The organism is Streptomyces sp. CB02980 (assembly GCF_014451325.2).
Taxonomy (GTDB): Bacteria; Actinomycetota; Actinomycetes; order Streptomycetales; family Streptomycetaceae; genus Streptomyces.
This window is the reverse complement of record NZ_JACSCH020000004.1, coordinates 1-92,381: the sequence shown is the minus strand read 5'-3', so window position 1 is coordinate 92,381 and position 92,381 is coordinate 1. Positions and strand designations below refer to the sequence as shown.

At 72.2% G+C, this 92,381-nt stretch carries 86 protein-coding genes and 1 pseudogene; 46 read left to right on the top strand and 41 right to left on the bottom strand.

Translation table 11 applies throughout. From position 1 onward, the window contains the following. The first annotated feature begins 152 nt into the window (after positions 1 to 152). On the top strand, positions 153 to 1,508 hold the full coding sequence (locus tag E0F75_RS10630; protein WP_187622268.1) for a M14 family metallopeptidase: 1,356 nt from the start codon (positions 153 to 155) through the stop codon (positions 1,506 to 1,508). A gap of 86 nt (positions 1,509 to 1,594) precedes the next feature. Here E0F75_RS10630 and E0F75_RS10625 read toward each other — a convergent pair whose 3' ends face one another. The 4 genes from E0F75_RS10625 to E0F75_RS10610 form a co-directional block, all read right to left on the bottom strand. Then, entirely contained in the window at positions 1,595 to 3,055 is a 1,461-nt protein-coding gene (locus E0F75_RS10625) for a GntP family permease (protein WP_187622267.1), read from the bottom strand. A 228-nt stretch (positions 3,056 to 3,283) separates the two neighbouring features. Continuing rightward, the gene (locus tag E0F75_RS10620; protein WP_187622266.1) at positions 3,284 to 3,718 is read right to left on the bottom strand and encodes a RidA family protein; all 435 of its coding nucleotides are present in this window, start codon (positions 3,716 to 3,718) and stop codon (positions 3,284 to 3,286) included. After that, a complete protein-coding gene (locus E0F75_RS10615; protein ID WP_073909885.1) occupies positions 3,715 to 4,476 on the bottom strand; it encodes an IclR family transcriptional regulator in 762 nt (253 codons plus the stop codon). The genes E0F75_RS10620 and E0F75_RS10615 overlap by 4 nt, the downstream gene beginning before the upstream one ends. Then, a complete protein-coding gene (locus tag E0F75_RS10610; protein WP_187622265.1) occupies positions 4,473 to 5,507 on the bottom strand; it encodes a PfkB family carbohydrate kinase in 1,035 nt (344 codons plus the stop codon). Before E0F75_RS10610 ends, E0F75_RS10615 begins: the two co-directional genes overlap by 4 nt. Before the next feature lie 124 nt (positions 5,508 to 5,631). Between E0F75_RS10610 and E0F75_RS10605 the strand changes: the two genes are divergently transcribed. Both E0F75_RS10605 and E0F75_RS10600 read left to right on the top strand, forming a co-directional pair. After that, positions 5,632 to 6,897: an alanine racemase gene (locus E0F75_RS10605; RefSeq protein ID WP_187622264.1), complete on the top strand. Its 1,266-nt coding sequence runs from the start codon at positions 5,632 to 5,634 to the stop codon at positions 6,895 to 6,897. A 161-nt stretch (positions 6,898 to 7,058) separates the two neighbouring features. Then, on the top strand, positions 7,059 to 8,636 hold the full coding sequence (locus E0F75_RS10600) for an amidohydrolase family protein (RefSeq protein ID WP_187622263.1): 1,578 nt from the start codon (positions 7,059 to 7,061) through the stop codon (positions 8,634 to 8,636). On the opposite strand, the gene mptB is transcribed toward E0F75_RS10600, so the two are convergent. Continuing rightward, positions 8,616 to 10,046 (bottom strand): polyprenol phosphomannose-dependent alpha 1,6 mannosyltransferase MptB, encoded by a 1,431-nt coding sequence (gene mptB / locus E0F75_RS10595; RefSeq protein ID WP_187622262.1) that lies wholly within the window; start codon positions 10,044 to 10,046, stop codon positions 8,616 to 8,618. The genes E0F75_RS10600 and mptB overlap by 21 nt on opposite strands. A 143-nt stretch (positions 10,047 to 10,189) precedes the next feature. Here mptB and E0F75_RS10590 point away from each other — a divergent pair, with 143 nt between their 5' ends. The 7 genes from E0F75_RS10590 to E0F75_RS10560 all read left to right on the top strand — a co-directional run bounded on the left by E0F75_RS10590 (position 10,190) and on the right by E0F75_RS10560 (position 17,577). Then, a complete protein-coding gene (locus E0F75_RS10590; protein WP_073909900.1) occupies positions 10,190 to 11,401 on the top strand; it encodes a pyridoxal phosphate-dependent aminotransferase in 1,212 nt (403 codons plus the stop codon). Positions 11,402 to 11,479: 78 nt separating this feature from the next. Beyond that, complete coding sequence (locus E0F75_RS10585; protein WP_187622261.1) at positions 11,480 to 11,881, top strand: hypothetical protein; 402 nt, start codon at positions 11,480 to 11,482, stop codon at positions 11,879 to 11,881. Positions 11,882 to 12,080: 199 nt separating this feature from the next. After that, complete coding sequence (locus E0F75_RS10580) at positions 12,081 to 13,211, top strand: hypothetical protein (protein WP_187622260.1); 1,131 nt, start codon at positions 12,081 to 12,083, stop codon at positions 13,209 to 13,211. Then, on the top strand, positions 13,208 to 14,425 hold the full coding sequence (locus tag E0F75_RS10575; protein ID WP_187622259.1) for a toxic anion resistance protein: 1,218 nt from the start codon (positions 13,208 to 13,210) through the stop codon (positions 14,423 to 14,425). The genes E0F75_RS10580 and E0F75_RS10575 overlap by 4 nt, the downstream gene beginning before the upstream one ends. Continuing rightward, complete coding sequence (locus E0F75_RS10570; RefSeq protein WP_187622258.1) at positions 14,422 to 16,041, top strand: VWA domain-containing protein; 1,620 nt, start codon at positions 14,422 to 14,424, stop codon at positions 16,039 to 16,041. The genes E0F75_RS10575 and E0F75_RS10570 overlap by 4 nt, the downstream gene beginning before the upstream one ends. Further along, positions 16,028 to 16,630, top strand: a complete 603-nt coding sequence (locus E0F75_RS10565; RefSeq protein ID WP_187622257.1) for a hypothetical protein — start codon at positions 16,028 to 16,030, stop codon at positions 16,628 to 16,630. The genes E0F75_RS10570 and E0F75_RS10565 overlap by 14 nt, the downstream gene beginning before the upstream one ends. Positions 16,631 to 16,647: 17 nt before the next feature. Continuing rightward, positions 16,648 to 17,577 (top strand): poly-gamma-glutamate hydrolase family protein, encoded by a 930-nt coding sequence (locus E0F75_RS10560; protein WP_187622256.1) that lies wholly within the window; start codon positions 16,648 to 16,650, stop codon positions 17,575 to 17,577. Positions 17,578 to 17,715: 138 nt separating this feature from the next. On the opposite strand, the gene E0F75_RS10555 is transcribed toward E0F75_RS10560, so the two are convergent. Then, positions 17,716 to 19,539 (bottom strand): phosphoenolpyruvate carboxykinase (GTP), encoded by a 1,824-nt coding sequence (locus E0F75_RS10555; RefSeq protein WP_187622255.1) that lies wholly within the window; start codon positions 19,537 to 19,539, stop codon positions 17,716 to 17,718. Between the two features lie 197 nt (positions 19,540 to 19,736). On the opposite strand from E0F75_RS10555, the gene E0F75_RS10550 reads away from it, so the two are divergent. Beyond that, positions 19,737 to 20,438, top strand: a complete 702-nt coding sequence (locus tag E0F75_RS10550) for a hemolysin III family protein (RefSeq protein ID WP_187622254.1) — start codon at positions 19,737 to 19,739, stop codon at positions 20,436 to 20,438. A 54-nt stretch (positions 20,439 to 20,492) separates the two neighbouring features. Here E0F75_RS10550 and E0F75_RS10545 read toward each other — a convergent pair whose 3' ends face one another. The 3 genes from E0F75_RS10545 to E0F75_RS10535 are packed head-to-tail and all read right to left on the bottom strand — an operon-like array spanning position 20,493 to position 22,693. Beyond that, positions 20,493 to 21,515: a glycosyl hydrolase gene (locus E0F75_RS10545; RefSeq protein WP_187622253.1), complete on the bottom strand. Its 1,023-nt coding sequence runs from the start codon at positions 21,513 to 21,515 to the stop codon at positions 20,493 to 20,495. Between the two features lies 1 nt (position 21,516). Continuing rightward, on the bottom strand, positions 21,517 to 22,170 hold the full coding sequence (locus tag E0F75_RS10540) for a vitamin K epoxide reductase family protein (RefSeq protein WP_187622252.1): 654 nt from the start codon (positions 22,168 to 22,170) through the stop codon (positions 21,517 to 21,519). Positions 22,171 to 22,189: 19 nt separating this feature from the next. Beyond that, positions 22,190 to 22,693: a DUF5949 family protein gene (locus tag E0F75_RS10535; RefSeq protein ID WP_194480559.1), complete on the bottom strand. Its 504-nt coding sequence runs from the start codon at positions 22,691 to 22,693 to the stop codon at positions 22,190 to 22,192. 148 nt (positions 22,694 to 22,841) lie between these two features. Here E0F75_RS10535 and E0F75_RS10530 point away from each other — a divergent pair, with 148 nt between their 5' ends. Together E0F75_RS10530 and E0F75_RS10525 are read left to right on the top strand one after the other, a co-directional pair. Beyond that, positions 22,842 to 23,255 carry a tyrosinase family oxidase copper chaperone gene (locus E0F75_RS10530; RefSeq protein WP_187622251.1) on the top strand — a complete coding sequence of 138 codons (414 nt, stop codon included), beginning with the start codon at positions 22,842 to 22,844 and terminating at the stop codon, positions 23,253 to 23,255. Further along, entirely contained in the window at positions 23,239 to 24,105 is an 867-nt protein-coding gene (locus E0F75_RS10525) for a tyrosinase family protein (RefSeq protein ID WP_187622250.1), read from the top strand. The genes E0F75_RS10530 and E0F75_RS10525 overlap by 17 nt, the downstream gene beginning before the upstream one ends. Positions 24,106 to 24,206: 101 nt before the next feature. On the opposite strand, the gene E0F75_RS10520 is transcribed toward E0F75_RS10525, so the two are convergent. From E0F75_RS10520 to E0F75_RS10495, 6 genes are all read right to left on the bottom strand, one after another. Then, complete coding sequence (locus tag E0F75_RS10520) at positions 24,207 to 24,497, bottom strand: chaplin (protein WP_187622249.1); 291 nt, start codon at positions 24,495 to 24,497, stop codon at positions 24,207 to 24,209. Between the two features lie 354 nt (positions 24,498 to 24,851). After that, on the bottom strand, positions 24,852 to 25,364 hold the full coding sequence (locus E0F75_RS10515; protein WP_187622248.1) for a hypothetical protein: 513 nt from the start codon (positions 25,362 to 25,364) through the stop codon (positions 24,852 to 24,854). A gap of 117 nt (positions 25,365 to 25,481) precedes the next feature. Then, positions 25,482 to 26,303 carry a hypothetical protein gene (locus E0F75_RS10510; protein WP_187622247.1) on the bottom strand — a complete coding sequence of 274 codons (822 nt, stop codon included), beginning with the start codon at positions 26,301 to 26,303 and terminating at the stop codon, positions 25,482 to 25,484. 255 nt (positions 26,304 to 26,558) lie between these two features. Further along, positions 26,559 to 26,840, bottom strand: coding sequence for a hypothetical protein (locus tag E0F75_RS10505; protein ID WP_187622246.1), 282 nt, complete (start codon positions 26,838 to 26,840; stop codon positions 26,559 to 26,561). 261 nt (positions 26,841 to 27,101) lie between these two features. Then, positions 27,102 to 28,004, bottom strand: coding sequence for a hypothetical protein (locus E0F75_RS10500; protein WP_187622245.1), 903 nt, complete (start codon positions 28,002 to 28,004; stop codon positions 27,102 to 27,104). 275 nt (positions 28,005 to 28,279) lie between these two features. Continuing rightward, positions 28,280 to 28,519: a chaplin gene (locus tag E0F75_RS10495; protein ID WP_187622244.1), complete on the bottom strand. Its 240-nt coding sequence runs from the start codon at positions 28,517 to 28,519 to the stop codon at positions 28,280 to 28,282. 379 nt (positions 28,520 to 28,898) lie between these two features. On the opposite strand from E0F75_RS10495, the gene E0F75_RS10490 reads away from it, so the two are divergent. The 9 genes from E0F75_RS10490 to E0F75_RS10450 all read left to right on the top strand — a co-directional run bounded on the left by E0F75_RS10490 (position 28,899) and on the right by E0F75_RS10450 (position 39,608). Then, positions 28,899 to 29,957: a DUF3344 domain-containing protein gene (locus E0F75_RS10490; protein WP_187622243.1), complete on the top strand. Its 1,059-nt coding sequence runs from the start codon at positions 28,899 to 28,901 to the stop codon at positions 29,955 to 29,957. Between the two features lies 1 nt (position 29,958). Further along, a complete protein-coding gene (locus tag E0F75_RS10485) occupies positions 29,959 to 31,095 on the top strand; it encodes a glycosyltransferase (protein WP_187622242.1) in 1,137 nt (378 codons plus the stop codon). Continuing rightward, on the top strand, positions 31,092 to 32,540 hold the full coding sequence (locus E0F75_RS10480; protein ID WP_187622241.1) for a sugar transferase: 1,449 nt from the start codon (positions 31,092 to 31,094) through the stop codon (positions 32,538 to 32,540). Before E0F75_RS10485 ends, E0F75_RS10480 begins: the two co-directional genes overlap by 4 nt. Positions 32,541 to 32,542: 2 nt before the next feature. Beyond that, a complete protein-coding gene (locus tag E0F75_RS10475) occupies positions 32,543 to 33,856 on the top strand; it encodes an O-antigen ligase (RefSeq protein WP_187622240.1) in 1,314 nt (437 codons plus the stop codon). 175 nt (positions 33,857 to 34,031) lie between these two features. Continuing rightward, entirely contained in the window at positions 34,032 to 35,921 is a 1,890-nt protein-coding gene (locus tag E0F75_RS10470; RefSeq protein ID WP_229312653.1) for a lipid II flippase MurJ, read from the top strand. Beyond that, positions 35,818 to 36,621, top strand: a complete 804-nt coding sequence (locus tag E0F75_RS10465) for a polysaccharide deacetylase family protein (RefSeq protein WP_187622239.1) — start codon at positions 35,818 to 35,820, stop codon at positions 36,619 to 36,621. The genes E0F75_RS10470 and E0F75_RS10465 overlap by 104 nt, the downstream gene beginning before the upstream one ends. Continuing rightward, positions 36,618 to 37,751: a glycosyltransferase gene (locus E0F75_RS10460; RefSeq protein WP_187622238.1), complete on the top strand. Its 1,134-nt coding sequence runs from the start codon at positions 36,618 to 36,620 to the stop codon at positions 37,749 to 37,751. The genes E0F75_RS10465 and E0F75_RS10460 overlap by 4 nt, the downstream gene beginning before the upstream one ends. Before the next feature lie 13 nt (positions 37,752 to 37,764). After that, positions 37,765 to 38,451 carry a lipopolysaccharide biosynthesis protein gene (locus E0F75_RS10455; protein ID WP_187622237.1) on the top strand — a complete coding sequence of 229 codons (687 nt, stop codon included), beginning with the start codon at positions 37,765 to 37,767 and terminating at the stop codon, positions 38,449 to 38,451. Next, positions 38,448 to 39,608 carry a GNAT family N-acetyltransferase gene (locus tag E0F75_RS10450; protein WP_374115386.1) on the top strand — a complete coding sequence of 387 codons (1,161 nt, stop codon included), beginning with the start codon at positions 38,448 to 38,450 and terminating at the stop codon, positions 39,606 to 39,608. Before E0F75_RS10455 ends, E0F75_RS10450 begins: the two co-directional genes overlap by 4 nt. 558 nt (positions 39,609 to 40,166) lie before the next feature. Here the strand turns inward: E0F75_RS10450 and E0F75_RS10445 are convergent. Continuing rightward, positions 40,167 to 41,300, bottom strand: a pseudogene (locus E0F75_RS10445) (glycosyl hydrolase); the annotation flags it as partial. Between the two features lie 157 nt (positions 41,301 to 41,457). Here E0F75_RS10445 and E0F75_RS10440 point away from each other — a divergent pair. Together E0F75_RS10440 and E0F75_RS10435 are read left to right on the top strand one after the other, a co-directional pair. Then, entirely contained in the window at positions 41,458 to 42,801 is a 1,344-nt protein-coding gene (locus E0F75_RS10440) for an ATP-grasp domain-containing protein (RefSeq protein ID WP_187622235.1), read from the top strand. A gap of 26 nt (positions 42,802 to 42,827) precedes the next feature. Next, the gene (locus E0F75_RS10435; RefSeq protein WP_187622561.1) at positions 42,828 to 44,084 is read left to right on the top strand and encodes an FAD-dependent oxidoreductase; all 1,257 of its coding nucleotides are present in this window, start codon (positions 42,828 to 42,830) and stop codon (positions 44,082 to 44,084) included. Between the two features lie 68 nt (positions 44,085 to 44,152). Here the strand turns inward: E0F75_RS10435 and E0F75_RS10430 are convergent, their stop codons facing one another. Together E0F75_RS10430 and E0F75_RS10425 are read right to left on the bottom strand one after the other, a co-directional pair. Continuing rightward, positions 44,153 to 44,386, bottom strand: coding sequence for a chaplin (locus E0F75_RS10430; RefSeq protein ID WP_187622234.1), 234 nt, complete (start codon positions 44,384 to 44,386; stop codon positions 44,153 to 44,155). Positions 44,387 to 44,558: 172 nt separating this feature from the next. Beyond that, complete coding sequence (locus tag E0F75_RS10425) at positions 44,559 to 44,969, bottom strand: rodlin (RefSeq protein WP_187622233.1); 411 nt, start codon at positions 44,967 to 44,969, stop codon at positions 44,559 to 44,561. Between the two features lie 219 nt (positions 44,970 to 45,188). Between E0F75_RS10425 and E0F75_RS10420 the strand changes: the two genes are divergently transcribed. The 3 genes from E0F75_RS10420 to E0F75_RS10410 all read left to right on the top strand — a co-directional run bounded on the left by E0F75_RS10420 (position 45,189) and on the right by E0F75_RS10410 (position 47,559). Next, positions 45,189 to 45,599 carry a rodlin gene (locus E0F75_RS10420; RefSeq protein WP_187622232.1) on the top strand — a complete coding sequence of 137 codons (411 nt, stop codon included), beginning with the start codon at positions 45,189 to 45,191 and terminating at the stop codon, positions 45,597 to 45,599. A gap of 417 nt (positions 45,600 to 46,016) precedes the next feature. Beyond that, complete coding sequence (locus E0F75_RS10415; protein WP_187622230.1) at positions 46,017 to 47,057, top strand: LCP family protein; 1,041 nt, start codon at positions 46,017 to 46,019, stop codon at positions 47,055 to 47,057. Between the two features lie 94 nt (positions 47,058 to 47,151). Then, positions 47,152 to 47,559, top strand: a complete 408-nt coding sequence (locus tag E0F75_RS10410) for a rodlin (RefSeq protein ID WP_187622229.1) — start codon at positions 47,152 to 47,154, stop codon at positions 47,557 to 47,559. Positions 47,560 to 47,635: 76 nt separating this feature from the next. On the opposite strand, the gene E0F75_RS10405 is transcribed toward E0F75_RS10410, so the two are convergent. From E0F75_RS10405 to E0F75_RS10370, 8 genes are all read right to left on the bottom strand, one after another. Then, complete coding sequence (locus E0F75_RS10405) at positions 47,636 to 49,699, bottom strand: thioredoxin domain-containing protein (RefSeq protein ID WP_187622228.1); 2,064 nt, start codon at positions 49,697 to 49,699, stop codon at positions 47,636 to 47,638. A gap of 82 nt (positions 49,700 to 49,781) precedes the next feature. Continuing rightward, complete coding sequence (locus E0F75_RS10400; RefSeq protein WP_187622227.1) at positions 49,782 to 51,332, bottom strand: hypothetical protein; 1,551 nt, start codon at positions 51,330 to 51,332, stop codon at positions 49,782 to 49,784. Next, positions 51,329 to 51,961 carry an ATP-binding cassette domain-containing protein gene (locus E0F75_RS10395; protein WP_187622226.1) on the bottom strand — a complete coding sequence of 211 codons (633 nt, stop codon included), beginning with the start codon at positions 51,959 to 51,961 and terminating at the stop codon, positions 51,329 to 51,331. Before E0F75_RS10395 ends, E0F75_RS10400 begins: the two co-directional genes overlap by 4 nt. Further along, positions 51,958 to 52,695 carry a bifunctional 2-polyprenyl-6-hydroxyphenol methylase/3-demethylubiquinol 3-O-methyltransferase UbiG gene (locus tag E0F75_RS10390; RefSeq protein ID WP_187622225.1) on the bottom strand — a complete coding sequence of 246 codons (738 nt, stop codon included), beginning with the start codon at positions 52,693 to 52,695 and terminating at the stop codon, positions 51,958 to 51,960. The genes E0F75_RS10395 and E0F75_RS10390 overlap by 4 nt, the downstream gene beginning before the upstream one ends. Beyond that, positions 52,688 to 53,260 (bottom strand): CypD family RiPP peptide-cysteine decarboxylase, encoded by a 573-nt coding sequence (locus E0F75_RS10385; protein WP_187622224.1) that lies wholly within the window; start codon positions 53,258 to 53,260, stop codon positions 52,688 to 52,690. Before E0F75_RS10385 ends, E0F75_RS10390 begins: the two co-directional genes overlap by 8 nt. Continuing rightward, positions 53,257 to 53,817: a hypothetical protein gene (locus E0F75_RS10380; protein ID WP_187622223.1), complete on the bottom strand. Its 561-nt coding sequence runs from the start codon at positions 53,815 to 53,817 to the stop codon at positions 53,257 to 53,259. The genes E0F75_RS10385 and E0F75_RS10380 overlap by 4 nt, the downstream gene beginning before the upstream one ends. After that, a complete protein-coding gene (locus E0F75_RS10375) occupies positions 53,807 to 55,312 on the bottom strand; it encodes an alpha/beta fold hydrolase (RefSeq protein ID WP_229312633.1) in 1,506 nt (501 codons plus the stop codon). Before E0F75_RS10375 ends, E0F75_RS10380 begins: the two co-directional genes overlap by 11 nt. 363 nt (positions 55,313 to 55,675) lie before the next feature. After that, positions 55,676 to 55,858, bottom strand: a complete 183-nt coding sequence (locus E0F75_RS10370; protein ID WP_187622221.1) for a cypemycin family RiPP — start codon at positions 55,856 to 55,858, stop codon at positions 55,676 to 55,678. A 586-nt stretch (positions 55,859 to 56,444) separates the two neighbouring features. Between E0F75_RS10370 and E0F75_RS10365 the strand changes: the two genes are divergently transcribed. Further along, positions 56,445 to 59,699, top strand: a complete 3,255-nt coding sequence (locus E0F75_RS10365) for a tetratricopeptide repeat protein (RefSeq protein ID WP_187622220.1) — start codon at positions 56,445 to 56,447, stop codon at positions 59,697 to 59,699. 111 nt (positions 59,700 to 59,810) lie between these two features. On the opposite strand, the gene E0F75_RS10360 is transcribed toward E0F75_RS10365, so the two are convergent. Both E0F75_RS10360 and mca read right to left on the bottom strand, forming a co-directional pair. Then, positions 59,811 to 60,056, bottom strand: coding sequence for a hypothetical protein (locus tag E0F75_RS10360; RefSeq protein WP_187622219.1), 246 nt, complete (start codon positions 60,054 to 60,056; stop codon positions 59,811 to 59,813). Further along, positions 60,049 to 60,930, bottom strand: coding sequence for a mycothiol conjugate amidase Mca (gene mca / locus E0F75_RS10355; protein WP_187622218.1), 882 nt, complete (start codon positions 60,928 to 60,930; stop codon positions 60,049 to 60,051). The genes E0F75_RS10360 and mca overlap by 8 nt, the downstream gene beginning before the upstream one ends. 98 nt (positions 60,931 to 61,028) lie before the next feature. Here mca and E0F75_RS10350 point away from each other — a divergent pair, with 98 nt between their 5' ends. The 4 genes from E0F75_RS10350 (at position 61,029) to E0F75_RS10335 (ending at position 67,173) form a co-directional block, all read left to right on the top strand. Then, positions 61,029 to 61,430: a DUF4307 domain-containing protein gene (locus E0F75_RS10350; protein WP_187622217.1), complete on the top strand. Its 402-nt coding sequence runs from the start codon at positions 61,029 to 61,031 to the stop codon at positions 61,428 to 61,430. 189 nt (positions 61,431 to 61,619) lie between these two features. Further along, the gene (greA, locus tag E0F75_RS10345; protein WP_187622216.1) at positions 61,620 to 62,117 is read left to right on the top strand and encodes a transcription elongation factor GreA; all 498 of its coding nucleotides are present in this window, start codon (positions 61,620 to 61,622) and stop codon (positions 62,115 to 62,117) included. Between the two features lie 256 nt (positions 62,118 to 62,373). Then, positions 62,374 to 64,764 (top strand): PQQ-binding-like beta-propeller repeat protein, encoded by a 2,391-nt coding sequence (locus tag E0F75_RS10340; RefSeq protein ID WP_229312632.1) that lies wholly within the window; start codon positions 62,374 to 62,376, stop codon positions 64,762 to 64,764. Positions 64,765 to 64,785: 21 nt separating this feature from the next. Further along, positions 64,786 to 67,173 (top strand): protein kinase, encoded by a 2,388-nt coding sequence (locus E0F75_RS10335; RefSeq protein ID WP_187622215.1) that lies wholly within the window; start codon positions 64,786 to 64,788, stop codon positions 67,171 to 67,173. Between the two features lie 47 nt (positions 67,174 to 67,220). On the opposite strand, the gene E0F75_RS10330 is transcribed toward E0F75_RS10335, so the two are convergent. From E0F75_RS10330 to ilvA, 3 genes are all read right to left on the bottom strand, one after another. Then, positions 67,221 to 68,018 carry an ABC transporter permease gene (locus E0F75_RS10330; protein ID WP_187622559.1) on the bottom strand — a complete coding sequence of 266 codons (798 nt, stop codon included), beginning with the start codon at positions 68,016 to 68,018 and terminating at the stop codon, positions 67,221 to 67,223. 5 nt (positions 68,019 to 68,023) lie between these two features. Next, complete coding sequence (locus tag E0F75_RS10325; protein WP_187622214.1) at positions 68,024 to 69,064, bottom strand: ATP-binding cassette domain-containing protein; 1,041 nt, start codon at positions 69,062 to 69,064, stop codon at positions 68,024 to 68,026. A 136-nt stretch (positions 69,065 to 69,200) separates the two neighbouring features. Then, complete coding sequence (gene ilvA, locus E0F75_RS10320; protein ID WP_187622213.1) at positions 69,201 to 70,430, bottom strand: threonine ammonia-lyase; 1,230 nt, start codon at positions 70,428 to 70,430, stop codon at positions 69,201 to 69,203. Positions 70,431 to 70,579: 149 nt separating this feature from the next. Here ilvA and E0F75_RS10315 point away from each other — a divergent pair, with 149 nt between their 5' ends. From E0F75_RS10315 to E0F75_RS10300, 4 genes are read left to right on the top strand one after another with little or no spacing between them, the layout of a single operon-like run. Beyond that, a complete protein-coding gene (locus tag E0F75_RS10315) occupies positions 70,580 to 71,167 on the top strand; it encodes a MarR family winged helix-turn-helix transcriptional regulator (protein WP_187622212.1) in 588 nt (195 codons plus the stop codon). 31 nt (positions 71,168 to 71,198) lie between these two features. Then, positions 71,199 to 71,681, top strand: a complete 483-nt coding sequence (locus E0F75_RS10310; protein WP_187622211.1) for a sigma factor-like helix-turn-helix DNA-binding protein — start codon at positions 71,199 to 71,201, stop codon at positions 71,679 to 71,681. Beyond that, on the top strand, positions 71,678 to 71,929 hold the full coding sequence (locus tag E0F75_RS10305) for a hypothetical protein (protein ID WP_187622210.1): 252 nt from the start codon (positions 71,678 to 71,680) through the stop codon (positions 71,927 to 71,929). Before E0F75_RS10310 ends, E0F75_RS10305 begins: the two co-directional genes overlap by 4 nt. 55 nt (positions 71,930 to 71,984) lie before the next feature. Then, positions 71,985 to 72,176 (top strand): DUF1059 domain-containing protein, encoded by a 192-nt coding sequence (locus E0F75_RS10300; RefSeq protein ID WP_187622209.1) that lies wholly within the window; start codon positions 71,985 to 71,987, stop codon positions 72,174 to 72,176. A gap of 49 nt (positions 72,177 to 72,225) precedes the next feature. Here the strand turns inward: E0F75_RS10300 and E0F75_RS10295 are convergent, their stop codons facing one another. Both E0F75_RS10295 and E0F75_RS10290 read right to left on the bottom strand, forming a co-directional pair. Further along, complete coding sequence (locus E0F75_RS10295) at positions 72,226 to 73,380, bottom strand: cystathionine gamma-synthase (protein WP_187622208.1); 1,155 nt, start codon at positions 73,378 to 73,380, stop codon at positions 72,226 to 72,228. A 45-nt stretch (positions 73,381 to 73,425) separates the two neighbouring features. Beyond that, the gene (locus E0F75_RS10290; RefSeq protein ID WP_229312631.1) at positions 73,426 to 74,709 is read right to left on the bottom strand and encodes a transposase; all 1,284 of its coding nucleotides are present in this window, start codon (positions 74,707 to 74,709) and stop codon (positions 73,426 to 73,428) included. 271 nt (positions 74,710 to 74,980) lie between these two features. On the opposite strand from E0F75_RS10290, the gene E0F75_RS10285 reads away from it, so the two are divergent. The 4 genes from E0F75_RS10285 (at position 74,981) to abc-f (ending at position 79,436) form a co-directional block, all read left to right on the top strand. Then, on the top strand, positions 74,981 to 76,087 hold the full coding sequence (locus tag E0F75_RS10285; protein ID WP_187622207.1) for a hypothetical protein: 1,107 nt from the start codon (positions 74,981 to 74,983) through the stop codon (positions 76,085 to 76,087). A gap of 192 nt (positions 76,088 to 76,279) precedes the next feature. Continuing rightward, the gene (msrA, locus tag E0F75_RS10280) at positions 76,280 to 76,942 is read left to right on the top strand and encodes a peptide-methionine (S)-S-oxide reductase MsrA (protein ID WP_187622206.1); all 663 of its coding nucleotides are present in this window, start codon (positions 76,280 to 76,282) and stop codon (positions 76,940 to 76,942) included. A 22-nt stretch (positions 76,943 to 76,964) separates the two neighbouring features. Further along, positions 76,965 to 77,642, top strand: coding sequence for a hypothetical protein (locus E0F75_RS10275; RefSeq protein WP_187622205.1), 678 nt, complete (start codon positions 76,965 to 76,967; stop codon positions 77,640 to 77,642). A 156-nt stretch (positions 77,643 to 77,798) separates the two neighbouring features. Beyond that, positions 77,799 to 79,436 carry a ribosomal protection-like ABC-F family protein gene (abc-f, locus tag E0F75_RS10270; protein WP_187622204.1) on the top strand — a complete coding sequence of 546 codons (1,638 nt, stop codon included), beginning with the start codon at positions 77,799 to 77,801 and terminating at the stop codon, positions 79,434 to 79,436. Here the strand turns inward: abc-f and E0F75_RS10265 are convergent. Next, positions 79,419 to 79,775 (bottom strand): DUF1330 domain-containing protein, encoded by a 357-nt coding sequence (locus E0F75_RS10265; protein ID WP_187622203.1) that lies wholly within the window; start codon positions 79,773 to 79,775, stop codon positions 79,419 to 79,421. The genes abc-f and E0F75_RS10265 overlap by 18 nt on opposite strands. A 74-nt stretch (positions 79,776 to 79,849) precedes the next feature. Then, the gene (locus E0F75_RS10260; RefSeq protein ID WP_187622202.1) at positions 79,850 to 80,902 is read right to left on the bottom strand and encodes an NAD(P)-dependent alcohol dehydrogenase; all 1,053 of its coding nucleotides are present in this window, start codon (positions 80,900 to 80,902) and stop codon (positions 79,850 to 79,852) included. Between the two features lie 128 nt (positions 80,903 to 81,030). On the opposite strand from E0F75_RS10260, the gene E0F75_RS10255 reads away from it, so the two are divergent. Continuing rightward, on the top strand, positions 81,031 to 81,900 hold the full coding sequence (locus tag E0F75_RS10255; protein ID WP_187622201.1) for a helix-turn-helix domain-containing protein: 870 nt from the start codon (positions 81,031 to 81,033) through the stop codon (positions 81,898 to 81,900). A gap of 65 nt (positions 81,901 to 81,965) precedes the next feature. Here E0F75_RS10255 and E0F75_RS10250 read toward each other — a convergent pair whose 3' ends face one another. Both E0F75_RS10250 and E0F75_RS10245 read right to left on the bottom strand, forming a co-directional pair. Then, complete coding sequence (locus E0F75_RS10250) at positions 81,966 to 83,237, bottom strand: Ig-like domain-containing protein (RefSeq protein ID WP_187622200.1); 1,272 nt, start codon at positions 83,235 to 83,237, stop codon at positions 81,966 to 81,968. A gap of 218 nt (positions 83,238 to 83,455) precedes the next feature. Continuing rightward, positions 83,456 to 83,797: a hypothetical protein gene (locus tag E0F75_RS10245; protein WP_187622199.1), complete on the bottom strand. Its 342-nt coding sequence runs from the start codon at positions 83,795 to 83,797 to the stop codon at positions 83,456 to 83,458. 111 nt (positions 83,798 to 83,908) lie between these two features. Here E0F75_RS10245 and E0F75_RS10240 point away from each other — a divergent pair, with 111 nt between their 5' ends. Further along, positions 83,909 to 84,178, top strand: coding sequence for a hypothetical protein (locus E0F75_RS10240; RefSeq protein ID WP_187622198.1), 270 nt, complete (start codon positions 83,909 to 83,911; stop codon positions 84,176 to 84,178). A gap of 111 nt (positions 84,179 to 84,289) precedes the next feature. Here the strand turns inward: E0F75_RS10240 and hutH are convergent, their stop codons facing one another. Further along, positions 84,290 to 85,831 (bottom strand): histidine ammonia-lyase, encoded by a 1,542-nt coding sequence (hutH, locus tag E0F75_RS10235; protein ID WP_187622558.1) that lies wholly within the window; start codon positions 85,829 to 85,831, stop codon positions 84,290 to 84,292. A gap of 228 nt (positions 85,832 to 86,059) precedes the next feature. Between hutH and E0F75_RS10230 the strand changes: the two genes are divergently transcribed. After that, complete coding sequence (locus E0F75_RS10230) at positions 86,060 to 87,085, top strand: hypothetical protein (protein ID WP_187622197.1); 1,026 nt, start codon at positions 86,060 to 86,062, stop codon at positions 87,083 to 87,085. Positions 87,086 to 87,337: 252 nt separating this feature from the next. On the opposite strand, the gene E0F75_RS10225 is transcribed toward E0F75_RS10230, so the two are convergent. Then, on the bottom strand, positions 87,338 to 87,562 hold the full coding sequence (locus E0F75_RS10225; protein ID WP_187622196.1) for a hypothetical protein: 225 nt from the start codon (positions 87,560 to 87,562) through the stop codon (positions 87,338 to 87,340). After that, positions 87,559 to 87,762 (bottom strand): hypothetical protein, encoded by a 204-nt coding sequence (locus tag E0F75_RS10220; RefSeq protein ID WP_187622195.1) that lies wholly within the window; start codon positions 87,760 to 87,762, stop codon positions 87,559 to 87,561. Before E0F75_RS10220 ends, E0F75_RS10225 begins: the two co-directional genes overlap by 4 nt. A 172-nt stretch (positions 87,763 to 87,934) precedes the next feature. Here E0F75_RS10220 and E0F75_RS10215 point away from each other — a divergent pair, with 172 nt between their 5' ends. Both E0F75_RS10215 and E0F75_RS10210 read left to right on the top strand, forming a co-directional pair. Then, positions 87,935 to 88,546 (top strand): DUF6879 family protein, encoded by a 612-nt coding sequence (locus E0F75_RS10215; RefSeq protein WP_187622194.1) that lies wholly within the window; start codon positions 87,935 to 87,937, stop codon positions 88,544 to 88,546. A gap of 10 nt (positions 88,547 to 88,556) precedes the next feature. Continuing rightward, entirely contained in the window at positions 88,557 to 89,408 is an 852-nt protein-coding gene (locus E0F75_RS10210) for a helix-turn-helix transcriptional regulator (protein WP_187622193.1), read from the top strand. Between the two features lie 96 nt (positions 89,409 to 89,504). On the opposite strand, the gene E0F75_RS10205 is transcribed toward E0F75_RS10210, so the two are convergent. Continuing rightward, on the bottom strand, positions 89,505 to 90,719 hold the full coding sequence (locus tag E0F75_RS10205) for a triacylglycerol lipase (protein WP_187622192.1): 1,215 nt from the start codon (positions 90,717 to 90,719) through the stop codon (positions 89,505 to 89,507). A gap of 381 nt (positions 90,720 to 91,100) precedes the next feature. Between E0F75_RS10205 and E0F75_RS10200 the strand changes: the two genes are divergently transcribed. Then, positions 91,101 to 92,261: a hypothetical protein gene (locus E0F75_RS10200; RefSeq protein WP_187622191.1), complete on the top strand. Its 1,161-nt coding sequence runs from the start codon at positions 91,101 to 91,103 to the stop codon at positions 92,259 to 92,261. The last annotated feature ends 120 nt before the right edge of the window (positions 92,262 to 92,381 follow it).

The window sequence follows — 92,381 nt, the reverse complement described above, 5'->3', positions numbered from 1 at the left end:
CACCGCATCACCGCATCACCGCATCACCGCATCACCGCATCACCGCATCACCGCATCACCGCATCACCGCATCACCGGCCCAACGAACACCGAGCCACCCAACACCCGCACGCGCTTGTCGCACCCCCCACCCTCCCCACCCAGGAGACAGCATGCGACGTCCCTTCCGCGGCAGAAGGTCCGCCACCCTCGCGGCCCTCGTGGCGCTCGCCCTCGCGGCGCCCCTGTCCGCTCTCACGACACCCGCCGGGGCCGACCCGTCGTCGGCCGCCGCCCGGATCGCCGTCGGCGCCGACGAGGTGATCCGGCAGTACGAGGTCGCCGGACCCTCCACCCCGGCCGCCCGGAGCGCGCTGACCGCCACCGGCGTCTCGATCGACGAGGTCGACGCCCGGTCGGTCGTGGTCAGCGCCAACGCCGAACAGCTGAGGAACCTCAAGGCGCTCGGCTACAAGCCGGTCGCCCTGCCCGGCCCGCCGGACCGGACCGCCGAGGGCGGCAAGGTGGCCGGCCCGCTCGACTTCCCCTCCGCCGACGCGAGGTACCACAACTACGCGGAGATGAACGCGGAGATCGACCAGCGCCTCGCCGCCTATCCCTCGATCATGCGCAAGCAGGTGATCGGGAAGTCGTACCAGGGCCGGGACATCGTCGCCATCAAGATCAGCGACAACGTCGCCACCGACGAGGCCGAGCCCGAGGTCCTCTTCACCCACCACCAGCACGCCCGCGAGCACCTCACCGTCGAGATGGCGCTGTACCTCCTCCGTGAGCTCGGCGCGGGGTACGGCAGCGACTCCAGGATCACCAACGCCGTGAACGGCCGCGAAATCTGGATCGTCCCGGACCTCAACCCGGACGGCGGCGAGTACGACATCGCGAGCGGCTCCTACCGCAGCTGGCGCAAGAACCGCCAGCCCAACTCCGGCTCCTCGTACGTCGGTACGGACATGAACCGGAACTGGAACTACAAGTGGGGCTGCTGCGGCGGCTCTTCGAGTTCCAAGAGCTCCGAGACGTACCGCGGCACGGCCCCCGAGTCCGCCCCCGAGGTCAAGGTCGTCGCCGACTTCGTCCGCTCCCGGGTGGTCGGCGGCAAGCAGCAGATCACCGCGGCCATCGACTTCCACACGTACAGCGAGCTCGTGCTCTGGCCCTTCGGCTGGACCACGGCCAACACCGCGCCGGGCATGACGCTCGACGACCGGAACGCCTTCGCGGCGGTCGGCGGCAAGATGGCGGCCAGCAACGGCTACACGCCCGAGCAGTCCAGCGACCTCTACATCACGGACGGGTCGATCGACGACTACCTGTGGGGCTCGCAGCGGATCTTCGCGTACACCTTCGAGATGTACCCGTCCTCGTCCGGCGGCGGCGGCTTCTACCCGCCCGACGAGGTCATCGAGCGCGAGACGAGCCGTAACCGCGACGCCGTCCTCCAGCTCCTGGAGAACGCCGACTGCATGTACCGCTCGATCGGCAAGGAGGCGCAGTACTGCGTGGCCTGACGGTCCGTACGTGACGGGGCGCCCCGGCGGTACCACCGCCGGGGCGCCCTCACGCGTCAGGGGCCGGACACCGGGCGCCCTCGCGCTCAGACGAACAGACTCAGCACGGCCGCCGCCGCGAAGCCGGCCAGCGAGAGCACGGACTCCAGCACCGTCCAGGACTTGAGGGTGTCCCGTTCGGTGATGCCGAAGTACTTGGAGACCATCCAGAAGCCGCCGTCGTTGACGTGCGAGGCGAAGATCGAGCCGGCCGAGATCGCCATGATGACGAGGGCCAGGAAGGCCTGCGAGTGATCGCCGCCCTCGACCAGGGGCAGCACGATGCCGGCCGTGGTGACGATGGCGACCGTCGCCGAGCCCTGGGCGACACGCAGCACCAGGGAGATGAGGTAGGCGAGCACGATGACGGGGAGACCGACGTCGTGGAAGGTGTCGGAGAGCGCCTGGGCGACGCCGCTCACCTTGAGGACCGCGCCGAAGACCCCGCCCGCGCCGACGACGAGCAGGATGTTGCCGACCGGCTTGAGGGAGGAGGTGGACACCTGCTCCAGGGACTTCCGGGACCAGCCGCGCCGGATGCCGAGCAGCCAGTACGCGAGGAAGAGCGCGATCGTCAGCGCGACGAAGGGGTTGCCGAAGAACTCGACGACGGAGCGGAGGGTGGACTCGTCCAGGGCGATGGAGGAGAAGGTCGCGGCGAGGATGAGGACCAGCGGCGTGCCGATGATCAGGAGCACGGTGGAGAGCGCCACGGGCGCCTCGGTGCCGCCGGACCGCTCGGCGGCGCCGGACCGCTCGGCGGCGACCTTGGCCCTGGCCTCGTCGGCGGCCTCGACCATGTCCTGCGGGACCGCGACGAAGAGCCGGCGGCCGATCCAGCCGGCGTACGCCCAGGCCGCGAGCACGGCGGGGACGCCGACGAGGACGCCCATCAGGATGACCCAGCCGAGCGAGACGTGCAGGAGGCCGGCGGCGGCGACCGGGCCGGGGTGCGGCGGCAGGAAGGCGTGGGTCATGGAGAGACCCGCGAGCAGCGGCATGGCGTAGAGCAGGATCGACTTGCCGGAGCGTTTGGCGGCGGCGTAGACGATCGGTGCGAGGACGAAGATGCCGACGTCGAAGAAGACCGGGATGCCGAAGACGAGTCCGGTGAGGCCCATGGCGAGGGGGGCGCGCTTCTCGCCGAAGAGGCCGAGGAGACGGCTGCTCAGCACCTCGGCGCCGCCCGAGACCTCCAGGATCGCGCCGAGCATGGTGCCGAGGCCGATGATGATCGCGACATGGCCGAGGATGCCGCCCATGCCGGTCTCGATGACGGAGGTGGCGGCGGACTTCTGGACGGTGCCGAAGAGTTCGGTGACGGAGAGGCCGGCGGCGAGGCCGACGCCGATGGAGACGGCGAGCAGCGCGACGAAGGGCTGGAGCCGGATCTTGATGATCAGCAGGAGCAGGACGGCGATGCCGAGGGCGGCGACGGTGAGCAGCCCGGCGGTGCCGGGTATCAGGTGGAGCAGTCCACCGGTGTGCGGGGGCGTGGCGGGGTTCATGGCGGGGGGAGGCCTCGCTTTTGGGTAGGGGGGAGCGCGGCACGGCGTTCGGGGGGAGAACGCCGTGCCGTGGAGCGGCTGGTTCAGGTGGATCGGTTCAGGTCCGTTCGGGCGCGTGGGCTCCGGCCGTATGTGCTCCGGCCGTGTGTGCCCGGGCCGTATGTGCTCCGGCCGGGCGTGCCCGGTCCGTGTGTGTCGGGGCCGTGTGCCCGGGCCGTGTGTGCCGGGTCAGCCGAGGACGGCGAGGGCGTCGATCTCGATGAGGAGGCCCTTGGGCAGACCGACGTAGACCGTGGTGCGGGCGGACGCGGGGGCCTTGAGGCCCTGCTCCTCGAAGTACTGGTTGTAGATCGCGTTCATCTCGGCGAAGTGGTCCACGTCCGTCAGATAGACGCGCGTCATCATCACGTCGTCCCAGCTCGCGCCGCCCTCCTCCAGGATCGCCTTGACGTTGGCGAAGGTCTGGAGGGTCTGCTCGCGCAGCGTCGGGCCGGCGACGGTCGGGGCCTGGCCCTCGACGGCGGGCAGGAAGCCGACCTGGCCCGCGACCTGGAGGATGTTGCCCTTCTTCACGCCGTGCGAGAACTTCGCGGGCGGGGCGGTGTGGGTGGCGGGGGTCAGGGCGGTCTTCTCGGTCGAGTGCTCGAGGTTCTGCTCGGTCATGCGCTGTCCTTGCTCGGGGAGGTGCCGGAGTACTCCCGGCTGATGGTGTCCGCGGTGCGGCGCACCTGCGGGAGGAGGGAGAGGAGTTCCTCGGCCGTGACGACCACGTTGGGCGCCGAGACCGACATCGCGGCGACGACGCGCCCGTCGGCGCCGCGGATGGGCGCGCCGACGCAGTTGATGGACTCCTCGTGGCCGCCGAGGTCGGTGGCCCAGCCCTGTTCGCGTACGGTCGCCAGCTCCTTGAGGAAGGCGGCGGCGTTCGGGGTCGAACGGGGCGTGTACGGGGGGTAGTCGAGCTTGCCGGCGAGGGCGCGGCGCTCGGGTTCGGGCAGGTCGGCGAGGAGCAGCTTGGCGACGGCGGCGACGGTGATCGCGACGGGCTTGCCGATGCGCGAGTACATGCGGACCGGGTAGCGGCTCTCGACCTTGTCGATGTAGAGGACCTCGCCCTCCTCGTAGACGGCGAGGTGGATCGTGTGGCCGATCCGTTCGTTGAGCGCGGCGAGGTGGGGGTGCGCGATCTCGCGGATGTCGAGGTTCTCGACGGCCTCCTGCGCGAGCGCGAAGAGGCGGGCGCCGAGCCGGTACCGCTGGTCCTGCTGGCGGTAGACGAGGCCGTGCTCGTGCAGGGTGCGCAGCAGTCGGAGGGCGGTGGACTTGTGGACGCCGAGCCGGTCGGCGACCTGTCCGAGGTCGGCGGGACCCTGCGCGAGCAAGGGCAGGATGCTGAGAGCCCGGTCGACGGTCTGGCTCATGGTGTACGTCCCTCCTGGTCGTCCCCCGTCCAGCCGGGGCCGAGCTGAAGTGTGCCCCAGGCGGTCGGGGCGAGGGCGGCGAGTCGGTCGGCGTGGGCGCGGCGGGGAGGTGCGGCCAGGTCGCCGGGAACGGTGAGGGCCGCGGCGGCCAGCAGGTGGCCGTGCCGGAGGCGGGCCGTGGCGTCGAGCCCGCGGAGGGTGGCGGAGAGGAATCCCGCGGCGAAGGCGTCTCCGGCGCCCACGGCGGCGACGACGTCGACGCGGGGGGCGGGCACGTGCACGACGGTGTCGGTTCCGGGGCCGGTGCGTTCGTGGACGGTCGCGCCGTCGGCGCCCCGTTTCACGACGAGGACGGCGGGTTCGGGGAGGGCCGCGCGGATCGCGGCGGGGTCGCCCAGGCCCCAGGCCTGTTCGGCCTCGTCGGCGCCGACGAAGACGAGGTCGGCCCGGCGGGCGAGTTCCAGGAGGACGGGGCCGGCGGTGGCGGCGCCGTCGCGCCACAGCCCGGGGCGGCAGTTGACGTCGAAGGAGACGAGGGGGCGGCCCGCCCGGGGCGCGGTGAGGGTGCGCATGAGGGCGAGGCAGTCGTCGGAGAGGGCGGCGGTGATGCCGGTGAGGTGGAGGACGCGGGCGTCGGCGACGGTCTCGTACGGCACGGTCGCGGGCGACATCGCGGAGGCGGCCGATCCGGCGCGGTAGTAGACGACCTCGTGGGCGTCGGTGGCGCGGTCGGCGGCGGTGCGGAAGTAGACGCCGGTGGGCCGCCGCGGGTCGCGGTCGACGGCGGTGACGTCGACGCCGTAGGCCCCGATGGTCTCGACGAGGTGGTCGCCGAATCCGTCCTGGCCGACCCGGCCGACCCAGCGGGTGCGGTGGCCGGCGGCGGCGAGGGCGCAGGCGACGTTGGACTCGGCGCCGCCGATCGCGCGCTCGAAGGCCGGTACGTCGGCGAGGCGGCCCGGTCGGGAGGGAAGGAAGGTGACCATGGACTCGCCGAGGCACACGACATCCACGGGCGGTTCTCCGGCCACTCTGGCGCTCCCTTGCGACTCTCGCGGGGTCCATTGACCCGGCCTTGGCCCGGATGCTAGACAGCATTGAGCGACATACGCAATGACTGTTGCACCCTTCGCAACGCTTCGATGAGGAGGCCTCATGCCCGACCTGGCGAACGAGCGCGTCGACCACCGCTTCAAGGCCCTGCCCCCGGACGCCGAGGGACTGACCGTCGGCGAGCTCGCCGCCCAGCGGCGCAACCTCTTCACCGGCGGCTTCACCACCCCCGTCCTCGCCCTCTCCGCCGAGTCCGTCGAGCACAACCTCCGCCTCCTGGAGACGTACGCCGATCGCCACGGCCTGGCCTTCGCGCCGCACGGCAAGACCTCGATGGCCCCCCAGCTCTTCGACCGGCAGCTGGCGCACGGCGCCTGGGGCATCACCGCCGCCGTGCCCCACCAGGCCCGCGTCTACCGGGCCCACGGCATCGCCCGGATCTTCCTCGCGAACGAGGTCGTCGACCCGGTCGCGCTCCGCTGGGTCGCCGGCGAGCTCGACGCCGACCCGGACTTCCGTTTCCTCTGCTACGTCGACTCCGTGCGCGGCGTCGAGCTGATGGACGGGGCCCTGCGCGCCGCGGGCGCCACCCGCCCCGTGGACGTCGTCGTCGAGCTGGCGGCCGGCGCGACGGGGCGTACGGGCGTACGGACCGAGGCGGAGTGCGCGGCCGTCGCCGACGCGGTCGCGGCCGCCCCCGCCCTGCGGCTCGTCGGCGTCGCCGGGTACGAGGGCACGATGCCCGGGGCCGACGGCGAGCGGGTCCGGGAGTGGCTGCACCGGCTGGTCGGTCTTGCGGCCGACTTCGACAAGGCCGGCCGCTTCGACCCCGCCATCGGCGAGATCGTGGTCAGCGCGGGCGGCAGCGAGTGGTTCGACGCGGTCGCGGACGTGTTCGCGGAGATCCCCGGGCTCTCCCTGCCCGTCCTGAAGCTGCTGCGCTCCGGCGCGTACGTCTCGCACGACGACGGGCAGTACCGCGAGCGGACCCCCTTCAACCGGGTACCGGAGGAGGGCGCCCTGGAGCCCGCGTTCCGCCTCTGGTCGCAGGTCGTCTCCCGCCCCACCCCGGAGCAGGCGTTCACCAACGCCGGCAAGCGCGACGCCGCCCACGACCTGCACCTCCCCGAGGCGCAGGTGGTCCGCGACGCCCGCACCGGCGAGATCCGTCCCGCCGACGGCCTGACCGTCACCGGCCTCTCCGACCAGCACGCCTGGGTACGGACGGAGGAGGACGCCGATCTGGAGGTCGGCGACTGGCTCGGCATGGGCCTGTCCCACCCGTGCACGATCTTCGACAAGTGGCAGCTGATCCCGCTGGTCGAGGCGGACGGCACGGTCGTCGACTACATCCGCACGTTCTTCTAGGTCGTCGACTGCATCCGCACGTTCCTCCAGGTCGTCGACTGCATCCGCACGTTCCTCCAGGTCGTCGACGGCACCCGCACGTTCCTCCAGGTCGTCGACGGCACCCGCACGTTCCTCCAGGTCGCCGACGGCACCCGCACGATCTTCCAGAAGGAGTCGGTATGGACCTCGTCTTCCGCGACGCGGAGGTCGTCGACGGCACCGGCGGCGCCTCCTACCGCGCCGACGTGGCGATCGACGGCGGCCGGATCGCCGCGATCGTGAAGGAGGGCGCGGCGGCCGGCTGCCAGCGCCCCACCGCCCGCCGCGTCGTGGACGCCGAGGGCCTCGCCCTCTCGCCAGGCTTCATCGACATGCACGCCCACAGCGACCTCGCGCTGCTCCGCGACCCGGACCACAGCGCGAAGGCCGCGCAGGGCGTGACGCTGGAGGTCCTGGGCCAGGACGGCCTGTCGTACGCCCCGGTCGACGACCGCACGCTCGCCGAGGTGCGGAAGGCGATCACCGGCTGGAACGGATCCGGCGACGACATCGACTTCGACTGGCGCACGGTCGGCGGGTACCTGGACCGGCTGGACCGGGGCATCGCCGTCAACGCCGCGTATCTGATCCCCCAGGGCACGGTGCGGATGTACGCCGTCGGCTGGGACGACCGCCCGGCGACGGAGTCCGAGCGGGACCACATGCGCCGGCTGGTCGCGGAGGGCATGGAGCAGGGCGCGGTCGGCATGTCCTCCGGCCTGACCTACACGCCGGGGATGTACGCGAAGGACGCCGAGCTCACGGAGCTCTGCCGGGTCGTGGCGGGGTACGGCGGCTACTACTGTCCGCACCACCGCTCGTACGGGGCCGGCGCCCTGGAGGCGTACGAGGAGATGGTGCGGCTCACCCGGGAGGCGGGCTGCGCGCTCCACCTCGCCCACGCCACGATGAACTTCGGCGTGAACAAGGGCAGGGCCCCCGAACTCCTCGCCCTCCTGGACGAGGCCCTGGACGCGGGCGCGGACATCAGCCTCGACACGTACCCGTACACACCCGGCTGTACGACCCTGGTGGCCGTGCTGCCGAGCTGGGCGAGCGAGGGCGGCCCGGAGGCGGTGCTCGCCCGCCTCCGGGACGACGAGACGGCGGAGCGCATCCGGCACCACCTGGAGGTCCTCGGCTCGGACGGCTGCCACGGCGTGCCGATGGACTGGGACACGATCGAGATCTCGGGGGTGTCGGAGGCGACGCTCGCGGATTGGGTGGGCCGCCGGGTGGACGGCTGGGCGACGGCCCGCCGGCTCCTCCTGGAGGACCGGCTCGGAACGACGATCCTCCAGCACGTGGGCCACGAGGAGAACGTCCGGACGATCATGCGCCACCGGGTGCACACGGGCGGCTCGGACGGCATCCTCCAGGGCCTGAAGCCGCACCCGCGCGCGTACGGCACGTTTCCGCAGTACCTGGGCCGGTACGTACGGGACCTCGGCGTCCTCACCCTGGAGGACTGCGTGGCCCACCTGACCTCCCGCCCGGCAGCCCGCCTCGGCCTGACCGACCGGGGCCGGATCCGCGAGGGCTACCGCGCGGACCTGGTCCTCTTCGACCCGGAGACGGTGGGGGCGGGAGCGACGTACGACTCCCCGCGCACCCTCCCGCCGGGAATCCCCCACGTCCTGATCAACGGCGAGTTCGTGATGGAAGACGGCAGGCGCACGTCGGCCCTGGCGGGCAGATCAGTCCGCCGCGCGCGCTAGCGCGCGAAGGGGCGGCTGCGCCCCTTCGCCCCACGGATCCCGCCGCACCCACCAGAGCCCCAGCCCCAGCACCACACCCGCCAGCACGAACCCGTACCAGGGCGTCCGCCCGTCCAACGCCGTCTCATACACGAGCGCCGCCGAGAGCACCGCCGACACCTGCCCCACCCGCCCCCGCCAGGCGACCGCCGCCACCACGGCCGTCCCCCACAGCAGGTACCAGGGCTGCACCATCGGCGACAGCGCGACGAGCGCGACCAGCGAAAGCCCCAACCCCAGCACCGGATCGAGAAGCCCCCGCCAGGCCCGCCACGCCAGTACCAGGATGAGCACCAGGGCGACCAGCAGGCCGAGGTTCTGCACGACCGCCTTGACCGGGTCGGGGTCGTCCCCGAAGAGCAGCCCGAGCCCAAGACCGAGATCACTGCTCACGGACAGTGCCGTGTGAATCGTCCCGGCCACGCTCTGCGTCCGCAGCCACCCGAACCCGGTCCCGGCGAGCACCGTCGCGACCGCCGCCACGGCGCCCGCGACGAGCCCCGGCAGCACGAGCCCCTTCACCAGGCCGCGCACACCGCCGCCGTCCCGCCGCGCGATCATCACGCCGATGAAGAGCAGCGCGACCGCCGCCGGCGACTTGACCATCATCGCGAGGCCCACGAGGACGCACCCGAGCACCCACCGGCCCCGCACGGCGAGCAGCACGCCCGCCAGCATGAGTCCGATCATCAGGCCGTCGTTGTGCATGCCGCCGACGACGTGGATGAGCAGCAGCGGGTTGAGGGCGGCCAGCCACAGCGCCCCGTCGGGGCCCCCGCGGCCGCCTCCCAGCCCCCGTACGGCCCAGACGATCAGCGCGAGCGCGCCGACCGCGAGCAGCCGCATCCCGAGCACGGCGGGGACGATCTCGCCCCCGGTCGCCTTCACGACCAGCTGCGCCAGGACCAGGAAGGCGGGCCCGTACGGCGCGGGGGTGTCGGTCCAGTGCCCGCCCACGCTGGCGGCCGCGTCCACCCCGAGGTCGCCGGGCCCGAGGACGGAGGGCCCGCCCCCGTACACGTCGTGCCCTTCGAGGACCATGGCGCCCTGCGCGATGTAGCTGTAGACGTCCTTGCTGTAGAGCGGCGGCGCGAGGAGCAGCGGCCCGGTCCACCAGGCCAGGGTGGCGAGCACCCCGTGCCGTACGCCCCGGGCGAGAAGGACGCCGTATCGCCACCAGGCGGCGACGAGCACCGTCAGGCCGAGGTACGCGAGGAGCGCGCCGACGAGGGTGAGCGCGCTGCCGCGCGGCTCCCACAGCCCCCAGCCGCCGCGCACCGGCAGCGTCCCGGCGGCCCAGCCGCCCACGGCGACGGCGAGCGACCCGGCCGCGCCGAGCCACCGGCATCCGGAAGCCTTGAAAACCCACATGACGGGCCAACCTATCCCGCCGGACGGGGGACCCCTATTCGGCGGCCGTCACCAGGGGAAAGTCCCGCCACCACGCCCTCGCCCCTGTCCGACGTGTCCCAAAACACGAAGCGTCCCGGCCGACCCGGCCGTAAGCTCTCGGCATGCAGGTGATCCAGTCCACGAAGCTCGCCAACGTCTGTTACGAAATCCGGGGTCCGGTGCTCGAAGAGGCGATGCGGCTTGAGGCTGCGGGTCATCGCATCCTCAAGCTCAACACGGGAAACCCGGCCGCCTTCGGCTTCGAGTGCCCGCCCGCCATCCTCGAGGACGTGCTGCGCAACCTCTCCGAGGCGCACGGCTACGGCGACGCGAAGGGGCTGCTCTCGGCCCGCCGCGCGGTGATGAGTCACTACGAGACCAAGGGCATCCCGCTCTCCGTCGAGGACATCTACCTCGGCAACGGCGTCTCGGAGCTGATCCAGATGTCGATGCAGGCGCTGCTCGACGACGGTGACGAGGTCCTCGTCCCGGCTCCGGACTATCCGCTGTGGACGGCGTCGGTCTCGCTCGCGGGCGGTACGGCCGTGCACTACCGCTGTGACGAGCAGGCGGACTGGATGCCGGACCTGGCGGACATCGAGCGGAAGATCACCGATCGCACGAAGGCGATCGTGATCATCAACCCGAACAATCCGACGGGCGCCGTCTACGACGACGAGATGCTCCGCTCCCTCACGGAGATCGCCCGCCGCCACAACCTGGTCATCTGCTCGGACGAGATCTACGACAAGATCCTCTACGACGGTGCCACGCACACCCCCACCGCCGCGATCGCCCCCGACCTGCTCGTCCTGACCTTCAACGGGATGAGCAAGAACTACCGGGTGGCCGGCTTCCGCTCGGGCTGGCTGGCGGTCTGCGGTCCGAAGCACCACGCGTCCTCGTACATCGAGGGCCTCACGATCCTCGCCAACATGCGCCTCTGCGCGAACATGCCGGCGCAGCACGCGGTGGCCGCCGCGCTCCAGGGCCGGCAGTCGATCGAGGACCTGGTGCTGCCGGGCGGGCGGCTCCTGGAGCAGCGGGACACGGCGTACGAGCTGCTGACGCAGATCCCGGGTGTGACGTGCGTGAAGCCGAAGGGTGCGCTGTACCTGTTCCCGCGGCTCGACCCGAACGTCTACAAGATCAAGGACGACCGGCAGATGGTCCTTGACCTGCTGCGGGCCGAGAAGATCATGGTGGTGCACGGGACGGGCTTCAACTGGCACGAGCCCGATCACTTCCGGATCGTCACGCTGCCGGCGGCGGCGGACCTGGCGGACGCGGTGACCCGGATCGGCCGCTTCCTGGACGGGTACAGCCAGCCGTAGCGCGCCATGGCCGGACCCCGCTCAACTTTAGACTGAATCTAAGCTAGGATGGCTCCAGAGCACTCAGGAGGCCGTCCCATGTACGAACCGATCCGCACCAAGTCGGTCCACCGGATGGCCGACGACGCCCACGACGCGTACCCGCACCGCTCCCGCGAGGAGGAGCTGGACATCCAGCTCGCCGGGCACCTCTCCGCCCTGCTCGCCGTCACCGACGAGCTCGGCGACACCGAGGCAGGCGAACTGATCGCCCGGCAGGTGGCGCGGCTGCGCGGCGCACCGCCCGCGCGGCACGCGGGTCTGAGCGGTTCGTCCGCGCCGGACCTGCACCGCAGGGCCCACGCCCTCGCGGGCCGCGCCCTGGTCGTCGCCGCCTCCCGGGCCGACACCGCCGCCGCGATCCTCGCCGCGGAGCGCATGGACGCGCACACCGCGGCGCTGGCCGGGGAAGCCACCCTGGCCGCAGCCGGCACCCCCTGACGGCCCCGGTCCGCGCGCCACGAACCGCGCGGACCGGGCGCCACCCACCCGGCACACCCCCGCACCGCCGCCGGCACCCCTCCTCCCGCAGCCTCACACCCCCTCCACATCCCGAAACCGCGGAGATACGGCAGTCCACGCTCCGGTTCGGTACCGGGATCGCTCCTTCACCCCTCGTACACCCAACTCCCCCTGGAATGTGGGTTTCCGTGAGCACGCTGCCCACGTGAGACGCATCCTGGGAATCGTCCTGGCCGTCCTTCTCCTCGGCGGCGTGGCCGCCGTCCTCGTGACGGGCGGCGACAAGGACACGGGCACGGCAACGAAGACCGTGCGAGGAGTCATCGGGTCGGAGAAGGCGGAGTTCTTCACCGACCCTCAGGTGGTGAAGGCCCTTGCCGCGAAGGGCTTCACCGTGGGCACCGAGACCTCCGGGTCCTGGGACATGGAGGAACTGCCCCTCGACGGTTACGACTTCGCCTTCCCGTCCTCCAAGGCCCCGGCCGACGGACTGCGCGCGAAGGCCGCGCAGAAGACGAAGGCGACGACGGCCCCGCTGCGGCCCTTCTACTCGCCGCTCGTCGTCGTCGCGCACAGCGCCGCCGCCCGGGTCCTCGCCGGAAACGGCCTGGCGACCCTCGGGCCGCGCGGCACCAGCGGCACCCTGAAGATGGACGCCTATCTCGCGGCAGCCCGCGCCGACCGGACCTGGCAGCAGCTCAAGGGCTCCGCCGGGCACGCCGAACTGAGCGGCACCGTCTTCATCACCTCCACCGATCCGGTCGCCTCCAACTCGGGCGCCCTCTACCTCGCCGCCGCGAGCTACGTCGCCGACGGCGGCCGGGTCGCGGGCGACAAGGCGGCCGTCACCCGCACCGCCCCGCTGCTGCGCAAGCTCGTCCAGGTGCAGGGCGCCCAGCAGTCCGGTTCGGACGCCCCCTTCCGGGACTTCATCAGCGGCGTCGGCAACCCGCTCGTCCTCGTGTACGAGTCCCAGGTCGCCGCCCAGCTCCTGGCCGGCCGGCCGATGGGCGACCTCGTCGTCCTCTACCCGGACACCACGGTCAGCAGCGACCACACCCTCGTACCGCTCACCGAGAACGGCCGGGCGCTCGGCGAACTCCTCTCCACCGACCCAGAGTTGCGCAGGCTCGCGGTCCGCCACGGCTTCCGGCCGCAGGGCGCGGCGAGCGAGTTCACCACCGCGACCCAGAGCCACACCGCGTACCTCAACCAGACGCTGACCGGTGTCCGCCAGGCGCCCGTGCCCACCAGCAAGGTGCTGCACGAGATGGCCCTGCGGGCCCGCGACCAGGGGGACACCGCATGACCACGCCCGAGGATCCGAGAAGAACGATGGCCCTGACACCTCCCGAACACGACACCCCGCTGGTCCTCACCCCGCCCGAGCCCGTGCCGCCGGTCCGCGCCGAGCAGGCCTCCGGCCTGGTGCCGATCGACGAGGCCACCCGTACGGAGCTGTCCCGGCGGGCCGCCGAGTACGTCGGCTCGATCGAGGGACTCGATCCGCGCTCCCCCGAGTTCGCCCGCCGCATCGGCGAGATCGCGGGACTCGGCACGGGCGAGATGCGCTCCGCCGCCCAGCAGTCGAACCGGATGCTCGACCGCACGATCCGCTCGCTCGACTCCGGAGCCGGCGGCGACGCCCAGTCCCGGGTCGGCTCGTCCCTCGTCGAACTCCGGCGCACGATCACGGACCTGGACCCCCGCGACACCCCTCGCAAGGGCTTCAAGGGCCTGCTCTCGAAGCTCCCCGGCGGCAACAGGCTCCGCGACCACGTCGCCACGTACGCCTCCTCGCAGGCCACGCTGAACCGGATCGTCGGTTCCCTGCGCAGCGGCCAGGACGAACTGCGCCGCGACAACGCCGCGTTGCAGACGGAGCGGGCCCGGCTCTGGGAGACCATGGGCAAGCTCCAGGAGTACGCGGTGCTCACCGACGCGCTCGACGCGGCCGTGGAGCAGCGCATCGCCACCACGGCCGACCCGGCCCAGGCGGACGCGCTGCGCGCGGACGTCCTCTTCCCGGTCCGCCAGAAGCACCAGGACCTGCTGACCCAACTCGCCGTCTGTGCCCAGGGATATCTGGCGATGGACGTGGTCCGCCGGAACAACGACGAACTGGTCAAGGGCGTGGACCGGGCCGCGACGACGACCGTGTCGGCGCTGCGGATCGCGGTGATGCTGGCCTCGGCGCTGGAGAACCAGCGGAAGGTCACCGAGCAGGTGAACGTGCTGCGCTCGACGACCGAGGACCTGATCCGCGGCAACGCCGAGATGCTGGCCACCCAGGCGGGCGAGATCCAGCGGATCGCGGCGGACCCGGCGGTGGGCGCGGAGACGCTCCGCACGGCGTTCCAGCAGATCTACCGGACGCTCGACGCCATCGACACGTACAAGGTGCAGGCGACGGAGTCGATGGCGGCGACGGTCGAGTCGCTGACCGCCGAACTCCAGGAGGCGAGCGCCCACCTGGCGCGCAGCCGCCGCACCGGCGCGCTGGAGGGTGGTGACCTCGCATGAGGACCCGCACCCCCGGCACTCCCCGCGCGCGTCGCACCCGTTCCCTCTCCCGCACCGTGGCCGGGGTCGCCCTCGCCCTGCTCGTCACCGCCTGCTCCGGCGGGTCCGGGGACAGCGGAGGCGGAGCCACCGGCCGGCCCGACGAGCACGGCCAGGAGGCCGTCGCGGGCACCCTCCGGGTCCTCGCCTCCTCCGAGCTCGCCGACATGGCCCCGATCCTCGAAGAGGCCCGCACGTCCGTCGGCGTCACGGTCCGGCCCACCTACGTCGGCACCCTCGACGCCGTCGAGCAGATCGCGTCAGGCAAGGCGGAGAAGGAGTACGACGCGGTCTGGCTCTCCTCCAACGACTATCTGCGGCTCCGTCCCGACACCGCGAAGAAGATCACCGGCGAGACGCCGATCATGGCTTCGCCCGTCGCCCTCGGGGTACGGCCGGAGGCCGTCACCCGGCTCGGCTGGGACCCGGCGAAGGTCACCTGGTCGCAGCTGCACCGGGCGGTCGCCGACGGGAAGCTGACGTACGGCATGACCGACCCGATGCGCTCCAACTCGGGCTTCTCCGCACTGGTCTCGGTCGCCTCCGGCCTCTCCGGCGCCCAGTCGGCGCTCACCGAGCAGGACGTCACCGAGGCCACCCCGCGGCTCAAGGAGTTCTTCGCCGGCCAGAAGCTGACCTCGGGCTCCTCCGGCTGGCTCGCCACCGCGTACGCCCGCCGCACCGACGTCGACGCGCTCGTCAACTACGAGTCGGTCCTGCTGTCCGCACCCGGCGGGCTGACGGTGATCCGGCCGTCCGACGGCGTCGTGACGGCCGACTACCCGCTGACCCTGCTCACCTCCGCCCGGCCCGAGGCGAAGGCGGCGGCCGGGAAGCTCACCACGTTCCTGCGGACCCCGGACGCCCAGCGGCAGATCACCGAGAAGACCCTCCGCCGCCCGGTCGTCCCCGGCGTCCGCCCTGCCCCGGCGCTCGCCCGGGACCAGCGGCGCGAGCTGCCGTTCCCCGGCAGCCGGAAGGTCGCGGACGGGCTGCTCGACGCGTACGACAACACCCTGCGCAGGCCGTCCCGCACGGTGTACGTGCTCGACACCTCGGGTTCGATGAGCGGTGAGCGGCTCGAACGCCTCAAGAAGGCCCTGGTGGAGCTGACCGGTGACTTCCGGGACCGGGAGGAGGTCACCCTGATGCCCTTCGGTTCCGCCGTGAAGCAGGACGAGGTCCGTACGCACACGGTCGACCCGGCCTCGCCGCAGGCGGCGCTCGACGCGATCAAGGGGGACGCGCAGAAGCTCTCGGCCTCCGGGGGCACCGCGATCTACTCCAGCGTCCAGGAGGCGTACCGCTTCCTCGGGAAGTCCCGCGGTGACGCGTTCACCTCGATCGTCCTCATGACGGACGGGGAGAACACCGACGGCGACCCGGCCGCCGCGTTCGACAGCTTCTACTCCTCCCTGTCCGCCGAGCAGAAGCGCACGCCGGTCTTCCCGATCCTCTTCGGGGACTCCGACCGCGGCGAGCTCGACCACATCGCGAGCCTGACCGGCGGCAAGCTCTTCGACGCCAACCGGGGTTCGCTGGACGGCGCCTTCGAGGAGATCCGTGGCTACCAGTGAGAGACCCGGGAACGCCGTACTCCGGTACGCCGAGTCCCGCAAGAACCTCTTCGGCTCCGTCTGTGGTCTGGCCGGTGTCGGCATCGCCCTCACCGGGGCCGCGGGCGCCCTCTGGCCCCTGGTGGTCGGCGGTCTGTACACGGCGGGGGCGCTGATCGCCCCGCCCGACCGGCCGGCGACCCCGGAGTTCGCCGAGGAGGGGGACCGGCTCGACGGGCTGCGGGCCGACTTCGCGAGGCTGCGCGCGTACCTGGCGGAGGCGGAGCTGCCGGATGCCGCGCGCGAGCGTCTGACCGCGCTCGACACCCTCGTCGAGGCCCTGCTCGCACCGGGCTGGGTGACCGACCCGGAGCATCTGCACGTGCTGGCCCGCGCGGTCCGCCAGGACATCCCGGAGGCCGTCGACACCTTCGTACGGACCCGGTGGTGGTCCCGGTTCACCCCGGGCGCGGAACAGCCGGAGCACCATCTGGAACGCCAGTTGACCGCGCTCCACGAGGAGGCGACGGCGATCGCCGCAGCCCTCCAGGAGGCGGAGGCCGTCCGGCAGCAGATCCACACCCGGTACGTGGAGGGGCGCGACGGGTGATCAGTTATGTTCCGCGCATGACTCCTTTCGAACGCACCACGTCCCGCCGCAACGTGCTGACCGCCCTGGCCGCCGCGGCCACGGTGGGAGGCCCGATCCTGTCCCAGCTCGCCACGGCGGCCCCGGCCGTCGCCGCCCCGGCCTCCGACGCCACGCTTCCGGACCCGCTCGAGTACCCCTCGAACACCGCCCTCTACCAGGACACGAACCTGGTGGAGGGCACCTCGTACAGCCGTCGTTACCGCCGCCATCAGCAGTTCGACCTCAAGATGGGCGAGAAGTACGACTTCCCGCGCACCGCGGTCCTCGCGCTGCACGGCGGTGGCATCGAGATCGGCACGAGCGAGCTGTGTCTGGGCATCGCCGGTTACAGCCCGAGCGACTCCGCGGGCGCCCCGATCCTGCCGATCGTGCACGACTACTTCATGTTCGAGGGCCTGCTCTCCTCCGGCAACCGCGCCCTGCACGTCACCTCGAAGAACTGCGACGACCACGTCGCCCTGTCGACCGCGGCGAGCCACCTCAACGTGCTGTCCCTGCACGGTTGTCAGTTCGACCAGCTGAAGCTGCCCACGTCCGCCTTCCCGTCGACCGGCAACCGCGCTGTCGCCGTCGTCGGCGGTCTCAACGCCGACTTCCGCGCGGCCCTGGTGACGGAGATCAAGAACGCGGGCTTCCAGGCGGTCGACGCCTTCGACTCCCGGTACTCCGCCACGCTCGGCGAGTTCAACGGCAGCCACGTCACCAACCCGTGCAACCTGACGATGCTCCGGAAGGGCGCCCAGCTGGAGCTGACCACGGAGCTGCGCGAGAGCCTCTTCGGCGACTCCTCCTCCCGTTCCGCCCGCGCGGACACCTGGGACGAGTCGGACGGTCGTTTCGAGCGCTTCCGCGACGCCTGCCGCAAGGCGATCGCGACCGTCGAGGCCGGCCAGCCGATCCTCTGACCCGAACGCCGGCGGACATGCGCCGGCCCCCGGGGCCTGAGGGGGCTCCGGGGGCCGGTTGCGTCGTGGTGAGCCGTCGTGACCCCACTGGTCAGGGCGGTATCTCGGGGCAACCCACCACGAGTGTGCGGTGCGGGATCAGCCCAGGCGCTCGACGAGCGCGCGGTACTGGTCCCACAGCTCCTTCGGCGTGTGGTCGCCGAAGGTGTTGAGGTGGTCGGGGACGAGGGCGGCTTCCTCGCGCCACACATCACGGTCGACCTTGAGGAGGAACTCCAGGTCCTCGGCCGGCAGGTCGAGGCCCTCGGTGTCGAGGGACTCCGGGGTCGGCAGGATGCCGATCGGGGTCTCGACGCCCTCGGCCTTGCCCTCCAGGCGCTCGACGATCCACTTCAGGACGCGGCTGTTCTCGCCGAAGCCGGGCCAGACGAACTTGCCGGCGTCGTTCTTGCGGAACCAGTTCACGTAGTAGATCTTCGGGAGCTTCGCGGCGTCCGCGGTCGCGCCGACCTTGACCCAGTGGGCCATGTAGTCGCCCATGTTGTAGCCGCAGAACGGCAGCATGGCGAAGGGGTCGCGGCGCAGCTCGCCGACCTTGCCCTCGGCGGCGGCGGTCTTCTCGGAGGCGACGTTCGCACCGAGGAAGACGCCGTGGTTCCAGTCGAAGGACTCGGTGACCAGCGGGACGGCGGAGGCGCGGCGGCCACCGAAGAGGATCGCCGAGATCGGGACGCCCTTGGTGTCCTCCCACTCGGGGGCGATCGTCGGGCACTGCCCGGCCGGGACGGTGAAGCGGGCGTTCGGGTGGGCGGCCGGCGTCTCGGACTCCGGCGTCCAGTCGTTGCCCTTCCAGTCCGTGAGGTGCGCGGGGGCCGTCTCGGTCATCCCCTCCCACCACACGTCGTTGTCGTCGGTGAGGGCGACGTTGGTGAAGACGGAGTTGCCCCAGAGGGTCTTCATGGCGTTGGCGTTGGTGTGCTCGCCGGTGCCGGGCGCGACACCGAAGAAGCCGGCCTCGGGGTTGATCGCGTAGAGACGACCGTCCTCGCCGAAGCGCATCCAGGCGATGTCGTCGCCGATGGTCTCGACGGTCCAGCCGGAGATCGTGGGCTCCAGCATGGCCAGGTTGGTCTTGCCGCAGGCGGACGGGAAGGCCGCGGCGACGTACTTCGCCTCGCCCTGCGGCGGGGTGAGCTTGAGGATCAGCATGTGCTCGGCGAGCCAGCCCTCGTCACGGGCCATGACGGAGGCGATGCGGAGCGCGTAGCACTTCTTGCCGAGCAGGGCGTTGCCGCCGTAGCCCGAGCCGTACGACCAGATCTCGCGGCTCTCGGGGAAGTGCGAGATGTACTTGGTGGAGTTGCAGGGCCACGGCACGTCCTCCTGGCCCTCCTCCAGGGGGGCGCCGAGGGTGTGGACGGCCTTGACGAAGAAGCCGTCGGTGCCGAGCTCGTCGAGGACGGGCTGTCCCATGCGGGTCATGGTGCGCATGGAGACGGCGACGTACGCGGAGTCGGTGATCTCGACGCCGATGGCGGAGAGCGGGGAGCCGACCGGGCCCATGCAGAAGGGCACGACGTACATGGTGCGGCCACGCATCGAACCGTGGAAGATGCCCTTCTCGCCGGCGAAGAGGTCCTTCATCTCCGCCGGGGCCTTCCAGTGGTTGGTCGGGCCCGCGTCCTCCTCCTTCTCGGAGCAGATGAAGGTCCGGTCCTCGACGCGCGCGACATCGGTCGGGTCGGAGGCGGCGTAGTACGAGTTCGGGCGCTTCACCGGGTCGAGCTTCGTGAAGGTTCCCTTGGCGACGAGCTCCTCGCACAGGCGCTCGTACTCGGCCTCGGAGCCGTCGCACCAGACGATGTCGTCCGGCTGGGTGATCTCCGCGATCTCGTTCACCCAGGAGGCGAGCTCCTGGTGCTGGGTCGGAAGGGTCTGGGGAGCCGCGTTGTCGCGCGCCACGATTGCTCCTTGTAGAGGGGTTTTTTTGGTGTGTGCCCCGTGGGGGCCGCGACCCGGATGCTTCGTAGCTGCTCATCCGGTGCCGACCGCACTCATTTGATCATCCGACGGATCCGCCCATATGTCCAGGGGCGCGCACACGTGAGCATCGCCACTCATATCCGGGACCTACGGGGCCGTAGGTACGATTCCGTTCCATGACTGCAGCCACGCCGGAAGTGACCCCGATCGAGCCGGATCCGATCGGGCAGCCCCCGTCGCTCCCGCTGAAGCCCCGGCTCAGAGGATGGCTGCACGCGGGCATGTTCCCCGCCGTGATCGTCGCCGGCGTGGTCCTGGTCGCCCTCTCCGACTCGCCCCGCGCCCGCATCGCCTGCGGGATCTACGTCCTCACCGCCTGCCTGCTCTTCGGCATCAGCGCGCTGTACCACCGCGGCAACTGGGGCCCGCGCGGCGAGGCCGTGCTCCGGCGCCTCGACCACGCCAACATCTTCCTGATCATCGCGGGCACCTACACCCCGCTCACCCTGCTGCTGCTCCCCGACTCCACGGGCGAGCCGCTCATGTGGGCGGTCTGGGCGGCGGCCCTCGCGGGCATCGCCTTCCGGGTCTTCTGGGTCGGCGCCCCGCGCTGGCTGTACACGCCCTGCTACATCGCGATGGGCTGGGCCGCCGTCTTCTTCCTGCCCGACTTCATGCGCGCGGGCGGCATCGCCGTCCTCGTCCTCGTCATCGTCGGCGGACTGCTCTACAGCGCGGGCGGCGTCATCTACGGCATCAAGCGCCCGAACCCCTCGCCGCGCTGGTTCGGCTTCCACGAGGTCTTCCACTCGCTGACGCTGGCCGCCTTCATCGTCCACTACGTCGGCATCTCCCTGGTCGCCTACCAGCACGCCTGACCGGACACGACCGGACACGGGAAGGCTCCCGGGAACGGGGCCGGGCCGGCTCCCTCACGGGCCGGCCGGCCCTCCCAGCGCCTTCCTGACCACCCGCGCCGACTCGGGGTTGTCGGCGCACCCCCACACTCCGTGCGGGCAGTAGTCGGTGACCGTCTGATAGACGGGCCGGTGGGCCGCGAACCAGTCCAGCATCCCCCGCACGTACGCCGGGTTGTCGCCGTTCCGGAAGAGCCCCCACTCCGGGTACGAGACCGGCTTGCCGTGCGCCGCCGCGAACCGCACATGGTGCTCGAGCCCGTACTCCTCGGCCACCTGGTCCTCGAAGGAGAGCCCCGCGGGCTGGTCGTACGCGTCCATCCCGATGATGTCGACGACGTCGTCCCCCGGGTAGCAGCGCGGCCACTCCACGGCGTCCCGCCCCCGGCTCGGCGTGAAGTCGAAGCGGAACCGCTGCCCCGCCACCCCCCGCAGCACCTCGACGACCCGGCGCCAGTACGCCTTCCAGGCCTCCGGGTCCGGCCCGCAGCGATGGCTGTACGTCGTGCCGTTCATCTCCCAGCCGAGCACCAGGACCGCGTCCCCGAGCCCGTGCTCCACCAGCCGCTCCCCCAGCGTCCGGAAGTGCCCGTCGAAGGTGCCGGCCGCGCCGCGCCGCAGCCCCGCCCGCACCTCGGCGTCCGGCAGTCCCGCCTCGCTGCGGTCCATCATCGGCACGTTGAGCACGAAGAGACGCCCCGGCCGCGCCTCCTTCCAGCGCGCCCAGGGCTCGAAGAGCACCGGATGGCCCTCGATGTTGGACCAGCGGTCGCCCGGCAGATAGGTGTGCCCGACGGTCAGCGACTCGCCGCCGAGCCAGGCCTGCGCCTGGGCGATCCTGCGCACCCCGGCCTCGTCGGAGCCGGTGAAGAACCCGGACGGCACGCCGGGCAGCGGCGCCGGATCCGGCTCGGGCTCGGCCCTGGTGCCGGTGTGCCGGTCGCCGGGGGCGAGCCGGTCGTACGGCAGCAGGAGCACGAGAACGGCCGCGAGCAGCACGACGAGTGCGGCCCGCGGCCCGGGAAGAAGGCGGCTCACGTCAGCTCGTCCAGAATTCCCACCAGCGGGTCAGGATCAGCATCCCGATGATCCCGATGTGCAGGACGGGCAGGGCGAAGGTGAACTCGCCGAGGAAGGTCCGCACACCCGCCGGGGCGGGGATCACACCGTGCCGGACGTTGTGCGCGGTGACGTACCAGAACATCACGATGGTGGCGACCCAGGCCAGGCAGCACCACAGGCAGAGCGCGTTGATCTCGTACAGCGACTGGTACATCAGCCAGGTGCAGAAGCCGACGCCGAAGAGCATGCCGGCGTTGAGGCCGAGCCAGAGCCGGCCCCGGTAGCGGGCCCCGGCGAGGAGCCCGGCACCGAGGGCGACGACGACCGCGTACGTGACGAGCCCGAGCATCGGGTTTGGGAAGCCGAAGACCCCCGCCTGCTCGCTCTTCATGATGTTGCCGCAGGACACGACCGGGTTGAGGCTGCACCCGGGCTGGAAGCCCGGGTCCTCGAGCAGCTTGAACTTGTCGATCGTGATCACCCAGCCGGACAGCACGCCCGCCGCCCCGGTGATCATCAGCATCCAGGCGAAGGCCCGGCTCCCGCCGATCGTCCCCGCGGTCTCCCGCGCGGACTCCTCCCGCTCCTGCCGCTGTTCCGGCACCCCGCCCCGTACGTTCACCGTCGCCATGGCGCGACCCCCTTCCCGCTCAGCCCTGCAAACGCCGGACGGGCATCAGGACGTGGGCGCTGTCCTTGAGCATCTCCTCGTCCGAGACGAACGCCCGCAGCCGCGCCTCGTCGACCGGCTGCCCGGGGACCGCCTCGGGCCAGGGCCGCACGGAGCAGATCAGGTAGACCTGGCCGCGCTCGTGGGCCGCCTCCTGCCACTCGTCGGGCACCGGGCACTGCACCTTCAGGAACGGCAGGTTGAGGACGGCGGAGCCGCCCTCGACGAGCAGCGAGGCGGTGATCCCGGCGTCCTTGTCCAGATCGAAGAGCCGGTCGCCGACGGAGAGGCCCATGGCCTCCAGGGCGGTCCGCATGGCCTGCTGACCCGCCTCCGGCCCGTCCCGGCCGTCGCCGAGCGAATACGCCATGAGAAACGGCGTACCGGCCGAATCGGCGGAGGGCTCGCTGGCCCACGGAATCACCGTGAGAGTTCCCAGCGGAGAGGCGCTGCGCGCCGAGGAAACGACGTTGGAAGTGGTCATGAATCGGATGCTAGTGCTCCAACCACCCTTTCCCCGCGCCGTTTTCACTCGAACGGCCGACATTCACGCCGCTGGCATTTCCGGCGCAACGAACCCGGGTTTTCATCGTTGTGCCCTGAGGGCTCCCCCGACCCCGAGGAGATCACTCATGATCGTCCCGCGCCGCGTCGCACTGCGGTCCTTCTTCGCGCTGGCCGTCACCGCTTTCACGGGGGGCGCCCTCGGCCGCATCACGACCCGCCCACCCTCCGGAGCACCCGCGGAGAACGCGCGCGACCCGCACGCCTTCGACGAGATGTACGGGGGCCGTCGCATCCTGGGCTTCTCCGGCCCCGGGGGCGAGCCGGTGGCCCTCGTCGACGGCCGGCCGCTGCATCTGATGCGCTGCGCCGACGGCGGTTACGTCACCCCGATCGACCACTACGAGTCCTGCCCGACGCCGCTGGCGGCCGTCCGCGCGGCCGTGGACGAGCTGGGCACCGCCCGGCTCTCCCCGCTCGCCGCCGCCCATGGCGTCCACACCGACCCGACGGGAGGGAGCCCGCGTGGTGTACACGCGTAAGAACCAGCGCGATCTGACCGGCGCCGAGCGCCGGAAGTTCGTCGCCGCCGTCCTGGAGCTCAAGCGCACGGGGGCGTACGACCGCCTCGTCCGCACCCACATCGACCACTACACGGCCGACGGGGAGGGCCGGCTCCGGGTCGCCCACATGACGCCGAGCTTCCTGCCCTGGCACCGCAAGTTCCTGCTGGAGTTCGAGACGGCCCTGCGCCGGATCGACCCGACGGTCTCCGTCCCGTACTGGGACTGGACCCGCGACAACAGTCCGGCGTCCTCCCTCTGGGGCGAGGACTTCCTGGGCGGCAACGGGCGCCGGGCCGACCTCCAGGTGATGACCGGCCCCTTCGCGCACTCCACCGGACGCTGGACGATCACCCAGTCGATGACCGAGGAGCGCTTCCTGACCAGGGACTTCGGCCGCCCCCGCGACCCGATCACGCTGCCGACGCAGGCCCAGCTCGACGAGGTGATGCGGGAGCGGGTGTACGACGTGACGCCCTGGAACTCGACGAGCGCCTCCGGCTTCCGCAACCGCCTGGAGGGCTGGGCACCGGGCCGGGGCAACGAACGGTTCCGCATCCACAACCGGGTGCACCGCTGGGTCGGCGGTCTGATGCTGGGCGGCGGCTCCGTGAACGACCCGGTCTTCTGGCTGCACCACGCGTTCGTCGACCTGGTCTGGTCGCGCTGGCAGCAGCGCAACCCGGGAGCCGCGTACCTCCCCGCGGAGCCGCCGCCGCTCGGGGACGCGCAGTACCGCAAGGTCGTCGCCCGGCACGAGCCGATGGCGCCCTGGGGTGTGACGCCGACGTCGATGTTCGACCACAGCCGGATCTACCGGTACGCCTGAGGGACCCGAGGGCCGAGGGCCCGCTGGAAGCGCCCACGCGCCCCGTACACACGCGTCCCCCCGACCCGGCCGGATCGGGGGGACGCGGTCGTTACGGGGGATCAGCCGCCGTAGCCGCCGTCACCGTTGTCGTGGCCGTGGCCGTGGCCGCCGTCGGCGTTGACGCAGGTGTTGCCGAACGCCGGGTTCAGCAGACCGATGACGCTGACGGTGTTGCCGCAGAGGTTGACCGGGACGTGGACCGGGACCTGGACGACGTTGCCGGAGGCGACACCGGGCGAGTGGGCGGCGACGGCCTCGGCGCCCGAGTCGGCGACGGCCAGGCCGGCTCCGCTGAGGGCAACGGCACCCGTGCCGGCGAGAACAGCGGCAGCCTTCGCGATGCGAGACATCAAGAACTCCTTGGACGTGGAAAGCGACCGCAGGAATCACGGCCGTCAGTCCCGTTCAACGTCGTACCACGGACCGGGTCACGGCCGTTGGGCCGAAAGGGAAGAAGGAAAACCGAAAAATGGCCCGCGGGCCGAAAACCGTCCGCCGCCGGATACGGCGGGACGGCCTCGGTCCACGGGCCGCGGCCATGCGACAAGCCTCCTCTTGCAACGAACGAAAGCCCTTCCGGTGGCGGGGAAGAATCGTGCCTTCACCCGCAGGGCCGCCGATCGCACAAAAGAACGAAAGAGGCGTGAGCGCAAGGGACGGCCTTTCGCCCGCCGCATCCCGACGGGTCTCGCCGCGTCAGCGCGTCAGCGCGCCTCGGGCGCCAGACCGAGCTGGGAGTCCAGCGCACCGCTCACCATCGGGGGCAGCAGGCCGACCCGGGGCTTCGCGAGGTCCGGAAGGCCCGCGAGACCGTTGCCCCGGGGTGCGACCACCGGGTTGCCGACGACGGCGCCCGGGGTGGCCGCCGCCATCTCCGAGTGCGGGGTGGCGAAGAGGGCACGGCCGGGCTCGCTGTCCTTCAGGACCTCGGGCAGCGGGGCGTCCACCACCGTCGCGGGGAGGGTGCCGGTGAGCGGCACGCTGGGCAGTGCGAGGTCGGGCAGCGAGCCGAGGCCCTTCTGGAAGCCCGTGGGTGCGCCGGGCATCGGGACGGGTACGCCGGTGGCCACCGTGGGGGCGTCCATCGGGAGCACCGGCTCGAGCCCCTGGAGGGGGACGATCACCGGCGCCTCGACGGCCGAGGCCGGGGCGGCCAGGGCGGCGGAGGCGAACGCGGTCATGAGGAGTCCCATGCCGGCGTGAGAGCGCAGAGTCATGTTCTGACAACGAGACCTTCGGGCGAACGTCGCCGGAACTCCCCCATGTGCAGCAACGGGCGAGGCCCTCACCGGTGAAGGTGAGGGCCTCGGTTGACGCTCGGCCGGTGGACGGCGTCAGTGGCGGCGGGCGATCCGGCCGCCGCGGAGGTACACGACGGTGCCGCCGATGATCAGTGCGGCACTGATCGCGGCCGCGCCCATGAGCGCGGTCTCGCTACCCGTGTCGGGGAGCTCGGGCGGGGCGGTGGGAGGCCTGGTCGTCGGATGCGTCGTGGGCTCCTCGCAACCGGGCTCCGGCTCCTCACCCGGCGCGGGCTCCTCGCACTCACCCGGGTGGGTCGGCGGGTGGGTCGTCGGCGGGTGCGTGGGCGGGTGCGTCGTCGGCGGGTGGGTCGTCGGCGGGTGCGTGGGCGGGTGCGTCGTCGGCGGGTGGGTCGTCGGCGGGTGAGTCGTCGGCGGCTGCGTCGTCGGCGGGTGGGTCGTCGGCGGCTGCGTCGTCGGCGGGTGCGTCGTCGGCGGCTGCGTCGTCGGCGGCTGCGTCGGCGGGTGAGTCGTCGGCGGGTGCGTGGGCGGCTGCGTCGTCGGCGGGTGCGTGGGCGGATGCGTCGGCGGGTGCGTCGGCGGGTGCGTGGGTTCACCCGGATGAGTCGGCTCGCCGGGGTGTGTGGGTTCACCCGGCTCGTCGCCGTAGCCTCCGGGATCCTCCGCCTGGTCGCAGAGGTCACCGACGGCCTCGGCGACGAGACCGCCGAGTTCCATGCTCTTTCCGCAGACGTCCGCAGGCAGCGGGGCCTGGACATGACCGGCGTTGCCGGGGCCCGGACCGTCGCCCGTACCGGCGTGGGAGTTCGCGGCCAGGGCGAATCCGCCGCTCAGCGACAGGATGCCGGTCGCTGCCGCCGCGGTGAGTACTTTCCTGCTGATGATGGACCGCATACCGCTCTTCCTCTGGAGAAAGGGAGAGACCGGCGAGGATCCCCCCTCGCTCCGACCGGCCTGATCCACGCCGACGTTCGCGTGGGACTGGCCAGAGGGTATGGGTCGGCGAACCCCGTGCAACGGGGGCCACACGGCAGCTGATCAGAAAATCATTCGATCAGCCGACCGTGGGAGACGGCGGCGTCGAGGCCACCGCAAGTGCCCCGAAGGGCGGGGCTACTGATGTGACGTCAGTCGGGTGACGGCCCGGTGTCAGCCGCCGACCGGCAGGCCACCGGGGACCGGCAGGCCACCGAGCAGCGGCGCGCCCTTGGTGGTCTCGTTCAGCTGGGTCGCGGTGTCCGTGACGGTCTTGACCGGGGAACCGTCCGTGGTGCTGCTCAGGACGTCCGACTTCAGCCCATTGGCGGCGATCGCTTCGAGGCCGCCGTTCAGGCTGGTGGGGGTCAGCGCCTCCGTGGCCATGGCGGGCGCGGCAGCGCCGAGGGCCATCAGCGAACCGGCGACAACCGCGGCGACCTTGGTGGGCTTCATGAGATGAATCCTTCCTCTATACCTTCAAGTCACTTACTACGCAGGCTTCTTGGCCGAATCCCGCGCACTTTGTTCTGCTTCTGTAACGAACGGCGTGCCGCACGGAAACTCCGGAAGGAAGGATTTCTCGACACTGCACCCGATCGATGCGGACCGGTGCTATTTGCCGATCGCACACCGCAGCGGCCGACCCGCACCACCGCCGCACACGCCTGTACCGGCCCGGCGGGACGCCGGGCCGGTACGAGGGCCTGCGGGTGACTACCGGACCGGCAGCGGGGGCGTGACCGGCAGCACGGGCACGTCGACCGGCGGGTCGACGGGCAGCTCGGGCGGCTCCACCGGCAGCTCGGACGTGGTGACCGGGAGCGTGGGCAGCGTGGGCAGTCCGGCCAGGTCGGGAGCGGGCAGGCCGCTGCCGAGGACCGTGGCGACGGCCAGGTTGACCAGTGAGGTCAGGGTCGCCGTGACCTGCGGTACGACTCCGCCGGCGTCGCCGGAGGTGACCGCGGCGAGCAGGGCGGCGACCGCCTTCTCGACCGTGGCGAGGGCGTCGTCGACGACGTCCGCCGGGGCGGCCGCCTTCCCGGCCCACGCGGCCTTCGCGTCGGCCGCGACGGGGAGGGTCACGGGCGGATTCACCGGCAGGGCCGGTGCTTCCACGGGTGGCGCCGCCGGAAGCTCGACGGGGGTCTCCACGACCGGAGGCGTGACGGGGAGCTCGGCCGCGGGCGGCGTGACCGGAAGGTCGGTCGACGGGGGCGTGACCGGGAGATCGGTCGACGGGGGCGTGACCGGGAGGTCCGTCGAGGGCGGCGTGACGGGCGTGTCCGGCAGCGGGGCCGGTGCGGTGGCCTTGGCCTCGTCGACGGCTGCCGCGATCTTGGCCTTGAGGGTCTCGGCGTCGGCCGCCGGGAGCTGACCGGAGTCGGCCTTGAGCGCGGCCGTGACGAGTTCGGTCACGGGAGTGGTCACCGAACCGAGGTCTCCGAGCGCCTCGGCCTGGGTCAGCAGGGCGGCGGCGTCGGGGAGGGGCGCGCGGGCGGCCCGTTCGGCCACGGTGGACGGATGGTGTTCGTCGGCGAAGGCGGGTCCCGCCGAGCCGAGGGTGATGACGGCGGATATCGCCAGGGCTGTGATGCGGCGTGTAGCCAGGGGACGCATATGTGTTCCTTTTCCTTATGCGTCGGACAACTTCCCTCTCACCGTGCCTGCGGGTATAGCCCTCCGCAACCGCAGAACTACTGAGCGCCACGCCTCCGTTCGAGTGAATCCATCCCTCGAACATGCCCCTGAAGGGGCGTGCGCCGTTGCACCGACCGGCGCACGACGGTGCCGCCGAACGAGTGGCGACCCCATGACGACAAGGAAAAAGCCGGTGCGCCCACCCCGTCGGGGTGGGCGCACCGGCTTCGGAAGGACCGATCCGCCGTGCGAGATCAGCGGTTGACGCAGGCGTTGCCGAAGGCGGGGTTCAGCGCACCGATGACGTTGACGGTGTTGCCACAGAGGTTGATCGGGATGTTGATCGGGACCTGGATGGCGTTGCCGGAGCCGACACCGGGCGACTTCACGGCCGCGGCCTCGGCGCCGGCGTCGGCGACGGCGGCACCGGCGGCACCGGCGACAGCAGCGGCGGCACCCACGGTCAGAACAACGGCCTTGGCGATACGGGACATGGGGAGGGGCTCCTCGATCGAAATTCAACCTGGACTGCGCGGACTGTTCGGCCCGGCTCCCTCAACAACGCCTCGGCTTTTCATCGGTTGCTCTCCCGAACGGGTGACGTTCAACCGATCTTTGGGCCATAGGAGGGCCATTCGAGGGAGTGGGCGTGGAATGGCGCAACACGCTCAACGAGGAACCTGCCGCGCGGATACGGGAGTTAGCGTTTCCAGGCATCTAATGCTTACTATCGCCCCGCGTCGGGGTTATAACGTTCCCGAACGTTGCTTCCGGGCCCGCCGCGCGTTCACCCATTTCGTGCGGACGACACCTTCCCCTCTCCCGGCCTTCACGGGTCTTCCCTTCCTTCTCTCATCAAAGCGGAGAACCTGTATGCGGAATTCAGCGGTTCTTGCTGTGCGTCGCAGCGTGTTGTGCGCCCTGTCGTGTGCGGCGCTGTCCGCCGCACTGCCGGTCGCCTCCGCCTCAGCCCCCCCACCCGGGGAGGCGAGCCGCGTCCCGTTCGCCGCGCGCTACCAGTCCGTGCAACACGGTGGCGTCGTGCGCGCGGCCAACTCCTCGGCGAAGGGCGCGAAGGGCACCGAGTCGGTCAACGACGACGCCACGATCGCCTACGTCGACGTGGACAGCGACCCCAACACGTACAACTCCAGCCGTGCCGAGCTCGCCGTTCCCGCGGGCGCCCGGGTCAGCTGGGCCCGTCTCTACTGGGGCGGCAACCTGCGGGTGGGCGAGCAGAAGCCGCCCAAGGACAACGGCCGGGTGCTGATCGCCGAGCCCGGCGGTGCGTACAAGGCACTGCTCGCGGACACCCTGATCGGCCACCGCACGGCCGGCGGCGCCGACGCCTTCCAGGCCTCGGCCGATGTCACGGAGCTGGTCCGTTCCTCCCGTTCGGGGCAGTGGACGGTCGCTCAGGTCAACGTCGCCATGGGCCGGTCGGCGGTCGGCGGCTGGGGTGGCTGGACGCTCGTCGCCGCGTACGAGAAGGCGTCGGAACCGCTCCGCAGGATCGGTGTCTGGGACGGATTCGAAACGGTCGGACCGCACTCCGGCGAGCTTCGCGTACCGCTCGACGCAAACCGATACGGCAAGGCCACGAACGGCAGTCTCGGGGTGATCGCCTATGACGGCGACCGGGGTACTTCCGGTGATTACCTGGCGGTGGAAACGGGCCGCTCGAAGAGCGTCCGGCTCTCCGATTCCGCCAATTCCGCAGACGACGTGATGAACTCCAGCATCACCGAATTCGGCACCGGTCGTACCGTCCGCTCACCCGATGGTACGAACACTCTCGGGTACGACTCCGACGTCTTCGATCTGCGGGGGGCACTGCGCGATGGGGCCGACCGACTCCACGTCCGGTCGGGGAGCCGGAAGGACACCGTCTGGCTCGGTGCGCTCTTCTTCCAGGCGGACGTCCGGCGCTGACGTGCTGCCTCCACGAGACACGGACCCCGGGTCCGTCACCGTCCTGCACGCGGTCCAGCCCGGTGACGGCGGGGTCGCCCGTGTCGTCATCGACCTCGTCCGCGCCCAACTGACCGCCGGCCTGCGGGTCGCGGTCGCCTGCCCACCGGACACCGCCCTCGCCGCCGCCGTACGCGCCGAGGGGGCCGACACCCATGTCTGGCGGGCCGGCCGGAACCCCGGTCCCGAGCTCGTCCGCGAGACCCGCGGCCTCGCCCGGGTGATCCGTGCCGTCCGCCCCGGACTCGTCCACGCGCACAGCGCGAAGGCCGGGCTGTGCGCCCGACTCGCCCTGCGCGGACGCATTCCGACGGTGTATCAGCCGCACGCCTGGTCCTTCGAGGCGGTCGAGGGCACGACCGCCTCGCTGGCCCGGCGCTGGGAGCGGTTCGGCGCCCGCTGGACCGACCGGATCCTCTGCGTCAGCGAGGCCGAGCGGCGTACCGGCGAGGCCGCCGGGGTCACGGCCGACTGGTCCGTCGTCCACAACGGTGTGGACGTGGCCCGGTTCGCGACCGAAGGACCGCCCGGCAACCCCGCGCCCACCGTCGTCTGCGTGGGCCGGCTCTGCCGGCAGAAGGGGCAGGACGTGCTGCTCGCCGCCTGGCCCGCCGTCCTCGCGGAGGTGCCGACGGCCCGTCTCGTCCTGGTCGGCGACGGCCCCGACGGCGACCGGCTGCGCGCCGCCGCCGGCCCCTCGGTGCGGTTCACCGGAGCCGTCGACGACACCGTCCCCTGGTACCGGGCGGCCGACGTGGTCGTCCTGCCGTCCCGCTGGGAGGGCATGGCACTCGCACCCCTGGAGGCCATGGCCGCCGGCCGACCGGTCGTCGTCAGCGATGTCGACGGGGCCCGCGAGAGCCTGCCGCCCGCCCATGAACCCCTGTGCCTGGTCCCGCCCGAGGACCCGGCCGCGCTCGCCACCGCTCTGCGCCGCCTCCTCGGCAGGCAGGAGCTCCGGCACCGCCTGGGCCGCGAGGCCCACGAGCACGTACTCAGCAGATTCGATGTCCGGCGCACCGGCGCGGCCGTCGCGGACGTCTACCGCGAACTGGCCGGAGTGCGAGGCACCGAGCACAGAGAGCCGATTGCGCAGTGACCACCGAAAGCACCAGCGTCCCTCCCTCACCGGGCCCCTGGCCCACGGCAGGCCAGACCTTCGGCCTCGCCTCCCTCGCACCGCGCCGCGGCAGGACCGACCGGCTCGCCCTCCCGTACCGCCCCGCGCGGCCGCGGTCCGGCGTGCTGCCGCTCGTCGCGGTCGACTGCCTGGCCGTCCTGTCCGCCGCCACGCTGCTGAGCGGGGCGCACCACGACGCCCGGCTGCTGCTGCCGATCGTGGCGCTCGTCGTCGTCCTCGACGGCCACGCGGGGCTGCACCGCCCGGCCCCCCACACCCGGGCCCTCGACGAACTGCCCGCGCTCGCCTCCCGCGCCGGCGTCGCCTGGTGTCTGGCGGCGGCCGCGGCGGCCGCGTACTCCCCGGCCCTGGCGATCGGACCGCTGCGGCTCTGCGCCGCGTACGCCGCGCACGTCGGCGGCGTGATCCTGGTCCGGGCGCTGCTGCTCACCCGGCGGCGCCGGATCGCCCGCGCCCACCCCCGGTCGGCGCTGGTCGTCGGCGGGGCGGGGGCCGCGCGCCGGTTCGCCTCCGCGGCCGCCCAGCATCCCGAGTACGGGGTGCGGCCGGTGGGCATCGTCGGCGTGCCCGAGCAGGGCCGCGCGCCCCGGCCGGCCGGCGAGGCCGGGCTTCCGGTGCTCACCACGACCGAGGAGATCCACCGGGCCGTCATTCAGAACACCGTGCGCGACGCGGTGTTCCTCGACGACGACCCGGGGCTCGTGACCCTCTTCCAGCACTACGGCTGCACGACCTGGCGGGTCGGTGGACGGCACCAGGACGGCCCGATGGGCGCGCACATGTGGGGGTACGCCTGGCAGCGCGTCGCCCCGCCGGTCGAGCGGCGGGCTCTGCCCGCCAAGCGTGCCCTCGACATCGCGCTCGCCGCGCCCGCGCTGGCGCTCGCACTGCCGGTGCTGCTGCTCTGCGCGCTCGCCGTGCGGCTCGCCGACGGTCCCGGGGTGCTGTTCCGGCAGGAGCGGGTGGGCCAGCACGGGCGGCACTTCACGCTGCTCAAGTTCCGTACGCTCCGTCCCTCCGACGACACCGAGTCGGCGACCCGCTGGAACGTGGCGGGCGACCGGCGGATGAGCGCGGCCGGGAACTTCCTGCGGAAGAGCTCGCTCGACGAGCTGCCGCAGCTGTGGAACGTGCTGCGCGGCGACATGAGCCTGGTCGGGCCGCGGCCCGAACGCCCGTACTTCGTCACCCAGTTCAGCAAGATCCACGCCGGTTACGCGGCCCGGCACCGGATGCCCGTGGGGCTGACCGGTCTGGCGCAGGTGCACGGCCTGCGCGGCGACACCTCGATCGAGGACCGCTGCCGCTTCGACAACCACTACATCGACCACTGGTCGCTCTGGCAGGACGTCTGCATCCTGCTGCGTACGGCGGCCGGACTCGTCCGACCCACAGGGAGCTGAGAATGGCCACGGCCGTGACGGTGCCGGCGCTCGCCCCGGACGACGTACGGGACTGGGCGCGCAGGGCCGGGGCGCTCTCCCCGGTCCTCGCCGTGATCGCGCTGCTGCTCGTCCCGGGCGGCGGCGGTGCGCAGGGCGGCACCGGCGGTACGGGAACGGTCGCCGACGCGGCCTCCGGGCTGCTCGTCCTGATCTGCCTCGTCCGGGTGCTGCGCGGCGGCGCCCGGCCGCTGACCCGGACGGCGGCCGTCGTCCTGGGTCTGCCGGTCCTCGGGATCTGTCTCGCGGCGATCACCTCGAACGACCCGGCGGCGAGCCTGCCGGGCGTCGCCCGGTACGTACAGATCTTCGTGCTCGTCCCGGCCGCCGTGCTCCTGATGATCCGTGACCGGCGGGACTTCGCCGTGGTCGCCTGGGGTCTGGTCGGGCTCGCGCTGCTCCAGGGCGCGGTCGGCGTCGCCCAGTACCTGACCGGCACCGGTGCCTCGTACATGGGTGAGGACATCCGGGCCGTCGGCACCTTCGGGCCGACCGATGTGATGGGCATGGCGACCGTCGTGTCGTACGGGCTCGTCGTCGTCACCGGGATCGCGCTCGGCAGCGGTCCCGGCCGGACCCGGACGGCCGCGCTCGTCTGCGCCGGACTGCTCTTCGTGCCGCTCGTGCTGTCGTTCAGCCGGGGCGCGTGGATCGCGACCGTGCTCGCCTGCGGGATCCAGCTGCTGCTCTCGGGGCCCCGGCGGGCCGCACGCGTGGCGCTCGCCGCCGGCGCGCTCGGGGTAGTCCTGGTCGGCGGGCTCGGCATCGGCTCGGCGATGGTGAAGGAGCGGGTCGCCAGCATCACGCAGGTGGCGGCCGCGCCGGACCAGTCGGTGACGGACCGGTACACGATGTGGGCGGCGGCCGGGCGGATGTGGGCCTCGGAGCCGGTCACCGGCGTCGGCCTCAAGGGCTTCCCGCAGTACCGCGACTCGAACGCCTCCCTCGCCCTGTCCTCCGGCAGCGACACGGCCGGCGCGGGCGCCGCCTTCGCCCGTCAGCCGCTGCTGTCCCCGCACAACATGTACCTGCTGGTCCTCAGCGAGCAGGGCCTGTTCGGGCTGCTCGCCCTCGCGGGCAGCTGGGTGGCGCTGCTCGTCGGCGCGCTGCGGCGGCGCCGCCTCGGCGCGGACTGCGCGCTCGTCGCGACGGGCCTGCTCGGCTGGCAGCTCATCGACTTCTTCTACGCGGACATCGGCGGCCCCTCGACGGTCCTGATGTCGGTCGTGCTGGGCCTCGCGGCCTGGTGGGCCCTCGCGGAGGTCCGGCGTGCGTGATCCGTGGGCCGGGGAACCGGAGCCCACGGACACCCCGCGGGCCGGTGAACCACGCCCCACGGGCGGACCGCCCTGCGGCGCCCCGCTGACCGACCCCTGGCCGACCGCGCCTCCGGGCCCCACGGACTCCCCGTGGCCCTCGGAGGCCGTCGTGCTGCCGGGGACGGGTGCGGGGATGGGTTCGGGTACGGGTACGGGTTCGGGTACGGGTACGGGTACGGGTACGGGTTCGGGTTCGGGGTCGGGGTCGGGAGTCGTGCCGCCGCCCGTGCCCCGTACCGCACCCCTCCGTACGGCCGCCCCCCGCACCGCCCCGTCCCGCCCCGCTCCCTCCCGCACCGCCTCCCCCCGGCCCTCCGGCCGCCGCGCCCACGCGCGGGGCCGGGCGGCCCGGACCGGTGCGCCCGAGGGCCGGGGGTTCCTCGCCAAGGCCGCCGCCGTGACCGCCGGGCTCACCGCGGTCGGGGCACTGCTCGGGCTCGTACGGGACCAGATCCTGGCCGGGTACTTCGGGGCCGGCGCCGAGACGGACGCGTTCCTGGTGGCGTGGACCGTGCCGGAGTTCGCCTCGACGCTGCTCATCGAGGACGCGATGGCTCTGATCCTGGTGCCCGCGTTCTCCCGCGCCCTGGCCCGCCGTTCGAGCGTCCTGTTCGGCGACCCCGTGCGCGCGCTCGTGCGCGGCACGCTCCCCCGGCTCACCCTCGCCGTCGGTGTCGTCGCCGCGATCCTGGTCGCCGCCGCCCCGCTGATCGTCGGGGCGCTCGCGCCCGGACTGCCCGACCCCGGGCTCGCGATCGACTGCACGCGGCTGACCGGGACCTGCGTCCTGACCTTCGCCCTGGTGGGCTACTGCTCGGCGGCGCTCCGCGCGCACGGCTCGTTCCTGCCACCGGCCACCATCTACGTGGCGTACAACGCCGGCATCATCGGCACCATCCTGCTGCTCCGCGAGCCGTGGGGCGTGCGCTCGGCCGCCGCCGGGGTCGCCGTCGGCGGGATCCTGATGGTCCTCGTCCAGGCCCCCTCGCTCATCCGGGAGCTGCGCGCCCGCCCCGTACCCATGCGGGAGCCCGAGGCGCTCACGCCCCCCTCCACCGGTGAGGGCCGCATCCTGGTCCTCGGGCTGATCGCGCCCGTCGTCGCGTTCTCGCTGGCCCGCCAGTCCCAGACCCTGATCGAACGCTTCCTCGCCTCACCGCTGCCCGCCGGCGCCATCTCGCATCTGAACTACGCGCAGAAGGTCGCGCAGATGCCGATGATCCTCTCCCTGATGCTGTGCACGGTCAGCTTCCCGGTGGTCGCCCGCGCCCTCGCGGCGGGCGAGACGGAGGCGGCCCGCCGCCGCGTCGAGCGGGACCTGCTGCTCGCCGCCGTCGTCGTCCTCGTCGGCGCCTCGACGGTGATCGCGGCCGCGCCCCGGATCGTCGAGCTCCTCTTCGAGCGCGGCGAGTTCACCCGTACCGACACCGTCGCCACCGCCGCCGTCATGCGGGTCTACGCCCTCGGGCTGCTCGGCCAGACGATGGTGGGCGCCCTGGTCCGCTGCTACTTCTCCGCCGCGCGCCCGCTCTGGTACCCGGCCGCCGCGATGGCCGCGGGGCTCGTCACCACCGCCGCCGCCGGAGTCCCCGGCGCCCACTACTGGGGCGCCGTCGGCATCGCCGCCGCCAACGCCCTCGGCATCACCGTGACCGCGGTCCTGCTGCTGCGCGGCGCGCACCGGCAGGCCGTACCGGTCCACGTCGACCGGCTCGGCGAGGGGCTGCTCCGGCTCGCCACCGCGGGCGCGTGGGCCACCGGCGCCGGCTGGCTGTGCTCGCTCGCCATCGGCCCCGCCGCCCTCGCCGTCGCGGTGGCGGGCCTGGTCGTGATCGGCGTCTTCCTGATCTTCATCGCCTGCGCCGCCAAGGCGCCCGAGATTCCGCCCCTGCCCCGCTCCGCCTCCCGGAGGACCCCCCATGCCCGCCGCCACCGCGCTGAGCCGTCTGCTGCCGAAGCCGCCCCTGTGGATGAAGCCGCCCCCGTGGGTGGCGATGTACCACTCGATCACGGACACCGCTGACGATCCGTACCGGGTGACCGTCTCCCCCGTGCGCTTCGCCCGGCAGCTGCACTGGCTGGGCGACCGGGGACTGCGCGGGGTGTCGGTCCGCGAGCTGCTCGCCGCCACCGCGGAGGGGCGCGCCCAGGGGCTCGTGGGCCTCACCTTCGACGACGGTTACGCGGACTTCCTCGACTCGGCGCTGCCGCTGCTCCGCCGGCACGGCTTCACGGCGACGGTGTACGTCCTGCCGGGGCGGCTCGGCGGCGAGAACGCCTGGGACACGGAGGGTCCGCGCAAGCCGCTGCTCACCGAGGACGGCATCCGGCGGATCGCCGGGGCCGGCATGGAGATCGGCTCGCACGGGCTCACGCACGTCGCGCTCACCCAGGCCGACGACACGGAGCTCGCCGCCCAGACCCGGCAGAGCCGCGAGCTCCTGGAGGAGATGACCGGCACCACCGTCGAGGGCTTCTGCTACCCGTACGGGAAGGTCGACCCGCGCGCGATCCACGCCGTGCGCAAGGCCGGTTACCGCTACGCCTGCGCGATCGACCCGGGCCGGCACACCGGCACGTACGCCCTGCCCCGGGTCCACATCGGCGAGGACGACACCTCGTGGCGGCTCACCGCCAAGCGCCTCCTGCACCCGCTGCGCCGCCGCCACCCAGCCGACCTGATCCCCGCGCGGTACGGCCCCGCCGTGGTCGGTGCGTCATGAAGGTCCTGCACGTCATCACCGGGCTCGGCATCGGCGGCGCCGAGCAGCAGCTGCGGCTCCTGCTCCGCCATCTGCCGGTGCAGAGCGGCGTGGTCACGCTCACCAACCCCGGCGCCGTCGCCGCCGGCATCGAGTCCGACGGCACCCCCGTCACCCATCTGGGCATGGCGGGCAACCGCGACATCGGCGCGCTCCCCCGCCTCGCCCGGATCGTCCGGCAGGGGCGCTACGACCTCGTCCACACCCACCTGTACCGGGCCTGCGTGTACGGCAGGACGGCGGCGCGGCTGGCCGGCGTGCGGCGCGTCATCGCCACCGAACACTCCCTCGGCGAGTCCCAGATCGAGGGCCGGCCGCTCTCGGCGGGCACCCGCGCGCTCTACCTCGCGTCCGAGCGGCTCGGCACCTCCACGGTCGCCGTCTCCCCCAGCGTCGCCCGCCGGCTCGCCGACTGGGGGGTGCCGCCGGACCGCATCCGGATCGTCCCCAACGGCATCGAGACCGACCGCTTCGCCTTCGACGCCCGCGCCCGCCGCCTGGCCCGGGGCGTCCTCGGGCTCCCCGAGGACGCCTATGTCGTCGGCGGGGTGGGGCGGCTGACGCCCGGGAAGCGCTTCGAGCGGCTCGTCCGGGCGGTGGCCTCGGTCCCGGACGTCCGGCTGCTTCTCGTCGGCGAGGGCGAGCAGCGCGCGGAACTCCTCCGGGTGGCCCGCGAGTGCGGGGCCGCCGACCGGGTCCTGCTCGCCGGGGCCTGCGAGGACCCGCCGAACACCGACCGGCCCGGACCCTCGCTGCCCGGACTCCTCGCCGCCATGGACGTCTTCGTGTCCACCTCCCCCGACGAGACCTTCGGGCTCGCCGTCGTCGAGGCCCTCGCCGCCGGACTGCCCGTCCTGTACGTGACCTGCCCGGCCGTCGACGATCTGGCACCGGAGGCGGCACCGGGCGCCCGCCGGATCGGCGAGTCCGTACCCGAGCTGATCTCCGCGCTGCGCGGCATCCGCGACGCCCGGCCGGCCCGGTTCCCGCTGCCGGCCGCCGCCCGCCGCTACGACATCGCGCACAGCGCACAGCAGTTGATGTCCCTCTACGACCAAGCCGTCCACGGCACCCCCTCCCCCGCGAAGTGAGAGAGCCCGTCCCATGAACACCACCCCACGCCGCACCTTCCTCCCCGCCGCCCTGCGCACACCGGGCCGCTGGGCGGTCCTGCCCGCCGCCGTCCTCGCCGGAGCCGTCCTCGGCGGCGGTTACGGGGCCCTCAAGACCCCGCAGTACGCGGCGACCAGTTACGTCATCGTCGTACCGGCCGAGAAGTCCGACCCGGCCGCCGCGCTCGGTTTCGCCCAGGCGTACGGGCGGGTCGCCACCGACATCGCGGTGACCGGCGACGCCCAGGTGTGGGCGGGGGTCACCGCCGACACCCTGCGCAAGAGCGTGCAGGCCGCGACCTCTCCGGACGCGCCGATGATCTCGATCACCGCCAAGGCCGAGAAGCCCGCGAAGGCCGTGTCCATGGCCGACGGGGTGGCCCGCGCACTCGTCCTCAACAGCACCCACGTCGCGGGCAGCACGGGCGTGAAGGTCGTGCAGTTCTCCCGCGCCACCAAGCCGGTCGCACCCGTCTCGCCCTCCGCGCCGCTCTCCGCGCTCGTCGGCGGCTGTGCGGGCGGCCTCCTCGGCGGTCTCGCCCTCCTGGTCCGGCCGAAGCGCGCCGCCGCGCGCGGCGAGGCCCGGCACTCACGGCAGGCGGCGGCCACGTCCGGAGCCACGTCCTCCGCCGCCGTGCCCGCCCCGGCCGCCGCCGCGCACCAGCCGGAGGCGGTGTGAGTCCGAGAGCGACGGGCGCCGGATCGGCCCTGCGGACGGAGATCTGCCGTGACGAGGAGGGCTTCGGGCGGCTGGCGGCCGAGTGGACGGCGCTGTACGGGCGCTGCTCCACCGCCACCCCCTTCCAGTCCCACGCCTGGCTGCACTCCTGGTGGCTCTCGTACGGCAGGCCCGGTGCGCTGCGGCTGGTGCTCGTACGACGGGAGGACGGAGGGCTCGTCGCCGCCGCGGCCCTGATGCGCGCCCGGGGCCCGCTGCCCGTCCTCACGCAGCTCGGCGGCTCGATCACCGACTTCACGGACGTGCTCCTCGACGACGGCTGCCCCGAGGCGGCGCCCGCGCTGGCCGGGGCGCTCGCCCGGACCGCCCGGGGCGCGGTGATCGACCTGCGGGAGGTGCGGCCGGGGGCGGCCAGCGAACGGGTCCTCGTCCACTGGCGAGGTCCACGCCGGCGGATGCCCGACTCGCTGTGCCTCGAACTGCCCGCCGTCCCCATGGAGGGGCTCCTCGCCCGCATCCCGTCCGGGAAGGCCCAGCGGGTCCGCGCCAAGCTGCGCAAGCTCGACGCCCTCGGCATCGACACGCACGTGGTCACCGGGTCCGAGGTGCCCGCCGCCCTCGACCGGCTTCTGAGACTCCATCAGCTCCAGTGGCAGGGGCGGGGCGTCACCGCCGAGCACACCAGCGAGCGGTTCGCCCAGCACCTCACCCGGGCCGTACGGCCGATGGTGGAGCGCGGGGACGCGATGGTGACCGAGTTCCGGCTGGCCGGGGACGTGGTGGCCGCCGACCTGACCCTGATGTCGCCGCGGCTCGCCGGCGGCTATCTGTACGGCGCCGACCCGGCCCTGCGGGCCCGCAAGGTCGACGTCGCGACGATGTTGCTCCGGCACGGCGCCGGGGAGACGAGTGCGGGCGGCCGGGCCACGCTGAGCATGCTGCGGGGCACCGAGGCGTACAAGCACCACTGGCGGCCCGAGACCGTCGGCAACCAGCGGCTCATGCTCACCGGCCGGGGTACGGCCCCGCTGCTCTGGCTCCGCGCGGCCGCCGCCGACGCGCGCCGCTGGGCGGTCCGGCAGGCGCGGGAACGCGCCTGGGTGGGCCGTGCGCTCGGCCGGCTCACCGGGCGCGCGCCGAACGACGGCGGCGGATGAGCTCCGCCGCCGTCGTCGCGGGGGTCAGAAGGGCCAGACTCCCTTCAGCGCGTCCTTCCAGTCGAGGTCGACCTCGTCCTTCCAGGAGTCCTTCGGGACGCAGACCGGCCCACCGATCCAACTCTCGACCCATGAACCGAGGTTCACGGTCCAGCAGTCGGGCTTGGGTTCCGGCTGCGGCTGCGGCTCGGGCTTGGGTTCCGGCTTGGGCTCGGGCTTGGGTTCCGGCTTCGGCTCGGGCTTGGGCTCAGGCTTGGGTTCCGGCTTCGGCTCGGGCTTGGGCTCAGGCTTGGGTTCGGGCTTCGGCTCGGGCTTCGGCTCCGGCTCCGGCTTCGGCTCCGGCTTGGGCTCCGGCTTGGGTTCCGGCTTCGGCTCGGGCTTCGGCTCCGGCTTGGGTTCCGGCTTCGGCTCAGGCTTCGGCTCGGGCTTGGGTTCCGGCTTCGGCTCAGGCTTCGGCTCGGGAACCGTCGGGTCCACCGGGTCCACCGGGTCCACCGGGTCCACCGGGTCCACCGGGTCCGTGGGATCGGTCGGGTCCGTCGGCAAGGTGGGATCGGTCGGGTCCGTCGGCAAGGTGGGATCGGTCGGGTCCGTCGGCAAGGTGGGATCGACCGGGTCCGTCGGGTCCGTCGGCCAGGTCGGGTCCACCGGGTCCGTGGGATCCGTCGGCTGGGTCGGGAGCTCCGGCTCGGTGCCGTACAGCATCTGCCGGAACGTCTGCGACGACCGCGGATTGTCGTCGCACTGCCAGACGCCGTGCGGACAGTAATCGGTGATCGTGTGATACAGCGGCTTGTGCTGCTTCATCCAGTCCAGCATGCGCCGCATGTATTCGGGGTTGTCGCCGTTGCGGAAGAGCCCCCACTCGGGATAGGAGATCTCCTTTCCGTGCTCGGCGGCGAAATCGACCTGCTTCTGCAGTCCGTACGGTTCGCTGACGTGCTGGTCGAAACTCGAGCCCGGGGGCTGGTCGTACGAATCCATCCCGATGATGTCGACGACGTCGTCGCCCGGATAGCACTCGGTCCACGGAACGGCGTCACGGCCGCGGCTCGGGTTGAAGTCGAAGCGGAACGTCTGGCCGGGGACGGCACGCATCGCGGTGACGATCCGGTTCCAGTACTTCTTCCACGCGGTGGGGTCGGGCGCACAGCGGTGGGTGTACGTCGTCCCGTTCATCTCCCAGCCGAGGTTGACGACCGTGTCGGCCGCCCGCAGCCGGACGAGCCGCTCGGCGAGGGCCGTGAAGTGGTGGTCGTAGTACCCGGCGGCGCCGAGCTGGAGCTGGCGGCGGACCTCGGCGTCGGAGACGCCGGCCTCGTTGCGCTCCAGCATGGGGACGTTGAGGACGAACAGGCGGTCGGCCTTCTCGTTGCGCCAGTCCGCCCAGGCGTCGAGGAAGCCGGGCGGGCCCTCGATGTTCTTCCAGAGGTCGCCGGGGAGGTAGGTGTGGCCGACGCGGAGTTCGCGCCCGCCGAGCCACTGCTCCAGCTGCCCGATGCGGGCGACCCCGAGCGCGCCCGAGTCGAGGAAGGCTCCCATGGCGCTGGAGAGAGTCGGTCCGGGGTCTCTCGTCGTTACTGATTCGGAGGCGTGCGCGGGGGACGAGAGCACGACTGAGCCCGAGGCGAGGAGACCGGCGGTGAACACCCCCAGCCACACTCTCGATGGTCGCCGATGTGTAGCCGCCATGGCCGCTCCTTCGCGTCGTACGCGTTTTGATGATCCGTCAATCCGATACTCCGAAAGTATTCCTAATGAGCCGACCGTGAACTCGGCTTCCCTCTGATCAGTAGTCCATTAGAGGATTTCATCGCCCAGTTGGGGCACCCGAGATGAAGGGCATGCCGTGCTGCGTCGTCAGAGTTTCGACACCAGCGTTCCCACCGTCCTCGTACGGCTCGACCGGAATCCCTTCCATCACGGCACGCTCGGAGCCGCGCGTTCGCTGGGCCGGGCGGGAATTCCGGTCCACGCGGTCATCGAATCGAGCACCAGCCCGGTCGCCCGTTCCCGTTATCTCCGGTCGACCCGCGCGAGCCCCCGGACGACCACCGCCACCGAGCTGCCCTCGCTCCTCCGCCGGTACGCGGACGAGATCGAGGACGAGACGGGCCCGGCGGCCGACGGCTCGTCAACTCCCCTTCTCGTCCTCCCCCTGGACGACGTGAGCGCCCTCGCCCTGGCACGCCGCCGCGCCGAGCTCTCCCCGCGCTTCCTGCTCCCCGCGCAGACCGAGGAACAGCTGCTGCGGGTCGCGGACAAGGCGGCGCTCGCCGAGACCTGTGCGGCCCTGGGCCTGCCCCACCCCCGTACCGAACTCCCCGCCGGTTCCGACGAGGCCGCCTCCATGGCGTGGTCGCTCGGTCTGCCGGTGGTCGCCAAGTGGAGCCGCCCCTGGCTGCTTCCGGCCGGCGGCGGGCTGCGCAGCACCTCGATCGTGCGGTCCCTCGCCGAGGTGCGGGAGCTGTACGACCGGAGCCCGGAGGCCGGCAGCCGACTGCTGCTCCAGGAACTCCTCCCGGCGGGCCGCGACCTGGACTGGTTCTTCCACGGGTACGTGGACACGGACGGCGGCTGTACGACGGGGGCGACGGGCCGCAAGGAGCGGTCCTGGCCGGACGGGGCCGGGCTCACCGCCGTGGGCCGCTGGACGGCGAACCCGGCCGTGGAGCGCACGGCCCGCGAGCTGGTCGACGCGCTCGGCTACCGGGGCGTGTGCGACCTGGACTTCCGGATGAACCGGTCGACGGGCGCGTACCACCTGCTCGACTTCAACCCCCGGCCCGGCGCGCAGTTCCGGCTCTTCGCCGACGCGGACGGCCTGGACGTGGTCCGGGCGCTTCATCTGGACCTCACCGGGCGTCCCGTACCCCCGCACTCCCCCGCGTACGGCCGCCGGTTCGTGGTCGAGAACTACGCGGCGCTGTCGCTCCTCACCTCCCCGCGCCGCCGTCCCGCGGACGGGGCCGGAGCCGGGTCCGAGGGCGCGTCGCGGCGGACCGAGTACGCCTGGTGCGCGGCGGACGACCCGGCACCGGCGTTCGCGATGGGCCTCGCCTGGCTCGGACACCTGCTGCGCAGGGCGGTGGCCTCGGCGCGCCGGTTCCTCGGGTCCCTTCGGGCGCGCCCGCCGCTGCCCCCGACGGCGCCGCCCGCCCGCAGCTCCTCCAACCAGCTCACCCCACGATGAAGGTGGAAGGCACGATGTCGAAGTCGATGTACGACCTGGTGGTCGTCGGGGCAGGACCGTACGGTCTGTCCGTCGCCGCGCACGCGGCCGCCCACGGGCTGCACCTGCGGACCTTCGGCCGCTCGATGGAGTCCTGGCACGCGATGCCCCCGGGCATGTTCCTGAAGTCGGAGCCCTGGGCCTCCCATCTCTCCGACCCGGAGCGGGCGTACGGGCTCGACGCCTACGCCGCCACGCGGGGTGTGCGCGCCGCGCACGGGGTGCCGCTGCCGGTGGACTTCTTCGCCGCGTACGGCGACTGGTTCGCCCGGCAGGCGGTGCCCGCGCTCGACGAGCGGCTGATCGACTCGGTCGCGCCCGGCGCGGACGGCTTCGAGCTGCGCACCGAGGACGGCGAGGCGCTGCGGGCCAGGACGGTGGCGCTGGCGGTCGGCGTCCTGCCGTTCATGGAGATCCCGGGGCCGCTGCGGGGCCTGCCCCGGCGGTACGTCACCCACTCCAGCCACCACGGCGAGCTGGACCGCTTCGCCGGCCGGGACGTGACCGTCGTCGGGGCCGGGCAGGCCGCCCTGGAGACGGCGGCACTCCTCGTCGAGCAGGGCGCCGCGACCGTACGGATCCTCGCCCGTGCGGACCGGCTGAACTGGAACACCCTGCCCCCGGCCCTCGACCGGGGCCCGTGGCCGAGCGTGCGCGCGCCGCACACGGGGCTCGGCTGCGGCTGGCGGAACAAGCTGTACGCGGACACGCCGGGGGTCTTCCGCCGGCTGCCGGCCGCGACCCGTGAGCGGATCTTCGACTCGGCGCTCGGCCCGGCGGGGGCCTGGTGGCTGCGCGAACGGTTCGCGGCGGTCGGGGACGTACGTCTCGCGCAGCGGATCACCGCGGCGACCGTGACCGGGGACGGGCGGCTGCGGCTCGACGTGACCGGGCCGGAGGGGGCGACGGTCCTGGAGACCGACCATGTCGTGGCGGCCACCGGGTTCACCCCGAGCCTGGACCGGGCGGGCGTGCTCTCCCCGGAGCTGCGCGGGGCGTTGCGGACGGTCGGCGCGGGCGGCGCACCGGAGGTCGGCGGTCTCTTCGAGTCCTCGTGGCCGGGCCTGTTCCTCGCCGGGCTGCTCACCGCCCCTTCGTACGGTCCCTCGATGCGGTTCGTCCTCGGCGCGGAGTACACGGCGGGGCGTCTGGTGCGCGGGGTGCGCCGGCGGCTGCGGACGGGGGCCCGGGGCGGGGCGGTGGGCCGGCCGCGTACGGGCGGGAAGGCGCCCGTCTCGGCATGAGGGAGGCCGGCCCCCGGGAAGCGGTTGCTCTCCGGGGGCCGGCCCTGTGCCTGCGTGCCGCCAGGGGCTCAGAAGTTGGCGCAGGTGTTGAACGCGGCCGGGTTGAGCAGGCCGATGACGTTCACGCTGTTGCCGCAGACGTTGATCGGCGCGTGGATCGGGACCTGGACGACGTTGCCGGAGAGGACGCCCGGCGAACCGACCGCGAGACCCTCGGCGCCCGCGTCGGCGAAGGCGGGGGTCGCCGCACCCATGGCCATGATGATTCCGGCGACGACGGCAGCAGCCTTCTTACAGTTCATTTTCGTCTGCATCCTTTCGGTGGCGGAACACTTTTCACGCAACACAACGAACATGTCGCACAAAGGAAACCGCGAGAACAGACGACTTTCGTTCTTTCACTCCATTGCCCGAACAACACAGGGCCGGAGGGAACGCGAACGTTCCCTCCGGCCCTGTGTTGCGCGGGACGGATCAGCCGTTGTAGGCGCCGTTCCCGGAGAGGACCGGGATGTCCTCCAGGATGTGCGACAGCGGCTCGTCACCCTTGGCCTGGGTGGAGTTCTCGGTGCACTGCTGGTTCTGCGGGGAGGACAGGACGTTGATGTCCTGGACGGCGATCGGGACGGCGCCGCCGATCGAACCGAGGTTGCCCTTCACCGGGGCCCCGAGGCAGAGCTTGTTCAGCGAGCCCTGGACGACCGAGAACTGCGGGCTCAGGTCGCCCTTGGTCTTCGAGTTGCCGAACGACTGGTGCGCGCCGTTGCCGCTGAGCGAGGTCGTGCCGCCGTCGTCGGCGATGGCGAGCGCCGGGGAGGCCATCGCGGCAGAAGCGCCGACGACAGAGGCCGTCACAGCCGCAGCCGCCATAATCTTCTTGATCACGGTGATTCCGTTCCTGTTCCCACCAATCGACCTGATTGATGCGACGGGATCAACTGCGCGCGGGGGCTTTGGTTCCGGCGCTTCACCCGTTCGACTGGGACCGCGTTTCGCGCTGCCCAGTGCGCTCCGCCAAGGGGGTGACACAGCGGAACCCTTGAGTCCATGGGCAGTTGATCAGGCCGCTCCCTGCACGGAGCCGGTTCTAGAAGGGAACTCCCCGTGATCAAGAAGGTTATGGCCACCGCGGCCGCAGCCGCGGCCATCGTCGGCGCCTCCGCCGCCGTGGCCTCCCCCGCCCTCGCCATCGCCAACGACGGCGGCACCACGTCGCTGTCCGGAAACGGTGCGCACCAGGAGTACGGCAACTCCACCACGTACGGCCACATGAGCCCGCAGTTCGCGCTCGTCCAGGGCTCCCTGAACAAGCCCTGCATCGGCCTGCCGGCCAAGGTCAACGCCGGTTCGGTCCTCGGCGCCGTCCCGATCGCCGTCCAGGACATCAACGTCCTGTCCTCCCCGCAGAACCAGCAGTGCACCGAGAACTCCACCCAGGCCAAGGGTGACGAGGCCCTCTCGCACATCCTGGACGACATCCCGGTCCTGTCGGGCAACGGCGTCGGCAACAACTGACGTTCCGCCTCCGCGCGACGACGTTCACACGTCAGGGGCCGCCCTCCGGGGCGGCCCCTTTCGCGTCTGCTCCGTGCCGGCCGGGCCCGTCGCTACCAGGTCGGCCAGATCGGGGTGGCCATCAGGCGTTCCCACTCGCGGTCGGGCATCCCCGGTACCGTCCGGCCCGCCTGCACCCACTGGGTCACGAGTGAGGAATAGAGGGGGAATGGTGTGCGGTCGGCTGGGGGCGGGTCGCTCACATACCGGCTCTTCGGAATGAAGGCCATCCGTTCCCATTTCCCGGGATCCGGCGCCATCTTCGCTCCTTCCGCTGCGATTCCCGCATCATTCCACAGGCGCCGCAGGAGAGTGATTCGTCCTGTTCATGTCGCGTCGCGTATCTGTGTGCGAGAGCGATCGAATTACCGTGCGGGCATGAAATTCCCGCGATCACGGCGCCCCCGACGTCCGCTGCTCGTCCCGGCGGCGGTCGCCGCCCTCGCCGCCCTCGCTCCCGGCGCCCTCGCCGCCGCCCCCACCGACCTCCCCGCCCCCGAACAGGGTCTGAACCTCCTGGTGGTCGGCATCGACAGCCGCAAGGGAGTCACCGCGGAGGAGAAGGAACGTTTCCGGCTCGGCGGGAAGGAGTGCGACTGCACGGACGTGATGATGCTCGTGCACGTCTCGGCCGGGAACGACCGCGTCGACGTGGTGAGCCTGCCCCGCGACTCGCTCACCTCCTTCCCCGACCAGCACCGCGACCGGCGCACCGGAAAACTGCACGCCGCCCACCAGGCGAAGATCAACGGCGCCTGGGCGGAGGGCGGTCCCTCCTTCGCGAGGGAGACCGTCGAGTCGATGACGGGGCTGCCCGTCCACCGCTACCTGGAGATCGACTTCCGGCGCTTCATGGACACCGTGGACCGCGTCGACGGCGGAGTCCCCGTCTGTACGGAGAAGGCACTCAAGGACCCGGCCACCGGCATCGACCTGCAACCCGGGACCAAGCCGGTCGGCGGCGGCGAGGCGCTCCAGTACGTGCGGTCGCGGAAGGCCGACGGGCAGATGGACTTCGGCCGCATCCAGAAGCAGCAGAAGTTCGTGGTGAACACCCTGGAACGGCTCCACGAGGGCGTCCTCGACGACCCCGACCGGCTCAGGGACTTCGCGGAGACCCTGCGCGGGACGGGCGCGACCGACCGGGGGATCTCCGCGACCGAGCTGCTCCGGCTCGCCTGGCGACTGCGGGACCTGCCCCCGGACCGTACGGAGTTCGCCACCGTGCCCGTACGCGGCTTCAACCCGGACATCGCCGGCGTCGGGTCCACCCTCGCCTGGGACGAGGAAGGGGCGGCCGAGGTCTTCCGGCGGCTGCGCGAGGACCGGCCGCTGCCGGCGGCCGACGAGATCGCGCCCAGCCAGATCTCCGTGGGCACCTACCGGCCGGCGCCCGGGGCTTCGCTCATCTGCCCGTAGTCCGTCCGGTGGACTTCGCGGAACCTCCGTACCGCTGACCAGTTGATCAGCACGGCTCGGCACTCATCGGGCCACGATCCGAAAGGCCTGAACAATGAAGAAGCTGTTGGCTACGGCTGCTGTGGCCGCGTCGGTGCTCGGCGCGACGGCGGCGGGTGCCGGGCAGGCGCTCGCCATCGCCGACGACGGTGGCACCACGTCGCTCAGCGGCAACGGCGCCCACCAGGAGTTCGGCAACTCGGCCACCCACGGCAACATGAGCCCGCAGTTCGCGCTCGTCCAGGGCTCCCTGAACAAGCCCTGCATCGGCCTGCCGGCCAAGGTCAACGCCGGTTCGATCCTCGGCGCCGTGCCGATCGCCGTCCAGGACGTCAACGTCCTGTCCTCCCCGCAGAACCAGCAGTGCACCGAGAACTCCACCCAGGCCAAGGGTGACGAGCCGCTGTCGCACATCCTCAGCGACATCCCCGTGCTGTCCGGCAACGGCGCCGGCAACAGCTGAGCGACGACGCGCGGCACGGTGCGGCCCCGCCGCCCCTCCTCGGAGGGGTCGCGGGGCCGTCCCCTTTCCGGAGGCCTCAGAGCTTCCGGCGGAGTGCCTCCGGGTCGGTGACCGGCGCGTCACAGGTGAAGCGACGGCACACGTACGCGGCGGGACCACCGGCCACCAGCGGACGGTCCCTCAGCAGCGGGAACTCCTCGCTGTCGGGGGCGCCGAAGGCGAGCACCGCGCCGGGGGCGGTCGCCAGGAGTGCGGTACGGCGCAGCTCCTGGAAGGCCTCGTCGCCGGGGGCGCCCACCACGGCGATCTCCCGGGGCCCGTCGAGGAGGGCCTCGGAGACGGCCAGACCCCAGCCGATGAAGCGGGGCGCGCGCGGGCCGAGGGCCTTGACGACGCCGAGGGCGCCCTCGGCTGCGGCGCGGTGGGTGTCCGAGCCGGTGTGCGCGGCGTACGAGAGCAGCGCGCCGGCCGCGGCCGTCCAGCCGGACGGGGCGGCGTTGTCCGTGGGGTCCTGCGGGCGGCGGATCAGGGCCTCGGCGTCATGGGCCGTGTCGTAGAGGGCGCCGCCCTCGGCGGTGAAGCGGTCGATGACGAGGTCCAGGAGGAAGCCTGCGAAGTCGAGCCAGGCGCCCTCGCCGGTGACGGCGGCGAGGGCGAGGAATCCCTCGGCGACGTCGGCGTAGTCCTCCAGGACACCGTCGTTGGTGCCGGCCCGGCCGTCCTTGGACGTACGGGTGAGGCGGGCGGACTCGTCCATGTGGACCCGGACGAGGAGGTCGGCGGCCTCGGTGGCGCGCTCGACGAGGTCGGGGCGGCCGAAGAGGGCGCCGGTCTCGGCGAGGGCGGCGATCGCGAGACCGTTCCAGGCGGCGACGACCTTGTCGTCGCGGCCCGGACGCTCGCGCTCCTCGCGGGCGGCGAGGAGCCGGGCGGCGATCGAGGCGATCCGGTCGGCGTCGGCCGGACCGGCCTCCTGCGGGAGCTGGAGGACGGAGCTGCCGTGCTCGAAGGTGCCGTCTTCGGTGACGCCGTAGTGGGCGGCGGCGAGGGCGGCGTCCTCCGCGCCGAGGACCTCGGCGAGCTGCGCCGGGGTCCACACGTAGTAGGCGCCCTCCACGTGCCTGCCCGTTCCTCCCCCAGAGCCTTCGGCATCGGGGTGTCCCCATCCGTCCGCGACGACACTGTCCGCGTCGAGCGCGGAGGCGAAACCGCCCTCGGGGGTGCGCAGTTCGCGGACCAGGAAGTCGGCGGTCTCCAGGGCGACCCGGCGGGCCAGGTCGCTGCCGGTGGCCTTCCACAGGTGGGCGTAGGCCCGGCAGAGCAGGGCGTTGTCGTACAGCATCTTCTCGAAGTGGGGCACGACCCAGGCGCGGTCGACGGCGTAGCGGGCGAAGCCGCCGCCGAGCTGGTCGTAGATGCCGCCGCGGGCCATCGCCTCGCAGGTGTCGGCGGCCATCTGGAGAGCGCCCTCGGAGCCCGTACGGGCGTGGTGGCGGAGCAGGAACTCCAGGGTCATGGACGGCGGGAACTTGGGGGCGCCGCCGAAGCCGGCGTGGGTCGCGTCGTACTCGCGGGTCAGACCGAGGAGGGCCTGGGCGAGTTCCTCCTCGCCGGGGACGCCGTCGCCGCCGTACGCGAGGGAGCGGCCCGCGAGGTCCTTCACGATGCGCTCCGCGACCTCGCCGACCTCGTCGCGCCGGTCGGCCCAGGCGCCCTTGACGCCCTCCAGGATCTCCGGGAAGGAGGGCATGCCGTGGCGGGGCTCGGGCGGGAAGTACGTACCGAAGTAGAAGGGGGCGGCGTCCGGGGTGAGGAAGACGGTCATCGGCCAGCCGCCCTGGCCGGTCGCGGCCTGGACGGCCTCCATGTAGACGGCGTCGACGTCGGGGCGTTCCTCGCGGTCGACCTTGACGGCGACGAAGTTCTCGTTGACCAGGGCCGCGGTGGCGTCGTCCTCGAAGGACTCGTGCGCCATGACGTGGCACCAGTGGCAGGAGCTGTATCCGACGCTGAGCAGCACGGGGACGTCGCGGCGCCGGGCCTCCTCGAAGGCCTCGGCCGACCACGGCCACCAGTCGACCGGGTTGTCGGCGTGTTGAAGGAGGTACGGGGAGGTCTCATGGGCCAGTCGGTTCGCCATGGTGTCCATCCTGCCCTGCCGCCCCGGAGTCGCGCGGGACCCCTGCCCCCGGCGGACCGGGGGCCACTCCCGCGGGGCGTCGCTACACCCGGCCGAGGCGGGTGACGAAGGGCCGGAGGGCCCAGCCGGTGCGGCGCAGGCCCGCCCAGACGCAGCAGGCGGCCACGCCCAGGGCGATCAGGGCCGCGCCGGACGCGGACGCCATCGCGTTCATCACGAGGACGCCGGCCAGGACGACGACGAGTCCGTCGAACTGCCACACGAAGACGCGGAGGGCGGACAGGTCACCCAGCGGCGTGATGATCGGAAGCAGCAGTTCGACGGGCAGGTTCATCTTCATCTCGCGCAGGAACCTGGCGCCCAGCGCGAGCACCACCGACCCTGCCGTGAGCAGCACCGCGTCGGCCGGCCCGCCGCCCTGGAGCGGCCACCGGGTCAGGACGGTGACGGTGCTCGCGAGACCCACCGGGACCACCACGGCGACGACCGGCCAGGCCAGGGTGCGGGCAAGCGTCCCGCCCCACCACTCGCCGAGCAACGGGGCCAGGGTCAGCTCGTCGCGCAGTCCGCGCCAGCTCTCGCCGACCCACCCGGACCCCAGGTACACGCCGACCGCGCCGGCCGTCCAGGAGAGCGTCGCGAGCCGGGCGTCCGGCTCGGCGACGCCGAGGGTCAGCAGGGCGCCGCCGGCCGGCAGGAACACCGCGGCCGCGATCGCGCGGCCCCGGGTGCGGACCGCGCGGACCGCCCCCTGGGCGAGGTGGCCGCGCAGCCGCCCGTCGGGGCGCGTCAGGGCGGACGTGAGCCCGCGCGGCTGCGGGCGGTACAGGTCGAGCGCGTGGTGGAGCGTGCCGGTCCAGGCGAAGGTCTGGGCCTCGGCGGCACGCGCCGATTCGCGTGCGAGCCGGGCGAGGTCGACCGTGCGGACGGACCGGAGGGCGGACCGGCCGAGCAGGGCGGCCGCGACCGCGAGCACACCGGTGACGAGCCACGGGCCGCTCCCGCCCAGGAGGGCGGACCGGCCGAGCAGTGCCGCGGCGGCCGCCGCACCGGCCACGGCGGCGGCGAGCAGGACGTTCTCGCGCACCGTCCGGACCTGGCCCCACAGCCATGCCACGGGGGCCACGGCGCCGATGCCCACCGCGACGGCCAGGCCCTGCGGCAGCAGCGCGCTTCCCGGGTGGTCGAACAGGTCGGTCGCGAGGAACGTCGTCGTGCAGACCGCCAGGAGCGTGCCGAGTCCCGCGTACGCGAGCCGGCGGCGGGCGATCGTGCCGAGGTAGTGCGTCGGGGACAGGTCCGTCGACATGAACACGTGCAGCAGGAACGGCTTGAGCACCAGCGGTCCCCAGAACCGGCCGGTGAGCTGGGCGCCCCAGACCACCGCCGCCGCGACCAGGCACGCCACGGGCGTCGCCGCCTCGGCGGACGGCAGGGAGACCAGCGCCTCCGTGGTTCTCACCAGGTAGACGACGGGCGCCACGTAGACGGCGCCGAGGATGACGCTGAGGTAGACGGTGTACGCCCAGTCCTGCACCGTGGCGCGGTCGCCGCGGTGGGCGTACCGGTGCCGTACGGCGTGGACGCGGTCCCTGGGGTCGGCCTCGACCGCGGTGATGCTGTCCGTGGTCATCCCAGCTCCATGACGCCGTCGCAGGCTTGCACCACGGCGGTCTCATGGGTGGCGACCAGGAACGACGTTCCCTGCTCCGCGCGCTCGGAGAGCAGGGCGGCGACGAGGTCGACGCGATCGGTGTCGAGATGCCGCTCGGGTTCGTCGAGCAGGATGACGTCGGCGGGGCGGACCAGGGTCAGCGCGAGGTTGAAGAGCTGGAGCTGGCCGGAGGAGAGCTGGGAGGGGAAGCGGGTGCCCAGTGCGGTGAGCCCCAGGCGTCCGATGATCTCGTCGGCGCGTTCGGCGGTCTCCGTGGTGTTGCCGTACCAGGAGGCGGCGACCAGGGTCACCTGCTCGCGGAGCGTCATGTCACGGGCGACGGGAATCGGTTCGACGAGCGAGGCCATCAGGCGCCGGTGCCGGGGCCTGGCCATGTCGACGGTCTCGCCGCGTACGAGGACGGCGCCGTCCGTCAGCCTCCGGCTCCCCAGGAAGGCCCGCAGAAGGGTCGTCTTCCCGGAGCCGTTGCTTCCGGTGAGGCACCAGAACTCGCCGGGCATCACCTCGAACGTCGTCGGTGCGAGGAGGGTGGTCCCGTCCAGGACGACCGTGGCGTCCTCCGCGGCGATCGCCGGCACTTCGCTCACTGCCGCTCCAGAACGACCAGCATCTCCCGCGAGCGCGCGGTGTAGGGCTCTCCCGCGTACGACCCGTTGACGCCCGTCACCTCCAGACCCGCGATCCGCGCCATCAGCCGGATCTCCGCCAGCGTAGCCCAGGTGGCCTGCTCGTGGAACGCGGTGAGTGTCGACGCGCCCTGGACCAGGAAGATGCTCAGGATCTGCTGGCCGGCGCGGTCCGCGGTCTGGGTCACCGTCACCATCCGGTCCCGGCCCAGCGGGTAGGTGACCGACTGCGCGTCGCCGCCCGCGCGCTGGAACTCGGCGGGGTCGGTGCAGTCCAGGAAGGCCGCGCCGCCCGGCTCCAGGTGCCGGGCGATACCGCGCAGGAGGTCGATCTTCTCCTCCTGCTCCTGGGCGAGGAAGAAGGTGTTCCGGGACATCGTGACGACGTCGAACGCGGAGTCGAACCGGAGGTCGCGGAAGTCGCCCTCCACCGCCTCGACATCGCGGTCGAGCCGCTTCTTCTCCAGCATGTCCAGCGACGGCCGCGAGGCGTCGACCGCCACGACCCGCGCACCGGCCTCGGCGAGCGCGAACGAGGACACGCCCGTGCCGCACCCCAGGTCCAGGACGGTCCGCCCGTCCAGGGGACGGTGCGACGACACCCAGGCGACGAGCCCGGCCCCCGGGGAGAGCATCGACGACACCAGGTCGTACGCCTCGATCGCCGTCTCGTCGTACACGCTCGGGTCACTCACCGGAACGCCCTTCCTTCCGCATCCTGTTGGCCACGGCGAGGGCACCCGGCAGGTTGAACCCCACCTCGGCCGTCTGCCGGTTGCTCGCGCGTACGCCGTTGACCCGCGGCGCGAACTCGACGTTCGGGCGGAGCTTGAGTGTCTGCACGTTGTTCTCGACGATCTCGTTGGACCCCGGGAACGTGTCCGCGATCACGAGGGGCGCGTCGGTCAGCTGGAGCATCATGAGGGCGGGCGAGTCCGCGCGCCCCTGCGCCAGGCGCATCACGGTGTCCAGCGTGGCGGGGAAGACGAGGAAGCACTCGGAGGCGCCGCTCTTCCCCGAGTTGACCTCGGGCGGCACGTCCGGGTCGTCCCAGGAGTCGACCCACACCGTGCCGTTGGCCAGGTGACGGAGCGCCCGGACCGCAAGGAACCGCGAGGCGGCGGGCGTCACCGACACGTTCACGACCAGTTCCGGCTGGAACTCCCGCAGCCAGTGGATCCACCACGGCACGAGCGCCGCGCTGATGGAGCCCGTGACATGGACGTGCAGCTCCGCGCCTTCGAACTTCTCCACGTTCACGCGGTGGCTCCCGCCGGGCGGCGTGCGGTGCCGAGGGGGATCCACTCGGAGGTGAGGATCGGCTTCATCCGCTGGTCCGCGGGCGCGCTCGGGAACACGTTCATCAGCAGGAACTGCAGCGCCTCGGCGTCCTCGGGCACCGCGGCCCGGCTCGCGGCGAGCACCAGGTCGTACGGCAGGCTCTGGGTGACCCACGAGAAGTCGGCCTGGTTCGCGCTCATGATGGAGAGCTGCTGCATGGCGTCGAAGAGCGCCTTGGGCCCGCGGCTCCGCGGGTTGTACAGCACCTGCGTCCACCCGTGCGGTACGACGGGGGTCACGTCGCGCCACGGCGTCGGACCGCCGTCGGTGGTCTCCCGCACCAGCAGGTGCACGTTCTGCACACCCGGGTTCGGTGCGAAGAACCGCCAGCCGGGAATGGGCCAGCCGCCCGTGAAGGTGCGCATGTCCTGGTTGTACGAGTCGGGGGTGTTCTGCAGCACGGTCGCGACCAGGTGCGCAGCGAGCGCACCGACCGCGACGGTGGCCGCCCCGCCCTTGATCCGGTCAGTAAGCATCCATGAACCTTCTGATAGCGCCCTCGACCTGTTCGGCGTGCTCCCGGTATCCGATGATCGACCGGTGCGCCGAGCCGCGTACCACCTCGAACTTCGCCCCGAGCTTCTCGGCCAGCACCGCCTGCTGGTCGGCGTACTCGTCCGAGGCGACGACCAGGACCGAGTCGACCGCGCCGAGCCGGTCCACGGCGCCCTCGGTCCGGATGCGCCGGTACTCACGGACCGAGTTGACGATGTTCCTCGGTGAGAACACGAACTGCACGTGGCTGTACTGGACGTCGGGCGTGTAGCCCGCCTGCCGCTCCACCGCGTTGGGAGCCCACTCGTAGATTCCGGTGAGCGCCGCCACGAGCGTGTAGACCTGCGCCTGGAGGAACCGGCCGAGCCGCCTGCGGTCCGTGCGGTCCTCGTCCAGCAGCACCGGGTCGGTGCCGTCGACGACGATCAACTTGTCGACGCGGCCGGCGAAGGGCCCTTCGCCCAGGTAGGAGGCCGCGCTCAGCGATCCGATCGAGTGGGTGGCCACCACGATCTGCCCCTCGGCACCCACCTCGTCGAGCACGGCGGCGAGCAGGTCGCCGTTGGCCGCGTGTGAGGTCGTGAGGCCGTATCCGGAGCGGTGGTAGCGGATGACCGTGTGGTGCTCGGCCAGGCTCTCCGCGACCCACTCCCACGATTCGAAGGACTGCCCGAGGCCGCACTCCAGGACGATCACCGCGCGGGAGGGGGTCCCCTCCGCGGGGCGGTCCACCCGGTACTCGACCTCGCCGTCGCCGTGGCGGAGCCGCGCGGCGCCCTTGGGGCCGAGCCGCCGCTGCTCGGCGACCCGGCGCTTCTCGCGCGCGATCAGCGCGCTCGTGAGGACGGCGCCGCCGGCGATGCCGAACACGGCCTTCTCGAACGTCCGGGGTGCGCCTCGCGTGTCCAGGACGTAGCCGACGGCTCCGTGGGAGCCGAAGAACCCCCATACGAAGCGCGGCAGTTCCATGGCGGTCGCCACGCCGACGTGGAAGGCCTTGACGGCCGTGAGCGCGTGGGAGGCCTGCTTGCGCGGCAACAGGTAGATGAGCGGGAAGGACGTCTCCCACACCACGGTTCCGACGGTCAGGGCACGGCAGAGTCGCGGGTACGTGCGCAGGATCGCCGCGGCCGGTCCCCGGCCGTACGCCTCCGTCTGCAGGACTTCGAGCAGGGCGTCGCCCTGGACCCAGCTGCTGCCGAAGGCCTTGGAGATTCCCGAGACGGCATAGCTCAGCCCGGCCTGGAAGTTGACCGCGCGCAGGAAGAGATCGTCGGAGAGCCGCTGGTCGGGGATCAGCCCAGTGAGGGCCCGGTACTGCGTGATGACCGCCGTCATCTGGTCCGCGCCGTCCCGCCCGTACGGGGTGCGGATCTCGCTGAGCCGGTTGCACGTCCCGATGACCGCCGCGGCGGCGATCTGTGCCTTCCGATTGCCGCGTGCGAGCGCCAGCCCCGCCGATGCGGCGAGGGTCACTCCCGCGAGCACTCGGGGAGTACGCGGATGGTCGAGTACGCGGCCTATCCGATGCCGCAATGTGCCCGGCGGATACTGCTGGGCCGATGTGCCCCTGAGATATCCGTCGTCTTCGAATTCCTCACGGAGAAAAAGCGTCTCCGCGGCCGCCAGAGCCTGACCGATCGCTATCGGAAGAAATACGCGATCGGCCGCTTCCTGGGCGGCTGCCGCATTCGAGGCGTGCTGCCTCCGCCACTTCCATTTCACCGGATTGTCCGTCTCCCCCGTCGCATACCTGGCCGCCGTCGTGAGTACTGCGGAACCGCGCGCCGGAGAGGCCCGGTTGTGACGGGCCTCTCCGGCGGCAGGCTCAGTCCCGCATCAGCAGACCAGGCAGATCGTGCTTCCCTGGATCACGAACTGGGCGACGGTCGGCGTGGCCGGGGTGGCCATCGCCGGCGTCTCGCAGTCCGCGTGGAAGCCCGGGGCCGCCGCGCTGAGAACGGTGTTCGCAAAGTCCTGCGCCGCCAGAGCCTCAGCGGAATTCGTGCTCGTAAGAGTCATTTCAGATCGCACTTCACTAACCTTTCGTCGGTGGTCACGCGAGCGAATGGTCCAGGCGTATCGAACGTTGCCACCCCCGTCGCCCGCTCTGAGTGAACGCGCTGCACAACGTTTGCAACTGGAAGCTGCGGACCGACCTTAGGCAGACCTTCAAGAACTCGTCAAGCGCAATTGACCCGGCAACCGCCGCATATAACACAGGAGTTGGAAAGCAACAGGAGTGACAGCTCTTTTCGGCCATCGCTACGAATCCTTTATACGGGGCGACTCGGAAGATTGAGGGCGGTGATTTCGCCGACCGCGAACGGTGTTTGAGGGGCCGCCGCGCGGGGGCGCCCCGCCACCCGGGGGCCGGGCGCGGGAGCCCCGGGTGCCGGGACCCGGGGAGCCCGGCCCGCGCGGCATCCGGCCAGTTCTCGACCCACAACCCCCTTCGCCGTTCGGCATGTCGACCGTCCCGCCGCCTCCCCTCCCTTCTCCGCTCTCGCGCCTTCGCGCCCCGCACAGCACACTGGACGCGCACCGTCCGGGTCCTGACAGGGCCTCAGGGACGGGATGGTCGGGGCACGCGCGGAGGGGGACGCACATGCAGGACAGCCATCGGGCCGAGGCTGAGCGGCTGTGGGAACGGACGGTGGAGGAGGAGCTGCGAAGCTCCGGGAGCCGGCCGGGCGCGGAGACCCTGCTCACCCGGGGCCGCGCCGCACTGGACTCGATGGCTGCGGGTGCGGGCGAGGAGTACGCGGCGTACGTACGGGCCCTGGAGAAGGGAAAGGCCGGCGCCCGGACCACGGCGAACCGTTCCTCCGGTCCGGTGTTCGGCGGTCCCGCGCTCGTCGCCGGAGTCGCGGCCGTCGCCGCGGTCGGCGCGGACCTGGCGCTCGGTACGACGACGGGGACGGCGCTCGGCGCCGGCGCCGTGGTGGCGGTGGCGGGCGCGGCGGCGACGGTGCTGAAGGCGACGGCGGGACGGGCCGCGCAGGTCGCGCCGGCGGCTGCGGCAGCACCAGCGGCGGTGCCGGACGGTGCCGTCGAGGCGGCGCGGGCGCGCTGGCTGACGGCTCTGGAGGTACGGGGCATGCGCCCGTTCCTGGAGCGGGAGCGGGTGGCGCCCACCGGCGGGAACGGGGACGCACCCCCGACCGACGCGGAAGAACGGTCCTCCTGGGACCGACGGGCGGTGGTGTCACGGCCCGAGCGGCTGCGCGGGGCCGATCGGAGCGCGGCGGCCCGGCGGCGGGCCGTACTCGAGCGGTCCTTCGGGCATCTGCCCGACCCCGGCGGGGACTTCGCGGGCCGGCGGGAGGAGCTGGCCCGGATCACCCGGTGGGTGCAGACGGGGCGCGCCTCGGCGGAGACCCGGCCGACGGTGGTCCTGCTGCACGGGGAGCCCGGGTCCGGGCGGACGGCGCTCGCGGTACGGGCGGCGCACGCGCTCCGCGACCAGTTCCGCGGCGCGTGCGTGGTGGACCTGCGGGGAGGCGCGAGCGGTGAGCGGCCCCTCGCGACCCGGGAGGCGCTGCTCCATCTGCTCAACCGGCTCGGCGCCCCGCGCGAGCGGCTCCTCTTCCGGGAGGGCGCCACGGCGGACCAACAGGTGGCGCGGCTCACGGAGTTGTACCAGCGGCAGCTGACCGGGGTGCCGGTGACGGTGATCCTGGACGACGCCGTGGACGCGGCCCAGGTGCGGGCGCTGCTGCCGGAGCGTTCCGAGAGTCTGGTCCTCGTGACCTGCCGGGAGCCGCTGGACCTGGGGGACGTGGCCGCGCACGTCCTGCCGGTGGCGGCGCTCGACGCGGCCGGGGCGGAGGAGCTGTTGCGGGCGGCGGGCGGGGCGCCGGACCCCGGCCCGTACGACGCGGAGGCGTTCGACCGGATCCGGGAGCTGTGCGGTGGACTTCCGCTGGCGCTGCGGGCGGCGGGTTCCCTGCTGCACCGGAGGTCCATGGACGATCTCGCGGAGGTGCTCGGCCGACCGGGCTCGGGGGACGGTCCGGTCGAACGTGCCCTGTGGGCACGGTACTTCGTCGATCTCGACGACGAGGCGCGGCGGCTGCTCCGGCGCCTGTCTCTCGCCGGACGGGCCTCCCTCGGTGCGGCGGCCGCCGCCGCGCTGCTCGACGGAAGCGGCGCCGAGGGCGCCCGGCTGCTGCGGGAGCTGGCCGGCGCGGGGCTGCTCGCCCCGGTGCGCGGGGAGCGGTACCGGTTGCACGACGCGGTGCGCGGCTTCGCGGCGGCCCGGCTCCTCGACGAGGAGGACGCGGCGGAGATCGCGGCGGCGCAGGAGCGGTTGATACGGAACTACGCGGAGCTCGCGGACGCGGTGATCCGGATGGTCGACGGCAAGATGTCGACCCGCGCCGACCGTTTCGACGGGCACGGCTTCGGTTCCCTTGAGGCGGCCCTGAGCTGGCTCGACGAGGAGTCCAGCTTCATCACGGCGGCCCTGCGGCACACGGAGGGCGTCGACCAGCAGACCGTGCTCGATCTGCTGGGCGCGCTCTGCGACCACTGCCTGCTGCGCGGCGACCTCTACCGGCTCGGCGAGATCAACGAACTGGCCGAGTCCGTCGGGCAGGGCCAGCTGTCCCGCTCGGTGCAGTGGCGGACCGGCATCGCGGCCCGGCAGCTCGGCGAGCTCGACAAGGCGCGGACGACCCTGACGTCCGTGGTGTCGCTCTACCAGGAGGCCCATCAGGACCCGGGGGCGGCGCTCGCGCTCTGCTCGCTCGGCATCACCCTGCACCACCAGGGCCGGCTCACGGACGCGGCGGCCCGGCTGCGGGAGGCGCTCGCGCTCCAGGAGCCGGAGGCGCTCGCCGCCGACCGCGGCTGGACGCTGCACGCGCTCGCGGCCGTGGAGCGGGACCGGGGGAACCTGGCGGAGGCGACGGCGCTGCTCGACCGGTCGCTCGCGCTGCACCGGGAGCACGAGTCCCCGCACGGCCAGGCGTGGGCGCACTTCCAGCGGGGCCAGGTGCTGCTGCTGCGGGGGGACGTGCGGGGCGCGGAGGCCGGGCTGCGGGAGGCCCTCGACGGCTACGGGCGGATCCACGACGGGCGCGGCGAGGCCTGGGCGCTGACCCAGCTGGCCAGGGCGCGGCTCGCCGCCGGGGACGCCGAACCGGCGGTCGAGGGGCTGCGCGGGGCGCTCGCCCGGCACCGGGAGCAAGAGGACGCGCGCGGGGAGGCGTGGACGCTGTTCCATCTGGCCCATGCGCTGGAGGAGCGCGGCGACCGGGACGACGCGGTGCGGGAGCTGGGCAGGGCGCGGACGATGTTCTCGCGGATGCGGGACGTGTACGGGCTGGCCAGCGCCCGGCATCATTCGGGGCGGGTCACCCGCGACCAGCTCGCGGCCCGCACCGGCGGTCTGCGCAATTCGGGCTTCGCCCGGCAGCTGCTCGTGGACGCGCGGGCGGACTTCCACCGGATCGGGGTGCCGCACGGGGAGGCCTGGACCTCCCTGGAGCTGGCGATCATCGACGCCGGCAACGCCCGGGTGCCACAGGCGCTCGGGCTGTGCGACGAGGCCCGTGCGCTGTTCGGCACGTACGGCGACCTGCGGGGCGCGGACTGGGCCCGCTTCCTGCGCTGCGCGCTGCTCCCGCACGCGGTCCAGGGGAGCCCGGAGCCGGGGACGGTCACGGCGCGCGAGGAGCTCGCGGCGCTGGTCGCGGACCGGCATCCGGCGCGCGACCCGCGGCTCGACGACTGCGCCGAGGCGTACGCGGTGATCCTGGGCCGGGGCATCCACCCGTCGACGCCCTGGCAGGCCTGGGACCTGGGCATGGTGCCGAACCGGCACGCCCGGGAGGTCCTGGGGGTGCCGGCGGGGTAGCCCGCCGTTCCACGACGGCATCCCCGGGCCCGTGCCGCCGGGACGGCCCGCCGTCGCACGACGGCGCCCCCGGGCCCGTACCGCTGGGGTACGGGCCCGGGGGCGGGTCGGCTACTTGCCGGCGGGGCCGGCCGAGGCGGCCGGGGTCTCCGGGGCGGCGGCCGGGTCGGGGGCCTCCTCGAAGTCGACCTTGCCCATGTGGCGGTTCATCGACTTCATCAGCTGCCAGACCGCGACGGCCAGCACCGCGAAGACGACGAAGCCGAGGACGCCGGGGGTCACCTTGTTCTCGTCCAGCTCTTCGGCGGCGAAGGGGACAAGCTGGGTCAGTGCCAGGTGTGCGCTCATGTCAGGCATTGTCGCGGATGCCCGCGAAGAGATCTTCCTCGGGGAGGGAGGTCGGCACCAGCGCCTTGCTGAGCTCGTACTCCTCCGTCGGCCAGACCTCCTTCTGGATGTCCATCGGGACCCGGAACCAGCCGCCGTCGGGGTCGATCTGGGTGCGGTGGGCGATCAGGGCCTTGTCGCGGATCTCGAAGAACTCCGCGCAGGGCACGTGGGTGGTCAGCGTCCGCTCCTTGCCCCCGAACTCCTTCCAGCGCTCCAGCCACTCGCCGTACGGGGACTCCAGGCCGCGCGAGAGGAGCGCCTCGTGCAGGGCGACCGTGCGGGGACGGTTGAAGCCCTGGTTGTAGTAGAGCTTCAGGGGCTGCCAGGACGGGCCGAACTCGGCCTCCGGGAACTTCTCGGTGTCGGTCGCACCGTCGAAGGCCACCATCGTGATCTTGTGGGTCATGATGTGGTCGGGGTGCGGGTATCCGCCGTTCTCGTCGTAGGTCGTGACGACCTGCGGACGGAAGGAGCGGATCTTGCGGACCAGTTCCCCGGCCGCGGTGTCGACGTCCTCCAGGGCGAAGCAGCCCTCGGGGAGCGGCGGCAGCGGGTCGCCCTCGGGCAGGCCCGAGTCGACGAAGCCCAGCCACTCCTGGGAGACGCCGAGGATCTCGCGGGCCTCGTCCATCTCCTTGCGGCGCACCTCGTGGATGTTCGCCTCGATATAGGCGTCACCCTGGAGCTGGGGATTCAGGACCGAGCCGCGCTCGCCGCCCGTGCACGTCACGACCATGACGTCCACCCCCTCGGACACGTACTTGGCCATCGTGGCCGCACCCTTGCTCGACTCGTCGTCGGGGTGGGCGTGAACGGCCATCAGTCGCAGCTGCTCAGTCAAGACTCGATCCTCAGTGATTCGACGCGGAGCGTGGTCTCTATAGTGACGGAATCGGGGGAGTGAAAATTCCGCCACCCCCGGCTTCGAGAGGATCGATCATGAGCGCGGTGCGAGAGCAGCTGCCCGAGGGGCGCTACGGACGCTCCGCGGACGAGGCGGCCGACCGCAAGCTCAAGATCACGGGCGCGGTGCTCGGTGTCCTCTTCCTCGGCATGATGGGCTGGTTCGGCTGGCACTACGTCGTCGACAGCAAGATCAGCGCCGAGATGATCAAGTTCGACGTGGTGAGCTCCACCGAGGTGCAGGTGCACCTGGAGATCCGCAAGGACGAGGGCGTCAAGGGCGTCTGCACCCTGCGCTCCCGCTCCGAGGACGGCGCCGAGGTGGCCCGCAAGGACGTCCGGGTCGACGAGCCCGCGAGCCGGGTCGACCGCGTCTACTCGCTGCGCACGACCGCCCGCGCCACCAGCGCGGAGCTCATGGGGTGTACGGCTCGGTAGCGGTGGGTAGGGACCGGGTGTCGAGTCCCGGCGAGTCACCCCGGTGACCTGGGGTGACGCCATCCCGATGGTTATGTCCTCCCGCTTTTCGCCACTCATTGTTAGGCTCGTGGTTTCGCCCACCCGGGACAGCAGAGCTTTCCCGTGTAGGGCGATGCTTTGTATTCCCAGTACCTACGAGGAGCACCTGTGACCCAGACCAGCGACAACGTCACCTGGCTCACCCAGGAGGCGTACAGCAAGCTCAAGGACGAGCTTGAGTACCTGTCTGGTCCCGCGCGCACGGAGATCACCATCAAGATCGCCGCCGCCCGCGAAGAGGGGGACCTGCGCGAGAACGGCGGGTACCACGCGGCCAAGGAGGAGCAGGGCAAGCAGGAGCTCCGCATCCGGCAGCTGACCCAGCTCCTCGAGCACGCCAAGGTCGGCGAGGCTCCGGCGGACGACGGCGTCGTCGAGCCGGGCATGGTCGTCACGATCGCCTTCGACGGCGACGAGAACGACACGATGACCTTCCTGCTCGCCTCCCGCGAGTACGCGAGCGGCGACATCGAGACCTACTCGCCGCAGTCGCCGCTCGGCGTCGGTGTCAACGGCAAGAAGGCCGGTGCCGACGCCGAGTACGAGCTGCCGAACGGCAAGAAGGCCACGGTCAAGATCCTCAGCGCGAAGCCGTACACCGGCTGAGGCACCTGCTCTCCACGAAGGGCCGGCCCCCACTGGGGGCCGGCCCTTCGCGCACCGGGGCCGTCCTTCGTGCACTGGGGCCGTCCTTCGCGCACCGGGGGCCGCCCTTCGTGCACCGGGGGCCGGCCCTTCGCGCTGCACGCACACGTCCTGTGCCGATGAGGCATGATGCGGCCTGACATCGCGTCACAAGGGGGATGGCGAAGTGCTGGGACCGTTGCGTGAGGGCGCACCACGCCTGATAGGACCGTACGAAGTGCTCGCCAGGCTCGGGGCCGGCGGGATGGGCGAGGTCTTCCTCGGGCGGGGCGGTTCCGGCGCGGACGGCACCTTCGTCGCCGTGAAGACCGTGCGGCGTGACGTCGCCGGCGACCCCGCCTTCCGGGACCGCTTCCGCCGGGAGATACGGGTCGCCTCGCTCGTCGACAGCGCGTACGCCGCCGCCCCGCTCGGCGGCGACGCCGACGCCGAGGTGCCCTGGCTGGCCACCGCGTACGTCCCCGGGCCCAGCCTCTCGCAGGCCGTCCGGCGCGGCGGCGCCCTGCCCGTGGACACCGTCCGCGCGCTCGGCACCGGCGTCGCGCGGGCCCTCACCGATCTGCACCGGGCCGGGATCCTGCACCGGGACCTCAAGCCCGGCAACGTCATGCTCTCCGTCGGCGGGCCCCGTCTCATCGACTTCGGCATCGCCCGCAGCAACACGGCCACCACCATGACCGCCACCGGTCTGATGGTCGGCACCCCTTCCTTCATGTCGCCCGAGCACGTGGCCGGCGCCCGGCGGGTGACCGCCGCCTCCGACGTCTTCTGTCTCGGCTCGCTGCTCTGCTACGCGGCGACCGGCGAGGACCCCTTCGGCGACGGGCCGCTCGCCGCCGTCCTGTACCGGGTCTCCCAGGCCGAGGCCGACCTCGCCCGGGTCCCGGAGGAGCTGCGCGGCGTCGTCGCCGCCTGCCTGGCCCTGGACCCGGCGGACCGGCCGACGCCGGAGGCGCTCGCGGAGCTGCTCGGCGGGGGCACGCCCAAGGTCTTCCCGTGGCCCGGGCCGGTGCGGGACCACATCGGCGAGTACGGGACGGAGCTCGCCCAGCTCGTCGCCTCCGGCGGGCCGCTCCTGGAGGCCGCCCCGGCAGCCGGCCCCGGGAACCCGGCGGCGAACCCGGCGGCACCCGGTCTCCACTCGGCGGCGACGCAGGCGCCGGCCTCCGCGCCGGCCGGGACCACCGGGACCGGCACAAGCGGCGCGAGCGGCGCGCCCGGCCGTCGGCGCCGGCGCCTGCTGGTCGCGGCCGCCGTGGCCCTGACCGTCGTGGCCGGTGGCCTCGGCACCTATCTGCTGTGGCCGGAGGACGCGCCGAAGAAGCCGCAGCCCTCGAAGGCGGCGCCGCCCGCCGCGCCCGTGGCCCCCCGGATCGCGGGCGTCGACGACCGGGGCCTCGCCGACGCCTCCGGTGTCGTCCCGCAGAACACCGCCCAGCGCCCGGTCGGCTGGAAGCCCTGGCAGGCGAAGCTCGGCACCTCGGCGTTCGGCTGCTCGGCCGGCGAGAAGGTGCTCGTCTGCCGGACCACGGACGGGCGGTACGAGGCGCTGGACCCGGCGAGCGGCAAGAAGCTGTGGGACGTCCCGACCCCCGAGGGCACGCCCGGCGAGACCTACGTCAGCCCCAAGGGCTTCCCCTTCACGGCCGGAGACGCCACGCGTCCCACGGTCCACGACGGCATCGTGGTCCTCGTCGCCGGTGACTCCCTCCAGGTCCGCGACGCGCGCACGGGGAAGGTGCGCTGGGAGAAGCCGGCCGCGGGGCCGCAGGGCTTCTGGGTCACCCGGCCCGTCGTCGCCGACGGGATCGTCTTCGCCGCGACGGAGGTGGCGGAGGACGCCCTCATGATCCGGGCCGCGCTGACGGCGTTCTCCCTGGCCGACGGACGCGAGCTCTGGTCGGAGGAGCTCACCAACGGTGAGACGTCCTTCGCCGAGCGCCGGCCGTACGAGCCCGTCGCCTACGCCAAGGGGATCGTCTACGCCCTCAGCCAGGGCGGGCTCGTGGCGTACGACGGCAGGAAGGGCACCCAGCTCGGGCAGGTCGACCCCGACGCCAAGGCGTGCTGGGACATCAAGGTGCTCGGTACGTCGGCGTACTGCGCCGGCGCCGGGTCCGGCAGCGACACCGACACGGACCTGCACCTGCTCGACGCCCGCACTCTGGCCTCGAAGGCGTCGCTGCCCGGCGCACTCGGCAGGACGGCCCCCACGGCGGTAGGTCCGCGTGCCGTCGTGACCTTCGACAAGGGCCTGCGGATCCTCGACCCGCGCACCGGCGGCACACTCGCCTCGTTCCCGGCCGAGCAGGCTCCGTCCGGCCTGGCCCAGAGCTGGTCCACACCGCTGCTCGCGGGCGACCAGGTCGTGTACGCCGACTACTCCTCGCTCTACACCGTGCGGCTCGGCGCCGACGGCAAGCCGGGCGGGCTCACGGTCACGCCGGTGCCGGGCGCGCCCGGTCCGCGCGCCGAGGAGACGGGCTACGACCCGAACGGCGAGTTCCTCTTCAAGAAGATCCGGCAGCCGGAGGTGCTGCCGGTGGGCGGCATCGCGTACGTCGTCTTCGACACGGGCGCCGTCGCCTCCGTCGAACTCCCCAAGTGACCTTCCGAGAGGACCTGTCCGGTGCTGGAAGCTCTGCCCGCGGGGCAGCCCCCGACGCTCGTCGGCCCCTACCGACTGCTCGCCAGGCTCGGTGCGGGCGGCATGGGCGAGGTGCATCTCGCCTGCCGGGCGGACGCGCCGACGGCCGATCCGTACCGGATGGTCGCGGTGAAGACCGTACGGAGCGACCTGGAGGTCGACGGGGACTTCCGGACCCGGTTCCGACGGGAGATCGCGGCGGCCCGGACGGTCGACGGGCCGGGAGTGGCGCGGCTCGTGGACGCGGACGCCGACGCGGCCTCGCCGTGGCTGGCGACGGAGTACGTGCCGGGTCCCTCGCTCGCGGAGGCCGTCGTACGGTCCGGGGCACTGCCGGTCGCGACCGTACGGGCCCTGGGCATCGCCCTCGCCACCGCGCTGGGGGCCGTCCACGGGGTGAAGGTGCTACACCGCGACCTCAAGCCGGCGAACGTCCTGCTCGGCAAGGCCGGGCCCAGGCTGATCGACTTCGGTATCGCGCAGGCCTTCGAGGCCACGGCACTGACCTCGACCGGTCTTGTCGTGGGCTCCCCCGGGTTCATGTCGCCGGAGCACCTGGCGGGCAGCCGCGCGGTGGTGCCCGCGTCGGACGTGTTCTGTCTTGGCGCGGTCCTCGCGTTCGCGGCGAGCGGCCAAGGGCCCTTCCAGGACGACGAGATGGCCGCGGTGGTCTACCGGATCATCCGCGCGGACGCCGACCTGACCGGCGTACCGGAGGAGCTGCGGCCGGTGGTGGAGCGCTGTCTGCGGCTCGACCCGGCCGAGCGGCCGACGGCGGCGGAGGTGGTGTCGCTCCTCGGCGACGGCCCCGGCGTCGGCCGCGGCGACGGCGTCGGCCTCGATGACGGCCCCGGCGACGGGCGGGCCCCCGAGGTCTTCCCCTACCCGGGCGGGGTGCTCTCGCTGCTCGCCGAGTACGGGGAGGCGGCGCGGACGGCCGGGGAGGCGGCGGCCTCGGGCGCGGGCGTGGCGGACCTGCCGACGCTCGGACCGGTGGTGCCGTACTCCCCCACGGCCGTCCCGAACCGTCCGGCGTCACCGCCGGCGGCCCCCGTCGAGCCGCGCCGCCGTCGATGGGGCGCGGTCGTGGCCGGTGCGGTGGCGGTCGCCGTCGTGGCGACGGCCGGCGTGGTCCTGGTGAACCGGGACGGCGAGGAGGGTGGCGGGACGGCGGGGCCCTCGGCCTCGAACAGCGCCTCCCCCGGAGCGACCGGTACGGGGAACCCCGGCCCGGCGACACTCAGCCAGGTCGTCCTGCCGTACGGGGGGAAGGGCCGTACCAACGACTTCGGCACCGCGGCGACGGACCGGGGCCACCGCCCGGCGGGCTGGTCGCCCTGGATGGTGCGGACGGCGGCGGCCGACGGCGCCTGCTCCCTCTCCCCGAAGGTGCTGGTCTGCGCGGGCTCCGGCGGCGCGCTGGTGGGGCTGAACGCGGCGGACGGCCGCGAGCTGTGGTCGGTCACGGCGCGCACCGACGCCTACGGACTGCGGTCCGCACCGCAGTACCCGGCGGTCATCGGCGACCGGGTGTACGTCACGGAGGCCGCGGGGACCGTCGCGTACGGCCTCCAGGACGGTGAGAAGCAGGGCACCCTCCCGGGTCCCGGCGCCGAGTGGGCGATGAAGGGCTCCGATCTGGCCGACGGCGTCCTCCACGTCACCTACGTGAACGTGGCGGCCGCCACGGGCGGCGGGGCGGGCGCCGGGCTCGTGACAGCGGTGAAGCCGGGCGGGAGCGGGAAGGACGTGGGCCGGGAGCTGTGGCGGGTACCGCTCGACGGCTTCCCCGAGCAGCCGGTGGCGGCCGGCGGACGGGTGTACGTCCCCCTCGGGAACGTGCCGGTGGCGCTCGACGCGCGGACCGGCAAGGAGACGGCGCGCGGGGCGGAGGGCTGCCAGGAGATCACCGTGCACGAGAAGAGCGGCAGCGTGCTCTGCTCGGGCACCCCGGACGGCTCGGTGGCCGTGCTCGACGCCGGCTCGCTGAAGCGGCAGCGGTCCCTCGGTTCGGGGGTGACGGCCGGCCCCGCCGTGAACGCGGACGGTCTGGTGGCGGTCACGAACGGGCAGACGGTGAGCGCCTACGACCTGCGGAGCGGCCGGCAGCGCTGGTCGCTGACGCCGATGATGACCGAAGGCGATCCACAGCGGGTCTACTTCGCGGGCGACCGGGTGATCACGGTGGGCAAAGGCGAGGTGACCTCCGTCGCCGCGGCCGGCCCCTCCGACGACCGGGACTTCGAGCGCTTCGAGGCCAACATTCCGGACGACTTCAGGGCGCAGGCCACCGGAGACGCGCTGGCCGCCGGAGGGGCGGTCTTCCTCGCCCTCCCCGACGGCCTCGTCGTCTCCGGCTATCTGCCCTGACCGGGCCACCCCGTACGGGGTGCTCCACCCCGTACGGTCCGGAACCGTCAGCCGTTCGCGCGCCGGTACTTGCGGACGGACAGGGTCCGGAAGATGGCGACGATCAGGACGGAGTAGATCAGCGACGCCCACACCGGGTACTGCATCGGCCAGGCGTCGGACGGTGACAGGCCCGGATCGCCGAAGAGTTTGCGGCAGGCCTGGACGGTGGCGCTGAACGGGTTCCACTCCGCGACGGGCTGGAGCCACCCGGGCAGTTTGCTGGAGTCCACGAAGGCGTTCGAGATGAACGTCACCGGGAAGAGCCAGATCAGACCGCCCGACGTGGCCGCCTCCGGGGTGCGGACCGAGAGGCCGATCAGGGCGCCGATCCAGGTGAAGGCGTAGCCGAGGAGGAGCAGCAGGCCGAAGCCGGCCATGACCTTCCCGAAGTTGGTCGGCGCCGCGTAGCCGGGGCGCCAGCCGATGATCAGCGCGACGATCGCGAGCACGAGGAGCGTCAGCGCGGTCTGCACGAGGTCGGCCAGGGTGCGGCCGGTCAGGACCGCGCCGCGGGCCATCGGCAGCGAGCGGAACCGGTCGATGAGGCCCTTGTGCATGTCGTCGGCGATGCCCGCGCCCGCGCCCGCCGTGGCGAAGGTGACGGTCTGGGCGAAGATGCCGGCCATCAGGAAGTTCTTGTAGACGTCCGGATCGGTGCTGTTGCCGATCTGCATGGAGCCGCCGAAGACGTACGTGAAGAGGATCACGAACATCACCGGCTGGATCAGGCCGAAAAGGATCATCTCGGGAATCCGGGACATCCTGATCAGGTTCCTGCGGGCGATCACCAGGGAGTCGTTCATGGTGCTCACTCGGCCGCCTCCTTCACGCGCTTGCCGCCGCGGTCGCCCGGCCGGGACTCTCCGCCCGACCCGCCGTTCTCCTCCGCCTCCCGCTCGGCCGCATGGCCGGTGAGGGAGATGAAGACGTCGTCGAGGGTGGGGCGGCGCAGCCCGATGTCGTCGATCTCGACGCCCACCGCGTCCAGGTCGCGGATGACCTCGGCGAGCAGCTTCGCACCGCCGGCGACGGGGACCGTGAGCTTGCGGGTGTGGTCCTCGACGGACACCTCGCCGTGGCCGATGCCCTCGATGCCGTAGCGCGCGAGGACGTCCCGGGCGTCGCCGATCATCCCCGACTCGTGGACGACGACCTCGACTCGCTCACCGCCCGTCTGGGCCTTGAGCTGGTCGGAGGTGCCGCGCGCGATGACCTTGCCGTGGTCGACCACGCAGATGTCGTGGGCGAGGTGGTCGGCCTCCTCCAGGTACTGCGTGGTGAGCAGCAGGGTCGTACCGCCCGCGACGAGCTCCTTGATGACCTCCCACAGGCCCTGCCGGTTGCGGGGGTCGAGGCCGGTGGTCGGCTCGTCCATGAACATGACCGGCGGGGACACCACGAGGGCGGCCGCGAGGTCGAGGCGGCGGCGCATGCCTCCGGAGTACGTCTTCGCGGTGCGGTCGGCGGCGTCGGCGAGGTTGAAGCGCTCCAGGAGCTCGTCGGCCCGCACCTTCGCGTCCTTCGCCCTCATCTGGTAGAGCTGCCCGACCATCTGCAGGTTCTCGCGGCCGGTGAGGTACTCGTCGACGGCCGCGAACTGGCCGGAGAGCCCGATCCTGCGGCGCACCTCGTCGGGGTCCTTGAGGACGTCGATCCCGGCGACGACGGCCCGGCCGCTGTCGGGCTGGAGGAGGGTGGTCAGCACGCGCACGGCGGTCGTCTTCCCCGCGCCGTTCGGGCCGAGCAGACCCAGGACGGTGCCCTCGGGGACGTCGAGGTCCACGCCGTCCAGAGCTCGTACGTCACCGAAGGTCTTCACCAGACCCTCGGCATAGATCGCGCCTGGCATGTGGGTACTCCCAGGGAGATACGAACGTTGAATTCGGGCGTTTCCCACCGATCCTAGGTTCGCCCGAGCCGCCCCGCCCAGTGAATTCGTGACCTGGGACACATGATCATGCGACGGGGCGGGCACGGGGCGGGACTCAGCCCAGCACCGTGTACCCCGCGTCCCGCAGGGCGTCCGCCACCTCGCGGCAGTGCTCCGGGCCCTTCGTCTCCAGGTGCAGCTCGACCTCCGCCTCGGTCAGGCCGAGCCGCGGATCGGTCCGCACATGGCTGACGTCCAGGACGTTCGCGTCGGCGACCGTGAGCACCGCGAGCATCGTCGCCAGGACCCCCGGCCGGTCCGCGACCCGCAGCCGCAGGCTCAGATAGCGGCCCCCGGCGGCCATGCCGTGCCGCAGGATGCGCTGGAGCAGCAGCGGGTCGACGTTCCCGCCGGACAGCACCGCCACCACCGGGCCCTTGACGGACTTCGGGTCGCTGAGCAGGGCCGCCACCGGGCTGGCACCGGCCGGTTCGACGACCAGCTTCGCCCGCTCCAGACAGAGCAGCAGCGCCGAGGAGAGCGCGTCCTCGGAGACCGTACGCACCTCGTCGACGTACTCCTGGATCAGCGCGAACGGCACGTCGCCCGGCCGTCCCACCTTGATCCCGTCCGCCATCGTCACCGGCGACTCGATCACCACCGGGTGTCCGGCGGCCAGCGAGGGCGGGTAGGCGGCGGCGCCCTCGGCCTGCACCCCGATCACCTTCACGTCCGGGCGCAGCGACTTCACCGCGAGCCCGATGCCCGCGGCGAGACCGCCGCCGCCGATGCCCACCAGGATCGTCCGGACCTCCGGGCACTGCTCCAGGATCTCCAGGCCCACCGTGCCCTGCCCGACGATGATGTCGGGGTGGTCGAAGGGATGGATGAAGACGGCCCCGGTCTCCCGCGCGTACCGCTCCGCCGCCGCCAGCGTCTCGTCCACGACATGACCGTGCAGCCGGACGTCGGCGCCGTACTCCCGGGTCGCCGCGACCTTCGGCAGCGGCGCCCCGACCGGCATGAAGACCGTCGCGTGCACGCCGAGCAGATTCGAGGCGAGCGCCACACCCTGCGCGTGGTTGCCGGCCGAGGCGGCGACGACCCCGGCCGCCCGCTCCTCGGGCCGCAGCCCCGCGATCCGCACGTACGCCCCGCGCAGCTTGAACGAACCGGTCCGCTGGAGGTTCTCGCACTTGAGGTGGACGGGCGCTCCCACCAGCGACGACAGATGGCGGCTGCCCTCCATCGCGGTCGTCCGGGCCACCCCGGACAGCATCTTCTGCGCCCCCCGTACATCGTCGAGCATCAGCCGGTGCAAGGGGTCTGGCGTACGGAAGCTCATGACAGCAAGTCTCGCAGCTCACGGCCCTGGTGGCCGCCCGGCGACCAGGTGCCCCAGCGGGTTTGCGCAGCCCCGGTACGGACCTCCCCGGGGCCGCGTACTCTGTCCCCCACCAACCGACCACCCCCGCACGAGAGAGACCCACAGCCATGCCCACATCTCAGGACATGACGACTGAGTTCGACCCCGGTCTCCTCGACGCCCTCCAGCACCAGGTGGCCGTCTTCGCCCGCCGGGCCGAACAGACGCGCCTCGGTGGCACCGGGCAGCTCCGCAACTCGATGGACCGCGCCGCGTACCTGCTCCTCAACCGCCTTGACCAGGAAGGCCCGATGGGCGTGAAAGCCCTCGCGGCGGGCATGGGCATCGACTCCTCGACGGTCACCCGCCAGGTCGCCCCGCTCGTCGACACCGGCCTGGTGAAGCGCACCTCGCACCCGGAGGACGGGCGCGCGGTCGTGCTCCAGCTGTCGCCCCGCGGGCTCGCCCGCCTGGAGGAGGTCCGCTCCTCGCGCCGCCAGCTGATGGTCGAGGTCACGGAGGGCTGGACGCCGGACGAGCGGGAGTCCTTCTGCACCCTGCTCACCCGCTTCAACACCGCCCTGTCCGTACGGCAGTCGGCGCACACGGGCGGACCGGCGACGGAGTCCGCGGCCACGGCGGCGCCCGCGCCGGCGGCCCCGTCCACGACCGAGGGCCCGGCCGACGGGTCGAGCGAGTCCGCGCAGACCTCTTGACCCCGCCCCCGCGCTGTCCTCAGATGAGGACGTGGCAGAGCAGCGGAACGGACCCCGCGCCGAACGCGCCCACCGCGCCCGGGAATTCGACGCCTTCGTGGCCGGGGCGGCGGGCCGGCTGCTGCACACCGCGACCCTGCTCACCGCCGAGACCCGCACCCGCAACCCGTACGCCCAGGCCCTGCTGACCGCAGCCCTGGCGCACACCTACGCGGTGTGGGGGCGACCGCAGGACGATGATCCGTACGAGCTCACCCGGCGCGAGCTCGCCGCCCGCTTCGCGCGCACCGCCTGGCGGCACCACGGCGGCCGGGGCGGGGTGCTCTCCGCCCTCCACCCGCAGGAACGGCTCGTCGTCGTCCTCCGGCTGTACGAAGGGGTCGCAGAGGAGCAGGTCGCGGCACTGCTCGGAGTGCCGGAGGCCCGTGTCAGGGCCGTCCACGCCCGGGCGGTGGCCACCCTGAGGGCGGCCAGGGGCAGCACGGGGAATCCTGCCGGGAGGACCGCCGCATGAGCCGGTACGAGGACAAGGAGGCGGCCGTCCGGCGGCTGCTCGACACCCCGCACCCGCCGGTCCCCGGCGACCTGGCAGGGGCGGCCGCGGAACGCGGAGCCCGCCTGCTCCGGCGGAACCGGGCGGTGCGACGGGCGGCGTGGACGCTGTTCGCGCTCGCGGTGCTCGCCTTCGTGCTCTGGGCGTCGGTGGCACAGCCCTGGGAGGCCCCGGCGGCGGAGACCACACCGCCGTTCGACGGCTTGTGAGGACGGTCCTAGCCTGGAAGGAGGGGCCTGCCCGCAGGCCCGTCAGGAGGTCGTCATGGCCAGGAAAGCAACCGACTGCCGGGACGCCCCCAGCGTCTCCGGCTGCTCGCTCTACATCTCGGGCGAGGAGGAGGAAGTGCTTCGGGCAGCCGTCGAGCACGCGGTCTCCGTGCACGAGCACACGGACACGCCCGAGTTCCGCGAGGAGGTCCGCGGCTACCTGAAGGAAGCCCTGCCAGGGACCTGAACGACGACGGAGGGCCCGGGCCCCCACGGAGCCCGGGCCTCCGTACCGGCTAGCCCAGCGCCTGACGCAGGTCGGCGAGCAGGTCGTCGACGTTCTCGATGCCCACCGAGAGGCGGACGAGGTCGGCCGGGACCTCCAGGGCGGAGCCCGCGACGCTCGCGTGGGTCATCCGGCCCGGGTGCTCGATGAGGGACTCGACGCCGCCGAGGGACTCACCGAGGGTGAAGAGCTGCGCACGGTTGCAGACCTCGACGGCCGCCTCCTCGCCGCCCTCCACGCGGAACGAGATCATGCCGCCGAAGGAACGCATCTGCTTGGCGGCGATCTCGTGCCCCGGGTGCTCCGGGAGACCCGGGTAGAGGACCTGGGTCACCTTCGGGTGCTGGGTCAGCATCTCGACGATCTTCTCGGCGTTCTCGCTGTGCCGGTCCATGCGGACCGCGAGGGTCTTGATGCCGCGCAGCACGATCCACGAGTCGAAGGGACCGGCGACCGCGCCCATCGCGTTCTGGTGGTACGCCAGCTCCTCGCCGAGCTCCTCGTCGGCCGTCACCAGCGCGCCGCCGACGACGTCGGAGTGGCCGCCCATGTACTTGGTCAGGGAGTGCACGACGACGTCCGCGCCCAGCGCCAGCGGCTGCTGGAGGTACGGCGAGGCGAAGGTGTTGTCGACGACGAGCTTCACGCCGGCCTGGCGGGCGACGCCCGCGATCGCCTCGATGTCGGTGATGCCGAGCAGCGGGTTCGACGGGGTCTCGACCCAGATCAGCTTCGTACGGTCGTTGACGGCGGCGCGCACCGCTTCGACGTCGGAGGTGTTCGCGACGGAGAAGTCGACGCCCCATCGCTGCACGACCTTGGCGAAGAGCCGGAACGTTCCGCCGTAGGCGTCGTTCGGGATGACCACGTGGTCGCCGGGCGCGAGGAGCGCGCGCAGCAGGCAGTCCTCGGCGGCCAGGCCCGAGGCGAAGGCCAGACCGCGCCGGCCGCCCTCCAGGGCCGCCAGGTTCTCTTCAAGGGCCGTACGGGTGGGATTGGCGCTGCGGCTGTACTCGTAACCGCCGCGCAGCCCGCCCACGCCGTCCTGCTTGTAGGTGGACACCTGGTAGATGGGCGGGACGACCGCGCCGGTCAGCGGGTCCGCGGTGTTGCCCGCATGGATCGCGCGGGTCTCGAAGCTCTGGTGAGAGTGCTGGTCGCTCATGTGTCAGGAGCGTAGTCCCGAGAGGCCCCCGGCGCCGCGATCGTCTCAACGAGTGTCCGTTTCCTGGACAATGGACACGTGACTCCTCCCCCTCATCAATGAGGGGGCTTCTCGCCAGGCCGGTGAGGCTTCGCGACGGGCCAGCCCGGCCCGTAGAACGTTCCGAGCGCCCACCGTGTCCGCGTGGGCCGAGTGGCCGCACGAAACGCAGTGGAACTTCTCCTGTGTGGGCCGGCTCTCCTTGGCGACGTGCCCGCATTCGGGGCAGGTACGGGAGGTGTCTCGGGGGTCCACGGCGATCACGTCTCGTCCGGCGCTTTCAGCCTTGGCGTGCAGGATCGTCAGGAACACCCCCCATCCGGCATCTGAGATCGAACGGTTGAGCCCGGCCTTCGCGGCGGCCCGGTTGGCCAGGAAGACGCCCGGCGTATCGGGGTCGGGCTTCGGGGCGGGTGCCTTGACCATGTTGCAGATCTTGAGGTCTTCGTGAGCGATGAAGTCGTGTTCGCGGACCAGGTCCAGGGCGGTCTTGTGTGCGTGGTCGAGCCGCCGGCGGCGGACCTTGCGATACAGGTCGGCAACCCTCTCAACAGCCCGCTGGTGATTTCGCGTGCGCTTGTCGCGACGCACACGGGGGAACCGGGCGAGGGCCTGCTGCGCGGCTTCAAGGCTCGCGGCGGCTTTCCGGCCATGACGGGGGTTGGGCACGAACCCGCCGCCGGAGTCGGCAAGGAAGTTGGATACGCCCATGTCGATACCGGTCACGCTGCCTGTCCTGGGCAGCGGCTCGGGGGTGGCCTGCTCGGCGGTGAGGATCACGTACCAGCGCTTGCCCTCGCGCTTGGCGGAGACGGTCTTGACCTTTCCGACCACTGGCCGGTGCTGGTTGACCTTGACGTGCCCGACACCCTGAAAACGGACGCGGGTGCCGGGATCGTTCGGGGTGGAGTCCCAGCGGCAGCCGTCGCCGTCCTTGGGGAAGTCCACGGTGTCGAACCAGTTCACGCCACGGAAGCGGGGGTAGCCGGGCGTCTCGCCGGCCTTGACCCGGCGGAAGAACGCTGCGAACGCCTTGTCCAACCGGCGGAGCGTGGCCTGCTGGGAAGAGAACGACCAGCGGCCCTGACGCTCCGGATCGAATGCCCGGATCTCCTTGAGCTGCGCCGACTGCTGCCCGTACCTGACGCTCGACTTCGACGCGTGCCGGTAGGCGTCCCGACGTTCCTGCAACGCGCCGTTGTAAAGAGAACAGTGATCGCGCAGCATCTCGCCCAGCGCGATCGACTGGCCCATGGTGGGCCGTATGAGGAACTTGTACGCACGGATCACCGGGCCCACCCCCTCCCAGGCCGTTTCGCTTGCGTCACCACGTATCGGCGTGAGGTCTTCGACGACGACATTCTGACCCGCTGCGCATCGATCATGCGGGACGTCTGCGAGACGGCTTCACAAGCATCAGCTCCCGGTACTCGTGCGCCGAGCACACCGGCCGGAGCCGCAGAAAACGCCGCCCCGGAGCCGCAGAGAACGCCGCCGCTTCGCGGGTCCGGGCTGAGGAACGCATTCTCGCTCGGCCGGGACTACCTGCGAAGATTCAGGTATGGAGATTCTCTGGTTCCTGATCGCGCTGGGCCTGTTGTTCGGCGTCCTCGGCCCCTACCTGCTGCGCCGCCGCGGTGGCGGGATCCGGCAGGTCGCTCCGGGCGCCCCGGACGCGGCGGATCCGGAGGCGTACGGATTCGTGCGTCAGGAGGACCAGGACGTACGGCTCCCGGGCGCGGACGACGAGCTCCTGCACGTCCTCGACGTCGTCCAGGCCACCCAGGACTGGCGGGCCGCGTCGCGGCTGCTCGCCGCCACCGACAAGGAGGGCGAGGTGCGCTGGCAGCGCGTCCAGGCCTTCGCGGGCGCCGCGTCCCTTGAGCTCCAGGAGCGGCCGGGCGTCGGCGGCGCGTGGCTGCGGACCTGGCGGGCGGAGGCCCCGAAGGACGCGGGCGGCGCGGCGGTGCACGGCGAGTTCCTGGTGCAGCAGGCCTGGCGTTCCTCGGCGGCGGGGACCGACGACTTCCGGATCATCCTGGAGGAGGCGCGGAAGGTCTCCGACGAGGCGGCGCTGCTCGCTCCGGGCGACCCGGTCCCGTACATCACGCAGCTGGCCGTGGCCCGCGGTCTCGGCTACAGCCACGAGGAGTTCGACCAGGTGTGGGCGCGGGTCATCGACCGGGCGCCGCAGCACATGGGCGCCCATCTCGCGGCCCTGCACTACTGGTGCGAGAAGTGGCACGGCTCCCGCGAGGAGGCCGACCACTTCGCGACGACGGCCGCGGCGCGCGCCCCGCGGGGTTCGCTGCTCGCGGCGCTCCCGCTGTTCGCGGTGTACGAGCACGTGCCGGACGTGGTGCTCGTGCAGGACTTCTTCCGTACGGCCGTGGTGTCGAAGGCGATGGACGGCGCGCTGTACGCGGTGCACTCGGCCCGTCCGGACGACCCGATGCTGGCGCACGTCCGTCATCTGCTCGTCTGGTTCCTGGTGCGCGGCGAGCGCTGGGCGGAGGGCATGCACCAGCTGGTGAAGGTCGACGGGCACGTGGGCGCGGTGCCGTGGACGCTGAGCGGTGACCCGGCGGCGGAGTTCACGGTCTTCCGGAACCTGGCGGTGGCGGGGTACGAGGCGAACGGCGGCAACCCGGCGACGCTGCCGCGCTGACGGCGCGGCGGACGGTCGCGGCGCGCGGACGGTCGCGGCGCGCGGACGGTCGCGGCGCGCGGCACTCCCGCACACCGCTTCCCCGGCGCGCGGCGCGCACGACGCCTCCGGCGGGCGGGGAGGGGCCCCTCGGGAATCCCTCCCCGCCCGCCGGCGTTGTGACCACTGCCGACCGTCGAGGAGAGATGCAGCATGTTCCTGTCCCGCACCCCCGTCCTCCCCACTCCCGAGCAGGCCCTGCGCGGCCGTCCCGAGCCGGAGTTCGCCGTTCCCGAGCGCCACACGGTCCTCGGCAACCCGCTCCTCGGCCCGTACCCGGAGGGCCTGGAGGTCGCCGACTTCGCCCTCGGCTGTTTCTGGGGTGCCGAGCGCAAGTTCTGGCAGACCGACGGCGTCTGGACCACTCTCGTCGGCTACCAGGGCGGCTACACGCCGAACCCGGCCTACGAGGAGGTCTGCTCGGGCCTGACCGGTCACACCGAGGTCGTCCGGGTCGTCTTCGACCCGTCGAAGGTCTCGTACGAGTCCCTCCTGAAGCTCTTCTGGGAGTCCCACGACCCGACCCAGGGCTTCCGCCAGGGCAACGACGTGGGCACCCAGTACCGCTCGGCCGTCTACACCCACTCCCCCGCCCAGGCGGCGACCGCCGACGTCTCCCGCGAGGCCTACCAGAAGGTCCTGACGGGCTCCGGCTACGGCACGATCAGCACCGAGATCCTCCCGGCGGAAGGCCGGACCTTCTATCCGGCGGAGGGATATCACCAGCAGTACCTGGACAAGAACCCGGCGGGCTACTGCGGCATCGGCGGAACGGGCGTCTCCTGCCCGATCGGTGTCGCGAAGGCCGACGGCTGACGAGGGGCACGGGCTTCCTCGGGTGAGTTTCGGGACCTACGCGCGGCGGGTGCGCGACGAGCAGGCGTCGCCCGTGCGTCGGCACAGGGCGCTGCGGTGTGCCGTCGGGGAGTACGGACCGCTCGGCTTCCACGCGACCTGGGCCTACCTCGCCGCGACGGCCGTGCCCGCGCCGGACCTCCGGCGGGACACGGCCGCCCTGCTGCGCGCGCTCGACACGCTTGAGGCGAGCCGCGCCGCCAGGATCGAGGAGATCGCGGTCTTCGCGGCCCGCCGCCGGGTGGAGAAGGCGGCGGGCGTCCGTGTTCCCCGGGGCGGGGATCCCCTGGCGCCGCCGTGGCGGCCCCGCTGGCCCGGTGGGGCCGGGCCCTCTCGCCTGGGGCTCGTCGCCGCCGTGGCGACGAGTCGTACCGCGTTCCTGAAGCTTCCGCACCCCGATCCCACGCTGCTCTCCGACGACCTCGGGCACCGGTTCGCAGACCTGCACGGCCGTCTCGACGCCTGCGCGGCCGCCTGGCTCGCCGCCCTCGGACAGCCCGACGGGCCGACCCGGGACGAGTCCGCCGGCATCGTCGCCGACATCCGCCGCCGGATCTCTCCGGGCCACGCGCCGCTGAACGTGCCCCTCCTCCAGTGGCTGCGCTTCGCGGAGCTCCTCGACTACGCCGTAAAAGCCACGGCGGTCCCGCACTCGCCGTAGCTACACTCGGGCGTATGGGTTCGTTCTCCTTCTTTGTCTGATTCCGGCCGCGGACACGGTGTGACCCGCTGATCCGGCGCCCTCGGGGCGCGGCAGTGGTGGTCCCGGTGTCCCCTCCCCGGCCCGAACGCCCCCCAGTACCCAGGGAGAGATCCCATGCGCGACCGCGCCCAGTCGACCCTGAAGGACGTCTCCAAGTCCTACGGGGACCGCTCCGTCCTCGACCAGCTCACGCTCACCGTCCGCCCCGGCGAGAAGGCCGCCGTCATCGGTGAGAACGGCTCCGGCAAATCCACCCTGCTCCGGCTCATGGCCGGGGCCGAGGCGCCCGACACCGGGGAGGTGACCGTCCGCTTCCCCGGTGGCGTCGCGCGTCTCGCCCAGACGCTCGCCGAGACCCTCGGCCTGGGACCCGAGCACACCGTGCGGAACGCCGTCGACGCGGCGCTCGCCGAACTCCGCGCCATGGAACGGGAGATGCGGGCCGCCGAGGAGACACTCGGCTCCGCGACACCCGAGGAACTCCTCGCGTACGGGGAACTCGCCGCCCGCTACGAGGAGCGGGGCGGCTACCAGGCCGACGCCCGGGTGGACGCCGCACTGCACGGGCTCGGCCTCGGTCACGTCCCGTACGAGCGCCGCGTCGGCACCCTCTCCGGCGGCGAGCAGTCGCGGCTCGCCCTCGCCTGCGTCCTCGCCTCGGGCGCCGAGCTGCTGCTCCTCGACGAACCGACGAACCACCTCGACCGGGCCGCCGCCGACTGGCTGGAGGAACGGTTGCGCACCCACCGCGGCACGGTGGTCGCGGTCACCCACGACCGGGCGTTCCTGGAGGGCATGACGACCGCGATCCTGGAGGTCGACCGGGACACCCGCGCGGTGACCCGGTACGGCGACGGCTGGTCCGGCTACCGCGCGGCGAAGGCCGCGGCCCGCCGCCGCCGGGCGCAGGAGCACGAGGAGTGGCGGGAGGAGCTGGCCCGTACCGAGGAGCTGGTGGCGGCGGCCGGGCAGCGGCTCGCGGGGTCGGGGAAGGACCCCCGGCAGGGCTTCGGCAAGCACCGCCGCTCGCACGAGAACAAGCTGTCGGGCCAGGTCAGGGCGGCCCGGGTCAGGCTGGAGCAGCTGCGGAGGTCCCCGGTCCCCGCCCCACCGGAACCCCTGCGCTTCACGGCCCGGATCGCGACGGCGGCCCCCGACGCCGAAGGAGGCCCCGCCGACGGGCCGCTCGTCGAGCTCGTCGACGTCGTCGTCGACGAGCGGTTGCGGATCGACAAGCTCCGGATCTCGGCCGGGGACCGGCTGCTCGTCTCCGGGCCCAACGGCGCCGGCAAGACGACCCTGCTGCGGGTCCTCGCCGGGGACCTGCGTCCCGACAGCGGGACGGTCGGCCGCTCGGGCCGGGTCGGCCTGCTGCGCCAGGAGCTGCCCGCCGTACCGTCCCCGAGGCCGCTGCTCGCGGAGTACGCGGCGGGGCGCCCCGGTCTGCCCGAGGAGTACGCGGCGGAGCTGCTGGCCCTCGGGCTCTTCCGTGAGGAGGACCTGTCCGTGCCGGTGGCGCGGCTCTCGGTGGGCCAGCAGCGCCGTCTGGAGCTGGCCCGGCTGGTGACCCGGCCCGCCGATCTGCTCGTCCTGGACGAGCCGACCAACCATGTGGCGCTCTCCCTGGTGGAGGACCTGGAGGCGGCCCTGGCCGCCTTCCAGGGCGCGGTGGTCGCAGTCTCCCACGACGAACGCTTCCGCGCGGGCTTCGGCGGCAGGCGGCTTGAGCTCCGCTCAGGCCTGGTCGCCTGACGCGGCCCGCATGGCCGCGGCCGTCGCCGCCGGGTCGTACCCGTCGGCGACGCCCTCGACCAGGAGGATGTCGCCGGCCATGTGGCGGGTGCGGAGGGGTATCAGGGCCTGGTAGGCGGCGGAGTCGTACCAGGCGCGGGCGTTCTCGTACGACGGGAAGCCGATGATCACGACGGCGCCCGGCCAGTCGCCCTCGCGGACCTCGCGGGTGCGTGCGCCGTGGACGAGGAAGTGGCCGCCGAAGGGGTCCAGGGTGCCCTGGATGCGCTCCATGTAGGTGAAGACCTCCTCGTCGAGGACGGGCTTCGGGTGCAGGTTTCCGATGGCGTATGCGGTCATGACGCAAGAATGCCGGGGCATGCCGTACGGGGTCGATTACCCCGCAGGTCATGCCCCGGCACCGTGCGCGGGGGTCAGATCGTCGACGCGTCGATCACGAAGCGGTAGCGCACGTCGCTGGCGAGCACCCGCTCGTACGCCTCGTTGATCTGGTCGGCGCGGATCAGTTCGATCTCCGCGCCGAGGCCGTGCTCCGCGCAGAAGTCGAGCATCTCCTGCGTCTCGGCGATGCTGCCGATCATCGAGCCCGCGAGGGTCTTGCGGCCGCCGATGAGGGAGAAGAGGCCGATGGAGACGGGCTCTTCGGGGGCGCCGACGTTCACCAGGGCGCCGTCCGTCTTGACCAGGCTCAGGTAGGCGTTGAAGTCGAGCGGCGCGGAGACCGTGGAGATCACCAGGTCGAAGGTGCCGGCCAGCTCGGTGAAGGTCGCCGGGTCGCTGGTGGCGTAGTAGTGGTCGGCGCCCAGCTTCAGGCCGTCCTCCTGCTTCTTCAGGGACTGGCTGAGGACGGTCACCTCGGCGCCGAGCGCGTGGGCGATCTTGACGCCCATGTGGCCGAGGCCGCCGAGGCCGACGATCGCGACCTTCTTGCCGGGGCCGGCCTGCCAGTGGGCGAGCGGCGAGTAGAGGGTGATGCCGGCGCAGAGCAGCGGGGCGGCCTCGTCGAGGCCGATGCCCTCGGGGATGCGCAGGGTGTAGTTCTCGTCGACGACGATGTGGCGGGAGTAGCCGCCGTAGGTGGGCTCGCCGTTCTTGTCGAGGGCGTTGTACGTGCCGGTCATGCCGCCCGCGCAGTACTGCTCCAGGCCCTGGAGGCAGTACGCGCACTCGCGGCAGGAGTCGACGAAGCAGCCGACGCCGACCCGGTCGCCGACCTGGAACCGGCTGACCCCGGGGCCGACCTCGGCGACGATTCCGGCGATCTCGTGGCCCGGGACCATCGGGAAGATGCCCTCGCCCCAGCCGTCACGGGCCTGGTGGATGTCGGAGTGACAGATGCCGGAGTACTTGATCTCGATGAGGACGTCGTGCTCGCCGACGGGCCGGCGCGGCACGGTGGTGCGCTCCAGCGGGGCGTTGGCGGCGGGTGCGGCGTACGCGGGGACGGTGGTCACGTTCGTGGTCATGGCCCCAGCCTGCGCGGCGGCGGCGGCTTCACCCAGCCCCCTGTTCTGCCTACGTCCAGCGTGCCTACCACTGGCAGGGACAGGAACAGCGGTCCGCCGGGACGTACGACCTGGGATAATCGGGACGCATGGATCTCAGTGCCGAACTCAGCGAATTCCTGCGCTCGCGCCGGGCCCGGCTGAAGCCGGAGGACGTGGGTCTGCCGGATTTCGGGCGCCACCGCCGGGTGCCCGGGCTGCGCCGGGAGGAGCTGGCGCAGCTGGCCGGGGTGTCGGTGGCGTACTACACCCGGCTCGAACAGGGCAACGGCCGCAATGTGTCCATGGAGGTGCTGGACTCGATCGCGCGGGCCCTGCGGCTGAGCGACACGGAGCGGGCGCATCTGACGCATCTGGCGAAGCCGACGGCGAAGAAGAGGCAGCACCGGGCGGCGATCGCCCGCCCCCAGCAGGTGCGGCCGGGTCTGCGGCATCTGCTGGACGCGATGGAGGGCATCCCGGCGTTCGTCGTGGGCCGGCGGCTCGACGTCCTCGCCTGGAACCGGATGGCGCGGGCTCTGATGGGTGACTTCGAGGCGATGGAGCCGACCGAGCGCAATGTGGCCAGGATGGTCTTCCTCGGGCCCAACTCGCGTGATCTCTACCGGGACTGGGAGTGCAAGGCGACCGAGGTGGTGAGCGTGCTGCGGCTGTACGCGGGCTGCTACCCGGAGGATCCGGCGCTGCTCGCGCTGGTCGGCGAGCTGTCGGTGCGCAGCGAGGAGTTCCGCTCGCTGTGGGCGGCGCACACCGTCGCGGACAAGGGCCACGGGACGAAGGTGCTGCGGCATCCGCTGGTGGGTGAGATGACGCTGACGTACGAGAGCATGCAGGTGGCGGGCGGGGATCCGGACCTGATGCTCATCACGTACCAGGCGGAGCCGGGGACGGCGTCGGCGGACGCGCTGCGGCTGCTGGCGCAGTGGGGTGTGGACGAGAGCGTGGACGTGCGGAAGTAGCGAGACGAGAACGGCCCCCTCCCGGTGCGGGAGGGGGCCGTTCTCGTACGCGCGTGCCGGGGAGGTCAGGCCGCCGAGCCGGCCTTCCAGTCCGCCCAGCTCATGTTCCAGCCGTTGAGGCCGTTGCTGGGGGCGATCGTCTTGTCCTTGGAGTTCTTGACGATCACGACGTCGCCGACGATCGAGTGGTCGTACAGCCAGGCGGCCTGCTGGTTCGGGTCGCCGGCGCCCTTGACGTCGTTCAGGCCGACGCAGCCGTGGCTGGTGTTGGCCGAGCCGAAGATCGAGTCCGGGCCCCAGTAGTTGCCGTGGATGAACGTGCCCGACGTGGACAGGCGCATGGCGTGCGGCACGTCCTTGATGTCGTACTCGCCCTTGCCGTCGTCGTCGGTGAAGCCGACGGTCGCGCCGTTCATCCGGGTCTCCTTGAACTTCTCGGAGATCACCATCTGACCGTTGTAGGTCGGGTTCTCCGGGGAGCCGGCGGAGACCGGGATGGTCTTGATCGTCTTGCCGTCCTGGGTGACCGTCATGGTCTTGGTGGCGACGTCGACGGTGGAGACCTGGTTGCGGCCGATCTTGAAGGTGACGGTCTTCTGCTGGACGCCGAAGACGCCGTCGGCGCCCTCGACGCCGTCGAGGTCGAGCTTGAGGGTGACGGTCGAGCCCTCGGTCCAGTAGTCGTCCGGACGGAAGTCGAGGCGCGTGCCGTCGAACCAGTGCCCGACGACCTCCTGGCCGGTGCTGGAGGTGACCTTGATGCCGTCCTGGACGGCCTTCTTGTCGGTGATCGCCTTGTTGAAGTTGATCGAGACCGGCATGCCGACGCCGACGGTCGAGCCGTCCTCCGGCGTGAAGTTGCCGATGAAGCTGTTGGCCTTGGAGACCGTGGTGAACGAGGAGTTCTCGTGCGCCTCCAGGCCCTCCGCGTCCGTGGCCGTGGCGGCGATCTTGTAGACCGTGGCGCGTTCGAGCTGACCGGACGGCTTCCAGCTCAGGCCGTCGGCGGCTATCTCGCCCTTGACGGCCTCGCCCTCGACGGAGGTCATGACGACCTCGGTGAGCTTGCCCTCGGTGACGGAGACCTTGGCGTCCTTGTTGATGGAGGCGTTCTGCGCACCGTTCTTCGGCGAGATCGTGATCTTCGCCTTGGACGTCTTCTGCGCGGCCGCCTCGTCGACCTGGGCCTGTGACTGCGGCGTCGCGGAGCCGGAGGCGCCCGCGCCCTTGTCCTCGTCGCTGCACGCCGAGAGCACCAGCACACCGCTGAGCACGGCGGCCGCGGCGGCCAGGCTCCTGCGGCGGCGCTTGCCGTCCGTCATCACACGCTTCTCCATCGTCGCCGATTCCCTGCCAACTTCTTGATAAGAACGCCCATGACACCCCGTCCGGTTCCGGAAGCGGAGCGTTTGTGGGGAACACCACTGATCGACACGCTCGTACGGTCCCGTCCGGTTCCCGGAGCCGCAGTGGCCTCCGTCACCGGTCGCACCCCTGGCGCACCACAGGCCCCGGGAAGCCGTCCCGGGGCCTGTGAACAGGGCGGATACCAGCCTTACGACCGGTCGTCGTCGTCTTCCTCCGCCCCATCTTCCTCGCCGAGGTCCCACTCCAGCGCATCGGGGTCGTACTCGATCTCCTCACTGCTCCAGGAGGCCTGGACCATCTCGATGCCGGGGACGTCGCGGATCAGGTCGAAGGGCTCGACGAGGTACGCGAGGGCCTCGGCGCTGTCCTCGTTCGCGGCGGCGCGGGCGGGCACCCGCTCCTCCTCGGGCATGAACTCGTCGGCGTCGATCCGGGCCTCGGCCGCCGATGCCAGCTCGGCCGGTCCGTCGATCTCCAGGACCACATCGACCCGAAGGCGTACATAGCGCGGTGTCTCAGAAGTACTCATGAGTCGGAGCGTAGGCGTCCCGGGGCTCCCGGCTTTCCCACGACCCGCTGTGTTCATTAGCATCGGCGCACCGACCAATTCGCGGTTTCCGCAAGGGGGATCGAAATTTCCGTGTCCGCCGCCCGACGCCCACTGCTGACCGCGACCGCCGCGGGCACGTTGCTGTGCGCCCTGTGGTTCGTACCGTCCGCCAACGCCACCGACGAGCAGGGCGGGGTACGGATCGGGGTGACCCGGGACGGCCCCGCCGCGGACGACGGGCGCCTGGCGGAGACCGGCGGCCGGGACACCATGCCGTATGTGATCGGCGGGACGGGTTTCCTGGGTGTCGGGGCGGGTTTCGTGGCGCTGGCGATGCGGCGCCGCGACCGGACGTCCTGAGCGGCGGAGCCGGCGATGCGGCCCCGCGACCGGACGTCCTGAGCGGCCGTTTCCGTACACACGTGAGGCCCGCCCCGGGAAGTCCGGGACGGGCCTCACGTCTTCTCCGGGTTACGCCAGCGGGCCGGTGACCGGCTCCACCGCGGCGAGCAGCCTGCCTTCGCGTACGAAGGTGTCGGCGGCCGCCAGGTCGGGGGCGAGGAACCGGTCGGGGCCGGGGCCCTGGACGCCGGCCGCGCGCAGCGCCTCGATGGCGGCGGCGGAGGCGGGCGCCGGGGACAGGCCGTGGCGGAGCTCGATGCCGCGGGTGGCGGCGTACAGCTCGACGGCGATGATCCGGTTGAGGTTGCCGATCGCGGTGCGCAGCTTGCGGGCGGCGGACCAGCCCATGGAGACGTGGTCCTCCTGCATCGCCGAGGACGGGATGGAGTCGGCGGAGGCCGGGACGGCGAGCCGCTTCATCTCGCTGACCAGGGCGGCCTGCGTGTACTGGGCGATCATCAGGCCCGAGTCGACGCCGGCGTCGTCGGCGAGGAAGGGCGGCAGGCCGTGCGAGCGGTTCTTGTCGAGGAGCCGGTCGGTGCGTCGCTCGGCGATGGAGCCGAGGTCGGCGGCGGCGATGGCGAGGAAGTCGAGGACGTACGCGACGGGGGCGCCGTGGAAGTTGCCGTTGGAGCGGACCTGGCCGTCGGCGAGGACCACCGGGTTGTCGACGGCGGCGGCCAGCTCGCGCTCGGCGACGAGCAGGGCGTGGGCCATGGTGTCGCGGCCGGCACCGGCGACCTGCGGGGCGCAGCGGATCGAGTAGGCGTCCTGGACGCGGGGGGCCTCGCCGCTCTGGAAGTGTCCGGTGAGCTCGGAGCCCTTGAGCACGGCCAGCATGTTGGCGGCGGAGGCGGCCTGGCCCGGGTGCGGGCGGATGGCGTGCAGCTCGGGTTCGAGGACCTTCTCGGTGCCGAGGAGGGCTTCGAGGGAGAGCGCGGCGGTGATGTCGGCCGACTTGTAGAGCGTGTCGAGGTCGGCGAGGGCCATGATCAGCATGCCGAGCATGCCGTCGGTGCCGTTGAGGAGGGCGAGGCCCTCCTTCTCCTTGAGCTCGACGGGGGCGATGCCGTGGGCGGCGAGCAGCTCGCCGGCGGGCCGGAGCTCACCGTCGGGGCCCTCGGCGTCGCCCTCGCCCATGAGCGCGAGGGCGCAGTGGGAGAGCGGGGCGAGGTCGCCGGAGCAGCCGAGGGAGCCGTACTCGTGCACGACCGGGGTGATGCCGGCGTTGAGGACGTCGGCCATGGTCTGGGCGACCTCGGGGCGGACGCCGGTGTGGCCGGAGGCGACGGTCTTGAGCCGCAGGAACATCAGGGCGCGGACGACCTCGCGCTCGACGCGCGGGCCCATGCCGGCGGCGTGCGAGCGGACGATGTTGCGCTGGAGCTGGGCGCGGAGCTCATGGCCGATGTGCCGGGTGGCGAGCGCGCCGAAGCCGGTGGAGACCCCGTAGACGGGCTCGGGCTTGGCGGCGAGCGCGTCGATGATGTTGCGGGCGGCGGCCAGGGCCTCCACGGCCTCGGGCGACAGCTCGACGCGGGCGCCGTGGCGGGCGACGTCGATGACGTCCTGCGGGGTCGTGCCGGACGTGCCGAGGACGACTGTCTGCATATCCATATTCAGCACCCTACGGATTGAAGACCAACCTGTCACTAGGTGATTTTGTCACCGGCCCGATGGGGAACGGCCCCTTACCTCGTGGCGCTTCGCGGGTCGCTGGTCCCCGGCGGGGTTCCAGTCTGCCGTCCAAGGGGTCCGGCGGCGCAGGAGGCAGCGCCGGAGGGACGCCGTCGAGGGGCCGAAGAGGGGCCGGAGAGGGCAGTCCCTAAGGTCGCCCCCATGACGAAAACCACGCCGCCGCGTCCGCTCGACGTCGAAGCGCTGTTCCCGGAACTGGCTGCCCACCGGGGCACGACCACCCGCCTGCATCCGCGGCCCGGGCGTCCCGGCGTGTCGGAGAGCTCGGTCGGCGGGCCGATGCTGTGGCCGGCGGACGAACCGTGGCCGGTGTGCACCGAGACCCACGGACGCGGGCGAGGGCAGCGCCCCGAGGGCATCCGCCGCCGGCGCGAAGTCCTGGCCGCCGCGTACGCGCGGGAGCCGTACGAGGGTCTGACGGAGGAGGAACTGCGGCTCGTCGAGGACCTGGAGCGCGAGCACCTGGTACCGGGGGCGAGCGAGAACGACCCGCTGCCCATGATCGGCCTCGCACAGCTGTACGCGCGCGATGTCCCGGACCTTCCGGCGGGGCCGGGCGGGGCCGACCTGCTCCAGGTCTTCTGGTGCCCCTTCGACGCCCACCGCCCCACCGGCTACAGCATGCTGCTCCACCTGCGCTGGCGCAGGGCGGCGGAGGTCGTCGACGTACTGACATCGCCGCCGCAGCCGGAGGTCGTCGGCTACGAGGGATACGTCCCCGAGCCCTGCGCGCTGCACCCGGAGCAGATGGTCACGTACCCCTTCGCGGGGCTGCTGCCCGAGGACCTGTGCGCACGGATCGACGCCTGGGAGGAAGGGCTGGAGGAGGCGGCGGCGGAGCAGGAGGACGAGGCCGACCCCGTGGCCTACCAGTACGACCTGTCGATCCCGCCGGGCTGGCGGGCCGGCGGATACGCGTCCTGGCACAAGACGGACCCGTATCCGATGGACTGCTCGACCTGCGCGACGCCCATGGCCCTGCTGCTGACCGTCGACACGTCCGAGTGGGACGGCGGCAGCGGAAGCTGGACACCGGTGGAGGACCAGGGCCTCAGCCCCCACCCGGCGGCCCTGCCCACCGGGGTCGTCGTCGGCAACCACGGCGAGCTGAACGTCTTCACGTGCCCTGCCGATCCGGGACACCCGCCGCGGTGGAGCGTTCAGTAGGTCAAGGAGCAACTGGGCTCCGCCCCATTCGGGTTGGGGGGCGGGGCCCGGGTCCGTTCGGTGCCTATCCGGGGGCTCGCGACTGCGCCGCGCGGTTGTAGGAGTGGTGGGAGCAGGCGCAGCGGCGCACCAGGAGAATCCCCGAGCCATGCGGCAGCGGCACGTCCTTCGTCTGTCGGCACTCGCGGTGCATGCCCTCGTAACCCGGGACCTGGGCGAGCCTGCACTCAGGCGATATGACCACCGCCCCCATCAAAGGACCCCACCGCCGCCGGCCGAGTTCAGAGCGCGGTTCCGCTCCCTTATGGCTGCGAGTCGCTCCTCGCTGGTGGCGGGGCGGACATGAGCAGGGTCGGCGTCCCACTCTCGCCCGCCGGCCACCGGCCGGAGCTGCATCGCCAGGCCGACTTGGCCCATGACGTACCCGAGCTTGTCGGTCTGGGTGTCCACGACCAGGGCCCCTGCGTCGGCTGTCACTCCTCGGCCCCCCGCCTGAGCGCTTCCGCCAAGCGGACGGCCACGTCGGCACGGACACGACCCAGCTCCACGAGCTTCAAAGCCGGGGACGCAGGGTCCACCCGGAGCGACGGCAGGGCGATCCCGACCCCCGCCAGCGCTTCCCGTAGGGACTCCATCGCCATGAACGGGTCCACCTCGCGCAGTTCCTTCGTCGTCATGAACTCGACGCTAGAAAGGGGACGTTGCTCGGCGGTACGCTGTTTTCTCGAATTTGCTCGACAAGTGGATCAGTTTGCTCTTGCTTTCTCCCGGGCTCCGGCTGAACGCGTAGTGCAGGGCCGGGCTGCCGACCAAGCTGTTGGATCAACACCGCTGAAAGGGAGAGCGTCCGTGGCACGTCAGTTGCGCTTCACCGGTACCGACAGCAAGATCGACGGCTGCCCCGCCCTGCACACGGACGAGGGAACTGGCGAGATCGTCGTTCAGGGCACGCCCATCACCGACCCGGCAGACCTCGCGCAGCTCCAGCACTTCGGGCCGGACGAGGCAGCGGTGGTCGTGCCTCGCGAACTGCTCGTGAACGACTTCCAGGCGTTTCTGGCCACTGGGTCCTCGCCGTGCGACCCCGACGAGCCCTGGTTCGTCAACATCCGGGCCCAGGTGGATGCGGGCAAGACGGTGGGCCGGGTCCGTATCGCCGACCGACCGCCGACCACCGAACAGCTGTTCCTGCTCGACTACGCCCGGCACAACGCGGCGTCCGGCGAGGACATCCGCTATCTGTGGCGCGAGGACGCGGCCGGTCTGCCCGCCGAGGACTTCTGGATCTTCGACTCTCGGATCGTCGCCCTGCTCCACTTCGACGACGAAGACACCATGCTCGACATCGAGCTGATCACCGAACCGGCGGAGGTCGTCCGGTACTGCGTCGCCCGCGACGCGGCCATGCACCATGCCGTGCCGTACGACGGGTTCGCCGCGCAGGTGGCTGCGGCCGAGTGATGGGTGTCCGGTGAGCACCGACTACCAGCAGGCACGGGAAGCGCTGGGGGCGCGGCTTCGCGAACTTCGCTTCACCTGTCCTGCCGGCCGGCTCACCGGTCAGCAGCTCGCCCAGAGGCTCGGCTGGCAGGGCTCCAAGGTCAGCAAGCTGGAGAACGGAAAGCAGACGGCCTCGCCCGAGGATCTGCGGGCATGGGCCGACGCGACCGAGCAGCCGGACGTGTACCCCGAGCTCGGCGCCCGGCTGGCCGGGTTCGAGTCGCACATCCGGTCATGGCGCAGGGCGCTGGCGAACGGCTTCAAGCCCATGAACGAGGGGCTGACCGCCGAGATCAACCGCACCTCGGAAATCTGGGTGTGGGAAGAGGCGGTCATCCCAGGGCTGATGCAGACCCCCGAGTACGCGCGCCACGTGGTCCAGCGGTACGCGGACCTGCTGAACGTGACCAAGGGCGTTGAAGACGCTGTGCGCTCTCGGGCACAGCGTCAGGAGTGGCTGTACCAGCCCGGCCGCAAGCTGCGCGTGCTGATGTGGGAGGCCGCGTTGCGCTCCCTGATCTGCCCACCGTCGGTGCTGAACGCCCAACTCGACCGCCTGACCGGCATGGTCGGCATGGACACGGTCGAGCTGGGCATCGTGCCGTTCACGGCGTCGATGAAGATCGTCCCCGCCACCGGCTTCTGGGTCATGGACGACCGGTTGGTGGTCGCGGAGGACTGGCACGCCGAGCTGTGGTTGGACGACGCCGACAACATCGCCTTGTACCGCAAGGTCTGGAAGACCCTGAGCGAGTCGGCGGTGTACGGGGCCAACGCCAACAACGTCATCAACTCGGCCCGGCGCGCACTGGGCCCCGGCTGACGAGCACCTCGCCCGCGCGAGGCGACGGCTCGTGAGTGAACGCGGTGGGTCGGGCTGCCCGTCCGGCGAGCAGCCCGACCCGTGCGCCGCCGGGGATCAGTCGGGCAGTCGCTCCAGCAGCCACTCGCCGAGTTCCTGGGTGATGGCGGTGTGCTCCGTCGTATCCGAGGAACAGACGAACTCGTCGATCTCGCTCTCCTCCGGAGGCAGGTCGTCGATGTTCGTGTAGAGGTCCTTCTGCTGGTCGATGTCGCGGATCGCGACCGCGCTGACCGAGGGGACGAAGCAGACGCTCTCGTGACGGAGATCGACCTTCGCGCCGGCCTTCTTCAGCGTGTCGGCGAGGATGCCGTACGAGCGGAGGGTGCCGCCGGGGGCGCCGTCCAGTTCGGGGAAGTCGTTCGTCGTGATCGTCTTCTCGGCCGGGGGGAACCTTCGCTTCAGCTCGGCGACGATGACGTCCTTGCCCTGGGCCTGGGCGAGGAAGGTCGTGCCCGGGTAGATCCGGTCGACCTTCAGCGCGGTCTCGCCGGGCGGGATCGCCAGGCCCGTACCGTCGCCGCGGCCGTTGGCGAGCGCCAGCTTGAGGGGGATCTGCGGCCAGTTGCCAAGCCGCGCCAGCTCCTCCAGGAACGCCTTGCGCTCGGGCGCGATCCCGATCTCCCCGGTCTTCGGGTCGAAGTGCCGCCAGAGCATCTGCCGGGCGGCCGGGCTGTTCATCTGCCGGGCGAAGTCGTTCGGGACCGGGATGAAGTGCGCGAACGCCTGGAGGCCGACGGGCACGACAGCGCCGCGGTGCGGGGTGTCGTAGGAGAAGTACAGGCGGACGCGATGGTCCATCCGCCTCATCTCCATCTTGGCCAGGGCATAGCGGGTGATCAGACCGCCCATGCTGAAACCGCCCACGGTCAGCGGCGCGTCGCCCAACTGCTCGGCGGTGGTCCGCAGGATGGCGGCCGTCGCCGCTTCGGCGTTGTCCAGGATCGAGGCGGAGCGCTCGTCCAGGCCGAGCAGGATGACGTCACGGCCCCGGCGGCGCAGTTGGGTCAGGAGCGGGTAGTCGCGGTCGAGGCCGGCGTACAGCGCCTTCAGGTCGCTCTTGCCGAGGTTGAAGCCGTCGCACAGGAGCACCGGCCGGGTGATCCCTCGGTTGCCCTCGCCGTAGAAGACGTGCGCGAAGCCGTTCGGCAGTTCCCACTCCTCGTCCGGTGTCGGGACCGGATACGGCAGCGGGACCGGCGACTCGGCACCCACAGGGGTGGCAAGGGTGAACTCCCCGACACTCCGCTCGGCCTGCTCTTGCTCGGACAAGGTCGTCTCCTTCCGTGCGCACGCATGGCACAGCAGCCCACTCCGGAAGCGGGCTGAGGGACTGTGAGGGGCGCGCAAAGACAGACTCATCGTCAGGGGTGCAGTCGATGGACGGCCATGACAGGCCCGGCTCTTCATTCGAACGAAGGGATTGGAGGTGAGCGGCGAATACGTGGCGTGCGCCCCCCGTTCGACGCACTGGGGCCTCTCGTTTCGGCCTGCGGTCGGCCCTCCGGCAACCGAGCGTCACTCGTACGGGCGATCTTCACTCTGCGTGTCGTTGCGGGCATATGCCGTGCGCTACGTTCGCAGCAAAACGGCCCCCGTCGGCGGCGGTAACCAACGACGAGGGCCTGAACCACCAGTGGAAGCAGCCCACCCGTGATCTACCGCAACTTTATCGCGCCCTCTCGCGCCTTCAGCCAGTTCTCCCACGAGATCATCCGGCACCCGCGCCTCGACTCCCACGCCGCGCGCCTCCTCACCTGGCAGCTCTCCCTCCCCGCACACGCCTGTGAAACGCTGTCGGAATCCGCCAAGCGCGCCCGGATCGGGGCGACTTCCTTCATCACGGCCAAGCGGCAGCTCAAGGCCGAGGGGTACGTGCACGAGCGGCGGCTCCAGGTGGGCGGCGGGCTCTGGGTCACCCAACAGCTCGTCTCCAGCACGCCGTTACGCCCCGAGGAAGCGGCCAAGATCTTCGCCCGCATGCCCGTCCACAGCGGCATCGAGCGGGTGTACTCGCAGGTGGCACCGGGGACCCCGGGCCCGGCCGTCGGCGATCCGGTGACCCCGTCGACCGACGGTCATCCAGAGAAAGACCTTAGGGAAAACACCTCCAACCTTCCGCCGGAGGCGGAGGTGGAGGCGGAGGTGGAGGCGGAGGTGGAGGCGGATGTGGAGGCGGAGGTGGAGGCCGAGGCCGATCCGGGGGCGGAGGTGGAGCCCTGGCCGGACCCGGAGGCCGAGGGGGAGGTGGAGGTGGAGCCCTGGCCGGGCCCGGAGGCCGAGGCCGAGGCGGAGGTGGAGGTGGAGCCCTGGCCGGACCCGGAGCCCGAGGCCTTCGACAGGACCCCGGACGAGTCCGGCGCCCTGCCCGGCGTTCAGCTCGACCCCCACCACGCCCAGTCCGACCACCAGTCCGGCGCTCAGCTCGACGAAGCCCGCGCCCTCGTCGGCGCCTTGCCCCTCCTCTCGCCCGCCCTCCGGCACATCCCGCCCGGGATGCGCGACGAGCTCATCCGGCTCACCGCCGGCTGGCTCGCCGCCGGACACACCTCCGCCGACGTCCACGAGCACATCCTGCGCGGCCTGCCCGGCGCAGGAACGCCCGTACAGCGGCCCGGCGGGCTCGTGCGCTACCTGCTACGTGAGGTCCCACCCCGCGCCCTCCCCCGGCCCGAACCGTCACCGTCCCCGTCCGGTTCTCGGCTCTCGTCGCGCCTCGAAGGCGCGCGAGAGTGCGCGAGCGGCGCGCACACCCAGCCCATGCTCTTCCGGCCCGTCGCCGACGAGGCACTCTGCGCCGCCTGCCGCGTCTGACCTGCCGCGTCTGACCTGCCGCGCCTCCGGCAGGTGACCGCCTGGTGGGGGTGCGGGTCTTGGGGTCCTGGGGGTGGGCCGGGTGCGTGAGTGTCGGGTGGGACCGCCCTCTTTCCGAGA

Bases quoted from the DNA above. Each gene is read 5' to 3' on its own strand.
- E0F75_RS10630 (WP_187622268.1), top strand. From the start codon at position 153: ATGCGACGTCCCTTCCGCGGCAGAAGGTCCGCCACCCTCGCGGCCCTC.
- E0F75_RS10625 (WP_187622267.1), bottom strand. From the start codon at position 3,055: ATGAACCCCGCCACGCCCCCGCACACCGGTGGACTGCTCCACCTGATA.
- E0F75_RS10620 (WP_187622266.1), bottom strand. From the start codon at position 3,718: ATGACCGAGCAGAACCTCGAGCACTCGACCGAGAAGACCGCCCTGACC.
- E0F75_RS10615 (WP_073909885.1), bottom strand. From the start codon at position 4,476: ATGAGCCAGACCGTCGACCGGGCTCTCAGCATCCTGCCCTTGCTCGCG.
- E0F75_RS10605 (WP_187622264.1), top strand. From the start codon at position 5,632: ATGCCCGACCTGGCGAACGAGCGCGTCGACCACCGCTTCAAGGCCCTG.
- E0F75_RS10600 (WP_187622263.1), top strand. From the start codon at position 7,059: ATGGACCTCGTCTTCCGCGACGCGGAGGTCGTCGACGGCACCGGCGGC.
- mptB (WP_187622262.1), bottom strand. From the start codon at position 10,046: ATGTGGGTTTTCAAGGCTTCCGGATGCCGGTGGCTCGGCGCGGCCGGG.
- E0F75_RS10590 (WP_073909900.1), top strand. From the start codon at position 10,190: ATGCAGGTGATCCAGTCCACGAAGCTCGCCAACGTCTGTTACGAAATC.
- E0F75_RS10585 (WP_187622261.1), top strand. From the start codon at position 11,480: ATGTACGAACCGATCCGCACCAAGTCGGTCCACCGGATGGCCGACGAC.
- E0F75_RS10575 (WP_187622259.1), top strand. From the start codon at position 13,208: ATGACCACGCCCGAGGATCCGAGAAGAACGATGGCCCTGACACCTCCC.
- E0F75_RS10570 (WP_187622258.1), top strand. From the start codon at position 14,422: ATGAGGACCCGCACCCCCGGCACTCCCCGCGCGCGTCGCACCCGTTCC.
- E0F75_RS10560 (WP_187622256.1), top strand. From the start codon at position 16,648: ATGACTCCTTTCGAACGCACCACGTCCCGCCGCAACGTGCTGACCGCC.
- E0F75_RS10550 (WP_187622254.1), top strand. From the start codon at position 19,737: ATGACTGCAGCCACGCCGGAAGTGACCCCGATCGAGCCGGATCCGATC.
- E0F75_RS10540 (WP_187622252.1), bottom strand. From the start codon at position 22,170: ATGGCGACGGTGAACGTACGGGGCGGGGTGCCGGAACAGCGGCAGGAG.
- E0F75_RS10535 (WP_194480559.1), bottom strand. From the start codon at position 22,693: ATGACCACTTCCAACGTCGTTTCCTCGGCGCGCAGCGCCTCTCCGCTG.
- E0F75_RS10530 (WP_187622251.1), top strand. From the start codon at position 22,842: ATGATCGTCCCGCGCCGCGTCGCACTGCGGTCCTTCTTCGCGCTGGCC.
- E0F75_RS10520 (WP_187622249.1), bottom strand. From the start codon at position 24,497: ATGTCTCGCATCGCGAAGGCTGCCGCTGTTCTCGCCGGCACGGGTGCC.
- E0F75_RS10515 (WP_187622248.1), bottom strand. From the start codon at position 25,364: ATGACTCTGCGCTCTCACGCCGGCATGGGACTCCTCATGACCGCGTTC.
- E0F75_RS10510 (WP_187622247.1), bottom strand. From the start codon at position 26,303: ATGCGGTCCATCATCAGCAGGAAAGTACTCACCGCGGCGGCAGCGACC.
- E0F75_RS10505 (WP_187622246.1), bottom strand. From the start codon at position 26,840: ATGAAGCCCACCAAGGTCGCCGCGGTTGTCGCCGGTTCGCTGATGGCC.
- E0F75_RS10500 (WP_187622245.1), bottom strand. From the start codon at position 28,004: ATGCGTCCCCTGGCTACACGCCGCATCACAGCCCTGGCGATATCCGCC.
- E0F75_RS10495 (WP_187622244.1), bottom strand. From the start codon at position 28,519: ATGTCCCGTATCGCCAAGGCCGTTGTTCTGACCGTGGGTGCCGCCGCT.
- E0F75_RS10490 (WP_187622243.1), top strand. From the start codon at position 28,899: ATGCGGAATTCAGCGGTTCTTGCTGTGCGTCGCAGCGTGTTGTGCGCC.
- E0F75_RS10475 (WP_187622240.1), top strand. From the start codon at position 32,543: ATGGCCACGGCCGTGACGGTGCCGGCGCTCGCCCCGGACGACGTACGG.
- E0F75_RS10470 (WP_229312653.1), top strand. From the start codon at position 34,032: ATGGGTTCGGGTACGGGTACGGGTTCGGGTACGGGTACGGGTACGGGT.
- E0F75_RS10465 (WP_187622239.1), top strand. From the start codon at position 35,818: ATGCCCGCCGCCACCGCGCTGAGCCGTCTGCTGCCGAAGCCGCCCCTG.
- E0F75_RS10460 (WP_187622238.1), top strand. From the start codon at position 36,618: ATGAAGGTCCTGCACGTCATCACCGGGCTCGGCATCGGCGGCGCCGAG.
- E0F75_RS10455 (WP_187622237.1), top strand. From the start codon at position 37,765: ATGAACACCACCCCACGCCGCACCTTCCTCCCCGCCGCCCTGCGCACA.
- E0F75_RS10435 (WP_187622561.1), top strand. From the start codon at position 42,828: ATGTACGACCTGGTGGTCGTCGGGGCAGGACCGTACGGTCTGTCCGTC.
- E0F75_RS10430 (WP_187622234.1), bottom strand. From the start codon at position 44,386: ATGAACTGTAAGAAGGCTGCTGCCGTCGTCGCCGGAATCATCATGGCC.
- E0F75_RS10415 (WP_187622230.1), top strand. From the start codon at position 46,017: ATGAAATTCCCGCGATCACGGCGCCCCCGACGTCCGCTGCTCGTCCCG.
- E0F75_RS10410 (WP_187622229.1), top strand. From the start codon at position 47,152: ATGAAGAAGCTGTTGGCTACGGCTGCTGTGGCCGCGTCGGTGCTCGGC.
- E0F75_RS10405 (WP_187622228.1), bottom strand. From the start codon at position 49,699: ATGGCGAACCGACTGGCCCATGAGACCTCCCCGTACCTCCTTCAACAC.
- E0F75_RS10400 (WP_187622227.1), bottom strand. From the start codon at position 51,332: ATGACCACGGACAGCATCACCGCGGTCGAGGCCGACCCCAGGGACCGC.
- E0F75_RS10380 (WP_187622223.1), bottom strand. From the start codon at position 53,817: ATGCTTACTGACCGGATCAAGGGCGGGGCGGCCACCGTCGCGGTCGGT.
- E0F75_RS10370 (WP_187622221.1), bottom strand. From the start codon at position 55,858: ATGACTCTTACGAGCACGAATTCCGCTGAGGCTCTGGCGGCGCAGGAC.
- E0F75_RS10365 (WP_187622220.1), top strand. From the start codon at position 56,445: ATGCAGGACAGCCATCGGGCCGAGGCTGAGCGGCTGTGGGAACGGACG.
- E0F75_RS10360 (WP_187622219.1), bottom strand. From the start codon at position 60,056: ATGCCTGACATGAGCGCACACCTGGCACTGACCCAGCTTGTCCCCTTC.
- E0F75_RS10350 (WP_187622217.1), top strand. From the start codon at position 61,029: ATGAGCGCGGTGCGAGAGCAGCTGCCCGAGGGGCGCTACGGACGCTCC.
- E0F75_RS10330 (WP_187622559.1), bottom strand. From the start codon at position 68,018: ATGAACGACTCCCTGGTGATCGCCCGCAGGAACCTGATCAGGATGTCC.
- E0F75_RS10325 (WP_187622214.1), bottom strand. From the start codon at position 69,064: ATGCCAGGCGCGATCTATGCCGAGGGTCTGGTGAAGACCTTCGGTGAC.
- ilvA (WP_187622213.1), bottom strand. From the start codon at position 70,430: ATGAGCTTCCGTACGCCAGACCCCTTGCACCGGCTGATGCTCGACGAT.
- E0F75_RS10315 (WP_187622212.1), top strand. From the start codon at position 70,580: ATGCCCACATCTCAGGACATGACGACTGAGTTCGACCCCGGTCTCCTC.
- E0F75_RS10305 (WP_187622210.1), top strand. From the start codon at position 71,678: ATGAGCCGGTACGAGGACAAGGAGGCGGCCGTCCGGCGGCTGCTCGAC.
- E0F75_RS10300 (WP_187622209.1), top strand. From the start codon at position 71,985: ATGGCCAGGAAAGCAACCGACTGCCGGGACGCCCCCAGCGTCTCCGGC.
- E0F75_RS10295 (WP_187622208.1), bottom strand. From the start codon at position 73,380: ATGAGCGACCAGCACTCTCACCAGAGCTTCGAGACCCGCGCGATCCAT.
- E0F75_RS10285 (WP_187622207.1), top strand. From the start codon at position 74,981: ATGGAGATTCTCTGGTTCCTGATCGCGCTGGGCCTGTTGTTCGGCGTC.
- msrA (WP_187622206.1), top strand. From the start codon at position 76,280: ATGTTCCTGTCCCGCACCCCCGTCCTCCCCACTCCCGAGCAGGCCCTG.
- abc-f (WP_187622204.1), top strand. From the start codon at position 77,799: ATGCGCGACCGCGCCCAGTCGACCCTGAAGGACGTCTCCAAGTCCTAC.
- E0F75_RS10265 (WP_187622203.1), bottom strand. From the start codon at position 79,775: ATGACCGCATACGCCATCGGAAACCTGCACCCGAAGCCCGTCCTCGAC.
- E0F75_RS10260 (WP_187622202.1), bottom strand. From the start codon at position 80,902: ATGACCACGAACGTGACCACCGTCCCCGCGTACGCCGCACCCGCCGCC.
- E0F75_RS10255 (WP_187622201.1), top strand. From the start codon at position 81,031: ATGGATCTCAGTGCCGAACTCAGCGAATTCCTGCGCTCGCGCCGGGCC.
- E0F75_RS10250 (WP_187622200.1), bottom strand. From the start codon at position 83,237: ATGGAGAAGCGTGTGATGACGGACGGCAAGCGCCGCCGCAGGAGCCTG.
- E0F75_RS10245 (WP_187622199.1), bottom strand. From the start codon at position 83,797: ATGAGTACTTCTGAGACACCGCGCTATGTACGCCTTCGGGTCGATGTG.
- hutH (WP_187622558.1), bottom strand. From the start codon at position 85,831: ATGCAGACAGTCGTCCTCGGCACGTCCGGCACGACCCCGCAGGACGTC.
- E0F75_RS10230 (WP_187622197.1), top strand. From the start codon at position 86,060: ATGACGAAAACCACGCCGCCGCGTCCGCTCGACGTCGAAGCGCTGTTC.
- E0F75_RS10220 (WP_187622195.1), bottom strand. From the start codon at position 87,762: ATGACGACGAAGGAACTGCGCGAGGTGGACCCGTTCATGGCGATGGAG.